This is a genomic window from Rheinheimera marina (assembly GCF_042654345.1).
In the GTDB taxonomy this organism is placed as follows: Bacteria; Pseudomonadota; Gammaproteobacteria; order Enterobacterales; family Alteromonadaceae; genus Pararheinheimera; species Pararheinheimera marina.
The window spans coordinates 173015-257278 of sequence record NZ_JBHSGB010000012.1 but is presented as its reverse complement, the minus strand read 5'-3'; the positions used below and the strand labels follow the sequence as shown (position 1 = coordinate 257278).

The window sequence follows — 84264 nt, the reverse complement described above, 5'->3', positions numbered from 1 at the left end:
CAATCCGATCACTTAGCGTAAAAATAGAATCAAGAAAAAGAACGGTTAGCAGGTGATCGGATAACTCCGGAATCGCTGATCGGATTCACCGAAATACGCAAACCCTCTGGCGATGGTGCAACGAGGCCCGGTTTGTTACCTGATTGCGACGGTGGAAGGCTACAACGAACCAAGACGTTTTGCCGTACACAGGTTTTTGCGGGTTGTGCAGACAGACGCCCCCTCAAAGGTACTGGAAAACTTTAACCTTCAGCAGTATCTGGCTGATGGCGCCATGGCATTTAGCAATGGTCAAACGCTGTATCTGGAACTTGAGGTGGAGCCAGTACTGGCCAACCTGCTGACGGAAACCCCTTTGTCTCCTGATATGAAGTTGGAACCTCAGCAAAACGGTAAGACTTATATCGCAGCAACTGTGCATAAGGGCTGGCAACTGAATCACTGGCTATTAGCGCATGCCAATGATTTGACAGTACTGGCACCAATTGAGCTTAGAGATATGATCAAGCAAAAACTGACAGCGGCTTTAAGCCGTTATGGTTCAAGCACTTAACAGGAGTAAAAAGCATGAAATCCTCCAAAAACAATAGATTAAAAGTTATAGAGCAGGCGATCAGAGATGCACATAAGTATTCTTTGCAGAATTGTGGTCTGCCACTGAATAAAATGCCCGAGTATTTTCTGGGTGTCACTATTGGTCAAGCAATGGTCGAAGCGTTTGATAACTTTAAAGTACGCTTTGAAATGAGTGTACAAGACCTGCTTAATCATCTGGATGTTCCGGCAAGTGGTGAACCACAAGATCGAGAAAATGGCCGCTTTGATTTGGTTCTGCTAACCAAATCAAAAGAAATACCAGCTCACGTCATTGAGATAAAACGAGGCGTAAAAGCCGGTAGTATGGCTGCAGACATCCGCCGTTTAGCAAATATCTGCCGTGCAGCTCAAAGTGGTAGTCGGCTGGAGACCAACTATTTTGTCACCGTGACGGCACGAAGCGAAAAAGTTGTATCTGAAAGACCTGAACAGCTTATGTCTGCTTCCGAAGAAGCCCTGCAGAATATTCGCTTACACGAACCCAAAATAATTTCGCTGGAGCATCCTGACGGAAAGTCAGTTACTGCCGCTATATATGAAGTAACTTACAACTACAGCTAATGCCACAACCGCCCCTAATCACTTAGAGAAGCACGCTAAAAACTGAATTCAATCGCCAGGCTAAGCTCATTCAGGGCTGAGATACACTCGGTGCGGGTGAGCTGCATGTCACAGCCAAGATGTTCTTTCTCCAGTTTAAGTTGCAAAGCAATAATCTCTGCAGGACTGAAGTGCAGTCGTGCTACGAGATAAAAAATATTCACTGTGGGCAAAGTTTGCCAATGCTGCCAAAACCAATCGATACCATATTGTTCAATACAATGAACCTGAGCATAACGTTTAAATGCAAGCTCATAAGCGTTAAAAGTGATATTACAGGCGATTGGGTTTAAGGCTATCTGCTGCCAGATTGGATGTTGTGGCTGTAAATGCCGCACAAATTCCAGTGCCATAGAGATCTGTGGCAAATAAAGGTAGAACTCATCCGTCAGAGCCTGATGTTGCTGGTGATACTGCAGCAATAAAGCTTCGTCAACATCGTCGGTTGCAGTCCATGCCAACTCCTCAGGGTAAAAACGTGGCACAGCCCAGTGCAGCACTGCAAGCAGCTGTTGCTCTATCTCGGCCGGTAAATCGTCAATCGCAGCAAAGGGTAATTGTTGACCGGTATAAATTGCCGATAACAGCTCGTCAACCAAAGGCCAATCCGATTTTTGGTGACATTCTTCGCCATCTTTTAACATCGCAATCTGGAGTTGCTGCTCAGCGTCAGTCAGGTGTTTTACCAGTGAATGTGCTGCAAGGCGCACTAACAAAATCGCAGGCCACAGCAGTTGTCCAGACTGATGCAGTATAAGCAAAGCACTAAAATCCGGGCATTCTATGCTGTAACTGTCACAAAAGATGTCTTCAATGCCGGGGGCGCTTGAGAATTCACCTCGTTGCCACATATCCAGCACCAGATTTCGTTCAATACAATAACCACACATCAGCTTGCCCTCAGAAATATCTGCTTGTGGTTATTATCAAGTGTCAGCGCGACAGGACATGTCGCACCGGGTGTTAAACTGGGCAAAGTAGAAGTTATTCTGGCAAGGCATTAAACATGCACTTTCTGCAAGCAAACAATCGACAGATCCACTGCACCCAAGCTATGTTGCAGCACAGTATTTTTTATCTGTTACCGGATACCCAACCAAATACCTGGCGGCTATACAGTAAACCTGCTTATTTACTGATTGAGCGCAGGTTGAGAGCCTTATCCACATTTGCAGAAGTGTCTGCACAGCAGCGGCTTAACAAGTTGTTAGTAGGGCATACTATTGAATTGTTTAGAGATGGCGACGTCATCAACTTACCTGATGAAGTGAGCCACATAAACTCAAGCAGTAGAATTTGCTGGAAAGGATGAACTGTCAGGGAAAGCAAAATCCAATGGAATTAAGCTGGATGCTAAAGGTCGAAAGACTGGTGTTCACTAAGCATGAATGATTGGCAAGCAATCTACGAACTTGTAATGCATGCCTCTGATAGGTTCGATTGCTTCAGGTATCTCAGTAAGAATCGACATCATCTGCACATTGATTGCCGCCACTGCGTTTGCATTACGAATTGAGTCGTAGACGAGTTTCGCCTCAAAACCAACACCGTTTGTGAGAAGTGCGAGCACTCCGCCATGGGTAAAACTGTTAAACGGAGTATTGTTCAGAGCTCTAAAATCGTTCAGCTGTGCAAGGATATGTTGTGGCGCTTGGGTGTTATCAAGACTCTTTAACATATCTGCAAGCATCGGGGTCTCTAACTTTTTCAGTTCGGACGGACCAATTTTGCCGGCAGCAGTCAACTTGTTAAACCATGCGTCATTTTCGGCATACATCATCCAAAAACCCCGGACTAAGCTCTCATATTGCAGTCGCATCAAACCAAATCCCGAAGACATTAACCCTTCGTTGATTAATCTCCACATGGCCAGACCGTGTTCGAAACACAACATGCCGGATTGGAATGCGAGTTGGTGTTTAAGTGTTGGATATGGCTCGAGCTTGCTAATATGATCAGCCATAAAGTCATACATCTCAAAGCTGCGTGGTAGCAGCTTTTCCAGTTCCTTCTGATACGTTTCAGTATTCATTAATGCCTTAATATTCAGAACCTTTGCGGCATTCGCAGAAGTACCACAGTACAGCCCCTCAATTCAATCTCTGACACTCAAACCTTTTCAAACAAATCTTCAACGCGACAATTAAACAGCTCGCAAAGCTTGTCCATGGTTTCAAAGTCAACCCGCTGAGCGGTTTCTTTGTAAAGCAGCGTGATTGTATTGCGATTCAGGCCGGTTTCCCGGGCCACATCGACGATTTTCAGCTTGTGTTCGCCCATCAGTTTAGCTAAGTGGCATCTAATCAAAATTCACCTCAAACGACAAAATGACATTTTAAATGGCAAAAAACTATTGCAAATGTCATTTTGCGATGCCAAATTGCACTCAGGATGACATTTTAACTCTTTAAATGTGATTCTGTTATTTAGGATAACTCAATCGAGGAGTTTATACCATGGCAACAACGGCTACCTATCTGACGACCGAAGAATTGGCGTCTTTGATTAAGTACGACGTACGAACCATCCGTGAAACTTTGAAAGACAAGGTATTAATGGAGGGCGTGCATTACATCCGACCTTTTGGAGGCCGGAAAATACTGTTTATTTGGGATGCAATTGAACGTGATATGGCAAAAGCGCTCCCTGCCATGCTGATCCCGATGGCCAATGGAGGACGTGCTCATGGGTAGTATCAGAGTTCGTTCCGGTTCGCCCAATTTGCTGCTTGACTTCGCTTACATCGGCGTGCGCTGCCGCGAGCAAACAGCGCTGCCGGATACGCCTGCTAACCGCAAAACACTGGCGCGGCTGATGCAGAAAATCGAAGCGGAGATATTGCTGGGCACCTTCGTTTACAGCAATTACTTTCCCAACAGCAAGCTGGTTGGCAAGTTTGAAAAGATTGCCCAGCAACGCATGGCGGTGAATACGGCAGGTAGAGAGCCAAAGTTTACTGAATTTGCTGACATCTGGCTGGATGAAATGGCGGTGAGCTGGCGAATTTCTTATCAGGAAACGATGCAAGTTATCGTCAAAAACCGGCTGAAACCATACTTTGGCAACAAGCTGATCAGCAGCATCACTAAAGCGGACATCATCCAATTTCGCGCCTCACTCGAGACTATAAACTTTTCTGTGTAAGTGGCTGTTTATCATAACGATATACGGTCACCGTACATGATCATAAACTGCGTCATCGCAGGCTTCCAATCGCGCAGCGGCATTGTCCACTTTTTGGCGATTTGGTGTAAAGCCAGATACAACAACTTCAACACTGCATCATCATTAGGGAATGACCGTCTGGTTTTGGTGACCTGACGCAGGCTGGCATTGAGCGATTCAATCGCGTTGGTGGTGTAAATCACCTTGCGGATTTGTGGCGGATAATCAAAGAAGACGCTCAGCCGTGTCCAATTGTCTCGCCAGGATTTACTGATGCTCGGATGCTGCTTATCCCAAGTCTCAGCAAACTGTTCAAGCGCATGCTCCGCCTGCTGTAAGGTAGCTGCGCCATAGATAGTTTTAAGGTCGGCTGCGACGGCTTTGCGCTCTTTCCAGCTAACGAAGCGCAGGCTGTTGCGGATTTGATGCACGATACACAGTTGAACCTGAGTGTTCGGATACACCGCCTCAATGGCATCCGGAAAGCCCTTAAGGCCATCAACACAGGCGATGAAGATGTCTTCTACACCGCGGTTTTTCAGCTCGTTCATCACCGACAACCAGAATTTAGCCTCTTCGGTTTGCGCTAACCACAGGCCCAGCAGCTCTTTTTCACCCTCGCAATTGACCCCGAGCGCCAGATAAACAGATTTGTTCTGCACGCTACCGGTTTCACGGCTGCGGACCACTAAACAGTCCAGATACACGATAGGATAAACCGGCGCTAACGGCCGTTGCTGCCAGGCTTTGACTTCGTCCAGCACGGCGTTGGTCACTTGGGAGATAAAGGTGGGTGAAACCTCTACACCATACACATCTTCGAAATGAGCCTGAATGTCACGGGTTGACATGCCTCGGGCGTACAACGAGACAATGCGCTCATCAAAGCCGCCCAGCTGTTTTTCACCTTTTTTAATCAGCTGGGGTTCAAAACTGCCGTTGCGGTCACGCGGTGTTTCGAGCTCGATGTCGCCATGGATACTGCGTACCGTTTTGCGGCTTTTACCGTTACGGGAATTGCCGGTATTTTTACCGGCCGCATCATGTTTGGCGTAACCAAGATGCTGCTCCATCTCAGCTTCAAGCGCACGTTCGGCTAGCTTTTTAGTGAGCTGCTTGAGGAGACCTTGCTCACCGAGCAGGTCTTCAGGGGATTTGTAGTCAGCTAATAACTGGTCGATAAGCTGGTCTGATACTGGCATTCTTATGTCCTTTCAAATACATAGGTAGAATGCCACTTACACAGATTTTTTTACACTCTCGTGCTTGATACCATCCTGCTGCGGTAGGCTGCAGGATGGCCAGGCGAAAAGATCATTGTTAATGATGCAGCAGGCGATCAATCGCCTCCGGCTTATTGTGAATAGCAAATTTATCCACCAGCGTCGCGCTTGCTTCATTGAGGCCAATCACTTCCACCGTTTTACCCTGCCGGCGCAATTTCAGCACCACTTTATCCAGTGAACTGACAGCCGTGATATCCCAAAAATGCGCGTGGGTTAAATCAATCTGCACCTTGGGCAAGGTTTCATTAAAATCAAAGCTTTGCACAAAAGGCTCGGCCGAAGTGAAAAACACCTGGCCGGTGACGGTATAAACACGGCATTGACCATCAGTGGAGACAGCGGTTTCAATCGCCAGTAACTGGCCGATTTTATTGGCAAAAAACAGCGCGCTCATTAATACGCCGACAAACACACCCAATGCCAGATTATGGCTGTATACCACCATGGCGACGGTGGCGAGCATGACAATACTGGAGCTTTTTGGATTGGTGCGCATGTCTTTGACCGACTGCCAGTTAAAGGTACTGATCGACACCATAATCATTACTGCGACCAAAGCTGCCATTGGAATATGACCCACCCAGTCACCGAGAAACACCGCAAAACAAAGCAGCAACACACCGGCCAGCAAAGTCGATAAGCGGGTGCGACCGCCGGATTTGACGTTGATCATCGACTGACCAATCATGGCGCAACCAGCCATACCGCCGAGCAAACCCGAGCCGATATTGGCAACGCCCTGGCCGACACATTCGCGATTTTTGTTGCTGTTGGTGTCGGTTAAATCATCAAGGATGGTTGCTGTCATCAGCGATTCCAGTAAACCGACCAGAGCAAGTGCCAATGAATATGGGAAAATAATCTGCAAGGTTTCAAAGCTCAGTGGGACTTCTGGCCATAAGAATATCGGCAGGCTGTCCGGCAACTCGCCCATATCAGACACTGTGCGCACATCAATGCCAAAATACAGCGCGATAGCGGTCAACACTAAAATACAAACCAGTGGCGATGGCACTGCCTTAGTCACCAGCGGTAACAGATAAATAATGCCAAGGCCAGCAGCGGTCATTGCATAGACATGCCAGGTCACATGGGTTAGTTCCGGCAACTGGGCCAGAAAAATCAAAATCGCCAGGGCGTTGACAAAACCGGTGACCACGGATCGCGAGACAAACCGCATCAGCTCACCAAGTTTTAATACACCAAACAGAATTTGCAGCACACCACACAAAAGGGTAGCGGCCAGCAGATATTGCAGGCCATGTTCTTTCACCAAGGTTATCATCAGCAGCGCCATCGCGCCGGTGGCTGCAGAGATCATTGCCGGCCGGCCGCCGGCAAAAGCTGTGATCACGGCAATAGCAAAAGACGCATACAAGCCCACTTTGGGGTCAACGCCTGCAATAATCGAAAAGGCAATCGCCTCAGGAATAAGCGCCAAAGCAACAACGATGGCGGACAAAACATCAGCACGAACATTGGACAACCAATGCTGTCGGAGGGAATTCATCATAGAAAAATCCAATACAAGGGATCAGCAACACTGATCTATCAATACAATCAGTTGCAACGACTGCGACTCTGGCACAGGGGCCAATTTGTGTTAAAGCCTGACGCAACCCAATTAAGCATCTGAGCTCGAACAAAAATGAATGAGTTATGCAATCAACTACATCGGTGGTATCAATCCTGTAAGGAACAAGGGGATGCGTATTGTAACAGAATGAGCCTGTTGCTCAGGCTGTTTTTTAAATTGCCTTAGCAACAGGCTCAGAATAGCCACAATCTAAACGCATTAAACAAAAATCCAATCGCCATAATACCCGTCACGACGATGACAAAAATCAGCACTGTGCCTAAGCCGACACCTTTTGCAACCAGAGCTTCTGCCACAGGCAAGGTACCAAAAATATCAGCATACATCGGCACACCAATGAACGTAGCCACCGGTACCGACCACCACATAAGCAATGGCCACCTGCCAGTTAAAGATACTGGCCAGCACTATCGCTGAGGCTAAATCCACTAAAGGCGATGAAATTAAAAACGAAAAGGTCACCCCAAGCGGCAAACCGGCACTGGTAAAACCGATCAATAAGGAAATAGATGAACAAGAACAGAATGGCGTCACTGTGCCCACTAGTGCTCCGGTTAGATTAGCTTTGAAGCCTTTCATGCCACTCAGAATTTGACGGGTACGCTCTGGCGGAAAATAGTTTTGCAGCCATCACCATGGCAGCATAGCATTGACATATGGAAAATCACATATATGATAATTCGCATGTGTTATTGCTTGCTGTGCACTCCGCAGCCAAGCAGTTTATGCAGCGCTAAATCACATCCAGTCTGAGTTATCTGAGGCCTCACCCCATGCTTCCTGTTGAGTTCTTTAAGTTGTTAGCCGACGAAACCCGCTTGTCCTCACTGCTGTTAATTGTGCAGGAAGGCGAGCTTTGCGTCTGTGAGCTGACCGCTGCCCTGAATGAATCGCAGCCGAAAATTTCCCGTCACCTGGCGATGCTGCGAAGCGCCAAGGTGCTGTTAGACCGTCGCCAGGGGCAATGGGTGTTTTACCGGCTCAATCCTGAACTACCGGCTTGGGCCGCGGAAACGCTGGAGCAAACCCGCGCCCAGAACACTGAGTTGTTAACACCGCTGATGCAGAATTTGTGTGCCATGGGTGAACGGCCAGAGCGCGCCAAAGCCTGTTGTCAGGAACGTTAGTTGAACGCATAAGTAAGAAAACATTGGCCAATTGCCACGATGGAGCACCCCATGAACATCTTGTTTTTATGCAGCCATAACGCTTGTCGCAGCATTTTGGCCGAAGCGATTTTTCGCCATGTAGCCAAAGCGCTTGGGGTGAAGGCGCAAATTTATAGCGCAGGTTCAACGCCACGAGGCCAGGTGCATCCATTGACGCTGCACTACCTGACGGATTGGCAGATCAATACCGTAGGGCTTACCAGTAAAAGCTGGGATGATTTGGCGGCTATGACGCCGGACCTGGTGATCTCTGTGTGCGATCAGGCAGCCGGCGAATCTTGTCCGGTGTGGTTTGGTAAAGCGGTGAAAGCGCACTGGTCACTGCCAGATCCGACCCGCGCAGGATTAAGCGAGGTCGAACAACAACGGGAGTTTGCGGCGTTACTTCAAGCCTTACAGCAGCGTGCAGAAGCACTGTTTCAGATGACATCTAATGCAGATAGTGCAGCGTTAGCCGCGATCGAAAAGCGGTTTCCAGTCACCAAGGAGTGAGCGTGGGTATTTTTGAACGGTATTTATCGGTGTGGGTGGCTTTGGCGATGGCTGTCGGGATATTAGGTGGACTCTGGCAACCCACATTATTTCAGGCCGTAGCAGCTTTTGAATATGCGCAGGTTAATGGCGTTATTGCGCTACTGATTTGGCTAATGATTTACCCGATGATGGTGCAGGTGGATTTTTCAGCTATTCGCGATGTGGGCAAAAAACCAACCGGACTCGTACTGACGTTGGTGATCAACTGGCTGGTCAAGCCTTTTACCATGGCGCTGCTGGGTTGGTTGTTTTTCCGCCTGTTATTTGCTGATTGGGTCGACCCGCAAACCGCCACTGAATATATCGCTGGCATGATTTTATTAGGCGTTGCGCCTTGCACCGCTATGGTGTTTGTCTGGAGCCAACTGACCAAAGGCGATGCCAACTACACACTGGTACAGGTCAGTGTAAATGACCTGATTATGATTGTTGCTTTTGCACCGATCAGCGCCTGGCTGCTTGGCGTATCTGATATCACAGTGCCCTGGTCAACCTTGCTGTTATCTGTCGCGCTGTACGTGGTATTGCCGCTACTGGCCGGTGTTGCCACCCGACGTTATTTGGCCAGACATGCAGTGTCAGGTGAGGAGGCGATCCGTACCTTTGCCAGCCGCATCAAGCCATGGTCGATCTTTGGTTTACTTGCCACAGTGCTGCTGCTGTTTGGTTTTCAGGCGCAGACCATCATCAGCCAGCCACTGGCCATTGTGCTGATTGCTATTCCACTGCTCATTCAAACCTATGGCATTTTTGCGTTGAGCTACTTTGCTGGCTGCCAACTCAAGCTGCCCCACAATGTTGCTGCACCGGCGGGCATGATTGGTGCCAGTAACTTTTTTGAATTGGCGGTCGCCGTGGCAATTTCGCTGTTTGGTCTCCATTCAGGTGCCGCGCTGGCCACAGTAGTTGGCGTGTTAGTCGAGGTGCCGGTGATGTTGTCGCTGGTCGCTTTTGCCAACCGTACCCGCCATTGGTTTCCATCCAACTGATTTTATAAAGGAATGCTGATGTCTCATCCATACGATGTATTACCGCTTGACGCTCAATCTGCTGCAGGCCTGATTTTTACGCCTTGCCCGGGTACCAAAGGCACATCCATCGCTGAGGCGCTTGCCATCCTGCTGCAAGCAGGCGCTGCGGCGGTGATTTCATTAAATCCGATGTCAGAACTAGAAAGTTTGCAGGTCGCCGATTTAGAGGCGCAGGTTAATGCCCATGGGCTGCAGTGGTTTCATTGTCCGATTGAAGATGACCACGCACCGCTTGAAGATTTCGCCTCAGCCTGGCAACAAGCAGGCCCGCTGGTGCATCAACTGCTGAACGAAGGCAAAACGGTTGCCATCCACTGCAAAGGCGGCTCTGGCCGGACAGGTTTAATAGCCGCGCAAATTTTGCTGGAACGAGGCTATAGCAAAGACAAGGTGAAAAGCAGGGTGCAGGCGCTGCGACCTTATGCGCTCACACTGCCGCCGCATGTCGAATATTTTAATCAACTGGCTGCCCGTTGAGCGCAGCCATTTTTGAGGACACAGGCATGACAATTAAAGTAGGGATTAACGGCTTTGGCCGCATTGGCAGGCTGGCGCTGCGCGCCGCCTTTGACTGGCCGGAATTTGAATTTGTCCGTATAAACGACCCAGCCGGCGATGCCGCCACTTTTGCCCATCTGCTGAACTTTGATTCAGTACACGGCCGCTGGCCGCATGAAGCTACCCATACCAATGACAACATCGTTATCAACGGTAAACAGATAGCCGTCAGTCATCACAAAGCCATTGCCGAGACCGACTGGTCAGGCTGTGACATCGTGATTGAATGCTCTGGCAAAATGAAAAGCAAAGCCGTGCTGGAGGCGTATTTAGCGCAGGGTGTGAAGCGTGTAGTAGTCAGTGCCCCGGTGAAAGAAGCTGGAGTACTCAACGTGGTCATGGGTGTGAATCATCAGCTTTATGATAAAGACCTGCATCGCATTGTGACCGCAGCAAGTTGTACCACCAACTGCTTAGCACCTGTGGTTAAAGTGATCCACCAAAGCCTGGGCATTAAACACGGCTCTATGACCACCATCCACGATTTAACCAATACCCAGTCGATTCTGGACACGCCACATAAAGACTTACGCCGCGCCCGTGCCTGTGGCGCCAGTTTAATTCCAACTACTACCGGCTCAGCCACCACTATTACCGAGATATTCCCCGAGCTTAAAGGCCGCTTAAACGGCCATGCGGTGCGGGTGCCACTGGCCAATGCCTCGTTAACCGATTGCGTATTTGAAGTGGAACGCGCCACCAGCGCCGCTGAAGTAAATCAACTGCTCAAAGCCGCCGCCGACGGCGCGCTGCAAGGTATTTTGGGTTATGAAGAGCGGCCGCTGGTCTCCGTTGATTACAAAACCGACCCGCGCTCCAGCGTCATCGATGCGTTATCGACCATGGTGGTGAATGGCACGCAAGTGAAAATCTATGCCTGGTATGACAATGAATGGGGTTATGCCAACCGGACGGTAGAACTGGCCCGCTTGGTCGGTGTGGCCGACCTGAGTTAAACGCCAGTAGCGGTCGTAGTGTTCGATCAATGATGAACTATCAGTTCTCACTGCGACCGTTTCATCAAACAAAAATATGGATTTGAGACCGATGTCAGAGACGTTCAACAACAGTGGCCTTCGCCAATACCTGGTCGTTACCGGTAACTACTGGGCTTTTACCCTGACCGATGGCGCACTGCGTATGCTGGTTGTCCTGCATTTTTACAAGCTCGGTTACAGTCCGCTGGCTATTGCATCATTGTTTTTGTTTTATGAGCTGTTTGGCGTTGTCACTAATTTAGTGGGCGGTTGGCTCGGTGCGAGGATTGGCCTGAATAAAACCATGAATATAGGTTTGTTGCTACAGGTTGTTGCACTCTCGATGCTGCTGGTGCCAGCCTCTATGTTGACTGTTGTTTGGGTCATGGCTACGCAGGCTATGTCGGGCATCGCCAAAGATCTCAATAAAATGAGCGCGAAAAGTTCGCTGAAACTGCTACTGCCTGACGAGGCACAAGGTGCTTTGTACAAGTGGATCGCTATCCTGACCGGCTCGAAAAATGCCCTGAAAGGTGTTGGTTTCTTTTTAGGTGGTTTGCTATTGGCCCAACTTGGGTTTCAAGGCGCAGTGGCGAGTATGGCCGCAGTCCTTGCGGCTATTTGGTTGCTGAGTTTATTTCTGCTGAAAAAGGATCTGGGTAAAAGTAAATTCAAACCCAAATTCAAAGATTTGTTTTCCAAAAGTTCAGCCATTAACAAGCTCTCTGCGGCCAGATTGTTTTTATTTGGAGCCCGCGATGTCTGGTTTGTCATAGCCCTGCCGCTGTATCTGGCTACACAATTCCAGTGGAGCCAAACCTCAATTGGTAGCTTTTTAGCGTTGTGGGTCATTGGCTATGGCATGGTGCAGGCACTGGCTCCGGCAATCACCGGTAAGAAAGCAGGTAAAGTTCCCGGCGTATCTGCCGTTGTTGGATGGGCAATCGCACTCTGTGCGATCCCACTGCTGATAAGTACAGGTATGCAATACAGCTCTGCACCTCTGTGGGTATTGATCGGTGGCCTGATGGTGTTCGGCGCTGTGTTTGCAGTCAACTCTTCCCTGCACAGCTATCTGATAGTCAGCCTCGCCGGATGTGACGGAGTCTCTCTGGATGTCGGTTTTTATTACATGGCCAATGCTATAGGCAGGCTTATCGGCACTGTGCTTTCAGGCTGGGTTTATCAGGCATATGGCCTTGAGGTATGTTTGTGGATATCAAGTGTATTTTTAATGCTAACGCTATTTATCAGCATCACATTGAAGAATGAAGACGCTTGAAAATGGCTCTCGCTCTATCGCTGACGATGTCATTTGCTTACACATTTATGCCTCAAAAAATATGAGCATAATGATTGGAATGATTCCAGCGTTGTCCGCTTTCACCTAACAGCGGACTTTAATGCCAGTAAAGTGAATAGATTTCACTCAATTTCTGCTAAATAAAATTATTGATCCTGAGACCTCCTGCGCTTGGCTGCCGCTCATCACGCGGGCCCTTAACCACCACTCCTTTTCCTGAATTGCGCGGCTTTATGGCGGTTGCCGCACAAGGCCATGCTGCACCAAGGGCGTTTGTGGGCTTTGGTGCGATGGTAAAACCACAAAATGCAGTCTGGGTGTTCACATTGTTTGACCAGGGCGGCGTTGCCTTTGAGGATTGATGGCGGACGACCAGCGGGTTTGCAGTTTGCTGAGATAGAGCAAGGCATTTGCAGATAACTGAAAGGCATCGCCATTTCAATGTCCCGTCAACAGTTCGGTGCAGGCATATTCCGCGACCACACTAGCAGCAAATCAGGCTGATGATTGAGCCGCTTGATGCGTTGGCAAATCTTGCAGATCACTATGGTAAATCACCAAGTTACGGCCCAGCTGTTTAGCTCGATATAGCGCCTGATCGGCCTGTTCAATCAGGCTCATCACTTCTGACTGCCCGTTGCTGCAAGTCCATCCAATACTGGCACTGAGTTGTAGTTCGGCTGGCCAGTCCTGTTGCTGGTGCAGCTGGCGTATCAGCAGTCGCAGTTGTTCTGCCTTCTGTAATGCCTGCTGAGGGCCAGTGTCTGGCAGGCAAATCAAAAACTCTTCTCCACCCAGCCGGAACAGTAAATCGTAGTCGCGGCAGTGCTGTTGCATGGCTGTGGCGACCGCAGTTAACACCTTGTCACCTAAGCTATGTCCAAAACGATCGTTAATTTGTTTGAAATGGTCCAAATCGAGTAGTAACAAGGCGACCTGATGTTTTTGCCGGCTGCTCTGGTTCAGTACCGCCGTAATTTTGGGGGCGAGTTGATGACGGTTGTACAAGCCGGTCAATGCATCGCGCTGTGCCTGGTGCAGCAACAACTGATGCTGTTGTTGCACTAAAACGGCGACAAAACCGGCCAGTAAAATGCTGGCAAACACTGTCATGCAAAAAAAGCCCAGCTGATGCAATAAAGGCGGTTGGGTAAAACGTTCTGGCGCCATCAGTTCAGCGCCATACATCAGCCAGCGGGTTGTCATTTGGGCCAGATTAAACAGCAGTGCGGTGCCGAGGATCCTGCTAGCGACAGACAATTGGCTGAGTTTGAGCGGTTTCAGTAAACCCAGTGCACGGATATTCAGCAGAATAATCACGCTGAAACAAACAAAGACCCTGAGCCTAAACTGCTGCTGCATCACAGGCAGCAAATGGAGCATCACCACCGTAAGTACCAGCGACCAATACAGCCAACGGCGCAGCGGGCGTTGTTGCCAGGCGGCCAATCCGAACAGTACACAAAGATGCATCGACATAGTGGCGGCATTGGCCAGCATGGGAAGAAGCAGCGAAATTTGCACACCCAGATCCGCGATCAGGGCGATGCCAGCATTGAGCAGCAAACAAGCGCCACTTAAAGAAAACCACAACCACGGACTGCCAGAACTTTGATGTTTGACCTGATAACCGCAGCACAGCAGTATCGTCAGGCCTAACAGAAAATTTATTGCACTAAGGGTTAGTAAATCCATTTTACCTAAACCTGTCACATCCTTGTTGTGCGCTATTAGAGCACTGAATACCTGAGGGCTCAATATCCAGGGACAGATTTAACTAAGTCTCTGTTTTAGTTCAGGTGCTTTTCGCATTTGCTGTGTTTGTTTTCGGGATGAACTCTGAGGTCTTACGCTATGGCGCTGCCAGTTTTGCAGCGAGCTCAGCTGGTGCGTATTAGGGCCAACAAAGCGTTGAGGCTGGTTTGCCTGCCTGCCGGACCTCTGTTAGTCTCAAAGGGACAACATGACGGAGCCGTCCGTGAAAAGACAAGCTGCCTCCAGCTTATGGCTCCTCTGGCTCCAGAGGGTTACCGGACTTTATGCTTGCGCCATCCCTTCCAATTGATGAACTCAAACGCTTAGCTGCACTTAGCTCCGCAGCTTTGCTGGACAGTCCGGCTGAGCAGCGCTTTGACCGGCTGACCCATCTGGTTCAGCTTTGCCTTGGCACGGAAATTGTGCTGGTATCTTTGGTCGACAAGGAACGCCAGTGGTTTAAATCCAGGCAGGGTTTAGACGCCTGTGAAACCCCCAGAGAGATTTCATTTTGTGGTCACGCCATTTTAGCCAAGGATATCTTTGAAGTCGCCGATGCGGCGCAAGACCCCCGTTTTGCAGACAACCCGCTGGTGCTGGGGCCGCCTTTTATCCGCTTTTATGCTGGGGCACCGCTCAGCTTTGACGGCCAGCGTATTGGCACTTTGTGTGTGATTGACAGCAAGCCCCGCAAGCTGACTGAAACCGAGCTGGAGATTCTGCGTAACTTTGCAGATTCGGTGGAACAGGAAATTCGTGACCGCTTACAGCAGTTTGCCCATCAGAAGTTAGCCCAAAGTGAATTGTTGAACCGTTCGGTGCTGGACGGTACCCGCATTGGCACCTGGCAATGGAATGTGCAGACCGGCGAAACCCTTTTTAATGAACGATGGGCCGAAATTATCGGCTATCGTCTTGATGAACTGCAGCCGATCAGCATTGATACCTGGCTCGGCCTGGTGCACCCGGACGACGGTGAACGTTCCAACGCATTGCTACAGCAGCATTTTTCTGGTGAGGCAGAGTTTTATGACTGCCAGTGTCGGATGCAACATAAAGACGGCCATTGGGTATGGGTGCATGACCGCGGCCGGCTGGTGTCGAGAACTGCAGATGGCCAGCCCCTGATGATGTATGGCACTCATGCTGATATTTCCGAACAGAAAGAAGCGGAACAGGCTTTGTTGGCGAGCCGGGATAAACTGGAGAAAATGACGCAGCAGCTGCCCGGTGTGGTGTATCAGTTTCAGCAGTGGCCAGACGGCCATTTTGCCTTTCCTTACGCCAGTGAGTCCATATATCAGATTTATGGGGTGACGCCTGAGCAAGTACGGCACGACGCTTCGGCGGTGTTTTCCGTCATAGTTCCGGACGATATTCCTGCAGTGACGGAAAGCATACTGCGTTCTAAAACCGAATTGTCACTGTGGCAGCATGAATACAGAGTGAAACGTCAAAATGGCGATGTGGCCTGGATGGCGGGCCGGGCTATGCCAGAAGCCATGCCCGACGGCAGTGTGCTCTGGCACGGTTATATCTATGAGATCACCGAACGTAAACAGCAGTATCTTGCGCTGGAGCAGGCTTACTCCGAGTTAAATCTGGCGCAGCAACGGCTGGAGCAGGCCAGCCGCCAAGCCCGCATTGGTTACTGGCGGGCGACTTTGCGCACCGGCGAGTTGTGGTGGTCACCGATGATTTATGACATTTTCGGCTTTGACCCAGAGTTTACCCAGCCCAACATTGCGCTGTTTAACAGCATGGTGCATCCGGACGACCTCGATAAACTTGCCGAGAGTGAAGCCAGGGCTTTTCAGAGTGGGGAACACAATGTGATCCACCGTATTGTGCGGCCCGATGGCGAAATCCGCTGGGTGCACGAGCTGGCGCAATTGCTGCCGGTGCAGGATTTTCCTGAACAGGTGATGGTGGGGTCGGTGCAGGATGTCACCGAATTTATGCGGCTGCAACGGCTCAAAGATGAGTTTATCTCCACCGTCAGCCACGAACTGCGTACCCCGCTGACTTCCATTGGTGGCGCCATTAAGCTGTTGGTCGGCACCCAGCAATTGCAGTTAAACGACACAGCGCAAATGCTGCTGGATGTAGCACAAAGTAATATCAGCCGGTTGCAGCATTTGATTAATGACCTGCTGGATATTGAAAAGCTCAGCGCCGGTAAAATGAAGCTGGAGCTCAAGACGCTGAAAGTGTTGCCTTTGTTGCAGCACGCGCGGCGTGACCACGCCACGTTTGCCGAAAAATCCAGAGTTAAACTGGAGTTGCAGGTGACGGAGGATCTGGCGGATGCCGAGCTCAAAGTGGATGAGCACAGGTTGCAACAAATTCTCGCCAATCTGCTGTCCAATGCGCTGAAGTTTTCTCCGGATGGTGGTTTGGTGGTGCTGGAGGCGCACCGGCAGGGCTCGCAGCTGGAAATATCAGTGACTGACCAGGGCCCAGGTATTCCGACTGAATTTCACAGTAAGATTTTTCAGCGTTTCTCGCAGGCCGACGCCAGCAGTTCAAAAAGCAAAGGCGGCACCGGCCTTGGGCTGGCGTTGTGCAAGGAATTGGCTGATGTGATGGGAGGCACTATTGGTTTTATTTCGACTCCAGGCCAGGGCAGCCGGTTTTTTGTGCGTTTTCCTTTGTTGTTCTGAGTCTGCGGCAGGAATTTTTACCCGAATCAGATAAAGGTGCATTTCATCCGTTATGCTGAGGGAAGCTCTGATCCCAGCAGCCATAGTGGCCACCTCCTGTGGCCGGAAAACTCTAGGAGTACGGATGATCAACGATCAACTGCAGTTAGTGTTTCTGCTTAAAAAAAACGCGTTGTCACAGCGGCTGTTAAATGTGCTGAACCGCGACTATGCCTGCCTTTATGCCCGCCAGTTTGACGACCCGCTAAGCTGTGATCCAAAAAAAAATGACGGTGTATCTGCTGGATGAGGATACTGCATTCAGTGACGCACAAAGGCGTTTCGCACTGTCTGAACAGGCGGTGGCACTGGTGCATCTTCGCAATAAAACCTTCACGCTGTGTGGCGAACTGTCGCAGGTGCCTCTTCAGCAATTTATGCAATTGTGCCAGCGAATCTTATTGTGTTCCGATGATGCGGGGTCTGACAGCGCTGCAGAAGATGGCAGACCGGTGGTGATTAGCAAGCAACAGGAGCTGGTTGAAAAAACCTGTCGTTATATCCTGCAGCATTTGCATCAGCCACTGACCGTAGATTCGATCAGTAAAGCGATGAATACAAACCGGAATAGTCTGGCAAAAGCTTTTAAGCAGGAGCTGGACATCGGCGTTTCGGCCTGGTTACGCCTGCAGCGCATGGAAAAGGCCCGTCGATTGCTGATCGAAACCAGCCTGAGTATTCAGGAAATTTCATTACGGTTGGGTTATCAGTCGCAGGCCAATTTTTCTGCAACTTTTAAGAGTGTGTTTCAACAAAACCCGCTGCGGGTCCGACGCAGGTCGGGCTAGTGGCCGCGGTTGACCAGCAGCAACGGCTGACTGGTCATTTTGTTCCGTGTTGCTCTCTCAGTGCCAGCGCAGGCCCGATCTGGCGTGGCCTGTGGCATTGGCATACATCTGGCTTGTTGATGTGCAGGATAAAACTAAAGGAACTCTTATGCTGATCGAACCCCAGGAGATGATGAACTCGCTAAAGCAGCTGTCGGCCCCGGCAGCAGAAAAAGCCATACTGCTGGATTGGCTGAAATCTGCCTGTCTGCTGCAGGCGCAGACTGCCGGAGAGGTGGTGTCAGCACAGTTGCTGGAACAGTTGAGGCAGCAATTTGAGCCGGTATTTCTTTGCCTGGCCAGGCAAGACCTGCTCCCGGAAAACCGGCAACTCTGCCAACAACTGGAGCAGCAGATCAGCGCTTTTTATCAAGGGATAGCCTCAGTTCCTGGTCACAGTCAGGAGCAGCTGTTACGCCGGTGGAACCACTCGGCAGCTGCTGCCGGCACTGGACAGCACGCTGAGACGTTTGCGCTCAACCCGTCACAAAGCATTGGGCACTCCAGCCCAGCCATCACGCAGCCGACGGTTGCTGTGCAGGTGGATGCTGGCTACAGCCGTTATGAATAAACAGGAGGCACCAATGAAAGCTCAGGCCGTTGAAGACAATTACTTAGTGCTGTCTGCGTGTTTACAGCAGGTGGTTGAGTTTGCGTCTGCCAACCCGGCGATGGACCCAAAGCCCGACAGCGCTGGATTAGCGCTTTGGGCCAGTCAAATGCAGCAGTTGTTGGTGTTCCAGCAAAAAATCCTGTTGCTACCAGGGCAGGAGAGTCGGCAGGAACTGGAAGCGGTGTCTGCACTCTATAGCTGCAGTCAGGACGGCTTACTGGACCTCATCTATGCCAGCCCACTGCCAGCCGGTGCAGAACACTGGTTTGATTATCAGCAGGAATTCAAAGCCAGGCAGCAGCAACTCAATGCCTTGCAGCTGTTGTGGCAATGGCAACAGGCGTTTTATACGGAATTGCTGCTTGCCTCCCCTCATTTACCGCTGCCTTACCCCACTGAAGGCGCCGGCAATCCGGAGGATCCAGCTCTGGCTCACGCAGGCTCCACAGACCCACAGCCCGCCTTGCATTGGTAATCGCAGTGATCAAGCAGACGCCTGCAGTTTTTGATCGTTTTGGCTGGTATTGGCAGCCAGCCAGCTGGCTGGCGGAGATGTCGCCTGCCGACGTGACAGCGGCGACTAAAAAGGCGATTGATCTCAGTCCTGTCAGCCGTGAATTACTGGCCTCAGCGGCACTAAACAGAGCAGATGCCAAAGCCACCCGGCTGGCGATGCAGCTGATGCTGAATTCGCTGCATACTGACACTACAGAAGATTAACTCTGCCAGATCCCTGATCGGCGCCAACAAAAGCTCCGCAGCCACAGGGCTCAGGAGCTGGCTGGTTCAGTGAGATTATCGCTCTTCATCGTCTTGTTTGGGTGACAAGAAATACTGAAATACCTGGTCAGGTATGCTGCGTGCGGGGACGATTTTGACTTCAGGCTGCGGGCTTGCTGTCGTTTTGTTGCTGGGTTTTCCTTCTGATTTATCAATGTTTTCTGATATAGAAAGGATCTGTTTCAGCAGCTCGGCGCCGCCACTTGCCTCTACCCTGGTGCTCATCACCAGCGATCTGTATGGGGCACTCAGTAACGGGTTTTGTAGCCATTTGGCATAAGCGACACCCATGGCCACCATATTAACGGTATTCTGGTTTCTGAATGCGTCCACTTCATTTTGTGCGGCGAAGGACAACGATTGTGCAACTGCAGCTCCGGCGGCTTCTTCTGCCGTAATACCTAATTTAGAGGTGGCGGAGCCGGTTTTATGATTTTCTTCACTCATGATGACGTCCTCTCCATCGTTAATTGGCCTGTCCTGTGTGCAAAGCCTGGCTCAGCATCAGGCCGGTTGGTTGATGCGCATTTTGACTACGGCTAAAAACTCCAGCAGGTCATTCAGGCCGGCAGTATCCAAAGTACAGACAAAGAGAGCCTGCTTTGTTGGTTCAGGCTGGAACAGCTGAACAGAAAGAGTGAGTTTCTGTTGCTGCAGGTTGTAACAAATGCTCCATTCCCCAGGACTGGTTTTATCCAAAGGGTCAAAAGGGGCTTTGATGCAGTTGGATATACCGCTGGATTGAGATGACAAAGGCATAGTCAGGCTCCTGTGGTCGTGACATGAAGTTGTTGGACTGGCTGGGTTCAAGAACTCAGAATTTTATTGCAGACCTGTACCATGGCCGAGTTGGCCAGAGTCTGGGACGCATACTGGTTGGCTGTGTTATTCAGCATAGTCAGTGTGGTGGCATTGACCAGACCACCTAAAGACAGAGTTTGCAGGGTTTCATTGCTTTGGCTTTGTACTTCGTCATTAATGGCCACTGAGCTGTCGATGTAATTGGTGTCGGGCATAATCTTTACTCACTTTTATGGCTTGAAATCAGACAGGCACAGAGCAACCAGGTTGCTCTGTCTGAACTGCGAGTGGCTGGTGTCCAGCCAGCTCACACCTGTTTACTTGTTCTGGGAGAACAGCTTGGTTACACCCAGAGTGGTAGCAGCCTGATAGGCGACATTGGCCTGTTGCTGCGCATACACCGCATTGGCAGCGGCCATGGCGACAGAGTTGCCAATGGTTTGGTACAGGCTGCCCATAGCCATGGCCGGTGCTTCGGCCAGCACTTTGGTGTTGGCAATAGTGACAGCGTCTACAATGGCGCCATTGACTGCGGTTGGTTGAGAAGCGTTGCTCATCATGATCTCCTTATGGGGTTAGTTTTTTACTGGTTGTCAGAAAACAATTTGGTTACGCCAAGGGTACTGGCCGCCTGGTAACCCACATTGGCCTGCTGTTGCGCATACACAGCATTAGCGGCCGCCATGGCGACAGAGTTGCCAATGGTCTGGTACAGACTGCCCATCGCCATGGCCGGTGCTTCTGCCAGTACTTTGGTATTCACTGTGGCGATGGAGTCGACAACGGCACCATTGACCACTGTAGGTTGGGTTGAGTTAGACATAAGATCTCTCCTGAGTTGATGTTGTGTTACTTCCTACTGCTGTTGGCTTAAGTCGCTAGTTGTTCTGACTGAACAACTTGGTGACCCCTAAAGTTCCGGCAGATTGGGCTGTGACCCAACCCTGTTGCTGAGCATAGACCGAATTGGCCGCTGCCATAGCGACAGAGTTGCCGATCGTCTGATACAGGCTGCCCATCGCCATAGCCGGGGCTACTGCACCGACTGAGCTGTTGGTGCCTGCGACAGCGTCAATAACGGCGCCATTCACCTGAGTGGGTTGTGACATCGCTGGATCTCCTGTTCAAAAGGCTGATGCTGTTACGCGTTTTGTGAGAACAATTTAGTGACACCCAGCGTCGTTGACGCCTGATACACCACATTGGCCTGTTGTTGCGCATAAACGGCGTTGGCTGCGGCCATCGCGACTGAATTACCAATAGTCTGGTACAGACTGCCCATGGCCATTGCCGGAGCTTCGGCCAGTACTTTTGTATTGGTAATAGTGACAGAGTCGACGACTGCGCCATTGACAAGTTGTGCACTCGACATAATCAATCTCCATGATTTAGGTACTATGCGTACCAGGGTTCGAATCCTCAATCTTGGATTCATCTGAGGTACTGCATTGGTTGTGCCAGCCGTCATAACTCAATGAAATATTCCTAATTTATTGTTTTTTAAAGATATATTTTCTAGTTGCTGTTAGGTCTTTCCGGGCGGAGATGGCCAGGATCAGCCATCTGCAGTTTGCTGATGGTCTGATCCGCCCTTTGCCTTGTGGTCAGTGGCCGGTAAAACCGGGCAGGCAACGGCAGCCCCTGAATTTGTGGTCCTGACGGACAGGGGCGGAAGCCGTGGGAGGTAAAAATTGCGGCCAGATTCGGGTTGGTCAGGGTGCAGACGATAGCGCAGTTGTGTTGGCTCAGGCTTAGCGCTGTGACGGCGCTGAGCGTATCGCCAATCAGGCTGTTGATATAGGCAAACATCTGGGATGGCCACAACGGGCTGAACAGGCCAAAATCTTCCGGCAGCATCGACAGGTAGTGCAGGTAGGTCACCTGGCCAAAACTGCTCAGGATCAGTTCGGAACAAATTCGGGCATTGGGCAGTACCAGTTGCTGCCAATACAGCGGCAGTTTATCGGGTAATTGATTTGGAGCACGCCCTGTTCTGGGCAACAAGGGGTTCAGGTAATCACTGAGCAAATCCTGATACTGTCGCTGCCGCTGCTGCCGAAGCTGCGACAGCTCGTCCACCAGCACAGATCCCAGCACAACTTTAAAGTCGTGTTCCAGCCGCTTTTTTGGCAACAGGCAGGCAGAACTTAAAAAACTCATGGTTGCTGAACTTAGCCAAAGGACAGCTGCCTTCAGCTGTCCGCTGCAGGCTCAAACATCTGCCGGACTGAATCTGGCTCTACTGCAGGCTCCACAGTCTGCGGCTGCTGGTCTGGCGTCGCGCCAGCCAGATCGGCGGTGAACAGTTGCTCCTGGCTGGCATACAGCTGGTGCAGGTTCAGCTGCAAAGCGTCCGGTGGCGGCGCTGTGGCACTGATCACGGATGGAAATGCCAGCTGAACCTGCTGCACAGGGGCCATATCAAACAATGCCATCGCCTGTTGCAGCAGTTGCTGTGCTGATTCGGCTGGCTGGGGATCGGGTTGGTCAGACATCAGTCGCTCCAGGGCTTAGCGGCGGTAAAGTTGCAGTACAGCCAGCACAGATGACGCTTGCTGACTGATGTTCGTCTGTTGCTGGGCAAAGACCTGGTTCATGCTGGCCAGACCCAGGCTGTATGCCAGATGTTGGTACTGGCTGCCCATGGCCATGGCTGGTGCAACGCCAAGAGTCATGGTGTTTACCAGAGCCAGACTTTGCACTATGGCGGCATTGAGTTCGCTCATACATCCTCCTGTCAGCTTCAATGTTGATTGATGCCAATGCGAAAAGCCTGCCAAGCTGTGGTTTCGGAGAAAATCTGCATTGCGCCAATGCCTTACAAAACAGAAAGCCAGGCTGACCCTGCAGCTTGTGGTACAAAACGGCCAGCACTGCCAGGCTGTCTGGCCGGTTGCGACCAGGGTTAATCCGGTTTCAAGTCCTGCAATACCTGGGCGCCAACAGTGCCTACCTGGGCTAAGTTTTCGACGGCAAAGGTAATGGTTTTAGTGGCAGTCTCAATAATTTCTTTGTACGCCATGTTTTCCGGCTGGGCCAGCCAACTGGCTGACGCCACCCCTATCACTGTGGTTTCAATGGTATTGAGGTTTCGCATCAGGTCGACCGCACTTTGCACCGCCAAAGCCACGGATTGATTCACCGACGGTTGGATCAGCTGTTGGGCTGAACTGGTGCTGGGCTCGACATTACTCATCAGTGTGCTCCCGCTGGTTCATATCCTGATCCACCTGTTGCATAAAGCTATCCATATACTTCAGGCTTTGTTTTGGCAGGTTAAAGCCGCTGGCGGGCACAGTTTCTGCGGACAAGGCGTCACAGTAAGCCTGATCAGACTGCAGAATTTGAATGGGTTGCAGTCCATTGGCGGCAGCACCTTGTTGCAGGCTGTTCACCAACTGCAGCAGCTGTGTATAGAGTTGCTGTGATTGTGCCTGCTCAGTGGCGATGGCGCCCTGCAGTGCTTTGCTGGTATTGATAAATTGCTGGAACTGCTGCAGTTGTGAGCTGGCAAATGCATTGCTTTGCGCCACTATCGCTGAAATAGAAACTGTCATCTTATGGACTCAGCGTGGCTGACTGAAGCGGGCCAGTTGTTGCTGTAACAACTGACGCATCGATTCAAATTGCAGCTGCATTTGCTTGAGGTATTCAGCATGACCACCTGCACTGTTGCTCTGCAGACTCTGGAAGAAAATCGCCTGTGCCTGCTGGGCCCACTCTGGTGCCACTGTCGCGGCAATATTGGGGTCGATAGCAAAAGATTGCCGTGATGCATCCTCTGCGCTGTGCTGCTGTTGTTCTCGCTCAGTTGCCGGGTCAGCTTGCTGACGCACAGTGACACATTCGTAACTGCCCGGTGCAGTTTTGGTGGTTTCAAACAGCAGGTTTGTTCTGTTCATCAGAGGCCTCCTGAGGTTTTTGTTGCAACTGAATCATCATCTGTTGCAGTTTGAACTGCTGCTCTTGCATCAGCTGCTGCAAAAGCAAACTGGAATCGGCTTTGAGCTGACTGAGCTGCTGCGCGCTGTGTTCGGCTAGGCTCAGTGCTTCAGCCTGCGCTTTTGGAGTCAGATTGTGTGACCTGTTGTTCATAACCTGGCCTCAAGCACCAAAGCGGGTTTGGTCTGAATTTGTGCCAGACGACGTTCAACGACCTTGCGATGGACACCAAGCAGTCGGGCTGCTTCGGTCTTATTGCCATTGGTTTTTTCCACCGCCTGTTCTATCAATGCGTCGTGAATAGTTCTGAGTTTATTGCTGATCGGCATTTCCATAATTTCCTGCGCCACCCGGGCGGCCCAATTGACCTGCTCATCACAAATGGCCAGTTGCTGAATGGTTTGAGCTGTGACTTCAGGCCCGTCAGCCAGAACCGAGAGCTTGTCGACACAGTTTTTCAGCTGCCGGATATTGCCGGGCCAGGCCGAGCATTGCAGTAGTTTCAACGCGCAGCGGCTAAAACGGATGGTGTTATTTAAGCGGGCAAAATGCTGTGCAAGTAACGGGATATCGTCGCGGCGTTGCTGCAGCGCCGGTACTGTGATTTCAAACAAATTGATGCGATACCACAAGTCTTCCCGAAAAGTCCGCTCTGTCACCAGTGCGGCCAGATTGGCGTGGGAGGCACTGACAATACGGCCGGTAAATGCCTGAGTTTCACTGCTGCCAATCCGGCTGAATTGCCGGCTCTCCAGCACACGTAATAACTTGGCCTGATGCACTAAAGGCAATTCCGCAATTTCATCGAGAAACAAGGTGCCCTGACTGGCCTGATAAAAGAAGCCCTGCTGTTTTTTATCCGCGCCGGTAAAGGCGCCTTTTTCATGACCAAAAAATAAGGATTCAAACAGAGTTTCCGGAATCGCACCGCAGTTCACACTGACCAGAGGGCCGGGCCGGCCACTGAGCTGATGAATAGCTTTAGCGAGTAAATCTTTCCCCGTGCCGGTTTCACCATGCAAAAAAACCGCACCGTCACTACGGGCGATCTTTTCTACCTGCGCCGCCAGGGTTTTCATCGTGGCGTTTTGACTGATCACTCCGGGTAACACTTCAGACATCAGCGGTAAAAATGAACTGACAGCACTCATGGTTGGCCTCCCTGTGAAAATGAATAAAAAACCTATACCAATAATAGAAACGTTTCTTATGAATTTGTCACTATTTTTTGTGTTTTTGTAACAATGTCTGATGTTTTTATTTTTGTGGATGAAATTATCCTCTTTGTTTTTTGTTTTGGATTAAATCGTCCGATCGTTGGGTTGTAATGTTCTTGTTATAGGGTCTTTTTATTTGTTTTTTGCTGTAATTTCCTTTTTGTTTAATGGTTTGCTGGTGTTTTTTGTTGCTTTCCTTTGTTTTGGTGCGGATTTTGAAATTAAAATTCTGCACGTCAGATGAAATTTTAATGAAAAGGAGATTTGAAATGGCAGAAAACAAATATATGGCAAGCCCGAACAGTGATATTCCCCTTTTGTTTGAACATGTTTTTGGGGTCAATTTCACCAGAGCCGCTCTGAGTGGCGAAACCCCCACAAAAGAGAAATGGGTGCAGCCCTTGTTTAACAGCCGCAACGATGCATTGCTGTTTCAGGACTTGCTGATTGGCAGACTGATGATTGACCCCACATCGACAGACAAACTGGAGACAGAGCTGCTTGGCAGCAATATGAATTACGACATTTCTCAGGCTGTGTTGCTCAAGTTAAGGGATGAAGTGGAAACCTTTTTGAAGGATCCCAGTACGCGGGTGCAGGGATCGGGCTCAGTGCTGGAGCTCTGTGGCCTGGGTTGTGCTGGGGTGCCGTTGATGTACGACAGCTACAACCAGAGCATGACAGCGACGGATCTGGTGAAGTATCTGAACAGTTTGACGATTGATTCAAGGGCGAGCCTGAAAATTTATGTCAGCAGTAACAGCAGTGCTGCGGCCTGTAACTATTGTTTTAACAGTATTCAGGAGTTGCGGGATCAATTTGCCATCAGCCTGAAGGAGGACAGTAATTTCCTGGCCAGTCTGATTGGCACCAAAGGTAGCCTGGCGGCTGAACTGTATAAGGCGTTGAATAGTCAGGGCCCAGATCCGGAGTATGACTATTCGCATACCGAAGTCTATGGCTATTTATTCCCTTTCCTGTCGGTGGGCGCTGAAGCTTATGGCGTGGATGTTGAAACCAAAACCCTGAGTAAATGGATGACGCCCAGCATGGCGGCTATTACGCCGGCACTGACCAAAGACAAGGAGTATTACCAGCGGGTATTGGTACGGCGCAGCCTGACAAAAGCCAGGATGCAATGATCCCAGGCCACAGGACAGCGGCACACAGCAGAGGGGGAACACGATGAGTGACATCTCGACGATGAAAGATCAGTTGAAAACTGTTTCAACTGTCAGTCTGATTGGCAACGCCATTCTGGAAACCCGAATGTCGTTTCTGGAAGGCTTCGGCAGATTTTTGTATCCGCCAGTCAAGTTGCTGCCGGATGATATTTTTAAAGTGGGCATGCATGCTGCTTGGTACAGCAAGGTGGCGTTTAGTGGCGTGCTCTCTGCTACTGCCGGGATAGGCTACACAGCTTTGGATATCCGTAAATATGGCCTCAATAGAAATAACGCTTCGTTATTGGTCGGGCACAGTTTTTACGCGTTGCAAGGCTTTAGCCTGTATCGGGCTATGGCGTTTTCTGGTCATGAGTTTCATGCCTTGAGTATAAGGGCCTCGCGTTATGGAGGGATTGCGGATGGCATCAAGGCGGGGCATTACCTGATGCAGCGTGACTATAAAAACGCTTTGATGTACACCCTGTTCAGCGGGGGGAATTTTGGCATGATGGTACTGATGAATCCACATGCCACTGGTTGGCAAAAAACACTTCGCCCACACCTGAGAATGGTGCCGCCTTGGGCGATGCTTGCTGCTGGTGTCGCGGTTTGGTTCATGCCAGGTGAATGGTTTAACAGGAGATAATCTTTTGTGTCCTGTGGAGTACGCTGAGTCTGGGATCTGTATGGTCAGCTCAGCGGCTCCAGTTCAATACCTGACAGAAGAAGCGACAGCAAGTCTTGCAGTTGATGATGCAGCCAGAATAGATGTTGCGCAGGCCCCAGATAATAAAACTCTTCGTGTTCAGAAGGCGCTCGGGCGGTAAAAGGCAAATGGGTAAATCCTATCCGCAAAATAGCTTTTTTCGAGGGCAAATTGAAGCTAAATACTTTGGCAAAACAACAATGCATACCTAAGTAACGTTGGCCAAGTTGTAGCAGCAAATCCACTGCAACGGGACCAAAACCTTGCCCCTGAAAATCCTTGCCAAGCCAGTAGTAAAAGAATCCAACACCATGAAAAAGCTGCAGGCTGACACTGCCTATTAGACCAAAATCTTTATGTATCACCGCAAATAACAGGCGTGACCGCTCCAGCTTGCATTGATACAGCCAGGCCAGCCAATGCTCTGCGCTTTGAAATACCGGCAGATTGCAAAGGCGGGCTATGTCTGAGCTGCCATATTGCCAGCCAAAATCACCGACATGGTGGCATTGCAGCAGGGTTAGACTGATAGCGCCCTGGCTGAGTGCTTCGGCGGGATAAGGCTGTTGCTGTATCGCCTGCTGTAAACCGCTTTTCATCGCCTGCAGTCGTTTGGAGCGGGCAACGCTGGAATTGCAGTTGTGCAGTGCGGCACAGGCTTCGGCATAACGACCCAGCTGAATGTCAGGCAACAGCTGCTCTATCGGGTCCACAGGCTGGTAACCGTGCTGCTGCAACAGTTTCAACCCGGGCCAGTCACACAGATAATGCGCCAGTGCGGCCAGTCGCCCGGCTTGAGACCGGCTGAGTGCCTGCGGTTGCTCCGCCAGCGCGGCCCGTAAATCAAGCATCAGCGGCAGGCGTTGTTGATGTGTCACTGTGCCTGGGTCGAGCTGACAAAGCCTGGCTACTGAAACATGCCGGACCTGCGTCGGTGATGCTGCGGTGATGCCGGCTTGGGAGCTCTGCAGCGTAGTGGGTTGGATAGCGGTCATGTCTGATCCCCTGAGTTGCTTTTGATGCTTTGTTTCTGAATAAGGTTCAAGCAACCCTTATGCCAGTCCGCTGAGCTCTTGGGGCTGGATATGGTGGGCTGACCGCCTGTCAGGCTGCGCCAAATTGCCCATTTTTGTCTGATGGCAGGCCGGAAACGACCAATGCAGTGCGGCGTGTCAGATGACAATCCCATTAAATTTTTCCGGCAGTGTCCCCTTCTGCAGGCCAACAAAGCTCTGTATTCAGGCAGCGAATAGACGCTGTGTTCTAAGAGAAGGAAACACCTGATGAAATTACTAAGCCCGTTCGTACTGAGCAGCCTGCTGGCAGCGACCTGTGTGGTGCAGGCCGACGATTTTCCTGCGTTAGATCAGGCCTTGCCAGGCGCTGTGGATGCTTATTCCATTGCGCCGGTGTTTGATTTTGATACCGATGGCTGCCTGCCCAGCGCTGGTATCAGCCGCAGTGGGCAAATGAATGGTGGTTTAAAACCAAGCGGCAGTCTGGGTGGTTCCTGCCGCTCAAGCAACTTTCTGCAAAGCTCCAATACCTTGCACCGTTTTCAGTGCCAGACTGTCAATGCAGTGACCTACTGCGGTCATCTGTATGCCCTGTATTTTGAGAAAGATCAGCTATTTGCCAATATCGAAAGTGGCCACCGGCATGACTGGGAATTTGCCGCGGTTTTTACCCAAAACGGCGTAGTCACGCACGGCAGTTATTCCACCCATGGTGATGTGGTGACCACTGCGGCGGCGATGTTGCCCTTTGACAATGGCCACCTGAAACTGGTGTACCACAAAGACGGCGTGTCCACCCATGTGCTGCGTTTTGCCGGTGCTGACGAAGCCGCGGAAAACCCGTACGGCTATTTTGTCACGCCAGCCATCGCCAGTTGGTTTGAGCTTTATGGCGACGGGCTGAGCAACAGCCAGATGCGCAGTTTGTTAAATGGCTTTAACTATGGCTCGGCGAATCTGCCCGTCAGTGACGCTAACTTTATCAACAACCTGAACGAAGCCAAACCCGACAGTTACCCAACGTTTTAATCCGCCAAAGGCCCCGTTTTCGGGGCCTTTAAAATTTATTTTTAAATTGATGTCCCCTTTGCTGCGGCTGCCTGCTCTTTAACAGGCAACAGGTCAAAGGAGGTTCGGATGCGTTACTGGTTGCTGTTATGGTTGTTGAGTTGTATGTGGTCGGTGCAGGCCAGTCCCAGACTGAATCAGCTGCAATGGCTGGGGTCACACAACAGCTATAAACAAGCTATTCCTCTGTCGGTGCAGCAGTATCTGCAGCAACAAGGCCAGGCGCAGCCATCGCTTTACTACAGCCATCCGCCACTGCAACAACAGCTGGAGCTGGGCTTACGGCATCTGGAGCTGGATTTTGTATTGGATGCAAAGACCGGTGACTTTGCCAGACCTTTGGCGGAGCAGTGGCAGGGGGATGCTGTGTTGTCGGGCGCTGAACGCGCTGCCTTGCAGCAGCCCGGCATCAAAGTGCTGCATATCCCGGATCTGGACCCACGCTCGCACTGTCCGTTATTAAGCCAGTGTCTGGCCCAGTTGAAAGCCTGGTCAGTGGCACACCCGCAGCACCTGCCGGTCTGGATTTTGGTGAATATCAAAGAAACTGGCAGTGCAGGCGGTGTGACGCCGAAACGCTGGAGCCTGGAGGATTATCAGCAACTGGACCAGCAACTGCGCCGCGAGCTGGGAGCTGAACGGCTGTTCACTCCTGATCAGCTGCGCCAGGCCAAGCTAACCCTGGAGCAAAGTGTGTTGCGCCATGGTTGGCCAGAGCTGGATCAGGCCAGAGGACGTTTTCTGTTTATTCTGGACGGCCAGCCAGCACAACTGGAGCTCTACCGGCAACAGCACCCGGCGTTGCAGGGGCGGGTGATGTTTGGCAATTACTCACCAGGGGCGCCGGAGGCCGCTGTACTGCTGCGCAACCAGCCGCAGTTGCAACTGGCTGAGCTGAACCGCCTGAGCGCCCTGGGCTACATAGTGCGGACCCGCGCAGACGAGTTTGTTCCGGGTTCTGACCAAAGCGTCCGCCAGCAGCTGGCGCTGTCCAGCCGGGCGCAAATTATTTCCACCGATTCTTATCAGGGCGCGCCGCAGCAACAAGGCATGGCGCTCCGCTTTCCGTTTTCCCCCTTTGTGCGTTGTCTGCCTGTCTATCCCGACTGTCAGCTCAGCGCCCCTTATTAACTGAAACTACATGGAGATTGTGATGAAATCTGGCAAAAAGGTATTGGCAAAGGCCCCGCTGAGTCTGGCGGTGCTGTTGGCACTTGGTGGCGTCAGCCCGCTGCTGCAGGCGCAGCAAAGTCAGGCGGATGCTGAGGTGGAAACCATAGCGGTCAAAGGCTTTCGGCAGAGCTTGCTGAAAAACCGCGACTTTAAACGCGATGCGCTGGTATCGCAGGACAGCATTGTGGCGGAAGACATTGCCGATTTCCCTGACTTGAACCTGGCCGATTCACTGCAGCGTATTCCTGGTATTGCGATTACCCGCGAAGGTGGGGAAGGCCGGCAGATTTCGGTACGTGGCCTGGGGCCGGATTTTACCCGGGTTGAGCTGAACGGCATGGACGTACTGGCCACCAGTGGCACCAGTATGGACAGCCGTGGCCAGGGCAACCGCAGCCGGGGTTTTGACTTTAATGTGTTTGCTTCTGAGCTGTTCAGCCAGATTGATGTGAAGAAATCATTCAGTGCCAGCATGGATGAAGGCGGTATTGCCGGGACAGTCGCATTACGTCCGGCTAAACCTTTTGATTATCAGGGCTTTAATGGTGCGGTTTCGGCGCAGCTCGGCACTAACAGTCTGACCGAAGACACAAGCCCGCGCCTGGCCACTGTGTTGTCCAATACCTGGGATAATTTTGGGGCACTGTTCTCGCTGGCTTACAGCGAACGCGACACCATGGAAAAAGGTTACAACACCTACAGATTCCGCCCACTGACGGCGTCGGGTGCCGACATCAGTGCTTTACCAGAGGCGACTCAGGCACTGATCAACAGCAAAGCGCTGAAGTTTGCCCGCGGCAACCGCTTGTCGGTCTGGGAAAACCAGCAGGAACGTCTGGGCATGACCACCAGCCTGCAGTACAAAGCTTCAGACGCACTGAGTTTTGATTTAGACCTGCTGTACTCCGAGTTGAATAACAAAAAAGACGAACACCATCTGGCCAGCCGTGGTGGTGCCGGTTCAACTGCCTTGGGCGGTGCTATTACTGCCGGTGGTGTCAGCGTGCCTGGTTCTGTCGTCAAGGCGCTGGAATATGACCAGGACAACTACGTGGTGTACGGCGAGTTTGATAATGTCGCTATGGCCACTGAAAGTCGCCGCCAGGAAATGGACACCAGCTTTCATCAGCTGTCGCTGACCACCCACTGGCAACTGGCAGACCACACCCAACTGGAATTTTTACTGGGTACCTCTGGCAACAGTTTTGACGTGCCGGTCAGTGACAAAATTTATTACGAAGGCTTTGGTGGCATTATTACCGACTACCGCAACGGCTTTGATGCGGTCAATACCTACCTGTTTGATGTGACCGACATGACCAACTGGGCCATGCATGAGGTGGATCTGGACGAGAGCTATCAGGATTCGGGTTTTGACACAGTCCGTCTGGCTTTCAGCAGCAGCCTGGATGATTCGCAAAGCCTGAGTTATGGCGCCTCCAGTAAAAAATTTACCAACGAAGGCCGGGCTTACCAGCGGGCTGACCTGTTAAAAACTGACTTTGAAAAAGGCACCACTGAAGATGCACTGAGTGCTGACTATTACCAGCTGTTTACTGGCTTTGCCGGTCAAAGCTGGGCAGGCGCCGATGTTGCCAAAGCGCTGGCCTATTACAACCTGGACGCCAACCTGACCGACGCGCACCTGTTGGCGAACGGCACCTTTGAACTGGAAGAAAACACCGACGCCCTCTGGTTGGATTACAACTGGCAAGGTGACGCCGTGCGGGCCAATCTGGGCGCCCGTTATGTGCAGACGGAAGTAACCTCCAAAGGCAAAGCACAAGTGGACGGCAGTATGACAGACCTGGAAGTGGTGCAGGATTATCAGAAGCTGCTGCCGGCTGCCAACCTGGTGTGGGATTTAACCGATGATCTGTTGTGGCGCAGTAGCATCAGCCAGAACCTGACCCGCCCTTCGTTAGGCTCGTTGGCGATTTCAGGTTCGGTCAATACAGACCGACTGGAAATTTCTTCCGGTAACCCGGGGTTAAAGCCTTATGAATCGACCAACTACGAAACCGGGCTGGAATGGTATTACTCAGACGCGGGCTATTTGTCGGCGGCGGTGTTCTACAAACAAATCGACAACTTTGTCATTTCACAGCGCCGTCAGGTCGCTTACAAAGACACTGGGTTTTCCACGGCGCTGTTAGCAGCCGGTCAGACCGGTGACACCCTGTTTTACTACAACTCACCTGTGAATGCGCAAAGCACTGACATTCGTGGCCTGGAGCTGGGCGCGCAACGGGACTTCGATTTCCTGCCTGCGCCGTGGAATCAGTTGGGTATGGTGGGTAACTACACCTACGCCGATGGCGATATGGATTATTACGATGGCGAAACTTACCTGGCGACCAAACCTTTCTCCGGCTTGTCGAAAAACTCCGCCAACCTGACGTTCTACTACGAGACTGAACTGTGGGGCGCGCGTTTATCCGGTGCGTACCGCAGTGATTATGTGGTGTCTATTACGCCACAAAGTGAAGAGGAAGATGAGTCGGGTTTCCACAGCACACTGAATCTGGACTTCTCGGCCTTTTACCAATGGAACGAACGGCTGAAATTGTCATTGGAAATCAGTAACATCAGTAATGAGCGTGAGGAGCAGTACACCGACTCCAGCGACCATTTATACAATGTGACTGAAACAGGCCGCACTTATTACCTGGGGCTGAGCTACAAGCTCTGATCCGGCCGCGGTTCAGCTTAAAAATAACAGCGGGCCTTCGCCCGCTGTTTGTCGTAAAAATGTCATTTGATTTCATTAATATGACGCTAGTTTCATGAGGCGAAGCAGCAATGGAGCCCGCATAACGGATGAAGGACGAACAGCAGATTTTTGAGCAGGCCGCCGCCTGGGTGGAGTTGCAGGACGAACTCAGCCCGGCACAGCAGCGTGAGCTGGACGCCTGGCTGGCGGAGTCTGAACTGCACCGCAGCTGTTATCTGCGCTGCCTGCAACTCTGGCGTTCAGACAGCTTAACTCATGCCTTAGCACGGCAGGTGGTCACACCGGCAAAAGCGCCCCGTCGCTGGCAGCTGGCCTGGATCCCGGCGGCTGCGGCTATGGCTCTGCTGGCTGTATTGCAGTGGCCGGCAGACTCAGGTCCGGCCCCTTTGCTGTTAAGTACCCACTCTGGCCCAGCCCAGCAGATGACATTGCCTGACGGCTCAAGGGTGCAACTGGCCGGAGAAAGCCAGTTAAGTTTTGTTCAGCAACCCGCCGAGCGGCGCTTGCAGCTCACTCAGGGCGAAGCCTTGTTTGAGGTGACACATTTGCAGGATGAGCAACCCTTTATTGTCAGTAGCGGCGCTGTGCAGGTGCGGGTTACGGGCACCCGGTTTTCCGTCAATAAGTTATCCGGCGCGACGCTGGTGACCGTGTTGCAAGGCAGTGTACGGGTCAGTACGGCGCAGCAAAGCTATGCGCTGAAAGCGGGCCAGCAGTTGAAATGGCAGCAGTCTGGCGAGGCGCAGCTGACTGAACTTGCCGCCGGTTATCAGCACCCTCTGCTGCAGCGCTGGCTGGAAGTGCAGGACATGCCGCTTGGCGAATTACTGGAGCAACTGGACAGATACCTGCCAGAGCAAATTCTGTTGCCGGACGCGAAAGCTGCCGCCTTGCCGGTCAGTGGGCGCTTTGATCTGCAGCATCCGCTGGACGCTGTGCATCTGGCCGCAGCTGCTGCGCAGCTGAAGGTCAGTCCTTATGCCGGTCAGCTGGTGCTGAGGGCTTATTAAGATGAACGCCAGGCCTTGGGCATTGGCGGTTATTCTTCTGCTTGTCAGCCCCTGGTTACGGGCTGAGCCAATTCAATTTTCCTTGCAGGGCCAGCGGCTGTCTGAACTCTGCCAGCAGGTGTCGGCGCAGGCCGGTGTCAGCCTGGTGCTGCCCGCCCGGCTCGATCAGAGCGGGCCTGAACTCAAGCTGCAAATCACTGCATCCTTGCCCGAGTTGCTGTTGCTGCTGGAGCAGCATTTCCCGGTGCGCTTTGTGCAAATGCCCTCGGGGGTTTTGGTGCAAGAAAGGGCGGTCACGACCCGCACAGTGGCAAGCCGCGCACCGGCAGTACCGCGCCAGCCCGCAACAGACAATCTCAACGCAGAGCCCGAACAAATTCATATTCAGGGCCAGCGGGTGCTGGCCGGCCAGACCCGCAGTGGCGGCTGGCTGGATACTGATTTCCGCCAACAATCCGTGCAATGGCAAGAGCGCTGGCAACTGTCGGGGGCTGCTCAGTTCAGTGGACTGAATCTGGCCAATAGTCTGCAGGGGCTGCCCGGTGTCAGCCTGACCAAAGACAATGGCGAGGGCAAACAGGTGGGGCTGTGGGGGCTGGGTGCCGATTTTGTCCGGGTCGAGCTGGATGGTATGGACGCGCTGGCGGTCAGTGGCACCAGTATGGACAGCAGGGGGCAGGGCAGCCGCAGCCGGGCTTTTGACTTCAATATTTTTGCCGCTGAGTTGTTTAGTGAAGTAGTGCTGAAAAAGTCCTACCGTGCCAGTGAGGATGAAGGCGGTATTGCCGGTACCTTGCAGATCACGCCGGCCAAACCCTTTGATTTTACTGAGAGCCAAGCCCGCTTTTCCGGTCAGATGGGCGGCAATAGCGACAGCTCAGGCCAAAGCCCACGGCTGGCGGCTTTGTGGTCGGCACGCAATGACCGCAGCGGTGCTTTGCTTTCGCTCGCTTACAGCGAACGACAAAGTGAAGAGTCGGGCTACAACACTTATAAATTCAGGCCTTTAACTGCGGCAGGTGTCGATTTGTCGGCGTTAGACCCGGCACTGCAACAGCAAATTGCCGACAAACAGCTGAAGTTTGCCCGTGGCAACCGCCAGTCCAGCTGGCAAAGCGAGCAGCAGCGGCTGGGATTGACCAGCAGCTTGCAATACCAGACTGCGGCTGGGGATCTGCTGCAGCTGGACTTGCTGCTGGCCCGTTTACGTCAGCAAAAAAATGAATATCACCTGGCCAGCCGCGGTGTGGCTTCGACACTGATCAGTCCGGCTCAGCTTGCAGGCGGGCAGTGGCAGCCGGCAAGTCGGGTGTTGGCACTGGCTGCCGACGAGCGGGGCTTTATCCGCTACGCCGAAGTAGCAGATGCCGTGCTGACCAGCGAAAGCCGGCAGCATCAGCTGGATTCCGATTTTTCCCAGTGGCAGCTGAAAACTCAGCATGAGCTTGGTGCCGATACCAGCATGGTGCTGCAGTTGGGCCATTCGCAAAACCAGTTTAAGGTGCCTGTGAATGACAAGGTCTACTACGAAAGCTTTGCCGACGTGGTGACAGATTACCAGCAACCTTTTGCGCCACAATTCAGCTATCGGGCTGACCTGACCGACCCGGCTCAATGGGCCTTGCACGAAGCAGACCGGGAACAGTCGGCGCAGCAATTGAGCATGGACCAAGCCCGTTTGCGCTTTAGCTATCAGCCGGATCCAGCGCAAAGCCTGAGTTGGGGTCTGGCCTGGAAAGCGCTGCGAAACCAAGGCCAGACCTACAGCAGGCCGGACCAACTGAAAAACGCCTGGGAACAGGGCAGCCTGGATGACAGGCTGTTGCCTGGTTCGTACCGGCTGTTTCAGGCGTACAGTCAGCAAGAATGGCTGGTGGCGAATGTGCCGCAGGTGCTGGCTGATTACCAGTTGCAAGGTAACCTGACCATAGCGGATTTGCTGGCCAGTAGCAGCTTTAGCCTGACAGAACACAACCAGGCTTTTTGGCTGGATTATCAGTGGCAACAGGAGCGCTGGCAGGCGGCTTTGGCACTGCGATGGGTGCAGAACCGGACTCAGTCAGAGGCGGCGCAACTGAGCGGTGGCAGTCAGGCGCAGCACTGGCTGCCCTCGGCGCAGTGGCTCTGGTCGCTGCAAGACAACCTGCTATGGCGCACCAGTCTGAGTGTCAATCTAAGCCGGCCTGCCTTAGGCAACCTGTCGCCTGCTGCCAGCGTCAATACCGAACGGCAGGAAATCAGTGCCGGCAATGCCGGGCTGCAGGCCTATCAGGCACAAAGCCTGGAAACGGCGCTGGAATGGTACCCCGAACAAGGCGCCTTATGGTCGCTGGCGTTTTTTGCCAAACGGCTGCCGCATTTTGTGGTGACGCAAAGCGAATTGATGCCCTACGGTGCCACCGGCTTACCGTTGCAATTGCTGGGGTCGGGCCAGACGGAACAGACCTTATTCTGGCTGCGCACGCCACAAAACAGCGACACCGCCTGGCTGAGCGGGCTTGAACTCAGTGCACAGCAGGCGCTCAGCGCTTTACCTGCACCATTGAATGCCTTGCAACTGCAGGCCTACTACAACTACAACGACGGGCGCGCGCGTTACCCACTGCGCAATGGCCAGTCGGGTACTGCCGCTTTGGCCGGCATGTCACGGCATACCGCGCATCTGGCGGTGCTGTACCAGGGTGATGCTTGGGGCTGGCGGCTGAGTAGCAGTTATCGTTCGGCTTACCTGACCTCGGTGACGCTTTACAGTGAAGAGGAAGATGTGGCCGGTTATCTGGCCAGCCGGAATTGGGATTTTTCGGCCTATATCCGCCTGTTGCCCGGCTTGGATCTGACGCTGCAGCTGGCGAATCTGACAGGGGAAAAAGACCGGCAGTTTACCGACTCCAGTCATCAGCTATACAACCTGACCCGCTACGGCACCAGTTATTATCTGGGTTTCAGTTTAACGCTCTGACGGGTGCAGGCTGGCCAGTTGTGCCAAAGCCCGGCTGATGTGTTTTTTCACCGCTTCTTCGCTGATGCCAAGCTCTCTGGCAATTTGCTCCCGGCTTTGTTGTTTCAGCCGGCGCCGGATTAACACGTCGCGGCGCAGCGGTGGCAGGCTGGCCAAGGCCTGTTGCAACAAACGTTGTTGCTCTTGTGCCAGCAGCTGTTGCTCCAGATCGGTATTAGGATCAACCAGATCATCCTCCGGTTGCAGCGACTGCAACTGCGGCTGACTGTGACGAAACACCAGGTGTTTGGCGACGGTCAGCGCATAGGCCAGCGAATTGCTGATCCGCTCCGGTTCTGGCCGCTCCAGCATGGTGGTCAGAGTTTCCTGATAAATATCTGCTCTGTCGTCTTTATTGCGCACCCAAAACTGCAAAGCGCGCTTCAGGCGAGGTGCGATGTCCTGTAGTAGTTCCAGAGGCTGTTGCTGTTTGGTTTGCACTTAAGTGATGGGATTTACAGATTTTTTTCTATGCTAGCGGCCAATTGTGACAACAGCATGAAGCTTGAGGGCTGTTGGCAACTCAGCAAACAACAAAACCGCCTGGTGGCGGTTTTGTTGGGTAACAGCAGGCTGTTATTTCGCTAAGTGCTGTTTCAGCGCGCTACCGGCCTGGTCCAGCTGGGCCTGTACGCCTGGTACATCAGACAGCACATTCAGCAGACCAAAGTCGTGGATCATACCGTTGTAGCGTACTGAGGTCACGGTCACACCGGCCTGGTCCAGTTTCACTGCATAGGCTTCGCCTTCGTCACGCAGCACGTCAAACTCGGCGGTCTGCACCAGTGTTGGTGGTAAGCCTTTTAACTGCTCTGTGCTGGCACGCAGTGGTGAGGCATAAATTTCATTCCGCTCGGCAGGGTTGGTGGTGTAGTTGTCCCAGAACCACTGCATCATGTTCCGGCTTAAGAAATAACCTTGCTGGAACTGGTTATACGAGCTGTTTTCAAAGTTGGCGTCCGTCACAGGCCACATCAGTAACTGGAAGGCCAGTTTCGGTGAGCCTGCCGCTTTGGCTTTCAGGGCGACCACTGCGGCCATATTGCCACCGACACTGTTACCCGCCACAGCCAAACGGCTGCCGTCGACCTGGATTTCTTTACCATGCTGCGCCACCCATTGTGTGGCGGCATAGGCCTGGTTCACAGCGGTAGGGTATTTGGCTTCAGGTGATGGGGTGTAATCGACATACACAGCCGCGGCACCAGAGCGTTGCACTAAGTCACGGATCAAGCGTTCATGGGTGGGGAAATCGCCCAGCACCCAGCCACCGCCGTGGAAGAACATAAAACCAGGTAACACACCTTTGGCACCCGCAGGGCGGACCACTACCAGCTTAATGTTCTGGCCGTCTGCGACTATCCATTTTTCACTGACCTCTGCGGCGGGCAGTGTGGCACCGGCCTGAGCCCCGGTTAACACAGCGCGGGCGTCGGTTGGGCTTAATTGCTCCAGCGGTTTGCCGGTGCCTTGAGCCAGGACATTTAAGAAGGCTTCGGTCTTGGTTTCAACACCAGGAAATTCAGCGGCATACAACTTATCTGCCGATAAAGCACTGACCAGACCTAAAGCGACAATGCTGTAACCAAGGGTTTTTTGTAAGCTTTTCATATCTTCAACTCCGTCAATAAAGTTTAACTATTTGTGCGATAAGTATTTGCCGGTCAAACGCTGGTTACACCAGCGTCAGACGAACGTCTAAAGAATTACGGGTGGCGTTTGAGTACGGACACACCTGGTGCGCTTTTTGGACTAAATCGGCCGCGACTGCTGCATCTGTGCCTGGCAGGCTGATAAACAACTCCACATCCAGACCAAAACCACCAGGGATTTGACCGATGCCGACTTCGGCACGGATATTGGCATCAGCTGCGATGGCAATTTTGCTTTGACCAGCGACATATTTGATGGCGCTTAAGAAACAGGCTGAATAACCTGCAGCAAACAGTTGCTCTGGGTTAGTGGCTTCACCGCCTGCACCGCCCAGTTCACGTGGGGTGCTCAGTTTTACATCCAGCTTGTTGTCGCTGGACACAGCGCGACCATCACGGCCTGAAGTACTGGTCACTGTGGCTTTATAAATAACTTGCATTTTAACTCTCCTGATTTCAGTTTTTGAACTTAAAGTTGTTGCGATAACTATTTGGTTTGAACTACCGCCTTTCTGCGTTGCCACTTTGTTGTGGCGTTGGTGCTGACTGGCTTGAGATAAATATTATTGCGCAAACTATTATCTTGCAAGTTTTATTTTTTGCTTTGGTTGAGTTTTATTCTAAGTGCATAATTTTGTTTGGTTTATTTTTTTATCTTTTTGTTGGGCTACAGGGGTGTTGTGGTGTTATTACCGCTTTTCTGTGGTGCTGTTGCGACAAACGCCAGTGGCAATGGCTCGCTTTTCAGTTATGTTAGCTGCAACAGCGTAGCGGCAGAGAGCAGGATGAATCAGCCAATTAAACACTACAGAAGCACTCTGGGCCTGACCTTCGATGCGCAGATGAGCACGGCATTTTGTCAGCTTTGGCGTCAGTTGGGGGCTGTCGAATTTCCGGTTTCGGTGATGGATGTGCTGGAGGCTGTTTGCCCCACAGATTCCTGTGGCATCCTGGTGTATTACCGCCAGCGTAAACCCATGAGCCTGCTGCACCGCTTTAATCCGGTCGAACGTAAAGTGCCGGCAGATATCTATTCCACCGGACCTTATGCTCTGGACCCTCAGTATTTGCTGTTCTTGTCCGGCTGTCCGACGGGGGCCTATTGGCTGCGTGACGTAGCACCGGACGACTTCTACAGTAGTGAGTACTACCAGACCTTTTATTCGCAGACCGGCGTAGCCGATTCCATCGATGTACTTTGGCGTATTGATGATGATTCAGCGCTGGTGTTTTTTATGCAGCGCAATGTCCATAGCCCGGAATTTTGTCAGGCGGATTTAACGGCGTTAACCATGGTGCTGCCGATGCTGTCCGAAGCCTTGACCCGACACTACCAATTGCATCAACCCTTGCCGCAACAAAGCAGTGAAGACAAAACTCACCAGCAAGTCGAATGCACCCTGAATCATTTTGCCAGTTCATTGCTGACCAAAAGGGAGCGCGATGTACTGCTCTACATGCTGCGTGGTTACTCGTCGGCCTTGACCGCAGAAAAGCTGAATACCTCTGACGGTACGGTGAAAATCCACCGGAAAAATATCTACCGCAAACTGGATATTGGCTCCCAAGCAGAGCTTTTTTCTTTATTTATCAGCTGCATTCCCTATGCAAGACCGGATGAAGCGACAGACCCGTTGCTGCAATACCAAAGCAGCAAGGCCACTACTGCTTAAGGAATAGCCAGCGCTCTGGCGTTGGCCTGCTGCCCTTTGCGCCTACCCCTAACTGGATATGTCGGTGTTTTCGCCAGCTGTTTATGATGAATTGATGACATAAACAGAGGTCTGGACCATGAAGCCAGACCCAGGGCAGATAGACAAGCCAGCAGCAACAAGCCGGAGCACAACATGACTTCAACCCAGCAACATACTTTGAAATATGCCGCCCTGGCCGTATGGATAGCCTTGAGCATCCCTCAAGCTAAAGCCGATTTATCAGTCGGTTCCGTGTATGGCCAAGCCCCAACGGGTAGCAGCATCAGCATTAAAAACCTCGACACTGGCCTCAAACGCGAATTGACCGTCGATGCCAAGGGCCGCTTTGTGTTTTCCCAGTTACCTACCGGACGTTACCAGCTCAGCGGCAATGGCCAGACGCTGGATTTGTCCGTGGTCATTGGCACAGGCACACCCGTCAATCTGAATCAGGACAATGCTGAACGTATTGCTGTATTTGGCAGCAGAATTAATCGCATTGATACCTCGTCCGTGGAAGCCAGCACCGTGTTCAGTGCGGAGCAACTAGCCAATTTACCTATAGGGCGTGACGTGTCGGATGTGGCGTTACTGGCCCCTGGCACAGTGCGGGGCGACAGCGGTTTTGGCAAACTGGCGTCTTTCGGTGGGGCATCTGTGGCGGAAAACGGCTATTACATCAATGGCTTTGATGTCACCAACGCCCGTACTTTTTTAACCTACGCCAGGGTGCCTTTTGATGCTATTGGTGAGCAGGAAGTAAAAACCGGCGGTTTTGGCGCCGAGTATGGCCGCGCTTTGGGTGGGGTGATCAACATTGCCACCAAAAAAGGCACGAATGAATGGCAGTTTGACAGCTCTGCCGTCTGGACTCCGTCGACACTGACGGCGTCAGGCAAGGATGTTGTCAGCCGTTCTGGCACGGCGGGCGCGCGCGATTATTATTCGGCCTACCGTTCTGCTGACGAGTCGGAGCAGTTATCTGTCAGTGTGGGTGGCGGCGGGGCGCTGATTGAGGACAAGCTGTTTGTGTATGCGCTGGTCGAAGGCAAACGCGACAGCAGCGACGTCTACAGTGTGGACCGCAGCACCGCGACAGAAAACAGCTCGCCAAACTATCTGGCGAAGTTCGACTGGTACATCACGGACAACCATATTCTGGAGTTGACCGGAATTTCCAACAAAGAAGAAACCGACTACGAACTCTATCTGAACCCGGATGACCAGTATTACACCGGCCATCATGGCACACCCAGAACCCAATACACTCAACATGACGGCGGCACTATTTACATTGCTAAATATACCGGCCATCTGAGTGAAAACTTCACGGTTTCGGCGTTGTACGGCAAGTTGGATCAGGACTCTGCCTATATCACACCAGACCCGTTACCAGGCGATGAATGCCCGCTGGTGGATGTTTATGATCAGGACACTGACGATGTGATTGACGTGGGATGCTGGAACAATATCAACGTACGTTCGCTCGATTTTGGTCCGGATAATGACCAGCGTGAAGCCATTCGTTTAAGCGCCGAATGGCGGCTGGACAACCACACGCTGCGTTTTGGTTTTGACGACGAAACCTTTACTTCGCGGATTGCGGGTGCTGAGTACTCGGGTGGCGTGTTTTACCGTCGGTATACTCCGGTTGATTTTGACGACAGCTGGAACGGCGAAGACGTCGCCGCCGGTGCTCATGTGGTGCGTAAACGGACCCGTACCTCTCCTTCGGGCAATTACGAAGTGCAAAACCGGGCATTTTATATTGAAGACAGCTTCTACCTGACTGACGATTTGATGCTGTACGCCGGCCTGCGCAACGAGTCCTTCGATAACCTCAATGCGGATGGTGAATCTTTTGTCGATGCCAGCGACATGCTGGCACCGCGCCTCGGCTTTGTCTGGGATGTGAATGGGGATGCCAGCGCCAAACTGTACGCCAATGCTGGCCGCTACTACATTCCTATTGCCGCTAATACCAACGTGCGGGCATCGAACTGGCAGTACGTCACCACCGAATACTACCTGTATGACGGTCAGGTGGACCCGCTGACTCAGGCGCCGCTGCAACTTGGACAACAATTGGGTGACACCCTGACCAGCGGCCGCAATATCTCACCTGATCCGGCGACTGTGGCCTCGGCAGATCTGGAGCCTATGCTGCAGGACGAGTTGATTATTGGTTACCAGCGGGAACTGACTGACCAATGGACCGGCGGGGTCAGCCTGATTCTGCGTGAAGTGAAAAATGGCGTGGATGACTATTGTGGTCGGCAGGCCTTCGTCGACTTTGCAGCCGACCAGGGCTACGACGATTTTGACCCTGACACTTTAGCCACCTGCATCATTTTAAACCCAGGTCGTGATCTGCAGATGGATATGGATGTTGCTGGCGATGGCAATCTACAACGGGTGACGGTGCCGAACAGCTATCTGCAGCTGGACGAATACAAACGAAGCTACAAAGCTTTGGAACTGTCGTTTGAACGCAGTAAAACCGATGGCTGGTACCTGCAGGGCAGCTACGTCCTGGCGAAAAGTTCAGGCAACAGCGAAGGTCTGGTCAACAGCTGGCTGGAATCTGAATCACCCGGCCTGACCAATGATTTTGACCATAAAGTGTATGTGGATGGCACTGACGGCGATTTGTCCAACGACAGACGTCACACCTTTAAAGTCTTTGGCGGCTATGACCTGACGGACGAGCTGGAAGTGAATGCCAACCTGCTGGTGCAATCCGGCCGTCCGGTCAGTTGCTTTGGTTATGCACCATTTCCTGTAGATGACCCTGAGTACGAGGTGTTTGAACGCTATGCCGCCTCTACCTTGTATTGTCGCAATGCAGAAGGAGAGCAGGTGCTGACGCACCGGGGCCAGTTTGGCCGCACACCCTGGACTTATACGGTGGATTTAGGGCTTAGCTACAGGCCGGAATGGGCCAAAGGACTTACCTTACAGGCCAGTGTATTTAACCTGCTGAACAGCAGCCAGGTCACTGAATACGATGAAAAAGGCGATTTAACACTGGAAGACTCAGGCCAAAACCCGAACTTCCTGAATGATCTGAACTATCAGTCCCCCCGCTCTGTACGCCTGACTGCGCGTTACAGTTTTTAATGGCACCTTAGCCCCTGGATCTGTTGTTTCTGGGGCGACAAACAGAAAGGTGGGTCTGACAGTGGTCAGGCCCGGTGGAACCTTGTTATGGCTGAACTTCGTACAAAAGCGCTGTGCTCTGCAGTCCTGATGCTGTGCGGCTTGCCTTTGCTGGCTACGGCGCATTTTTCGACTGGCCCTGTGAGCGCAGAGCCACAGGCCGGAGCGAGCAATCCAGGCAAAGAACTTTGGTTGTTTGGTGGCGGTGAACCTATCTGCTCCAGTGTAGAGCTGCATAAATGTGCCAAAGCAAAAACTGCTGAAGCCCAGGCCTACTTTGAGCGTACTCAGGCGCTGCGGGAAAAGCAGTTTATGGTGAGCAGTACTGCGCTGACGCAGTGGCAGCAGTCCACACTGTGGCCTGGTCCGGCAACGCGACGCCAGCAGCTAAAAGCCGCCTTGCTTGCCAAATTGCAAAGTGTTCAGGGCAAAGTCATCGGGGAGGCCGACTGGTACCGGACACTGGATTCGCTGGATTTAACCGGCGATGAACATAGCCTGCTGGATGATTGGTTTGAGCAGCGGCCGCAACTGGCGGATGGTTCTACCCAAACTATGCAGGTGTATTTCGCCGGTACCGAATTGTATGTGCAGCAGATGTTTCAGGCCTTTGTGGCTTCAGGGCGCGAGCGTGCGGTTCAGCGACGTGGCCAGTCAGTGGAAAAACCTCGCTTAGTGCTTATCACTGCGTCTTCGTACAATGTGTTTGAGTGGGTGGATTATTATCGCCAGCTGTTTAGCGCCGCCGGTGCAGAAGTGCAGTGGTTACCTATTGAACCTGCGTTAGTGCAGGACGGTCGGTGCGACCAGTTGGATCAGCAGCGGCTGGTGTGGAATGGCCAGTATCAGCGGGCCGCGCGTTATCCTGAGCTGGCTGCCTACCAGCAGCAGTTTTGTCGTCAGCCGGCTAAGCAGCTGGAATTAATGCAGTCGGCCGATTTGGTATTTATCAATGGGGGCGATCAGTCATTAACCATGCGCAGCCTGCAACTAGCGGATGGCCAATGGACAGAGTTGGCGGCGATGCTGCACCGACGATTGGCGGAAGGGGTGCCGCTGGGGGGCTCCAGCGCTGGCACTGCAGTGCAATCTGGCCGCAGCGGCAGCACTATTCCGATGATCAGCGGTGGCAGCACAGAAACCGCTTTATTGCATGGCACCCTGGCGGTGGCGGCAGACCGGCCTTTATGCGCTTTGTTTGACCACTGCAACCCGGTGTTGCAACAGGATCGGCTGACCTACAAAGCGGATGGCGGCCTGCGCAGTTTTACGCTGGGCATTACAGATACCCATTTCCGTGAGCGCGAACGCGAAGGCCGTCTGCTGCGGTTGGTCATGGATACCAAAGCGCCTGCCGGGGCCGGGGTGGATGAAGCGACTGTGCTCAGAGCCAATTTCCGTTCGGACTTAAAAGCCAGCCTGAGTGTGATGGGGCATGGCGGCGTCTGGCTGGTGCTGCCAGAGAACAGCATGCAGCAGCAACAGCTAAGTTCAGGCTGGCGGGTGGAGGGACTACAAGCCAGCCGCTTATTGCCGGGTGATACCGCTGTGCTGGAGCCAGGGCGGCTGCAGGTACAGCTGGATTGTCCTGTATCTGCACAAGTACCAGCTCACAAAGTGGATCCCTTGACCTACCGGGCCCAGGCTCAGTGGCACTGGTTGCAAAAAGATCAGCTGGTTCAGGCTTGTCAGCGCGCGGATGGGGTGTGGCGTTACCAGCACTTGCCGTTGGTGCTTGAGGTGACTGATGCAAAATCCTGAGGTGCCACAAAGCCAGCAAGGCTGGCAGATGCCGGACACGCTGTTGATTGTGTTTGGTGTGTTGCTGCTGTCGGCATTGCTGGCCTGGTGGCTGCCGCCTGGTGTCTACCAGACTGCGCTGGACACCGTGACCGGGCGTCAGTTGATTCTCGCTGATAGCTTCAGGCTGGTGCCGGAAGCGGCGCAACTGAGCCTGTTTGCAGACGGTGAACGTACTGGAATTCTGACCGCCTTTTACGATGGCATGACGTCGGGCTCCCGCCACAGCTCTGCTATTGCGGTGGTGGTGTTTATTCTGATGGTGGGGGGCAGCTTTGGCCTGATGCTACACACTGGGGCTGTGGAGCAGTCATTACGCTGGCTGATCAGCAAATTGCAGCACAGAGCCATGTTGTTATTGCCCGTGCTGGCCACCTTGTTTTCTTTAGGCGGTGCCGTTTTTGGTATGGGCGAAGAAGCGATGGCTTTTGCTATTTTGCTGGTGCCGCTGATCCGGATGCTTGGCTATGACGCCATGACCGCGGTGTTACTGACTTACGGCGCCAGTCAGATAGGCTTTGCTACCTCCTGGATGAACCCCTTTTCTGTGGCGATAGCTCAGAGTATTGCTCAGCTTCCGCCTTTGTCTGGCACCAGTTTCCGGCTTGGGATGTGGCTGGTGTTTACCGGCGTCTATGTGCTCTGGATGGTGTGGCGGGCTGAGCGTTACCGGCAGCACAGCACAGTGCAAAGCAGTTTTCAGCTGGACCACCAGTTTAGTCTGGGCCACGGTCTGGTGGTGTTGACCTTGCTGCTCGGGCTGGTCTGGGTGGTGTGGGGGGTGGTGACTCAGGGTTATTACTTGCGCGAAATAGCCACCCAATTTTTTGTGATGGGGTTGGTCAGTGCGCTGATTGGCCTGAGCTTTGGCCTGAATCGCAGTGGCGGCCTGAATGCCTATGTCGACGCTTTTAAACAAGGGGCAGCCCAGTTACTGCCTGCCGCTCTGGTGGTCGGGATTGCCCAGGGCATTATTTTACTGCTCGGTGGGACAGACCCGACCAAACCTACGGTGATTAATACCTTGTTGCACCACGCTTCAGGCCTGATTGATGGTCAGCCAGAGTGGCTGGCGGCTCAAGCCATGCTGGTGTTTCAAAGCGGATTCAATTTCTTTGTCACGTCAGGTTCAGGTCAGGCGGCCCTGACCATGCCGCTGATGGCACCGCTGGCGGACTTGGTTGGCGTCAGTCGCCAGACGGCTGTTCTGGCTTTCCAGCTGGGCGATGGTCTGGCGCATTTGTTCTATCCCACCTCTGCCGCGTTGATGGGGACCTTGGCCATAGCCCGGGTGGAGTTTGTCGACTGGCTGAAAAACATGTGGTCGCTTTGCTTGCTATTAACAGCAATGAGTATGGCGACTGTGGCACTGGCAGTTCAGATTGGTTTTTAAGCAGGCAGGTAAGCAATGCTAACACGTATTTATGGCGGGCTCTGTTATAGCCCTGAGCCGCTGGGACAACAGGATATCTGGGTGGCTGGCCAGTCGGTACTGGCGCTGGGCGCAGAGAATTTACAGGGCGATTTAGTGCAGCAGGTCGACGCGTCTGACTGTTATGTGGTTCCTGGGCTGGTGGATTCGCTGGCGCATATTATTGGCGGCGGCGGTGAAGGCGGTTTTCGGACCCGCACCAGTGAGCTGAAAACCGCCGACGCTATTGCCGCTGGAGTCACCACTCTGGTTGGTGTGCTGGGCACAGATGCCATTACCCGTACCTTAACCAATCTGCTGGCCAAAGCTCATGCGTTATCCGAAGAAGGCTTGAGTTGTTATTGTCACACAGGGTCTTACCAAATTCCGGCCAAAACATTGTTTGCTGAGGTAATGGATGACCTGGTGCTGATTGATAAGTTTATTGGAGTGGGTGAAGTTGCCATTGCTGACCATCGTTCCTCGCAGCCGACTTTACAGGAGCTGGTACGGTTGACATCTCAGGCTAGGGTTGGTGGTATGCTGTCTGGCAAAGCCGGCATTGTCAGCGTGCATGTCGGGCCTTGCGCCGCCGGGCTGGATTTGTTGTGGCAAGCGGCGGAGCACAGCGATATTCCGCGTACCCAGTTTTATCCGACCCATCTTAACCGTAATCAGCTGTTGCTGGAGCAGGGCTGGAACTGGCTAACGCAGGGCGGCTGGATTGATCTGACCACCAGCTGCACGCCACAGGACATTGCTGAGGGCGAAGTAAAATGTGCTGATGCACTTTACCAGGCCTGGCAGCGTGGGCTGGATTTATCCCGGTTGACCTTCTCTTCCGATGCCAACGCCTCTTTGCCTTATTTTAATGAGGCGGGTGAGTTTATCGGGCTTGGTGAGGGCAAAATTCAGAGCCTGTACCAGGAAATGACGGATGCGGTGCGGCTGGGGGTGCCGTTGGAGCATGCGCTGCGGGTGGTTACGTTAAATCCGGCCACAGTGCTGAAGTTACCGCACAAAGGCCGTATTGGTTTGCACTCTGACGCTGACCTGTTACTGATTGATAAATCCACGTTGCAGCTCAAAGCAGTGATGGCCAAAGGCCGCTGGCTCTGGTCGGACGGCAGAGTGCCTGTGCAGCGCAGCAGCTTGTTTTTTTAACGCCGGTGCGGCCTGCTATTATCAAAAATATTTTGAATAAGTTTACAAAATAACTTGGTTTTGTTTGTTAATCAGACTGCGTATGCTAGAGCCTTTAACGAACAGGAGCCAAATTGATGAAAGCTATCGGCTATAAATCTGCCCATGACATCAGTGCATTAGCGCTGGAAGATATTGAACTGCCAGTACCAAATGCCACAGGTCACGACTTGCTGGTGGAGGTGAAGGCTGTTTCGGTCAACCCGGTGGATACCAAAATCCGTAAAGGGGTCAGTGCTGCGGCGGCGGACTACAAAGTATTGGGCTGGGACGCTGTCGGCATTGTCAAAGCTGTCGGTGACCAGGTCAGTTTGTTTCAGGTTGGCGATCGCGTCTGGTATGCCGGTGATATCAGCCGCAGCGGCAGTAATGCCGAGTTTCAGCTGGTGGACGAACGTATTGTCGGGCTGGCGCCACACAGTCTGAGCGACGCAGAAGCCGCCGCCTTGCCGCTGACCGCTATTACCGCCTGGGAAATGTTGTTTGACCGGCTGCAAGTGAAACCTGGCAAAGACTACAGCGGCCAATCTCTGCTGGTGGTTGGTGCTGCCGGTGGGGTCGGTTCTATTCTGGTGCAGCTGGCCCGCCAGTTAACCGCATTAACTGTGATAGGCACTGCCTCCCGTGCCGAAACTCATGACTGGCTGAAACAGCTGGGCGCTCATCATGTGATTGACCACAGCAAAGCCTTGAGCCAGGAGTTGCAGCGTATTGGTATTGGCCAGGTCAGCCATCTGGTCAGCCTGACGCACACCAGCACACATTACGCCGAAATTATTGAAAGCCTGCAGCCGCAAGGCAAATTCGGCCTGATTGACGACCCGGACCAGCTGGACGCCACCCAACTGAAGCGTAAGAGCCTGTCGTTGCATTGGGAGCTGATGTTTACGCGGTCTTTGTACCAGACCAGCGATATGTTGGCGCAGCACCAGTTACTGAATGAGGTGGCACGTTTAATTGATGCCGGTTTAATTCGCACCACCTTAGGCAGCCATTTAGGCAAGATCAACGCGGCGAATTTAAGCGAGGCGCACCGGTTGATTGAATCGCAGCGCACCAAAGGCAAAATTGTGCTGGAAGGGTTTTAATCCACCAAAGGGGCTGGGGCTGATGCGGCTATTGCAGGATCTCCATATTTTCTTGTCGACGGCCCGGTTGGGTAACCTGACCCTGGTGGCGAAACAGCTGAACCTGACGCCGGCGGCCACCAGTGCCGCCATTAAACGGCTGGAGCAACAGCTGGGTGCGGAGTTGTTTGTCCGTTCCACCCGTTCCTTGCGGCTGACGCAGGCAGGCGAGCTGTTTTTAAGCCATTGCCAGCCTGGGGTCGAGCAGATTGAACTGGGTATGCAGCTGGTGCAGCAAGGGCGTGAGCAGCTCTGTGGTGAGCTGCGGCTGGCGATGCCGTCGGATTTAGGCCGCAATTTGTTGCTGGACTGGCTGGATCAGTTTAATCAGCTGCATCCGGGCCTGAGTTTACGCTTGTCGGTCACCGACCGGATGACCGACTTGTACAAAGAGCCTTTGGATGCAGCCATTCGCTACGGTCAGCCCGCCGACTCTGGCATGGTGGCGCTGGTGTTGTCCGGCAGCAACCACAGGGTACTGTGCGCCGCGCCGTCTTATCTGGAACGCTATGGCGCACCGGCAGCACCTGCCGATCTCAGTCAGCACCACTGTCTGCGGTTTGCACTGAAAGACAGTACCCACAGCAACTGGACCTTTTACCGGCAACAACAGACAGAAACTGTGGTGATTCAGGGCGGTTCGGTGGCTGATGATGGCGATGTGGTGCGGCGCTGGTTGGTCAGTGGCCGGGGTATTGGCTTTAAGTCACTGCTGGATGTCAGTGAAGATATACTGGCTGGTCGTTTAGTGCCCATGTGCACTGACTGGCAAGGCGAAGCGGCACCTTTGCATTTGCTGGTACCGGGCCGCTCGCAGCTAACGCCAGTCATTCAGGCACTGCGGCAGTTTCTCAGCGAACGGCTGCAACAGCAGTTGCAACTGGTGCTAGAGCTTATTGCTGCCTCAGGGACTGTAGACAGATAAAATTATTTGTTTTGTCTTTGTCATATAACTTTGATTAAATGTGAATTTATAGCGTCTCATTGATCTGGATCGGGCCAAAGCCCTTGCCGTTCCAGCACAATACTCGGGTAAACCCACTGACTATTGGAACTGCTGTTTATGGATAAATTCTTCGTTCGCCGCTGGTGGCTGTTGCTGGCCGTATTGCTGGCCGTCGCTGTCTGGTTTCAGTTTTTACGCAGCCCTGCCACAGATCAGGCGTTTCAGAAAGCCAATGGCCGGATTGAAGCTACCGAAATTGCGATTGCCAGCAAGATTAGTGGCCGTATTGATGAGATTTTGGTGAATGAAGGCGATTTTGTCGAAGCAGGTCAGCTGCTGGCCAGAATCAATCCTGATGCCTTAATGGCGGACCTGGATAAAGCCAAAGCACAGCAACTGCAAAGCAAAACCCAGGTGGCCAATGCGGAGTCGGCAGTGGCGCAGCGTCGCAGCGAACGGGCTGCGCTTGAAGCGGCTTTGCGCCAGCGTCAGGCCGAATTGTCGGCGGCAGAGAAACGTGAGAAGCGCACGGATTCGCTGGCCAGCAGCGGGGCCGTGTCACAGCAACTGGCAGAAGACAACCAGACGGCGGTCACCACAGCTGCTGCGGTGGTTGCCTCAGCGCAGGCTCAGCTGGAAGCCAATCAGGCTGCCATTGCTGCGGCCGAAACTCAGGTCGAGGCTGCCAAAGCTAATCTGATTGCGTCCGAAGCGGCGATAGCCCGCATACAGGTCGACCTGAAAGAAACCGAATTGAAAGCACCAAAAGCAGGTCGTATTCAATACCGGGTGTTGCAACCGGGGGAAATCGTCGGCGCCGGTGGCCGTGTGCTGAATCTGATTGATTTAACGGATGTCTTCATGACCTTTTTCCTGCCCACCCAATATGCCGGGCAACTAACCCTCAAAAGCGAAGCCCGTATTGTGGTGGATGCGCTGCCGGACCGCGCCATTCCGGCCAAAATTACGTTTATTGCCGATGTCGCCCAATTTACGCCCAAGACGGTTGAAACCCAGAATGAGCGGGAAAAGCTGATGTTCCGTATCAAAGCGCAGGTGTCCCCTGAATTGCTGCAAAAGCACATAGACAAGGTAAAAACCGGCTTGCCTGGAGTGGTGTGGGTGCGGCTGGATGAACAGGCCAGTTGGCCTGAGCAATTACCTGCTTTGGTTCAACCCTAAGGAAGGCAGCCGATGAATGGTATTGCCAGCGTCCGGGCGCTCCGGCACAGCTATGGTAAAACCCTGGCGTTGCAGGGGCTGGATATCGAGTTTCCGGCCGGGAAAATGCTTGGGGTTATCGGGCCTGACGGCGTGGGTAAGTCCACCTTGCTGGCGCTGCTGGCGGGGGCCCGGCAGTTGCAGCAAGGTGAAGTGCAGGTGCTGGGCGCTTCTATGCGCAGCAGCAAACACCGCCGACAAGTCTGTCCGCGTATCGCCTATATGCCACAAGGCTTAGGCAAAAACCTCTACCCCAGTTTGTCGGTCGCAGAGAACCTGCAGTTTTTTGCACAGCTGTTCGGGCATTCGGATGCCGAAGCGAAACGGCGTATTCAGTACCTGACTCAGGCTACAGGGCTGCTGCCTTTTCTCGACAGACCGGCCGGGAAATTGTCGGGCGGTATGAAGCAAAAACTATCGTTGTGCTGCGCCTTGATCCATGACCCGGATTTATTGATTCTGGATGAGCCCACCACTGGGGTGGATCCCTTAGCCCGCAGTCAGTTCTGGACGCTGATTGCCGGCATTCGGGCGCAGCGACCGGCCATGAGTGTGATCGTGGCCACCGCTTACATGGATGAAGCTGCGCAATTTGACTGGCTGCTGATGCTGAATGCGGGCGCAGTGCTGGCGGCAGATACACCGCAGGCTATTTTTCAGCAGACCGGTTGCCAGGACTTAGAGCAAGCCTTTGTGCGTTTATTGCCTGAAGCACCGGTGCAAACCAGCATGCCGGATTTGCCGGCATTGGCGTCGGACGAAATTGCCATTGAAGCCTCCGGGCTGACCATGCAGTTTGGTGACTTTACCGCTGTCGATCAGGTGAGTTTTCAAATCCGCCGCGGTGAGATTTTCGGTTTCCTTGGCTCCAATGGTTGCGGCAAATCAACCACCATGAAAATGCTGACAGGTTTGCTACCCGCCAGCAGCGGCACGGCCTCGTTGTTCGGCCAGCCGGTGTCGGCGGATGACCTGACCACCAGGCGACGGGTGGGTTATATGTCGCAGGCGTTTTCGCTCTATACCGAACTGACGGTGCGGCAGAATCTGGAGTTACACGCCCGTTTATTTGCGGTGCCTGCCGCCGAGATACAATCCAGGGTTACTGAAATGGTGGGGCGTTTTGGTTTGAGCCAGGTGCTGGATGAGCTACCGGAGAAACTGCCGCTTGGCATGCGGCAGCGGTTGTCCCTGGCTGTGGCCATGGTGCATAAGCCGGACTTATTGATCCTGGATGAACCCACTTCTGGGGTGGACCCTGTGGCCCGTGACCAGTTTTGGCAGCTGATGCTGGAGCTGGCGCGACGCGACCAGGTGACCATTTTTATTTCCACCCACTTTATGTCAGAGGCGATGCGCTGTGACCGTATTTCACTGATGCATGCCGGCAAGGTGTTGGTCAGTGCAGCGCCAGAGCAGATTGCGGCCAGTCATCCCTCTGGCCAGCTGGAGCAGGCTTTTATTCAGCAACTGCGCGATGCGGGCGCAGATCAACAGCAGGCACAAAGCCAGCTGGAATTACCTCAGTCCCCGGCCCGGTCAGCCTCTGCGGCCCGTTTCAGCCTAAAGCGGCTATGGGCACTGGCACGGCGTGAAAGTATGGAATTAAGCCGCGACCCTTTGCGGGCTGTGATGGCACTGTTTGGCAGCCTGCTGCTGATGGTGGTGATGGGCTATGGCATTACCATGGATGTCGACAACCTGAAATTTGCCGTGCTGGACCAGGACCAAAGCCTGAAAAGCCAGAATTACCTTTTGCAACTGTCTGGCTCCCGTTACTTCAGTGAGCAGGCGCCATTGTCCAGCATGGCGGAATTGGACCAGCGCATGCAGGCCGGTGAGATTGCGCTGGCAGTGCAAATTCCTCCCGGCTTTGGCCGTGATCTGGAAGCTGGAAAGACGGTGGCCTTGTCCGCCTGGGTGGATGGAGCCATGCCCAAGCGGGCGGAAACCATTCAGGCTTATGTGCAAGGGATGCATAGTTACTGGCTGCAGAGCCAGGCCGAAAAGGTTGGAGTGAACCTGGGATCGTTGGTGCTGGAAACCCGCTACCGCTATAACCCGGACGTGAAAAGCCTGGTGGCGATGGTGCCTGGGGTGATCCCAATGTTATTGCTGATGATCCCGGCCGTATTAACTGCCTTGTCTGTGGTACGGGAGAAAGAGCTGGGGTCTATTATCAACCTCTATGTCACGCCCACCTTACGCAGTGAATTTTTGTTGGGTAAACAGCTGCCTTATATCGGCATTGCCTTTATTAGTTTCATTCTGATGCTGCTGATGGCGACTCTGGTGTTTGGCGTGCCTTTTACCGGTGATTTGCTGTTTTATCTGCTGGCGGGTCTGGTATTTGTCAGTTTTGCCACCGGCTTTGGTTTATTCGCCTCCATTTTCACCCGCAGCCAGGTGTCCGCTATTGTGGTGGCCGTGCTTGGCACTATGGTGCCTGCGGTGCAGTTCTCTGGCATGATTGACCCGGTATCCTCGCTGGAAGGGGCGGGCCGGCTGATTGGTGAAGCCTACCCGGCCAGCCATTTTCTGACCATCAGTCGCGGCGTGTTCAGTAAAGCGCTGCACTACTCCGATTTGCACCTCGCCTTTTACAGCATGTTGCTTTCTGTACCGGTGATTCTGGTGTTGTCAGTATTGCTGTTGAATAAGCAGGAGCGCTGAGATGGTCAGTATCAGACACATTTATCAGTTAGGCGTGAAGGAGTTGTGGAGTCTGTGGCGCGACCCGGTGATGTTGCTGCTGATCCTGTACACCTTTACCTTCAATATCTATGTGGCCGGTACGGCCATGCCACAAAGTCTGCACAATGCGCCTATTGCTATTGTCGACCAGGACCACTCAGCGCTAAGCGAACGCATCCGTGATGCCTTTTACCCACCAACCTTTTTACCGCCTGTGCTGATTGAGGCCAATCAGGCTGATGCACTGCTGGATCAGGGCCTTTACACCTTTGTGCTGAATGTACCACCAGGCTTTCAGGCCGATTTGTTGGCCGAACGGGCGCCCAAACTGCTGCTGAGCGTTGATGCGACCCGCATGAGCCAGGCCTTTACCGGCAATGGTTATGTCGAGCGCATTGTGAATCTGGAGGTGCAGGAGTTTATTAGTCGTAACCGAAGCCAGGCGGCCAGCCCGGTGGAGCTGGAACTGCGGGCGCGCTTTAACCCAAGTCTGGACGCCAGTTGGTTTGGCTCGCTGATGGAAGTGATTAACTCAGTCACCATGATTTCGATTGTACTGACCGGGGCTGCGCTGATCAGAGAGCGGGAGCATGGCACCATCGAACATCTGTTGGTGATGCCAGTGACGCCGCTGGAAATTATGCTGGCCAAAATATGGGCCATGGCGCTGGTGGTGTTGTTGTCCACTGTGCTGTCGTTAACGCTGGTGATCCAACAGGTGCTGGCCGTGCCGGTGGCCGGTTCAGTGCCATTGTTTCTCGGGGTCACTTTATTGCATTTATTTGCCACCACCTCGATGGGAATTTTTATGGCGACAGTCACCCGTTCAATGCCGCAATTCGGCTTATTGTTGATGATGACCTTGTTGCCGCTGCAGATGCTGTCAGGTGGCATTACCCCAAGGGAAAGTATGCCTGAGCTAGTGCAAAACCTGATGCTGGTAGCGCCGACCACCCATTTTGTCGCCGCGGCGCAAGCTATTCTTTATCGTGGGGCTGGTTTGGACACCGTCTGGCCTCAGCTGATCTGGCTGCTGCTGATTGGGGCTATGCTGTTCTGGTACTCGGCCCGACGCTTCCGGGCTGCCTTAAGTTCGATGTAGAGGTGAGGTATGGAAAGTTTTGTCGTCTGGCTGATGCATATCAGTGGTTATATTGTGGAACTGGTCGTGGCGCGTGACGCTCATGCTTTTATTGTCTACCAGATGGTGGTGGCGATTAGCCTGATTGTACTGGTGGCTGCTGTACTGGCGTTCTGGCCTTTGTTGCACCTGAAAAAACGTAGTCAGGCGAAAAAAGCGGATAGCTAGCTCAGTATTGTATCCTGGGGTCAGGTCTTGTATTTTGCATTGAAACGCAAAATACAAGACCTGACCCCAATGCTAGACCCCTACAGTTAATCCCAATCGGGAGCAAAATCAGGGTTGGCGATACGTTCACCGGCGTCCAACCCGGCAATCAATGCTTTGTCTTCTGCTGATAAGCTTATCTGTTGCGCACCGAAGTTATCGGCCAGGTTTTTCGCTTTGGTCGACATCGGAATCGTCACCATGCCCTGGTCCAGCACCCAGCGCAGTACCACTTGAGCAATGCTGTGGCCGCTACGGGCAGCAATATCCTGCAGGACCGGATCGGCAAAAACTTTACCAACCGCCAAAGGCATATAGGCGGTGGGGGTGATGCCTTGCTGCTGCATAAAAGCCAACAATTTGCGGTTTTGCAGATAAGGATGTACCTCGACCTGGTTCGTCACAATCTCACCCGGCCCCAGAATGTCTATGGCCTGCTGCAACTGGGCAATGGTGAAATTCGACACTCCAATGGCTTTGGTCAGGCCCAGAGCTTTGGCTTGCTTCAGTTCATGCAGGTACTCCTGCATGGCGACCGCATTGCTGCTGTCTGGCCAGTGGATCAGTAATAAATCCACATAGTCGGTGTTTAGCTTTTGCAGGGTTTCCCGCACACTGAGCAGAAAAGTGTCTGCCGCTAAATTGCTCAGCCAGACTTTGGTGGTGAGGAATATCTGCTCGCGCGCAATGCCGCTGTCGCTGATCGCCTGGCCAACTTCTGCTTCATTCCCATAGATTTGTGCAGTGTCTATATGGCGGTAACCTGCCTGCAGAGCCAGTGTCACAGAATCGTAAGCCAGCTGATCTTTCAGTCGGAAGGTACCCATACCAAGCGAAGGGGCGAATAAGTGAGTGGTCATCATAGATCTCCTGTGTTGTGTCTTGAGTCTGGGGTCAGTACTGCCGGACTCAAGTGAATGGGGTCAATGCTGCGGCCAACTGCCGCAGCAGCGGGCTGAGTTAACGGCTTGGAGCCTGCTGACGCTCCAGCGCACCGGACCAACGGGTTAACAGCAAAGCCAGCAGGACTATAACGGCGCCGATCCAGCCGGTGTCGGTCAGCGGGCGGCTGGCGACCACTAAACCGCCGATCCAGGCACCTAACGCAATACCAAGGTTAAACGCAGCGATATTCATACCGCTGGCCACATCCACGGCTTCAGGCCGGTATTTTTGTGCCAGCTGCACTACATACACCTGCAAGCCGGGTACATTGCCGAACGCAAAAGCTCCCCAAATCAGCACGGTCAGCACAGCCAGGGTGGCGGAATGGGCTGTCCAGCTAAACAACGCCAGCACCAGTGCCAACAAGGCAAAAATAATACTCAGGGCTTTCACCGGGCCATGCTTGTCAGCGAGCTTGCCACCCCAGATATTGCCAAAGGCGACAGACACACCATAGACCAGCATGATGATGCCGATAGCACCGGCGGCAAAACCTGATACCTGCTGCAGAATTGGGGCCAGATACGTAAAGGCCACAAAGGTTCCGCCATAGCCGACAGCGGTCATGGCAAACACCAGCAATAAGCGCGGTTCAGTCAGTACCAACAGTTGCTGCATGACCGAAGCACTTTTGCCAGTTTTCAGTCTGGCAGGCACCAAGATGGCGCTGCCAATCAGGGCTATAAGGCCAAGAGCTGCCACCACTAAAAAGGTGGCGCGCCAGCCAAACTCCTGACCTATCCAGGTACCCAGTGGCACCCCAGTCACCAGCGCGACAGTCAGACCGCTGAACATCAGCGCTATGGCACTGGCTTCTTTGTCTTTGCTGACCAGGCTGGTGGCGATGGTAGAGCCTATGGAGAAAAACACGCCATGGGCCAGACCGGTCAGCACACGCGCCAGCACCAGGCTTTCATAACCCGGAGCCAGAAAGGCCAGCACATTGCCGGTAATAAACAGCGCCATTAATGCCAGCAGCAAAGGTTTGCGTGGCCAGTGGCCCGTCAGGGCGGTCAGCAGCGGGGCGCCGATGGCGACTCCCAGCGCATACAAACTGACCAACAGGCCAGCCGAAGGTAAAGACACAGCCAGGTCTTGGGCTATGGTTGGCACCAGACCGACAATCACAAATTCGGTGGTGCCTATGGCGAAGGCGCTTAAGGTCAGCGCCCAAAGGGCTAATGGCATAAAAAACTCCGCGTTAGTTAGTGCGCGGCAGTGTGCCAAAAGTTACTATTGTGAAAAATGGCGTTAATGACAAATATCTTTTGCAAATATGGCAATAATATCGCAAACCGAACAACTCGAATTGCTACTGGCCGTGCACGACAGTGGCAGCTTTTCGGCCGCCGCCCGGCTGCTGGACTGTCAGGTGGCTAAAGTGTCCAGGGCAGTACAGCAACTGGAGCAGCATCTTAGCTGCAGCCTGTTCAGCCGCACGACGAGAAGGGGGGAACCTACCGCAGAAGGACGGGCTTTTGTGTTGAAAGTCCGCCAGGCGCTGTACCAGCTGCAGCAGGCAGAAGAAGAGCTAAAACTGCAGCAGGGTCAGCCCAGTGGGGTATTGCGGGTGGATGCGGCCAGCCCCTTTGTGTTGCATCAGTTATTGCCCTTGATGCATGAGTTTCGTCAGTTGTATCCGGCGATCCAGCTGGAACTGATGTCCAGTGACAAACTCATCGATCTGATAGAGCGGCGCACCGATGTAGCCATCCGTATTGGTGCTTTGAGTGATTCCAACCTGCATGCGCGACTGCTGGGACGTAGCCGGCTACATCTGGTGGCTAGCCCGGCCTATCTGCAACGGTTTGGTACGCCCACCCATGCTGCACAGCTGAACCAGCATCAATGGATAGGTTTTGCCGATAACTCAAAACTGAACCTGTTACCGCTGACTGAACCTGTAACTATTGCTCCGGTTATCAGTGCCAGCAGTGGCGAAACCTTGCTGCAGCTCTGTCTGGCCGGGCATGGTATTGCCTTATTGTCGAACTTTATGGTGCGACAGGCGATAGATCAGGGACGGTTGATGGAAGTTTTGCCCGGGCAGTTGCAAAGCCCGCACCCACGGGAACTGGTGCAGGCGGTGTACTACAGCAACAGTGCGTTATCAGGCCGGATTAAAGTGTTTCTGCACTTTCTTGAAGGGCGCTTATCGCTGTAAGCTGGTGTCTGCCATAAAGCTAAACTATAGGTAATTTATTATACAATTCAATAGGTTGTTTGTGTGGCCTCAGGCCGTGGTGGCGTAGGGCTGGCTGATTTGCCTGCTGACAGCTGAGACTTCGCAACTGGAATATCAGGTGCGTGACAGTCAGATGCGGACCGTTTTTAGCCAAAAAGTTTTGCTGAGCGAAATGACAGAACGGACGGGCCGGGAGCTGGCTGTGCTAACAAAGTAGCTCCGCAAGTATGGGCTCACTCGGGCAAAAGGTCTGGCACTGCGCTAACAATAACTCCGCACAGGCAAGGGCATCCGTTGCTGCATGGTGCGGTGCATAGGCCGGCAGGCCATAACGCTCGCGGCAGGCGGCCAGTTGCAGCGACAAGGGCCCTTTGCCACGCCAGCGTTGCCATAAGGTCAGCGGGCGAATAGCCTGCCAGCGCCGTTCCAATTCATAACTATCAATCAGTGGAAACTGCAAGGGTTCGCCCCAGCGGGCCTGTACGGCTGCCGACAAGAAGCTGCGTTCTATCACACCGTGATGGGCAACCACTACTTTCCCTGCCAGCTGCTGTAACAGTTCTGGTAATACGTCGTGCAGATCCGGTGCGCCAGCAATTTGGCTGTGAGTTATCTTATGCAGCAAAACCGAGTCACTGCGCAGGGCAAAGCGCGGTTTCACCAGATACTGCCTGGCTTGGCTGGCGTATATCCTTTGTGCGTTAAAGGGCACCAACCCGATGGACACTATGCCGTCCTGCCCGGGATCAAGGCCAGTGGTTTCCAGATCGAGCGCCAGCAGTGGCTGCTGAGACAAGGCCAAGTCCGGTTCGGGTTGCAGGCTCTGGTAATACTGCTGCAGTAAAGGGTGCTGGCTGCTGCGGGCCAGCTGAGCATAGTGCTGGCGCCACATCTGAGCTTTGGTTTGCTTCGGTTGCCAATGGCTATGATGCAGCATCATCAGGCCTTAAAACGGAAACGTACAAACTTCTGTGCTTCGCTGAGGACCAGAAAGGCGGCTTTCAGCTGCTTGCGTTCAAGCTCAGACAACAAGGCGGGTTGCAGCTGATTACTGGCGTCTTCACCCCGGCTTAGCGCTTCAGCCTGTTGCCGCACCCGGCACAGTGCAATCAGCTCCTGTGCCTGCATTAAATCTTCTGCCATGCCTTTGGGGAGAAATTGCTGCGCACTTATCGTCTCCAGACGTTTGATACTGTTGGTCTGGGTTTGCCCCAGTGCCAGGGTGCCTAACCGTGCCAAATCAGCCAATGGGGCATTGCCGCGGCGTTTCAGATCCAGCGATGGACGCTGTGCTCCGTCAGGTTCCAGAATAAAATCACCAAAGAAACCTAAAGGGGGAGTGCGCTGCAATGCGTTGCGGGCCATCGACGCCAGAAAAGCTGGCGATTGCCGTGCCTGGCTGGCAATTTGTTGCTGCAGCTGACCGACCCACTCGGTGCGGCCCCACAAGCCTTCCAGATCAAAGAAAATAGAGCTGTGCAATAAACCTTTGGCGCTCGGAGCGCTGATCCATTTACTGAATAAATCCTGCCAGGCAGAAAACGTCAGACGCCACTGTGTTGAACTGGCCATGATATTCCCTTTGCATTTGGGGTAACCACAAGCGGCCAGGCCATCACAGACAAACTGCCCCAGCTCGGCAAAATAAGCGCCATGTTCAGGTTTGACTCCGTCATCCAGGATCAGTGCGTTGTCCTGGTCAGTCACCAGCAGTTGCTCATCCCGTGCCAGGCTGCCGAGATTGATAAAGCAATAAGGCACCGGCGGCAGCCCCAGCTTGAGCTCGGCCAGCTGCAATAAACGGCGGGTGAAACTGCGGCCTATTGCAGACATGGCACTGCCAATCATGCGGGCACTGGCGTCATCCTGCACCATCCGGCTGAAACAGGCCTGAACCGCAGGCCGTAACGCCGCCAGTTCAGCGGCACTGTCGGCACGCATAATCTGTTCGGTCACAATCAGGCTGTTGTGCGACTCGTGCCGGATCAGGTCCTGCAGGCTCAGCACCCCAACCGGATTATTCTGCTGATCCAGCACAGGCAGGTGCTGAATATGCTGGCGTAACATCAACAGTACCGCCTGGAACACCGGCTGATTGTGCTGAATACAAAGCGGGGCTGCAGTCATGACTGTGGCTGCCGCTTGTTGCAGGTCGACGCCCGCGGCGACTGCACGGCTGCGAATATCCTGATCCGTCAGCAGACCAGTCAATTGACCTGCTGCATTTAGTAACAAAGCGCAGGACTGGTTGGCTGCTGTCATCTGGGCAGCAACCTGCTGCAGCGGTAATTGGCTGTCCAGCAGCAGGGCAGGTTGTTGCAGCAAGGAGCCGATCGGACTGTGCTGAACCCTGGCCCGGTCAGATGTTTTGTCCTGGTTCAGCTGTTCCGAACCGGCGGCAATGTAGTCGGAAAAATCCTCGTACTGTTCAAACAACCGCTCAAACTCAGCGACGGGCAACAGATACAGCAACGAGTCTTGCAACGCATTGGCAGGAAACCGCACTTTGCCACCGTGCAGCAGCCCCTGCTCAGCAAATAAAGCACCACTGCCAAGCCGGTTGTACAGAGCACCGTTGCGGCGAAAGGTTTCTACCACGCCGCTACGGATCAGGTACAAGTCGGTGACCTGCTGCCGGTACTGCAGGATCTGGCTGCCCGCCCGAAAATACTGCACATCCATCTGCTGCGCCAGATGGTGCAGCTCTTCAGCCGGCAACGCAGAAAATGGCGGATGCTGCTGTAAAAACGTCAGTATTTCCTGCTGTTCAATCTGCATTTTTACTCCAGTTAAAGCCGGGGTTCATTCAGCAAACCTTTGACAATGGCCACGGCTGCGACCAGCAGCACCAATGCAAAAGGTAAACCTGTCGACACGGCCATCGCCTGCAGTGCTGCCAGGCCTCCTCCGAGTAACAAGGCCACAGCGACTACGCCCTGAAAACAACACCAGAACACCCGTTGAATGGTCGGGACTTCCACTTTGCCGCCAGCGGCTATGGTATCAATCACCAGCGAGCCTGAATCGGCTGAGGTGATAAAAAATACCGCCACCAGCACTATCGCCACCAATGAGGTGATTTCAGCAAAAGGCAACGCGGCCAACATAGTAAACAACTGCAGGGGTAAGTCAGCGTCCCGGGTTGCAGTGTAAGCGTCCTGTACCAGTTGATGGATGGCAGTGCCACCAAATACCGTCATCCAGATCACCGACGCCAGAGACGGCAATACCAGCACAGCTATCAGAAACTCCCGCACCGTGCGGCCACGTGATACCCGGGCGATAAACATACCAACAAAAGGCGACCAGCTGATCCACCAGGCCCAGTAAAATGCGGTCCAGCCCTGGACAAAGTTGCTGTCCTCGCGGCCTGCCGGATTGGCCAGCTGGGGCAGGTAGGTCAGGTATGCCAGCAGGTTATCGGCAATACCAGTGAGTAAAACCAAGGTGGGTCCTGCCACCAACACAAACAGCAGTAACAGCCCGGCCAGCGCCATATTGATTTCTGACAGACGGCGTACTCCTGCATCCAGGCCGGCAACGACCGACACTAAGGCAATGGCGGTAATCACAATCACCAGAATGATCTGGGTGCTGCTGCCCTGGTCGACACCAAACAGGAAATGTAGCCCGGAAGCGGCCTGAGCGGCGCCAAAACCCAACGAAGTAGCAAGGCCAAATAAGGTCGCCAGCACCGCCAGAATATCAATCAGGTGGCCTGGCCAGCCCCAGACCCGCTCGCCCAGCACCGGATAAAATACCGAGCGTATGGTCAGAGGCAGGCCTTTGTTAAAACAAAACAGCGCCAACCCCAACGCCAGTACCGCGTAAATGGCCCAGGGGTGTAATGCCCAGTGGAAAATAGTGGCCGTCATGCCCAGCTGTTGCGCCTGAACAGGGTCGCTTGTCGCGCCTGCCAGCGGCGCCCAGTCGGTGCGGCTGCCAGCCTCAGTCGTTGGCCCGGCCAACGCTGTGCCAAAGTGGGTCAGTGGTTCTGACACACCATAAAACATCAGGCCTATGCCCATGCCTGCGGCGAATAACATCGACAGCCAGCCGGCATAGCTGAAATCAGGTTTAGCCTCTGTCCCGCCCAACCGCACCCGGCCCAGTGGCGAGGCGATCAATAAAATACAAAGCAGTACAAAGGCATTGGCCACACCTAAAAAGAACCAGTCCATCCGGCTGGTCAGCCAGTTGCGCAGATGGCTAAAAAAAGGTGCAGCTTCCGCTTTAAATACCAGTGTCAGTATGACAAAGGCCAGTACCAATAAGGCGGAGATCACAAAGACTCTGTTATGGATATCCAGACCAAAGGGACCTAACCTGACCACAAGGTTGTCCTGACCGACCTGATAATCGGTCTCGATAGGCGTGACGGCGCCGTCCGGTTGCATCGGATCATGCTGTGTTGTCATTCAGTCTGTCCTTTAGAAGTAGTAACCGAGGTTAATGTTAAAACGGCGTTCAGTGTCGTCACTGTTACCGGCGACCGAACCTCCGATAAAAGGCTGATTGCGGGCATGCACCAAATCAATGTAAGCAAACAGGCCGCCTGCTGTGACTGCCACGCCTGTGACATTCATCATGGTGTTGGCGCTGCCATCGGACTTGTCGTACACCAGGCCAAAATCGTTATAAAACTGCAGGTTGGATATCGGGCCCCACTGCACGGGCAGGCTGTAGGCCAGGTTCAGGTTGCTGCTGTTGGCGTCTGTCGCGATGGAGTCATAAAAACCATAAGCGCCGACGGCCATTTGCACTGCATCACCGACGCTGTAGTTATAGCGGGTGTGTTGCAACTGCAGGTTCCAGCGCTGGTAGTGGCTGTTCAGGTGCAGCGCATAGGCCGAATAATGGCCGGCTTTGTGCTGGCCGTCATGCAAGCCGCCATACAGGGCTGACCAACCCAGCTCAGTTCGCCAGTCACCGTGCTGCAGGTGGTAACCATAGCGGGCTGCCATGCTGTTGTATTCGCCAATAGCAGAGCCAGGTTCTGCATAAATGTCTTCGCCTGCGGCCCTGATCCCAACCACGTCATAGGAGTAACGATCGGCTCTGCTGCTGACATAACCGTCAACGCCACCGAGTTCGTCATTTTTGAAAAAGCCGAGGTCCAGCTGCCAGTTGTCGGCCAGTTGGCGTTTGAATAAAACCCCCAGGTCGTGGTCATCTTCCAGGCCTAAATAGTAATTAGGACTAAAAAAATAGTTATGTGAATTGTAAGGCCAGTTGCCAAAAGGAACCTGGGTGATACCGGCCTGAACCTGCCAGTCCGGACTGAACTGATACCCGACCCAGGCTGACTTCAGCACTGTCATATAATCAAAAAAACGGATTTCAGAATTTAACAGTACATCGCCGATACTGCCATTGAGGTTGAGCCGGAAGATATCAAAATCAAAATCGCCGCCCCGGCTTTTATTGCCTTCATTGTATGAGGTATGACTGAAGTTGGTGCGTACGGCACCGCCAATCACAATGCCATCCTGTGCTTGATTTTCTGCGGCTTCGGCGACGGAGGTGCTGTTTTCTTGCACGGAAGCTGCACCGGGAGTTGCGGTTTGATCTTGACCTGCTGTCTGGGCTTTTGTGTGCTGAATCTGTTGTTCCAGCAAGTGAAGCTGAGCTTTCAGCTCAGTGATTTGGTGTTGCAGCTGGGTGAGTTTTTCACTGTCTTGTGGCTGTGCGTGCACGGGCGGGCACAGCAACAAAACAGCGCCCAGCAGCACACCGGGTTGGGTCTGCATTGGAGCTCCTTTTGTTTATCTGGCTGAACAATGTTCAGTTGCTTAAATAAAAGCGGCGCTAGTCTATCATAAAAATTACTAATACCCATTAAAGGTAAAATTGTGGTGCTGCTAAGTCAGGATTGTGCGGGACCCAAAGCGCTTTTCAGCTGCAAAAGAAGTTGCTGAAGCTGGCGCTGTTCATCCGGCTGCAGGCTGCGGTCGAGCTGACTGTCCAGCTCTGCAACCAGTTGGTCAGCCGTAGCAAACAACTGGCTGGCCTGACTGGTCAGCCCAATACAGACACTGCGTTTGTCGCTGGGATGAGGCTGTTTTTCAATCAACCCTTGTTTTTCCATGTCCTGCAATAACCGGCTGACCTGGGCTTTATCGCGACCGGATTGCTGAGCAATTAACAAGGGAGTGGCCTGCGGCAAGCTCTGGATCAACTGCAGCACTTTGTAGTGCAACGGACTCAGGCGGATATTCTGACGGCGGAACTCCTGCGTCAGCGCGATTTTGTACAAATCCAGAATATGAAAGAGTTGCTGGCTGATTGACATAGTTGACATTATCAATTAAATTAATTTTAATTGATTTTATCAACTATCTAACGAAATGCCCAGAGGGCAGGAGTACGAGATGCCACACCAATACCGGGTTCAACTGAAAAAACTGGATGACAGCGCCACCCAGCTGCAATTTGACTGCCAGAACCATGACGATATTTTTGCCATTCTGGCGATCAGCAAAGGTCAGTTAGGCCTGGAAGAAGCCGAGCATCAGGCGCTGATTGTTGGCCTGAAACTGTTCAGTGAAGTGATGATGCAGCATCGCAAGGACGAGCTGTTCAAAGAGTTTCTGCCCCATTTCAAACAATTTATGGGGCAGTTAAAACGCACTGTCCGTGGTCGCGAACCTGTCAGCGAGTCACAGTCAGAGTAATTCGCGCCAGACATACTGCGCCAACGGGTGCTGGCGTTGTTTCAATTGCCGGACAAACTGCTGAGCCACCAGGGTCGCACCTTGCAATGTCAGGTGGGTATTGTCAGTTTTGCCGTCAGGAAACTTCTGGTACAAGCCTGCAGGCACCTGAATAAAATACGGCTGGCTCGCTGCAGGCCCCAGCTGTTGCAGTGTGGCGCAGTGCCAGCTATGCAGGTCGAACAGTTCCACTTTCTCTTCAGTGGCGACTTGCTGCATCGCCTTGGCATACACAGCTAAATCGTCCTGCAGTTGGTCCTGGGCATTAAAGTTGCGCCGGCAAATCGAGGTCGCCAGCAGCGGAATAGCGCCTTTAGCCCGAACTTCCTTGATAAAACGGCTCAGCAGTTGAGGGTAGGTGCTGTCGGGTGCGGCATAACGGGCCGGGTCATCTTTTTTTGAATCATTGTGGGCAAACTGGATCAGTACATAATCGTCTTTGCCTAAATCACTCAGCAGTAGTTGCCAGCGGCCTTCGTTTAAAAAACGCAGCGTGCTGCGGCCATTGGCGGCATGGTTAATCAACGTCAGCTGCGGGCTTAAAAACTCACGCAGTAACTGGCCCCAACCACGCTCCGGGTACGCCAGATTGGTTTTGTCGGCCATGGTGGAATCACCGACCAGGTGCAGCCGCGGTTTTGGCTGGTCGGTACTGGTGCCAACCGGAATGCCCTGGGCGGACAAGTTCAGGCTGATGAGCAGCATGGGCAAAAGCAGTCGTGTTTTCATCATTTGTCCTTTAACCAGGAGCGGAACAACTGCAATTGCTGTTCGGGCTGCCATAAGCCGTTGAACACCTGTGCTGTTGTATAGGTTTCGGCTTGTTGTGCGGTCAGGTTGTCCTGCAGCCAGTCGTACGCCGGTCCCTGGTTGTGATAAAAATAATTACGGTCGCCATAACGGTTCGGCTGATCCCGCTCGGGTTGCGCTGGATAAGTGCGGCGAAACAGCGGCTGGTTGGCCAGCGCAGAGCTGAACTTATTATGCAATAACACAAACTGACCGTCATAGTGACGGCGGCCCAGCTGATAACCAGATACCCCATGAAAACGCGAGTGGGTCACTACCAGCTTCTGTGTTTCTGCCAGTTCACCGTCATGCCATAAAGTGGCCTGATTGTTGTAATTTACGAAGTCAGAGTTGGTGACATAGGCGGTGCCGCGTGGGCAGAACAAATCGACCCGGCCACTGAAATAGCTGCGACTGTGGTAATACATGCCGTTTTGTTTATTCCACAAACTGACGGTGTCTGCGCCGGCACTGGACAGCATCACCCTGTCGGTCAGAATGCGGCTGGCTTGCTCAAAACCGCGCAGCGCAAACTGATGTTCAAAGCGCAGCGGGTCTTGTGGGTGATCCAGCGCATAACTGTTATGCACTGTTAAGTCGAGCAGGGCGATATCGGAGCTGGCGATGTTCACCACCGCAGCGCCCCAGTCGCGGCTCAGTCCCTGACCGGTCGGCAGCGCCGTTTCGCCCTGACGGGCCAGAAAATGCTGACGCAGCTCCGGGTACTGAATCACCGTATCAGTCAGGCTATGGCCAGCCAGCACCACTTTGTCGCGTTGAAGGTAAAGCTTTTCCCGGTACAGACCCGGCGCAATGCGGATCAGCGCCCAGCGCTGCTCAGGCATGCCGTTGTCCTGCGGCAGGCTGTCAATGGCGCTTTGAATGCTGCGAAAAGGCGCACTGCCATCGGCAGCGACCTGTAGCACAATCGGCGCTGACGGCAGCGGAGGAGCGGGCAGTTGGGCCGCCTGGGCCTGAGCTGACAGAGCCAGAACGAGGCCGCAGCACAGGCGTAACCACCAGCCTGTCACTTCGGTTGTCCCAGCAATTTGGCTAGTTGCACTGACGCCATAATAAAAGGCCCCATGCCCTTGGCGTCATTGCGCATCACCGGCTCGTTCATGTAGTAGTCGTAACTGCCATCACGGCCGGCACTTAAGCCTGCAACCTGCACCATGTTGGTCAGATGGGCCTGGTTGTTGGCGTCCAGTAACGCAAATTGGTTGAGCAAGCCCTGATAACTTTGTTCGGTAAAAGCGCGGTAAGACGGGTCAATAATGCCCAGGTTCAATGCTTTGGCATAAAAATAGACAAACATACTGCTGGCACTGGATTCCAGGTAGTTGCCCGGCGCTTGTGGTTTATCCGGAATTTGGTGCCAGACATGGCTGACGGGGTCGGCGTATTTTTGTAAGGCTGCCGCCAGTTGTTGGCTCTGGGCAATTAACGGCGCTCTGAGCTCAGTCTGGTCGGCTGGAATTTCTTCCAGCACGTCTACCAGTGCCATCGCCAGCCAGCCCATGCCGCGGCTCCAGTATTCAGGCGACAAGCCCGTATCCTGGTTGGCCCAGGCCTGCTGTTTGCTTTCGTCCCAACCGTGGTAATACAAACCAGTCTCTGGGTTACGTAACTTTTCCGCCACCACTTCAAACTCATGTACCGCTTCTTTGTAGCTGGCCCCTTGTTCAAAGGTGGTGCTGTAACGGGTTAAAAATGGCATGCCCATATAGACGCCATCCAGCCAGACCTGATAGGGGTAAATCTTTTTATGCCAGAAGGCGCCGTTTTGAGTGCGTGGGTGCTGGCGTACCTGTTCGCGCAGCTGCGCCAGCGCTTTTTGGTAACGCGCTTCGCCGGTGCGTTGCCAGACTCTGAGCAGCAGGTTGCCGCTGTTCAGGCTGTCGATATTAAATTTGCCCAGATCATAACTGTGAATCGAACCATCTTCAGCCACAAAAGAGCTTGCGGTGTTCAGCACGGCTTGCTGATACGCCGGGTTGGGCTGAAGCTGGTTTAAGTCGTCGATAGCTTGCAGCAGTAAGCCAGTGGTGTATTCAAAGGTGGTCGGGCGCTGACGCTCATGGTCCCAGCCGCCCCAGACGTAATCCGGCACCTGGCGCTGCATTTCTGCATCCGCCATGGCTTTGGCCCAAAACAGCGCCCGTTCAGCAGTTAACGGCTGCTGCACAGCGGCTGTGGTGGCCGGGTTGTCCAGCTTGATACGGGGCGTGCGGGTCAGCAGTTCCACTTGCTGCTGCAGGTAGTCGACAAACTGCTGCTCTGTCTGAATGCCTCCGGGTTCGCCTTGCCAGGCGGCCAGCAGGTAATAATCCAGCTGTTTACCGGCAATCAGTTTCATTACCGCCAGGTGGCTGTGGTCATCTGCAGTCAGCTGGTCTAACTGGCCCTGTTTAAACAGAATGGCCATCCCTAAGTTGTCTTTATTCAGACTCTGTGCGCCGTAGGTGGCGAGATAAGTGTACTGATGGCCGGAGCTTTCCAGCGTACCGGTCAATAACTTGGTGTCCGGCAGTTTGACCAGACCAATTACCAGGTTGTCCAAAGGTTCGGACAACGTCAGTTTATTGTGCAACAAGCGGCTGCCAGCGGTCATGCTGAGCTGGCTGTCCACATTCAGTGTTTTGCCGGCTACCTGCCAGTGATGGTACTGAATGCGCTGACGGGCCAGTAGCGGACCATTGTCCAGCACAGTGGCGGTGTGGCCACTGACCTTGGCAACCCCTAACGCCTGCGTGCCATCCCAAAAGCCAAAACCACCGGCGCCCAGTGACTTGCCGACTTTCAGCAGGTCCATACCCCAGGGCTGCATTTCATGGTAAGAGCTATAACCGTCCAGGCCAACCTGATGCAAGACAGGCTTGCCTGTGATATTGCCGAAAATATCGAAGCCATTACGCCAGTCCAGATAAATGCGGTAGCCCACTTTATCGGATTCAATGCCCGGCCCTTCGTAACGGATGTATTCGCTGTGGTCGGTGTATTGGGCCGGTGGCGTGACGGTCTGCACATTCACAAAATGGCCGCCCTGATACTGTTTGCCTTGCCACTCTCCGCCTTCTTTCACTGAAATTTCCGCCTGCACCCGACTGCTTTGTTGCAGTGCAGACGGCTCGCCACGCAATTGCCACTGTTGCTGCTCAGCGGCTGCAAAAGATGCTACCACCATCAGTTGGTCGGCCTGACCATCTAAATCAGAGTCCAGCCATTGAGCGGGCAATTCGTTGGCGCCTGACCAGACAGAGCTGGCCGGTGGCTGCTGGGTTAAACCCAAATCGGCCAGGGCAAACCTGACGGCCTGATCGGGTCTGGCAAAAGCGGAAGGGTTTTGCACCTGCATGCCAGCCAGTACCAAGGGCTTAACCTGTACTTCTTCAGCAGGCGCGGCAGCACTTTGTTGTGGCGCTGGCTGGCAGGCCGCCAGCCAGCAACTGGCCAGCACGAGGGAGAGATGTCGGGGTTTCACGGCTATCATCAGAACATCCAGAATCTTGACTAAAAAAAGCAGCGGGCGAACCCGCTGCAACCATCTTAGGCGAGGGTGAGTGTGCCCTCACCATCCGGGAGGGATCAGAACTTGTATTGAGCACCCAGGTAATACTGACGGCCGGTTTCATGGTAATAGGTCAGACGGTTACCCGCGCTGTCTACCCATTGGTCATCCACTTCATCCGTCAGGTTCAGCGCTTCAAAGGTCAGTTTCCATTGCTCGGTCAGGTCGTAGCTGATGGACGCATCGATATTGGTGGTGGCGTTGGTGCCTTCCATATCGTTGTTATTCCGGCCAATGGCGGTGGTCAGGTACTTGTCACGTTTGGCCATGCTGACACGGGCATTCAGCGCTTCATGCTCGTAATACAAGGTGGCCGCAATAGTCTTGCGTGACAAACCAGTCAGGTCACGGGTCGCCTGCACCTCGCCAGCCGTATTGATGTAATCCATCTCAGCCGATACGTGGGTGAGGTTACCGATAAAACCAAAGCGATTCCAGAACTCAGGCAGCATGCTGAATGGAGTCTGGTACGAAATTTCGTACCCTTTTAAGTCGCCGCCAGGGCCGTTCAGTGGCGTGGTGACGGACCATTCCAGGTTTTCATTACAGGATTCACCATAGCCACTTGGTCCGCCGTTACAGGCATCAATGGCCGCCTGCAGAGGTAAACCTGTTTCTGTAAATGGCTTGGTTTCACGCAGTGACTGCACATGGCTGTCGATGTCTTTCTGGAACAAGGCCAGCGCCAGCATGGATTCGTCGCTGAAGTAATACTCCAGGCCTAAGTCATAGGTTTTGGCTTTGGTCGGTTCCAGGTAGGGGTTACCGCCGCTGACTGACATGGCGCTGCCAGAGACGGAGACAGATACGTTTGGACGGATAGAAGACAGACCGGCACGGGCCATCACTTCGGCATAACCGAAACGTACGATAAAGTCTTCCACTGGCTCCCAGTTCAGGTTCAGTGACGGCAGCAGCTCGTCGTAGCTGTGATCCACGGTGATTTCCTGCGCAGACCCGCCGATAGTGGCCCAGGCGGTAGAGCTTTGATCGGTGCTGGCATGACGCACGCCGACATTACCCCAGAACGGCGCTTCGTTCAGTTCGGTATTAAAAGACGCCATCAGGTAAGCGCCTGTGGTTTCTTCTTCGGCTGAATAGTTGTCGTCGCGGCGGAAGTCTTTACTGACTTCAAACACGCCGGTATTGCCGTAAATGTTGTAGGCGGCATTCACTGCATCAAAGTCAGGCACCAACCAGACAGGCTGTGAGCCTAAACCTGAATCGTATTCTTTGATCAGATCGGCGGTGTAAATGACGCCACCGGCGTTTTCAGAAGCGCGGCGGGCTTCATACGTTTCGAAGCTGAAATCTTTGTAATGCAAACCGGCTTTTAAGGTGATGCTGTCGGTTAAGGTCCAGCTCAGGTTCACTTCGGCGGTGTCATAACCGTTTTCTGCACCCAGTGGGCGTAAACGTACAGAGTTTGATGTCCAGCCGGTGGGGTCGAACACGCCGTCACCAAATACCAGACTTGGGTTTTCTCGGCCAGCGCCACGGTAGTCGTAGCTGAAATCCACACCACGTTTTTCCATCACCAGGGTGGTTTGCACCGGGTTGTCGAATTTAGAGGTGGCGCTGCCTACCATGGCTTCGATTTTCCAGTCGTCACTAATGTAATGGCTGAAGTTCAGGTTGGCCTGGCTAAACTCAGTGCCCAGTTCGTCAAAACGGTTTTCCGCACGAATGGTGGCGTTTTCAAAAGCACCATAAGTCATGGTGTTGGTGTCATCAATGTAGTAATCGACCACATTCATCGCACCTGTGTTGCTGGTAGCCGCTGTAGCAGTGGTCGGTCTGTTGGCGCCTGAGTTCAGGATGCCCTGTAAAAACACTTCATTCCGGGTGGCGTCTGTTTTAGCGTACAACAGGTCCAGGTCAATTTTGGTGTCTTCATTCGGTCTGAACTGGAAGGCTGAGCTTAAACCAATGCGGTCCATATCATGGGTGTAGGAGTCATAACGCGGTAAACGTGGACGGAATGCATTGTTGATGTCATTCAGTTCTGTCGCCGTGGCTGAGCCCTGGTAAAAACCAAAGTCATTGACGTTGTCCCAGCGCACTGTACTGGAGCCCTGGTCTTTTAAGTTACGCTGTGAAAATGATGCAGAAAACAAGGCGCCAAATTTACCGTCGAGGAAATGGTCGCTGATCAGGAAAGAGGCTTTCGGGTCGTTTTCTTCTGACAAATCGTTGTAACCCAACTGGCCTGCTGCGGTGAAGGTAAAACCTTCGTAGTCAAATGGACGGGCGGCGCGTAAGTCCACTGTTGAGCCTAATGAGCCTTCTTCCACATCGGCACTGGCCGTTTTACGAACCGTCAGTGAGCTGAATAAGTCCGACGAGAAGGTATTAAAGTCAAAACCACGGCCACGGTTGGCGCCACCAATCTGGTCAGTACCACCGCTGGTGGAAATGGCTTCCATGCCGTTAATACGGACACGGGTAAAATCCGGGCCTAAACCACGTACTGTGATTTGGCGGCCTTCACCGGCAGCGCGGCTGATAGCGACACCAGGAATACGTTGCAGCGACTCGGCCAGATTTAAATCAGGAAAGTCGGCAATGTCTTCGGCCATAATGGAATCGATGGCGCTGTCCGACTGACGTTTCACGTTAAGAGCGTTGGATAAGCTGTCGCGGAAGCTGCCTGTGACCTGAATCACTTCAACATTTTCTTCGGCTTTAGCTTTGGCTGCAGTGGTATCGGCCTGTTGATCTGCAAACACTGAAGTGCTGCCTGCCGCTATTGTCATTGCGAGCACGAGTGGATGAAGGCGAAATGCCTGTGCTTGAGCTGCCATGTTGTATTCCTTGTCTGGTTTTTTTACTTTTTCAGCAGTCTTGGCTGCCGACTTTTTAGCATGGCCCGATACAAACTGAGCCCTGTTGATTGAAATTTATTATTTTGTCTATCGGTGGCAAAATTAGCTTGCGTTTTATTGCCACCGATGGCAAAAAGCTAACACCAAGCCATAATTACTGTCAAATATTGAACAGAAAAAAACCTGAAATAGTTGTAACAAAACTAAGGTTATTGGTTATTTTTATTTAATTTCATATAGTTATAATTTACCTTGGCGTCAGCGCCAGAGGAAGTTTACGTAAAGGTAAAGGAGTTGAAAGGCATGATACTTGAGCAGTTATTTGGCTTAAACGGACAAAAAGCTTTGGTTACAGGCGCCAGCCGTGGTTTGGGTCAGGCCATTGCTGTGGCGCTGGCACAAGCCGGGGCTGAAGTCTGGTGTGCAAGCTCCGGCGAAGGCGGCAGTGCAGAGACTGTGGCGCAAATCAAGGCAGCCGGTGGCAAGGCTCATGCACTCTTTGCCGACCTGGCCGATGCCGATGCGGTGCTGGCTTTGGCAGCGCAAGTACAGCAGCAAGCCGGGCAGGTGGATATTCTGGTCAACTGTGGCGGCACCATCAGCCGCACGCCGGCGAAAGATTTTGCCTTTAGTGACTGGCAGCAAAACCTGGCGGTGAACCTGGACGCCAGCTTTTTGCTCAGCCAACAACTGGGTAAAGCCATGCTGGAGCGGGGCCAGGGCAAAATTATTAATATCGCTTCCATGCTGTCGTACAGTGGCGGCATTACCGTACCGGCCTATACCGCCAGCAAACATGCCGTGGTCGGGCTCACCCGGGCCTTGGCCAATGAATGGGCGGGCCAGGGCGTGAATGTGAACGCCATTGCACCTGGGTATTTCCGTACCGACAATACCGCGGCACTGCAAGCCAACGCCGAACGCAACCAACAAATTCTGGCTCGGTTACCGGCGGGTCGTTGGGGTGAACCGGCAGATTTAGCCGGGGCAGTACTATTTCTTGCGTCAAAAGCCAGTGACTATGTGCATGGCCACGTACTGGCGGTGGACGGTGGCTGGTTAGCCCGTTAAACCGGCAATTGAATTTATTAAGTGGAGTGAAGATGAACCCTGTATTTACCCAACGTTATGCCACTCATCCAGACGATGTGCGGCACTATGATACCGAAAAATTACGCCAGCATTTTCTGGTCGACAACCTGATGCAGGCCGACCAGCTGGTGCTGAATTACACCCATTATGAGCGGCTGATAGTCGGCAGTGCTGTACCGGTGAAAGCGCCTGTGCTGTTGCAGACGGTGGACGCTCTGAAAGCCGATTACTTTCTGGAGCGGCGCGAGCTGGGTGTGATCAATACAGGTGGTGCAGGTGTAGTCCGGGTCGATGGCACTGAGTATCCGCTGCAGTTTCGCGAAGCGCTCTATGTCGGTAAAGGGGCAAAAGACGTCAGTTTTCACAGTGATGATGCGGCCAATCCGGCCCGTTTCTACCTGAACTCCACTCCGGCGCATCATCAGTATCCGAACCGGCATATCACCATGGCGCAGTGCACTGTACTGGAGATGGGCGCGCTGGAAACCAGCAACAAACGGCAGATTTATCAGTTGATGATCCGCGGTGTGGTTGACACCTGCCAGCTGCAAATGGGCCTGACTGTGCTGGAACCTGGCAGTGTCTGGAACACCATGCCAGCGCATCAGCATGACCGCCGGATGGAAGCCTATTACTACTTTGGCCTGGCTGAAGGCCAGCAGGTTTGCCACTTTATGGGCGAACCACAGCAAACCCGGCATATCTGGGTTGGCAATGAGCAGGCGGTGGTGTCACCGCCCTGGTCAATTCACAGCGGTTGTGGCACTGGCAGTTACACCTTTATCTGGGGCATGGCGGGCGAGAATCACGACTATAACGATATGGATAAATTCCCGGCCAGCGCTTTGCGCTAACCGGTTTTTCCTCAGGACCGGGCCGCATTAAATACAAAGAGCCCGGACTGTTTGCAACAGGGGAGTAGACGATGAAATGGTGGTATAGCCTGGCAGCCTGCTGCTGGTTGCTGTCCGGCTGTCAGCAGGCTGAGCCGACGCTGACACTGCGGATGGCACATTCGCTGGATCAGGAACATGTGGTGCATAAAGCCATGTTGAACATGGCGGAGCGGTTGGAGTATTACTCTGGTGGCAGCATGAAAATTCAGGTGTACAGCGGTGGTCAGCTGGGCTCAGAGCGAGAGCTGATCGAGCTGCTGCAAATCGGCTCACTGGCGTTGACCAAAGTGTCGGCAGCACCGCTGGAGGGTTTTGCACCCAGCATGCAGGTGTTCAGTGTGCCTTATGTGTTTCGCGATGAAGCGCATTTATGGCAGGTGCTGGAAGGTCCGATAGGCCAGAAGCTGCTGGCAGATTTGTCGCCGGTGCGGTTGAAGGGCCTGGGCTATTACGACGCCGGCAGCCGCAGTTTTTATACCACCAAAGCGAAGATCAGCAGCCCGGCTGATTTAGCCGGCCTGAAATTCCGCGTGCCGAACAGCCAGACTGCCGTGCAAATGGTGCAGACACTGGGCGGTGCCGCCACGCCGGTTGACTGGGGTGAGCTCTACACGGCCTTGCAACAAGGAGTGGTGGACGGTGCCGAGAACAACCCGCCAAGTTTTTATTTATCCCGCCATTACGAGCTGTGTAAGTACTACCTGCTGGATGAACATACCAGCGTGCCGGACCTGATCCTGATGAGTCAGCACATCTGGGACAGCCTGACGCCACAGCAGCAAGGTTGGTTGCAACAGGCGGTTGCCGATTCTGTGGTGTTCCAGCGCCAGGCCTGGAAGACCTCTACTGCCGACGCTTTGGCCAAAGTGAAAGCGGCTGGGGTGGAAGTGATTTACCCGGATAAAACCGCCTTTATCCAGGCCGTTCAGCCACTGCATCAAAGCCTGGCGGGCAGCATGGTGGGTGATTTAATCAGCGCAATTAATCAGGTGCAACCAGTGGCCACTGCGGCTCCACTGCCAGCTGCTGCAGAGGAGGCCGCCCATGACTAAGTCGTTATTCTGGATTGACCAATTGCTGCGCCGGCTGCTGATTGGCCTGATGGCCGCCATTGTGCTGGTGGTGTGCTGGCAGGTGGTGTCCCGTTTTGTGTTAGGCAGCCCAAGTTCGATGACCGAAGAAATAGCCCGTACGCTGTTGTTGTGGATTGGCATGCTCGGTGCGGCCTGGGCCTATCGCACTGGCCAGCACCTCGGGCTGGATATTCTGACCAGCAAACTGCCAGCCAAAGCGCAGCACAAGATGGCGATAGTACTGACCAGCTGTGTGGTGCTGTTTGCCGTGTCTGTGTTGGTGGTGGGCGGCGGCGCTTTGGTGCGGCTGGCCTTTGAGCTGGATCAGATGTCGGCGGCTCTTGGCATTGGTATGGGCTGGATTTATCTGGTGTTGCCACTGACGGGCCTGTTGATTGCGGTGTATGGCTATTGCCAGTTGCTGTGTTTGTGGCGCGGTAAGCCACTGGATTGTGCGGAGTCGGAATAATGGAATTGTCTGCATTGGTGTTATTAGGGCTGTTTTTTGTCCTGTTATTTATGAACGTGCCTATTTCATTTTGTATTGGCCTGGCTACCCTGGCGACTATGTTACTGAGCATGGACCTGATGCCCGCTATTACGACGCTGGCACAACGGATGGCGGGTGGGCTGAACAGCTTTGCCTTGTTGGCTATTCCGTTTTTTGTGTTGTCAGGTTTGCTGATGGGGCGGGGCGGTATTGCTAAACGGCTGATTGAATGCGCCATGGCCTTGGTGGGCGCCTTGCCAGGTGGCCTGGCGGTGGTGAATGTAGTGTCTTGCATGCTGTTTGGCGCCATTTCAGGTTCTGCAGTGGCAGCTACCTCAGCCATCGGCAGCTTTATGTTGCCGGAAATGAAAAAGCAGGGCTATGACGACAGTTACAGTGCCGCAGTGACGGCGGCGGCTTCAACCACAGGTCTGCTGATCCCGCCGAGCAATATTATGATTGTGTACGCCATTGCCAGTGGCGGTGTTTCGATTGCAGCTTTATTTGTTGCCGGTTACCTGCCAGGTATTTTATTGGGTCTGGCGTTGATGATTGTCTGTGCCGGGTACGCCAAAATCAAAGGTTTTCCTGTGGCTGCCCGTTTGCCTTTGTCGGTGGTGATCCCAAAAGTGGCGGCTGCCATTCCCAGCATGCTGATGATAGTACTGGTGATTGGCGGCATTATCAGCGGTGCTTTTACCGCCACAGAAGCCGGAGCTATCGCTGTGGTGTACTCCTTTGTGCTGGCGGTGCTGATTTATAAAGAGGTGGCGTTGGCGGACCTTGGCAAAATTCTGCTGAAATCCACAGAAACGACGGCGATAGTGCTGGCATTGATTGCCACCTCAGCGGCCATGTCGTGGATTTTGTCGTATGAGAACATCCCACAATCGGTCAGTGCGGGTTTGCTGACCTTAAGCGAAAACCCGATCCTAATCCTGCTGCTGATTAATGTGATTTTGCTGGTGGTGGGCGCTTTTATGGATATGACGCCTGCAGTGCTGATCTTTACCCCAATCTTCCTGCCGGTAGCGATGGAACTGGGAATGTCGCCGCTGCACTTCGGCATCATGATGATCCTGAACCTGTCGATTGGCCTGATTTCTCCGCCGGTCGGCAGTGTGTTGTTTGTCGCCTGTGCTGTGGCCAAGGTCAAGCTGGAGCAGTTACTGCGGCCTTTGTTGCCGATGTACCTGGCCATGATTGCCGTTTTGTTGCTGATTACCTATGTACCGGCAATCAGCGAATGGTTGCCGCAGGCCTTCGGTTTGTAAGCCAATGGGTGCAGCTGGCTTCAGTTTTACAGTTCAGGATAGAATGGCGGCGGGTTTGCAGTAGCTGACCTTTTTTAACCATGGAGTAACACCTTTGATCACACTGAAAACCTCGACCATCAATGATGTGGCCCGTATTGCCGGCGTGTCCAAACGCACGGTATCCAGGGTGCTGAATGGCTCTGTCAGTGTGGGCGAAGCCACCCGGGTTCGGGTGGAAAAGGTGATTGCTGAACTGAATTACACCCCCAGCCCGCAAGCCAGAGGCCTGGCGTCCAGTCGCTCCTTTTTGCTTGGGCTGATTTATGACAACCCGGACGCCTTGTATCTGGATGACGTGCAGCGTGGTGTGCTGGAGATCTGCTCGCAACGCGGTTACGAGCTGGTGGTGCATCCGTGCCGTTATCGCAGTGAGACTCTGGTGCAGGATTGTTTCACCTTCATTAACCGCTCCAAACTGGATGGCGTGATTATTCTGCCGCCGGTGTCCGAGCTGGAACATCTGGCACATGCGCTGGATCAGGCCGGTCAGCCTTATGTGCGGCTGACGTCGGTGATGCTGGACGAACCCAGCCGCTCTGTGGTGTCTGATGACAGAGCTGCGGCTGCCGAAATGGCGCGGTATTTTGCGCAGTTGGGTCACCAGCATATTGCTTATATCAGCGGTCCGTTACGCTACAAATCCTCGGTCGAACGTCTGAATGGTTTTGAACTGGGTTTGTCGGCCTACGGCATTAAACTTAAAGCAGACTGGGTGCTGGAAAGTGACAGCTCGTACGATGCCGCCACCCAATGCGCCATGCAGCTGTTAAGTCAGCAGGAACGGCCGACAGCTGTGTTTGCCTACAACGACCAAATGGCCGCCGGTGTGCTGAAGGCGGCGCATGCGCTGGGCATTAAAGTGCCGGAGGAACTGTCAGTGGCGGGTTTCGATGACAACTTACTGGCCAGCCGGGTGATCCCGGCGCTGACTACTATCCGCCGTCCGGTGCGGCAAATGGCACAACTGGCCGCCACCAAAATCATTATGAGCATTGAAGACAATGACTCGGCGGCTCGTCATGTCGCAGCCAAAGTTGCCCCTACGCTGGTAGTGCGGGATTCCACACTGAAATACAGTTAAACAGCAGGTAGGGGCTTGGTTTCAGGCTGCTTCGAGCTGAGGCTCTAATTAATTTGTCCATCGGTGGCATAAAATGAAATTGTCATATTGCTACCGGTGGCATGTTGTTTTAAGATGAATTCATAACAAGATAAATGGCCGTGATCAGGGCCTGACAAGAGTGACCCGGATGGACAGACGCGATTTTCTGAAAAGCTCCCTGGCATTAACGGCCCCGGTACTGCTAAGCCATTGCAGTGCAGCGGGCACAGCTGGGCAAAGCACCGAGCTGGAGCAGTTGTGGCAGCAGGCTGACGCTATTGAAGCCTCTGTGAAGCCTGTAGCGATCCCGCCGAAAGTCTATCAGGCCAGCGCTCATCAGGTTCAGACTGTATCCAGTCAGGCCGAAGCCATTCAGGCCGTCAGTCTGGCCCGGCATAACCGTCAGGCTTTACAGGCACTGATTGATTTATGTCACCAACAAGGCGGTGGTCGGGTGTTGCTTAGTGCCGGGGTCTGGCCTTGTGGCGCTATTGCACTGAAGTCCAATGTTGAACTGCATCTGGCCAAAGACGCCTTGCTGCAGTTTGTGCCGGAGCCAGAACTATACCTGCCTTATGTGCATACCCGCTGGGAAGGCATGGAGCTGATGGGCTATCAGCCACTGATTTACGCTTACCAGGCGAAGAATATTGCTATCACAGGTGAAGGCCGTATTGATGGTGGCGGCAGTAATCAGCATTGGTGGCCCTGGAAAGGCGTATGGAAACACACGCCCTGGCAGATAAACCCACAGCAGGAACAAAAAGCTGGCCGTGATTTGCTGATGCAAATGACAGAGCAGGGCGTGCCTGCTGAGCAGCGGGTGCTGACACCCAACTTCCTGCGTCCACCTATGCTGCAAACCTATGACTGCCGGCAAGTGCTGATTGAAGGTCTGACCCTGACCAATTCACCGTTCTGGCTGATCCATCCGGTGCTGACGCAGGACTTAACAGTACGTAACGTCAAATGCATCAGCCATGGACCAAATTCGGATGGCTGCGACCCGGAATCCTGTCAACGGGTGTTGATTGAAGGTTGTGAATTTGACACCGGCGACGACTGCATTGCGCTGAAATCTGGCCGCAATGCCGATGGCCGCCGTTTTGCCGCGCCGGTTCAACAAGTGCTGATCCAGGATTGTGTGATGAAAGCCGGCCACGGTGGTGTGGTGCTTGGCAGTGAAATCTCGGGTGGCGCCAAAGCCATTTTTGCCCGCCGCCTGGTCATGAGCAGCCCGGAATTAGACCGTGGCCTGCGCATTAAAACCAATGCGATGCGTGGTGGTGATATTGATACGGTGGCGCTGCGTGACATTGTGATTGGTCAGGTGAAAGATGCCATAGTCATCAACTATTTTTATGAAGAAGGCCACAACGGTGCTTTCCTGCCTCAAGTGCGTAATGTCTCGCTGCACAATGTAGAGATAGGCCAGGCCGAACGTTTATTTGAACTGCGTGGTTTTGCCGATGCGCCTATTGGCCGCATTCAATTGTCCAAAGTCAAAGCCAAGGCAGCAGCGGTTGGGGTGCTGGATCAGGTGAGCCAGATCAGCACTGAGCAGGTGCAGCTGAACGGCCAGAGCTGGCAATTTAGTCCGGTGGGCTAAACAGTTTTAGCCCAATTTGCTACCGATAGACAAATAAATCAGGCGGCATAATTGCAGCCATAAGGGTACAAAGTGAGTACAGAAATAAAGTCAGCAGCCAGTTGCAGCGCGCCTATTAGCGGTGCGCCGCAGGCTTTGGTCTGGCAGGTGCATCCACGTGACAATGTGCTGGTGGCGCTGCAAAACCTGGACGCTGGTCAGCAATTGCCTGAGCCCTGGCAGCATATCCGCCTGCCAGACGCTGTGCAGGCGGGTCATAAACTGGCATTAACGGCGTTGGCAGAGGGCGACAAGGTACTCAAATACGGCTATGCCATTGGTGTACTGACGGCGGATGTGGCTGCCGGTGGCCATATTCACAGCCACAATCTGAAAACCGCTTTAGATGGCGAGCTGGATTATAGCTACCAGGGCTTGCAGGCCAGCCCGTTGAGTTACCCTGCCGACTTACCGACCCATTTTAAAGGCTACCGCCGCGGCAATGGTCAGGTCGGTACCCGCAATGAACTGTGGATTTTGAATACTGTGGGCTGTGTCAATCAGGCCGCCAGCCGCATTGCCAAAGCCGCGCAGCAGTATGCTGAACAGCAACAACTGCCGAATATTGATGGGGTTTTTGCCTATACGCATCCCTTTGGCTGTTCTCAGCTGGGAGATGATTTAAGCCACACCCGCAACATCCTGGCCGGCCTGGCGCAGAACCCGAATGCTGGTGCCGTGCTGATTATCGGTTTGGGCTGTGAAAACAACCAACTGACCACTTTGCTGATGGGGCTGGAGCATCTGGATCAAAGCCGCATTCGTGCCTTTAACGCTCAGCAGGTGACGGACGAAGATGAAGAAGGCCTGGCAGCAGCGCAGCAACTCTTGCAGCTGATGAGCCAGGACGAGCGCAGCGAGTGCCCAATCTCCGCATTAAGTTTTGGTATGAAATGCGGTGGCTCGGATGGCTTCAGTGGCCTGACCGCCAATCCGCTGGTAGGGCAGATTGCCGATTTAGCCAGTGCGGCGGGTGCCAAGGTGATTCTGACCGAAACTCCGGAAATGTTTGGTGCCGAACAGGTGCTGATGGCTCGGGCCCGCACCGAACAGGTGTTCGACGGCATAGTGCAGCTGGTAAACGACTTTAAGCAGTACTTTATTGCCAACAATCAGCCTGTGTATGAAAACCCAAGTCCAGGCAATAAAGCCGGTGGCCTCACCACACTGGAAGAAAAGTCGTTAGGGGCTATTCAGAAAGGCGGTTCGGCCATCGTTGAGCAAGTGATTGATTACGGTCAGCAGGCCAAAGTGCCAGGCCTGACCTTATTGCAGGGGCCGGGCAATGATGCGGTGTCGTCCACAGCGCTGACTGCCGCTGGTGCCACGCTGATCCTGTTTACCACAGGCCGCGGTACGCCGCTGGGTTTCCCGGTGCCGACAGTGAAGATTGCCTCCAATTCTGCACTGGCTGCCCGCAAGCCAACCTGGATTGACTACGACGCTGGCGCCATGTTGCAGCCGGGTCAGTCGGTCACTGAATTTGCCAAAGAATTTTTTCGTTATTTAGTGGCGGTGGCCTCAGGAGAGCGCACCCGCAACGAAGTGTATTTGAACAAAGAAATCGCCATCTGGAAAAACGGCGTGACTTTATAAGCACAGCCCCAAGGCTAAGAGAGACATCATGACAGTGCTGAGTTTACATCCCGATCGTTTATTTGCCGCCGAACCACAGCAACGTGATATCGCGCGCCGTTTGTATGCCGAAATCAAAGATTTGCCTATTATCAGCCCGCATGGTCACACAGACCCGCGTTGGTTTGCTGATAACCAGAACTGGGACAATGCCACCAGTCTGTTTTTATTGCCGGACCATTATGTGTTCCGCATGCTGTATAGCCAGGGCATCAGCCTGGAGCAACTGGGCATTCGCCGTAAAGACGGCAGTCCGGTTGAAACCGATTACCGTAAAATCTTCAAAATTTTTGCTGAAAACTACCATCTGTTCCGTGGTACGCCGTCGCGTATGTGGCTGGATTCGGTGTTCCATGACGTGTTTGGTTTCAAGGTAGCCTTAACGCCGGACACTGCCGATCAGTACTACGACCAGATCAATGCGGCGCTGGCGACCGAAGCCTATAAACCTCGTGCGCTGTTGGACCGGTTTAATATTGAAGTGATTGCCACCACCGAAGGCGCACTGAACGATTTGCGCCACCATGCCAAACTCAAAGGCAGCGGTTATGAAAAACGGGTGATCACCACCTTCCGCCCTGACGATGTGGTGGATGCTGACCTTGCTGATTTTGCGTCGAACGTCGCCAAACTGGGCGAGCTGACCGGGCAGGACACCCAAAGCTGGGCAGGTTACCTGCAGGCGCTGCGTATTCGTCGCGCCGCGTTCCGCGACCATGGCGCGACGGCGACCGATCACGGTCACCCAACAGCGAAAACCGCTGATTTGCCTTTAAAAGAGGCAGAAGCCCTGTTTGCCAAATGTCTGGCTGGTACCGCCAGCCAGGACGAAACCGAGTTGTTCCGTGGCCAGATGCTGACCGAAATGGCCGGTATGAGTCTGGAAGATGGCATGACCATGCAAATTCACCCGGGTGCGCACCGCAACCATAACCAGGTGATTTTTGACCGTTTTGGTGCCGACAAAGGCGCAGACATTCCAAGCCCGACCGAATATGTCAGCAACTTAAAACCGCTGCTGCAGAAATATGGCAACGAAGCCGGCCTGAAGATTATTCTGTTTACGCTGGACGAAACCACCTATGCCCGCGAGTTGGCGCCTTTGGCCGGTCATTACCCGGCGCTGAAACTGGGCCCGGCCTGGTGGTTCCATGACAGCCCGGAAGGCATGTTGCGTTTCCGTCATCAGGTCACTGAAACCGCTGGTTTTTACAATACCGTAGGTTTTAACGATGACACCCGTGCGTTCTTGTCTATTCCGGCCCGTCACGATGTGGCGCGTCGTATTGACTGCCGTTTCCTGGCGCAATTGGTGGCCGAGCACCGTTTGAACGAGGACGAAGCCCACCAGTTGGCGCATGACCTGACTTACCGTTTAGCCAAGCAGGCTTATCAGTTATGAGTCGTTTGAGTCGCACTACGGCGCAGGCGCAGTTGCCTGCCTACCTGCAAAATGAAGCGCCGGCCATAGGTCTGGTGCATTTAGGCCCAGGCGCGTTTTTCCGTGGACATCAGGCCTGGTATACCCACAGAGCCATGCAATTGGCTGGCGGCGACTGGCGCATTTGCGCGGTGTCGATGCGAAGTGCCGATGTGGCCGCCGCCTTGCAGCCACAAGATGGCCTTTACTACGTGGCTTCGATGGAACAACAGACCGAACTGGAACTGGTCGGCTCCATTGCCGAAGTGTTGGTGGCACCCAGTCAGTACGGTCAGGTACTGGCGCGGTTAACGGCCGCGCAGTGCCGTTATGTCACTATGACTATTACGGAAAAAGGTTATTGCCTGAATGGCCGTGGTGAGCTGGATTTAACGCTGCCGGTGGTGGCGGCTGACCTGGCGTTGGTGGAAGTGCAGCCGGACGGCTCTGTCAGGGCTGAGTCTGCCATTGGTTTGCTGGTGCAGGCCTTGTTCCTGCGTTATCAGGCCAATTTGCCGCTGCTGACCTTAATGAGCTGCGACAACCTGACCGACAATGGCCACAAACTCAAAGCAGCCGTACAAAGCTTTGCTGCGCATGCATTGGCCTACCGCGAACAGGCGGGTTTCCTGGCGGCGTTACAGCAACTGATTTGCCCTTGTTCTATGGTCGACAGCATTACACCGGCCACCGACGATGCGTTGCGTGAGCTGGTGCAGCAGCGCACCGGCTTGACCGACGCCTGGCCTGTTAAGCGCGAAGCCTTTGTGCAGTGGGTGGTAGAAGATGTATTGCCGGCAAATCAACCGGCCTGGCGTCAGGCCGGTGTTATTTTTACGCCGGACGTCACCGCCTTTGAAAAAGCCAAACTGCGCTTATTAAACGCGCCACATTCCACCTTGGCTTATCTGGGTTCGCTGCTTGGTCTGGAAACCGTGCTGGATGCGATGTCGCACCCTGAGTTATCCGCATTAGTTAAACAAC

General features: G+C 53.3%; 85 protein-coding genes and 1 pseudogene (1 of these 86 running past the window's edge). 47 read left to right on the top strand and 39 right to left on the bottom strand.

The annotated features are described in order from the left end of the window. Positions 1 to 112 precede the first annotated feature (112 nt). The gene (locus ACFO3I_RS14490) at positions 113 to 553 is read left to right on the top strand and encodes a helix-turn-helix transcriptional regulator (protein WP_465269145.1); all 441 of its coding nucleotides are present in this window, start codon (positions 113 to 115) and stop codon (positions 551 to 553) included. Between the two features lie 14 nt (positions 554 to 567). Then, entirely contained in the window at positions 568 to 1158 is a 591-nt protein-coding gene (locus ACFO3I_RS14485; protein ID WP_377335088.1) for a hypothetical protein, read from the top strand. 35 nt (positions 1159 to 1193) lie between these two features. On the opposite strand, the gene ACFO3I_RS14480 is transcribed toward ACFO3I_RS14485, so the two are convergent. From ACFO3I_RS14480 to ACFO3I_RS14470, 3 genes are all read right to left on the bottom strand, one after another. Further along, on the bottom strand, positions 1194 to 2087 hold the full coding sequence (locus tag ACFO3I_RS14480) for a hypothetical protein (protein ID WP_377335086.1): 894 nt from the start codon (positions 2085 to 2087) through the stop codon (positions 1194 to 1196). A gap of 488 nt (positions 2088 to 2575) precedes the next feature. Further along, complete coding sequence (locus ACFO3I_RS14475; RefSeq protein WP_377335084.1) at positions 2576 to 3229, bottom strand: DUF6988 family protein; 654 nt, start codon at positions 3227 to 3229, stop codon at positions 2576 to 2578. Between the two features lie 77 nt (positions 3230 to 3306). Continuing rightward, the gene (locus tag ACFO3I_RS14470) at positions 3307 to 3504 is read right to left on the bottom strand and encodes a helix-turn-helix domain-containing protein (RefSeq protein WP_031569333.1); all 198 of its coding nucleotides are present in this window, start codon (positions 3502 to 3504) and stop codon (positions 3307 to 3309) included. A gap of 149 nt (positions 3505 to 3653) precedes the next feature. On the opposite strand from ACFO3I_RS14470, the gene ACFO3I_RS14465 reads away from it, so the two are divergent. Next, entirely contained in the window at positions 3654 to 3890 is a 237-nt protein-coding gene (locus ACFO3I_RS14465) for a hypothetical protein (RefSeq protein ID WP_377335082.1), read from the top strand. Then, positions 3883 to 4341: an Arm DNA-binding domain-containing protein gene (locus tag ACFO3I_RS14460; protein WP_377335080.1), complete on the top strand. Its 459-nt coding sequence runs from the start codon at positions 3883 to 3885 to the stop codon at positions 4339 to 4341. The genes ACFO3I_RS14465 and ACFO3I_RS14460 overlap by 8 nt, the downstream gene beginning before the upstream one ends. A gap of 11 nt (positions 4342 to 4352) precedes the next feature. Here ACFO3I_RS14460 and ACFO3I_RS14455 read toward each other — a convergent pair whose 3' ends face one another. The 4 genes from ACFO3I_RS14455 to ACFO3I_RS14440 all read right to left on the bottom strand — a co-directional run bounded on the left by ACFO3I_RS14455 (position 4353) and on the right by ACFO3I_RS14440 (position 7824). Further along, entirely contained in the window at positions 4353 to 5564 is a 1212-nt protein-coding gene (locus tag ACFO3I_RS14455) for an IS256 family transposase (RefSeq protein WP_377335078.1), read from the bottom strand. A gap of 118 nt (positions 5565 to 5682) precedes the next feature. Continuing rightward, entirely contained in the window at positions 5683 to 7161 is a 1479-nt protein-coding gene (locus ACFO3I_RS14450; RefSeq protein ID WP_377335076.1) for a SulP family inorganic anion transporter, read from the bottom strand. 257 nt (positions 7162 to 7418) lie between these two features. Continuing rightward, on the bottom strand, positions 7419 to 7571 hold the full coding sequence (locus ACFO3I_RS14445) for a hypothetical protein (protein WP_377335074.1): 153 nt from the start codon (positions 7569 to 7571) through the stop codon (positions 7419 to 7421). After that, positions 7561 to 7824, bottom strand: a complete 264-nt coding sequence (locus tag ACFO3I_RS14440) for a permease (RefSeq protein ID WP_377335072.1) — start codon at positions 7822 to 7824, stop codon at positions 7561 to 7563. The genes ACFO3I_RS14445 and ACFO3I_RS14440 overlap by 11 nt, the downstream gene beginning before the upstream one ends. Positions 7825 to 8018: 194 nt before the next feature. Between ACFO3I_RS14440 and ACFO3I_RS14435 the strand changes: the two genes are divergently transcribed. The 6 genes from ACFO3I_RS14435 to arsJ all read left to right on the top strand — a co-directional run bounded on the left by ACFO3I_RS14435 (position 8019) and on the right by arsJ (position 12796). Further along, positions 8019 to 8372 carry a metalloregulator ArsR/SmtB family transcription factor gene (locus ACFO3I_RS14435; RefSeq protein ID WP_337880273.1) on the top strand — a complete coding sequence of 118 codons (354 nt, stop codon included), beginning with the start codon at positions 8019 to 8021 and terminating at the stop codon, positions 8370 to 8372. Positions 8373 to 8423: 51 nt separating this feature from the next. Next, a complete protein-coding gene (locus ACFO3I_RS14430) occupies positions 8424 to 8906 on the top strand; it encodes an arsenate reductase ArsC (protein WP_377335069.1) in 483 nt (160 codons plus the stop codon). Between the two features lie 2 nt (positions 8907 to 8908). Next, positions 8909 to 9937 carry an ACR3 family arsenite efflux transporter gene (arsB, locus tag ACFO3I_RS14425; protein WP_377335067.1) on the top strand — a complete coding sequence of 343 codons (1029 nt, stop codon included), beginning with the start codon at positions 8909 to 8911 and terminating at the stop codon, positions 9935 to 9937. Positions 9938 to 9955: 18 nt separating this feature from the next. After that, positions 9956 to 10456 (top strand): phosphatase domain-containing putative toxin, encoded by a 501-nt coding sequence (locus ACFO3I_RS14420; protein WP_377335065.1) that lies wholly within the window; start codon positions 9956 to 9958, stop codon positions 10454 to 10456. A gap of 26 nt (positions 10457 to 10482) precedes the next feature. Next, positions 10483 to 11493, top strand: a complete 1011-nt coding sequence (locus tag ACFO3I_RS14415; RefSeq protein WP_377335063.1) for an ArsJ-associated glyceraldehyde-3-phosphate dehydrogenase — start codon at positions 10483 to 10485, stop codon at positions 11491 to 11493. A 76-nt stretch (positions 11494 to 11569) separates the two neighbouring features. Then, a complete protein-coding gene (arsJ, locus tag ACFO3I_RS14410; protein ID WP_377335061.1) occupies positions 11570 to 12796 on the top strand; it encodes an organoarsenical effux MFS transporter ArsJ in 1227 nt (408 codons plus the stop codon). A gap of 218 nt (positions 12797 to 13014) precedes the next feature. On the opposite strand, the gene ACFO3I_RS14405 is transcribed toward arsJ, so the two are convergent. Together ACFO3I_RS14405 and ACFO3I_RS14400 are read right to left on the bottom strand one after the other, a co-directional pair. Next, the gene (locus tag ACFO3I_RS14405) at positions 13015 to 13227 is read right to left on the bottom strand and encodes a CGNR zinc finger domain-containing protein (RefSeq protein ID WP_377335092.1); all 213 of its coding nucleotides are present in this window, start codon (positions 13225 to 13227) and stop codon (positions 13015 to 13017) included. An 85-nt stretch (positions 13228 to 13312) separates the two neighbouring features. After that, positions 13313 to 14512: a GGDEF domain-containing protein gene (locus ACFO3I_RS14400; RefSeq protein WP_377335059.1), complete on the bottom strand. Its 1200-nt coding sequence runs from the start codon at positions 14510 to 14512 to the stop codon at positions 13313 to 13315. Positions 14513 to 14922: 410 nt separating this feature from the next. On the opposite strand from ACFO3I_RS14400, the pseudogene ACFO3I_RS19130 reads away from it, so the two are divergent. From ACFO3I_RS19130 to ACFO3I_RS14370, 7 genes and pseudogenes are all read left to right on the top strand, one after another. After that, a pseudogene (locus ACFO3I_RS19130) lies at positions 14923 to 15327 on the top strand (GAF domain-containing protein); the annotation flags it as partial. Continuing rightward, positions 15313 to 17235 (top strand): PAS domain-containing sensor histidine kinase, encoded by a 1923-nt coding sequence (locus ACFO3I_RS14395; RefSeq protein WP_417714987.1) that lies wholly within the window; start codon positions 15313 to 15315, stop codon positions 17233 to 17235. The pseudogene ACFO3I_RS19130 and the gene ACFO3I_RS14395, both read left to right, overlap by 15 nt. A 52-nt stretch (positions 17236 to 17287) precedes the next feature. Beyond that, complete coding sequence (locus ACFO3I_RS14390) at positions 17288 to 17524, top strand: hypothetical protein (RefSeq protein ID WP_377335055.1); 237 nt, start codon at positions 17288 to 17290, stop codon at positions 17522 to 17524. Next, positions 17502 to 18062 carry a helix-turn-helix transcriptional regulator gene (locus ACFO3I_RS14385; RefSeq protein WP_377335053.1) on the top strand — a complete coding sequence of 187 codons (561 nt, stop codon included), beginning with the start codon at positions 17502 to 17504 and terminating at the stop codon, positions 18060 to 18062. The genes ACFO3I_RS14390 and ACFO3I_RS14385 overlap by 23 nt, the downstream gene beginning before the upstream one ends. Before the next feature lie 148 nt (positions 18063 to 18210). Further along, complete coding sequence (locus tag ACFO3I_RS14380) at positions 18211 to 18672, top strand: hypothetical protein (RefSeq protein ID WP_377335051.1); 462 nt, start codon at positions 18211 to 18213, stop codon at positions 18670 to 18672. A gap of 13 nt (positions 18673 to 18685) precedes the next feature. Next, positions 18686 to 19189: a hypothetical protein gene (locus ACFO3I_RS14375; RefSeq protein ID WP_377335049.1), complete on the top strand. Its 504-nt coding sequence runs from the start codon at positions 18686 to 18688 to the stop codon at positions 19187 to 19189. 5 nt (positions 19190 to 19194) lie between these two features. Beyond that, positions 19195 to 19434 (top strand): hypothetical protein, encoded by a 240-nt coding sequence (locus ACFO3I_RS14370; protein ID WP_377335047.1) that lies wholly within the window; start codon positions 19195 to 19197, stop codon positions 19432 to 19434. Between the two features lie 75 nt (positions 19435 to 19509). Here ACFO3I_RS14370 and ACFO3I_RS14365 read toward each other — a convergent pair whose 3' ends face one another. The 15 genes from ACFO3I_RS14365 to ACFO3I_RS14295 form a co-directional block, all read right to left on the bottom strand. Further along, complete coding sequence (locus ACFO3I_RS14365; RefSeq protein ID WP_377335046.1) at positions 19510 to 19941, bottom strand: hypothetical protein; 432 nt, start codon at positions 19939 to 19941, stop codon at positions 19510 to 19512. A gap of 57 nt (positions 19942 to 19998) precedes the next feature. Then, positions 19999 to 20253, bottom strand: coding sequence for a hypothetical protein (locus ACFO3I_RS14360; protein WP_377335044.1), 255 nt, complete (start codon positions 20251 to 20253; stop codon positions 19999 to 20001). Positions 20254 to 20300: 47 nt separating this feature from the next. After that, on the bottom strand, positions 20301 to 20510 hold the full coding sequence (locus ACFO3I_RS14355) for a hypothetical protein (protein ID WP_377335042.1): 210 nt from the start codon (positions 20508 to 20510) through the stop codon (positions 20301 to 20303). Between the two features lie 102 nt (positions 20511 to 20612). Next, on the bottom strand, positions 20613 to 20852 hold the full coding sequence (locus ACFO3I_RS14350; protein ID WP_377335040.1) for a RebB family R body protein: 240 nt from the start codon (positions 20850 to 20852) through the stop codon (positions 20613 to 20615). Between the two features lie 26 nt (positions 20853 to 20878). Further along, positions 20879 to 21118, bottom strand: coding sequence for a RebB family R body protein (locus tag ACFO3I_RS14345; protein WP_337841426.1), 240 nt, complete (start codon positions 21116 to 21118; stop codon positions 20879 to 20881). Positions 21119 to 21173: 55 nt separating this feature from the next. Continuing rightward, positions 21174 to 21404 carry a RebB family R body protein gene (locus ACFO3I_RS14340; RefSeq protein WP_377335037.1) on the bottom strand — a complete coding sequence of 77 codons (231 nt, stop codon included), beginning with the start codon at positions 21402 to 21404 and terminating at the stop codon, positions 21174 to 21176. A gap of 32 nt (positions 21405 to 21436) precedes the next feature. Beyond that, the gene (locus tag ACFO3I_RS14335; protein ID WP_337841424.1) at positions 21437 to 21667 is read right to left on the bottom strand and encodes a RebB family R body protein; all 231 of its coding nucleotides are present in this window, start codon (positions 21665 to 21667) and stop codon (positions 21437 to 21439) included. A gap of 143 nt (positions 21668 to 21810) precedes the next feature. Further along, complete coding sequence (locus tag ACFO3I_RS14330) at positions 21811 to 22455, bottom strand: hypothetical protein (protein WP_377335035.1); 645 nt, start codon at positions 22453 to 22455, stop codon at positions 21811 to 21813. Positions 22456 to 22487: 32 nt separating this feature from the next. Then, positions 22488 to 22790 carry a hypothetical protein gene (locus tag ACFO3I_RS14325; protein ID WP_377335033.1) on the bottom strand — a complete coding sequence of 101 codons (303 nt, stop codon included), beginning with the start codon at positions 22788 to 22790 and terminating at the stop codon, positions 22488 to 22490. 15 nt (positions 22791 to 22805) lie between these two features. Continuing rightward, complete coding sequence (locus ACFO3I_RS14320; RefSeq protein ID WP_377335031.1) at positions 22806 to 23021, bottom strand: RebB family R body protein; 216 nt, start codon at positions 23019 to 23021, stop codon at positions 22806 to 22808. A 179-nt stretch (positions 23022 to 23200) separates the two neighbouring features. Further along, positions 23201 to 23491, bottom strand: a complete 291-nt coding sequence (locus tag ACFO3I_RS14315) for a hypothetical protein (RefSeq protein WP_377335029.1) — start codon at positions 23489 to 23491, stop codon at positions 23201 to 23203. Beyond that, positions 23484 to 23852, bottom strand: coding sequence for a hypothetical protein (locus ACFO3I_RS14310; RefSeq protein WP_377335027.1), 369 nt, complete (start codon positions 23850 to 23852; stop codon positions 23484 to 23486). The genes ACFO3I_RS14315 and ACFO3I_RS14310 overlap by 8 nt, the downstream gene beginning before the upstream one ends. Before the next feature lie 9 nt (positions 23853 to 23861). Beyond that, positions 23862 to 24197 carry a hypothetical protein gene (locus tag ACFO3I_RS14305; protein WP_377335025.1) on the bottom strand — a complete coding sequence of 112 codons (336 nt, stop codon included), beginning with the start codon at positions 24195 to 24197 and terminating at the stop codon, positions 23862 to 23864. Then, positions 24172 to 24390, bottom strand: a complete 219-nt coding sequence (locus ACFO3I_RS14300; protein WP_377335023.1) for a hypothetical protein — start codon at positions 24388 to 24390, stop codon at positions 24172 to 24174. The genes ACFO3I_RS14305 and ACFO3I_RS14300 overlap by 26 nt, the downstream gene beginning before the upstream one ends. Beyond that, positions 24387 to 25388, bottom strand: coding sequence for a sigma 54-interacting transcriptional regulator (locus ACFO3I_RS14295; protein WP_377335021.1), 1002 nt, complete (start codon positions 25386 to 25388; stop codon positions 24387 to 24389). Before ACFO3I_RS14295 ends, ACFO3I_RS14300 begins: the two co-directional genes overlap by 4 nt. Before the next feature lie 335 nt (positions 25389 to 25723). Between ACFO3I_RS14295 and ACFO3I_RS14290 the strand changes: the two genes are divergently transcribed. Together ACFO3I_RS14290 and ACFO3I_RS14285 are read left to right on the top strand one after the other, a co-directional pair. After that, complete coding sequence (locus ACFO3I_RS14290) at positions 25724 to 26596, top strand: hypothetical protein (protein WP_377335019.1); 873 nt, start codon at positions 25724 to 25726, stop codon at positions 26594 to 26596. A gap of 43 nt (positions 26597 to 26639) precedes the next feature. Next, positions 26640 to 27266, top strand: a complete 627-nt coding sequence (locus ACFO3I_RS14285; RefSeq protein WP_377335017.1) for a hypothetical protein — start codon at positions 26640 to 26642, stop codon at positions 27264 to 27266. A gap of 44 nt (positions 27267 to 27310) precedes the next feature. On the opposite strand, the gene ACFO3I_RS14280 is transcribed toward ACFO3I_RS14285, so the two are convergent. Then, on the bottom strand, positions 27311 to 28321 hold the full coding sequence (locus tag ACFO3I_RS14280; protein ID WP_377335015.1) for a GNAT family N-acetyltransferase: 1011 nt from the start codon (positions 28319 to 28321) through the stop codon (positions 27311 to 27313). A gap of 288 nt (positions 28322 to 28609) precedes the next feature. Between ACFO3I_RS14280 and ACFO3I_RS14275 the strand changes: the two genes are divergently transcribed. The 5 genes from ACFO3I_RS14275 (at position 28610) to ACFO3I_RS14255 (ending at position 37286) form a co-directional block, all read left to right on the top strand. Next, positions 28610 to 29371: an NPP1 family protein gene (locus ACFO3I_RS14275; RefSeq protein ID WP_377335013.1), complete on the top strand. Its 762-nt coding sequence runs from the start codon at positions 28610 to 28612 to the stop codon at positions 29369 to 29371. A 108-nt stretch (positions 29372 to 29479) separates the two neighbouring features. After that, on the top strand, positions 29480 to 30541 hold the full coding sequence (locus tag ACFO3I_RS14270; RefSeq protein WP_377335011.1) for a Ca2+-dependent phosphoinositide-specific phospholipase C: 1062 nt from the start codon (positions 29480 to 29482) through the stop codon (positions 30539 to 30541). A gap of 22 nt (positions 30542 to 30563) precedes the next feature. Continuing rightward, positions 30564 to 33275 carry a TonB-dependent receptor gene (locus ACFO3I_RS14265; protein ID WP_377335009.1) on the top strand — a complete coding sequence of 904 codons (2712 nt, stop codon included), beginning with the start codon at positions 30564 to 30566 and terminating at the stop codon, positions 33273 to 33275. A 128-nt stretch (positions 33276 to 33403) separates the two neighbouring features. Next, positions 33404 to 34327, top strand: a complete 924-nt coding sequence (locus ACFO3I_RS14260; protein ID WP_377335007.1) for a FecR family protein — start codon at positions 33404 to 33406, stop codon at positions 34325 to 34327. 1 nt (position 34328) lies between these two features. After that, on the top strand, positions 34329 to 37286 hold the full coding sequence (locus ACFO3I_RS14255; RefSeq protein WP_377335005.1) for a TonB-dependent receptor: 2958 nt from the start codon (positions 34329 to 34331) through the stop codon (positions 37284 to 37286). Here ACFO3I_RS14255 and ACFO3I_RS14250 read toward each other — a convergent pair. The 3 genes from ACFO3I_RS14250 to ACFO3I_RS14240 all read right to left on the bottom strand — a co-directional run bounded on the left by ACFO3I_RS14250 (position 37275) and on the right by ACFO3I_RS14240 (position 39417). Then, complete coding sequence (locus ACFO3I_RS14250) at positions 37275 to 37766, bottom strand: RNA polymerase sigma factor (RefSeq protein WP_377335003.1); 492 nt, start codon at positions 37764 to 37766, stop codon at positions 37275 to 37277. The two genes, ACFO3I_RS14255 and ACFO3I_RS14250, sit on opposite strands and share 12 nt — an antisense overlap. A gap of 135 nt (positions 37767 to 37901) precedes the next feature. Beyond that, complete coding sequence (locus tag ACFO3I_RS14245; protein WP_377335001.1) at positions 37902 to 38936, bottom strand: alpha/beta hydrolase; 1035 nt, start codon at positions 38934 to 38936, stop codon at positions 37902 to 37904. Positions 38937 to 39000: 64 nt separating this feature from the next. After that, the gene (locus tag ACFO3I_RS14240) at positions 39001 to 39417 is read right to left on the bottom strand and encodes an organic hydroperoxide resistance protein (protein WP_377334999.1); all 417 of its coding nucleotides are present in this window, start codon (positions 39415 to 39417) and stop codon (positions 39001 to 39003) included. Between the two features lie 345 nt (positions 39418 to 39762). Between ACFO3I_RS14240 and ACFO3I_RS14235 the strand changes: the two genes are divergently transcribed. The 11 genes from ACFO3I_RS14235 to ACFO3I_RS14185 all read left to right on the top strand — a co-directional run bounded on the left by ACFO3I_RS14235 (position 39763) and on the right by ACFO3I_RS14185 (position 55541). After that, positions 39763 to 40650, top strand: coding sequence for a helix-turn-helix transcriptional regulator (locus tag ACFO3I_RS14235; RefSeq protein WP_377334997.1), 888 nt, complete (start codon positions 39763 to 39765; stop codon positions 40648 to 40650). A gap of 174 nt (positions 40651 to 40824) precedes the next feature. Continuing rightward, positions 40825 to 43791 (top strand): TonB-dependent receptor, encoded by a 2967-nt coding sequence (locus tag ACFO3I_RS14230; RefSeq protein WP_377334995.1) that lies wholly within the window; start codon positions 40825 to 40827, stop codon positions 43789 to 43791. A gap of 87 nt (positions 43792 to 43878) precedes the next feature. Continuing rightward, positions 43879 to 45591: a cyanophycinase gene (locus ACFO3I_RS14225; RefSeq protein ID WP_377334993.1), complete on the top strand. Its 1713-nt coding sequence runs from the start codon at positions 43879 to 43881 to the stop codon at positions 45589 to 45591. Continuing rightward, positions 45578 to 47023, top strand: a complete 1446-nt coding sequence (yfcC, locus tag ACFO3I_RS14220; protein WP_377334991.1) for a putative basic amino acid antiporter YfcC — start codon at positions 45578 to 45580, stop codon at positions 47021 to 47023. The genes ACFO3I_RS14225 and yfcC overlap by 14 nt, the downstream gene beginning before the upstream one ends. 15 nt (positions 47024 to 47038) lie before the next feature. Beyond that, positions 47039 to 48205, top strand: a complete 1167-nt coding sequence (gene iadA / locus ACFO3I_RS14215; protein WP_377334989.1) for a beta-aspartyl-peptidase — start codon at positions 47039 to 47041, stop codon at positions 48203 to 48205. A 116-nt stretch (positions 48206 to 48321) separates the two neighbouring features. Then, complete coding sequence (locus ACFO3I_RS14210; protein WP_377334987.1) at positions 48322 to 49332, top strand: zinc-binding alcohol dehydrogenase family protein; 1011 nt, start codon at positions 48322 to 48324, stop codon at positions 49330 to 49332. Positions 49333 to 49354: 22 nt separating this feature from the next. Then, the gene (locus ACFO3I_RS14205) at positions 49355 to 50296 is read left to right on the top strand and encodes a LysR family transcriptional regulator (protein ID WP_377334985.1); all 942 of its coding nucleotides are present in this window, start codon (positions 49355 to 49357) and stop codon (positions 50294 to 50296) included. A gap of 138 nt (positions 50297 to 50434) precedes the next feature. Beyond that, the gene (locus tag ACFO3I_RS14200; RefSeq protein WP_377334983.1) at positions 50435 to 51499 is read left to right on the top strand and encodes an HlyD family secretion protein; all 1065 of its coding nucleotides are present in this window, start codon (positions 50435 to 50437) and stop codon (positions 51497 to 51499) included. Positions 51500 to 51511: 12 nt separating this feature from the next. Further along, positions 51512 to 54211: a ribosome-associated ATPase/putative transporter RbbA gene (gene rbbA / locus ACFO3I_RS14195; protein WP_377334981.1), complete on the top strand. Its 2700-nt coding sequence runs from the start codon at positions 51512 to 51514 to the stop codon at positions 54209 to 54211. 1 nt (position 54212) lies between these two features. Next, positions 54213 to 55334, top strand: coding sequence for an ABC transporter permease (locus ACFO3I_RS14190; protein WP_377334979.1), 1122 nt, complete (start codon positions 54213 to 54215; stop codon positions 55332 to 55334). Positions 55335 to 55343: 9 nt separating this feature from the next. Continuing rightward, positions 55344 to 55541: a hypothetical protein gene (locus tag ACFO3I_RS14185; RefSeq protein WP_377334977.1), complete on the top strand. Its 198-nt coding sequence runs from the start codon at positions 55344 to 55346 to the stop codon at positions 55539 to 55541. A gap of 86 nt (positions 55542 to 55627) precedes the next feature. Here the strand turns inward: ACFO3I_RS14185 and dkgB are convergent, their stop codons facing one another. Together dkgB and ACFO3I_RS14175 are read right to left on the bottom strand one after the other, a co-directional pair. Continuing rightward, on the bottom strand, positions 55628 to 56440 hold the full coding sequence (gene dkgB / locus ACFO3I_RS14180; protein WP_377334975.1) for a 2,5-didehydrogluconate reductase DkgB: 813 nt from the start codon (positions 56438 to 56440) through the stop codon (positions 55628 to 55630). Between the two features lie 100 nt (positions 56441 to 56540). Next, positions 56541 to 57713 (bottom strand): MFS transporter, encoded by a 1173-nt coding sequence (locus ACFO3I_RS14175; RefSeq protein ID WP_377334973.1) that lies wholly within the window; start codon positions 57711 to 57713, stop codon positions 56541 to 56543. 88 nt (positions 57714 to 57801) lie between these two features. Between ACFO3I_RS14175 and ACFO3I_RS14170 the strand changes: the two genes are divergently transcribed. Next, on the top strand, positions 57802 to 58689 hold the full coding sequence (locus ACFO3I_RS14170; protein WP_377334971.1) for a LysR family transcriptional regulator: 888 nt from the start codon (positions 57802 to 57804) through the stop codon (positions 58687 to 58689). A gap of 226 nt (positions 58690 to 58915) precedes the next feature. Here the strand turns inward: ACFO3I_RS14170 and ACFO3I_RS14165 are convergent, their stop codons facing one another. The 5 genes from ACFO3I_RS14165 to ACFO3I_RS14145 form a co-directional block, all read right to left on the bottom strand. Further along, positions 58916 to 59647, bottom strand: coding sequence for a 3'-5' exonuclease (locus ACFO3I_RS14165; RefSeq protein ID WP_377334969.1), 732 nt, complete (start codon positions 59645 to 59647; stop codon positions 58916 to 58918). Between the two features lie 2 nt (positions 59648 to 59649). Next, positions 59650 to 61488 (bottom strand): DUF294 nucleotidyltransferase-like domain-containing protein, encoded by a 1839-nt coding sequence (locus ACFO3I_RS14160; protein ID WP_377334967.1) that lies wholly within the window; start codon positions 61486 to 61488, stop codon positions 59650 to 59652. 11 nt (positions 61489 to 61499) lie between these two features. Continuing rightward, entirely contained in the window at positions 61500 to 63128 is a 1629-nt protein-coding gene (locus ACFO3I_RS14155) for a BCCT family transporter (protein ID WP_377334965.1), read from the bottom strand. 12 nt (positions 63129 to 63140) lie between these two features. Further along, positions 63141 to 64460, bottom strand: coding sequence for a carbohydrate porin (locus ACFO3I_RS14150; protein ID WP_377334963.1), 1320 nt, complete (start codon positions 64458 to 64460; stop codon positions 63141 to 63143). Between the two features lie 116 nt (positions 64461 to 64576). Beyond that, a complete protein-coding gene (locus ACFO3I_RS14145) occupies positions 64577 to 65011 on the bottom strand; it encodes a MarR family winged helix-turn-helix transcriptional regulator (RefSeq protein ID WP_377334961.1) in 435 nt (144 codons plus the stop codon). A gap of 70 nt (positions 65012 to 65081) precedes the next feature. Between ACFO3I_RS14145 and ACFO3I_RS14140 the strand changes: the two genes are divergently transcribed. Beyond that, a complete protein-coding gene (locus ACFO3I_RS14140; protein WP_377334959.1) occupies positions 65082 to 65384 on the top strand; it encodes a DUF3861 domain-containing protein in 303 nt (100 codons plus the stop codon). Here ACFO3I_RS14140 and ACFO3I_RS14135 read toward each other — a convergent pair. The 4 genes from ACFO3I_RS14135 to ACFO3I_RS14120 all read right to left on the bottom strand — a co-directional run bounded on the left by ACFO3I_RS14135 (position 65376) and on the right by ACFO3I_RS14120 (position 72587). Further along, positions 65376 to 66152, bottom strand: a complete 777-nt coding sequence (locus ACFO3I_RS14135; protein ID WP_377334957.1) for a rhamnogalacturonan acetylesterase — start codon at positions 66150 to 66152, stop codon at positions 65376 to 65378. The two genes, ACFO3I_RS14140 and ACFO3I_RS14135, sit on opposite strands and share 9 nt — an antisense overlap. After that, positions 66152 to 67243: a pectinesterase gene (locus ACFO3I_RS14130; protein ID WP_377334955.1), complete on the bottom strand. Its 1092-nt coding sequence runs from the start codon at positions 67241 to 67243 to the stop codon at positions 66152 to 66154. Before ACFO3I_RS14130 ends, ACFO3I_RS14135 begins: the two co-directional genes overlap by 1 nt. Continuing rightward, the gene (locus tag ACFO3I_RS14125) at positions 67240 to 69705 is read right to left on the bottom strand and encodes a DUF4861 family protein (protein ID WP_377334953.1); all 2466 of its coding nucleotides are present in this window, start codon (positions 69703 to 69705) and stop codon (positions 67240 to 67242) included. The genes ACFO3I_RS14130 and ACFO3I_RS14125 overlap by 4 nt, the downstream gene beginning before the upstream one ends. 95 nt (positions 69706 to 69800) lie before the next feature. After that, positions 69801 to 72587, bottom strand: a complete 2787-nt coding sequence (locus tag ACFO3I_RS14120; protein WP_377334951.1) for a TonB-dependent receptor — start codon at positions 72585 to 72587, stop codon at positions 69801 to 69803. Between the two features lie 324 nt (positions 72588 to 72911). Here ACFO3I_RS14120 and ACFO3I_RS14115 point away from each other — a divergent pair, with 324 nt between their 5' ends. The 10 genes from ACFO3I_RS14115 to ACFO3I_RS14070 all read left to right on the top strand — a co-directional run. Continuing rightward, positions 72912 to 73679: an SDR family oxidoreductase gene (locus tag ACFO3I_RS14115; RefSeq protein ID WP_377334949.1), complete on the top strand. Its 768-nt coding sequence runs from the start codon at positions 72912 to 72914 to the stop codon at positions 73677 to 73679. Between the two features lie 32 nt (positions 73680 to 73711). Next, positions 73712 to 74554 (top strand): 5-dehydro-4-deoxy-D-glucuronate isomerase, encoded by an 843-nt coding sequence (gene kduI, locus ACFO3I_RS14110; protein WP_377334947.1) that lies wholly within the window; start codon positions 73712 to 73714, stop codon positions 74552 to 74554. Positions 74555 to 74625: 71 nt separating this feature from the next. After that, a complete protein-coding gene (locus ACFO3I_RS14105) occupies positions 74626 to 75648 on the top strand; it encodes a TRAP transporter substrate-binding protein (protein WP_377334945.1) in 1023 nt (340 codons plus the stop codon). Then, entirely contained in the window at positions 75641 to 76138 is a 498-nt protein-coding gene (locus ACFO3I_RS14100; protein WP_377334943.1) for a TRAP transporter small permease, read from the top strand. Before ACFO3I_RS14105 ends, ACFO3I_RS14100 begins: the two co-directional genes overlap by 8 nt. After that, the gene (locus ACFO3I_RS14095) at positions 76138 to 77433 is read left to right on the top strand and encodes a TRAP transporter large permease (protein WP_377334941.1); all 1296 of its coding nucleotides are present in this window, start codon (positions 76138 to 76140) and stop codon (positions 77431 to 77433) included. Before ACFO3I_RS14100 ends, ACFO3I_RS14095 begins: the two co-directional genes overlap by 1 nt. Positions 77434 to 77527: 94 nt before the next feature. Next, positions 77528 to 78556: a LacI family DNA-binding transcriptional regulator gene (locus ACFO3I_RS14090; protein ID WP_377334939.1), complete on the top strand. Its 1029-nt coding sequence runs from the start codon at positions 77528 to 77530 to the stop codon at positions 78554 to 78556. 169 nt (positions 78557 to 78725) lie between these two features. Continuing rightward, positions 78726 to 80186, top strand: a complete 1461-nt coding sequence (locus ACFO3I_RS14085) for a glycosyl hydrolase family 28 protein (protein WP_377334937.1) — start codon at positions 78726 to 78728, stop codon at positions 80184 to 80186. A gap of 72 nt (positions 80187 to 80258) precedes the next feature. Then, positions 80259 to 81821 carry a UxaA family hydrolase gene (locus ACFO3I_RS14080; protein WP_377334935.1) on the top strand — a complete coding sequence of 521 codons (1563 nt, stop codon included), beginning with the start codon at positions 80259 to 80261 and terminating at the stop codon, positions 81819 to 81821. Between the two features lie 28 nt (positions 81822 to 81849). Beyond that, entirely contained in the window at positions 81850 to 83262 is a 1413-nt protein-coding gene (gene uxaC / locus ACFO3I_RS14075; RefSeq protein WP_377334933.1) for a glucuronate isomerase, read from the top strand. Beyond that, positions 83259 to 84264, top strand: partial view of a mannitol dehydrogenase family protein gene (locus tag ACFO3I_RS14070; protein ID WP_377334931.1) — the 5' portion only. 518 nt of this gene lie beyond the right edge of the window; only the first 1006 of its 1524 coding nucleotides appear in the window; it begins with the start codon at positions 83259 to 83261; the stop codon falls past the right edge of the window. The genes uxaC and ACFO3I_RS14070 overlap by 4 nt, the downstream gene beginning before the upstream one ends.

What these genes read in the sequence shown, in the direction of transcription:
- ACFO3I_RS14175 (WP_377334973.1), bottom strand. Translation starts at nt 57,713, where the DNA reads ATGCCATTAGCCCTTTGGGCGCTGACCTTAAGCGCCTTCGCCATAGGC.
- ACFO3I_RS14445 (WP_377335074.1), bottom strand. Translation starts at nt 7,571, where the DNA reads ATGTATGCTGATATTTTTGGTACCTTGCCTGTGGCAGAAGCTCTGGTT.
- ACFO3I_RS14305 (WP_377335025.1), bottom strand. Translation starts at nt 24,197, where the DNA reads ATGAACAGAACAAACCTGCTGTTTGAAACCACCAAAACTGCACCGGGC.
- ACFO3I_RS14290 (WP_377335019.1), top strand. Translation starts at nt 25,724, where the DNA reads ATGGCAGAAAACAAATATATGGCAAGCCCGAACAGTGATATTCCCCTT.
- ACFO3I_RS14225 (WP_377334993.1), top strand. Translation starts at nt 43,879, where the DNA reads ATGGCTGAACTTCGTACAAAAGCGCTGTGCTCTGCAGTCCTGATGCTG.
- ACFO3I_RS14480 (WP_377335086.1), bottom strand. Translation starts at nt 2,087, where the DNA reads ATGTGTGGTTATTGTATTGAACGAAATCTGGTGCTGGATATGTGGCAA.
- ACFO3I_RS14415 (WP_377335063.1), top strand. Translation starts at nt 10,483, where the DNA reads ATGACAATTAAAGTAGGGATTAACGGCTTTGGCCGCATTGGCAGGCTG.
- ACFO3I_RS14355 (WP_377335042.1), bottom strand. Translation starts at nt 20,510, where the DNA reads ATGCCCGACACCAATTACATCGACAGCTCAGTGGCCATTAATGACGAA.
- ACFO3I_RS14210 (WP_377334987.1), top strand. Translation starts at nt 48,322, where the DNA reads ATGAAAGCTATCGGCTATAAATCTGCCCATGACATCAGTGCATTAGCG.
- ACFO3I_RS14430 (WP_377335069.1), top strand. Translation starts at nt 8,424, where the DNA reads ATGAACATCTTGTTTTTATGCAGCCATAACGCTTGTCGCAGCATTTTG.
- ACFO3I_RS14450 (WP_377335076.1), bottom strand. Translation starts at nt 7,161, where the DNA reads ATGATGAATTCCCTCCGACAGCATTGGTTGTCCAATGTTCGTGCTGAT.
- ACFO3I_RS14150 (WP_377334963.1), bottom strand. Translation starts at nt 64,460, where the DNA reads ATGCAGACCCAACCCGGTGTGCTGCTGGGCGCTGTTTTGTTGCTGTGC.
- ACFO3I_RS14125 (WP_377334953.1), bottom strand. Translation starts at nt 69,705, where the DNA reads ATGATAGCCGTGAAACCCCGACATCTCTCCCTCGTGCTGGCCAGTTGC.
- ACFO3I_RS14295 (WP_377335021.1), bottom strand. Translation starts at nt 25,388, where the DNA reads ATGAGTGCTGTCAGTTCATTTTTACCGCTGATGTCTGAAGTGTTACCC.
- ACFO3I_RS14345 (WP_337841426.1), bottom strand. Translation starts at nt 21,118, where the DNA reads ATGTCTAACTCAACCCAACCTACAGTGGTCAATGGTGCCGTTGTCGAC.
- ACFO3I_RS14325 (WP_377335033.1), bottom strand. Translation starts at nt 22,790, where the DNA reads ATGTCTGACCAACCCGATCCCCAGCCAGCCGAATCAGCACAGCAACTG.
- ACFO3I_RS14230 (WP_377334995.1), top strand. Translation starts at nt 40,825, where the DNA reads ATGACTTCAACCCAGCAACATACTTTGAAATATGCCGCCCTGGCCGTA.
- ACFO3I_RS14235 (WP_377334997.1), top strand. Translation starts at nt 39,763, where the DNA reads ATGAATCAGCCAATTAAACACTACAGAAGCACTCTGGGCCTGACCTTC.
- ACFO3I_RS14160 (WP_377334967.1), bottom strand. Translation starts at nt 61,488, where the DNA reads ATGCAGATTGAACAGCAGGAAATACTGACGTTTTTACAGCAGCATCCG.
- uxaC (WP_377334933.1), top strand. Translation starts at nt 81,850, where the DNA reads ATGACAGTGCTGAGTTTACATCCCGATCGTTTATTTGCCGCCGAACCA.
- ACFO3I_RS14380 (WP_377335051.1), top strand. Translation starts at nt 18,211, where the DNA reads ATGCTGATCGAACCCCAGGAGATGATGAACTCGCTAAAGCAGCTGTCG.
- arsJ (WP_377335061.1), top strand. Translation starts at nt 11,570, where the DNA reads ATGGATTTGAGACCGATGTCAGAGACGTTCAACAACAGTGGCCTTCGC.
- ACFO3I_RS14165 (WP_377334969.1), bottom strand. Translation starts at nt 59,647, where the DNA reads ATGCTGCATCATAGCCATTGGCAACCGAAGCAAACCAAAGCTCAGATG.
- ACFO3I_RS14335 (WP_337841424.1), bottom strand. Translation starts at nt 21,667, where the DNA reads ATGTCGAGTGCACAACTTGTCAATGGCGCAGTCGTCGACTCTGTCACT.
- ACFO3I_RS14155 (WP_377334965.1), bottom strand. Translation starts at nt 63,128, where the DNA reads ATGACAACACAGCATGATCCGATGCAACCGGACGGCGCCGTCACGCCT.
- ACFO3I_RS14390 (WP_377335055.1), top strand. Translation starts at nt 17,288, where the DNA reads ATGCTGAGGGAAGCTCTGATCCCAGCAGCCATAGTGGCCACCTCCTGT.
- ACFO3I_RS14265 (WP_377335009.1), top strand. Translation starts at nt 30,564, where the DNA reads ATGAAATCTGGCAAAAAGGTATTGGCAAAGGCCCCGCTGAGTCTGGCG.
- ACFO3I_RS14185 (WP_377334977.1), top strand. Translation starts at nt 55,344, where the DNA reads ATGGAAAGTTTTGTCGTCTGGCTGATGCATATCAGTGGTTATATTGTG.
- ACFO3I_RS14375 (WP_377335049.1), top strand. Translation starts at nt 18,686, where the DNA reads ATGAAAGCTCAGGCCGTTGAAGACAATTACTTAGTGCTGTCTGCGTGT.
- ACFO3I_RS14300 (WP_377335023.1), bottom strand. Translation starts at nt 24,390, where the DNA reads ATGAACAACAGGTCACACAATCTGACTCCAAAAGCGCAGGCTGAAGCA.
- ACFO3I_RS14100 (WP_377334943.1), top strand. Translation starts at nt 75,641, where the DNA reads ATGACTAAGTCGTTATTCTGGATTGACCAATTGCTGCGCCGGCTGCTG.
- ACFO3I_RS14145 (WP_377334961.1), bottom strand. Translation starts at nt 65,011, where the DNA reads ATGTCAACTATGTCAATCAGCCAGCAACTCTTTCATATTCTGGATTTG.
- ACFO3I_RS14360 (WP_377335044.1), bottom strand. Translation starts at nt 20,253, where the DNA reads ATGCCTTTGTCATCTCAATCCAGCGGTATATCCAACTGCATCAAAGCC.
- ACFO3I_RS14240 (WP_377334999.1), bottom strand. Translation starts at nt 39,417, where the DNA reads ATGCAAGTTATTTATAAAGCCACAGTGACCAGTACTTCAGGCCGTGAT.
- ACFO3I_RS14405 (WP_377335092.1), bottom strand. Translation starts at nt 13,227, where the DNA reads ATGCCTTGCTCTATCTCAGCAAACTGCAAACCCGCTGGTCGTCCGCCA.
- ACFO3I_RS14435 (WP_337880273.1), top strand. Translation starts at nt 8,019, where the DNA reads ATGCTTCCTGTTGAGTTCTTTAAGTTGTTAGCCGACGAAACCCGCTTG.
- ACFO3I_RS14140 (WP_377334959.1), top strand. Translation starts at nt 65,082, where the DNA reads ATGCCACACCAATACCGGGTTCAACTGAAAAAACTGGATGACAGCGCC.
- ACFO3I_RS14485 (WP_377335088.1), top strand. Translation starts at nt 568, where the DNA reads ATGAAATCCTCCAAAAACAATAGATTAAAAGTTATAGAGCAGGCGATC.
- ACFO3I_RS14280 (WP_377335015.1), bottom strand. Translation starts at nt 28,321, where the DNA reads ATGACCGCTATCCAACCCACTACGCTGCAGAGCTCCCAAGCCGGCATC.
- ACFO3I_RS14275 (WP_377335013.1), top strand. Translation starts at nt 28,610, where the DNA reads ATGAAATTACTAAGCCCGTTCGTACTGAGCAGCCTGCTGGCAGCGACC.
- ACFO3I_RS14400 (WP_377335059.1), bottom strand. Translation starts at nt 14,512, where the DNA reads ATGGATTTACTAACCCTTAGTGCAATAAATTTTCTGTTAGGCCTGACG.
- ACFO3I_RS14350 (WP_377335040.1), bottom strand. Translation starts at nt 20,852, where the DNA reads ATGAGCAACGCTTCTCAACCAACCGCAGTCAATGGCGCCATTGTAGAC.
- ACFO3I_RS14245 (WP_377335001.1), bottom strand. Translation starts at nt 38,936, where the DNA reads ATGAAAAGCTTACAAAAAACCCTTGGTTACAGCATTGTCGCTTTAGGT.
- ACFO3I_RS14115 (WP_377334949.1), top strand. Translation starts at nt 72,912, where the DNA reads ATGATACTTGAGCAGTTATTTGGCTTAAACGGACAAAAAGCTTTGGTT.
- ACFO3I_RS14340 (WP_377335037.1), bottom strand. Translation starts at nt 21,404, where the DNA reads ATGTCACAACCCACTCAGGTGAATGGCGCCGTTATTGACGCTGTCGCA.
- ACFO3I_RS14455 (WP_377335078.1), bottom strand. Translation starts at nt 5,564, where the DNA reads ATGCCAGTATCAGACCAGCTTATCGACCAGTTATTAGCTGACTACAAA.
- ACFO3I_RS14310 (WP_377335027.1), bottom strand. Translation starts at nt 23,852, where the DNA reads ATGACAGTTTCTATTTCAGCGATAGTGGCGCAAAGCAATGCATTTGCC.
- ACFO3I_RS14255 (WP_377335005.1), top strand. Translation starts at nt 34,329, where the DNA reads ATGAACGCCAGGCCTTGGGCATTGGCGGTTATTCTTCTGCTTGTCAGC.
- ACFO3I_RS14385 (WP_377335053.1), top strand. Translation starts at nt 17,502, where the DNA reads ATGACGGTGTATCTGCTGGATGAGGATACTGCATTCAGTGACGCACAA.
- dkgB (WP_377334975.1), bottom strand. Translation starts at nt 56,440, where the DNA reads ATGACCACTCACTTATTCGCCCCTTCGCTTGGTATGGGTACCTTCCGA.
- ACFO3I_RS14440 (WP_377335072.1), bottom strand. Translation starts at nt 7,824, where the DNA reads ATGAAAGGCTTCAAAGCTAATCTAACCGGAGCACTAGTGGGCACAGTG.
- ACFO3I_RS14320 (WP_377335031.1), bottom strand. Translation starts at nt 23,021, where the DNA reads ATGAGCGAACTCAATGCCGCCATAGTGCAAAGTCTGGCTCTGGTAAAC.
- ACFO3I_RS14170 (WP_377334971.1), top strand. Translation starts at nt 57,802, where the DNA reads ATGGCAATAATATCGCAAACCGAACAACTCGAATTGCTACTGGCCGTG.
- ACFO3I_RS14260 (WP_377335007.1), top strand. Translation starts at nt 33,404, where the DNA reads ATGAAGGACGAACAGCAGATTTTTGAGCAGGCCGCCGCCTGGGTGGAG.
- kduI (WP_377334947.1), top strand. Translation starts at nt 73,712, where the DNA reads ATGAACCCTGTATTTACCCAACGTTATGCCACTCATCCAGACGATGTG.
- yfcC (WP_377334991.1), top strand. Translation starts at nt 45,578, where the DNA reads ATGCAAAATCCTGAGGTGCCACAAAGCCAGCAAGGCTGGCAGATGCCG.
- iadA (WP_377334989.1), top strand. Translation starts at nt 47,039, where the DNA reads ATGCTAACACGTATTTATGGCGGGCTCTGTTATAGCCCTGAGCCGCTG.
- ACFO3I_RS14105 (WP_377334945.1), top strand. Translation starts at nt 74,626, where the DNA reads ATGAAATGGTGGTATAGCCTGGCAGCCTGCTGCTGGTTGCTGTCCGGC.
- ACFO3I_RS14460 (WP_377335080.1), top strand. Translation starts at nt 3,883, where the DNA reads ATGGGTAGTATCAGAGTTCGTTCCGGTTCGCCCAATTTGCTGCTTGAC.
- ACFO3I_RS14465 (WP_377335082.1), top strand. Translation starts at nt 3,654, where the DNA reads ATGGCAACAACGGCTACCTATCTGACGACCGAAGAATTGGCGTCTTTG.
- rbbA (WP_377334981.1), top strand. Translation starts at nt 51,512, where the DNA reads ATGAATGGTATTGCCAGCGTCCGGGCGCTCCGGCACAGCTATGGTAAA.
- ACFO3I_RS14085 (WP_377334937.1), top strand. Translation starts at nt 78,726, where the DNA reads ATGGACAGACGCGATTTTCTGAAAAGCTCCCTGGCATTAACGGCCCCG.
- ACFO3I_RS14365 (WP_377335046.1), bottom strand. Translation starts at nt 19,941, where the DNA reads ATGAGTGAAGAAAATCATAAAACCGGCTCCGCCACCTCTAAATTAGGT.
- ACFO3I_RS14285 (WP_377335017.1), top strand. Translation starts at nt 26,640, where the DNA reads ATGAGTGACATCTCGACGATGAAAGATCAGTTGAAAACTGTTTCAACT.
- ACFO3I_RS14475 (WP_377335084.1), bottom strand. Translation starts at nt 3,229, where the DNA reads ATGAATACTGAAACGTATCAGAAGGAACTGGAAAAGCTGCTACCACGC.
- ACFO3I_RS14420 (WP_377335065.1), top strand. Translation starts at nt 9,956, where the DNA reads ATGTCTCATCCATACGATGTATTACCGCTTGACGCTCAATCTGCTGCA.
- ACFO3I_RS14315 (WP_377335029.1), bottom strand. Translation starts at nt 23,491, where the DNA reads ATGAGTAATGTCGAGCCCAGCACCAGTTCAGCCCAACAGCTGATCCAA.
- ACFO3I_RS14270 (WP_377335011.1), top strand. Translation starts at nt 29,480, where the DNA reads ATGCGTTACTGGTTGCTGTTATGGTTGTTGAGTTGTATGTGGTCGGTG.
- ACFO3I_RS14120 (WP_377334951.1), bottom strand. Translation starts at nt 72,587, where the DNA reads ATGGCAGCTCAAGCACAGGCATTTCGCCTTCATCCACTCGTGCTCGCA.
- ACFO3I_RS14135 (WP_377334957.1), bottom strand. Translation starts at nt 66,152, where the DNA reads ATGAAAACACGACTGCTTTTGCCCATGCTGCTCATCAGCCTGAACTTG.
- ACFO3I_RS14330 (WP_377335035.1), bottom strand. Translation starts at nt 22,455, where the DNA reads ATGAGTTTTTTAAGTTCTGCCTGCCTGTTGCCAAAAAAGCGGCTGGAA.
- ACFO3I_RS14205 (WP_377334985.1), top strand. Translation starts at nt 49,355, where the DNA reads ATGCGGCTATTGCAGGATCTCCATATTTTCTTGTCGACGGCCCGGTTG.
- ACFO3I_RS14200 (WP_377334983.1), top strand. Translation starts at nt 50,435, where the DNA reads ATGGATAAATTCTTCGTTCGCCGCTGGTGGCTGTTGCTGGCCGTATTG.
- ACFO3I_RS14190 (WP_377334979.1), top strand. Translation starts at nt 54,213, where the DNA reads ATGGTCAGTATCAGACACATTTATCAGTTAGGCGTGAAGGAGTTGTGG.
- ACFO3I_RS14490 (WP_465269145.1), top strand. Translation starts at nt 113, where the DNA reads ATGGTGCAACGAGGCCCGGTTTGTTACCTGATTGCGACGGTGGAAGGC.
- ACFO3I_RS14095 (WP_377334941.1), top strand. Translation starts at nt 76,138, where the DNA reads ATGGAATTGTCTGCATTGGTGTTATTAGGGCTGTTTTTTGTCCTGTTA.